The 105,452-nt window shown below is 33.7% G+C and carries 102 protein-coding genes and 2 tRNA genes (1 of these 104 only partly in view); 57 read left to right on the top strand and 47 right to left on the bottom strand.

Annotated features, from left to right (window positions below; genetic code table 11):
• The first annotated feature begins 275 nt into the window (after nucleotides 1–275).
• On the top strand, nucleotides 276–2,147 hold the full coding sequence (locus ACZ1AQ_RS06150; RefSeq protein ID WP_489632060.1) for a M61 family metallopeptidase: 1,872 nt from the start codon (nucleotides 276–278) through the stop codon (nucleotides 2,145–2,147).
• 261 nt (nucleotides 2,148–2,408) lie between these two features.
• Nucleotides 2,409–2,663 (top strand): hypothetical protein, encoded by a 255-nt coding sequence (locus tag ACZ1AQ_RS06145; protein ID WP_489632059.1) that lies wholly within the window; start codon nucleotides 2,409–2,411, stop codon nucleotides 2,661–2,663.
• An 84-nt stretch (nucleotides 2,664–2,747) separates the two neighbouring features.
• Here the strand turns inward: ACZ1AQ_RS06145 and ACZ1AQ_RS06140 are convergent, their stop codons facing one another.
• On the bottom strand, nucleotides 2,748–3,578 hold the full coding sequence (locus ACZ1AQ_RS06140) for a M57 family metalloprotease (RefSeq protein ID WP_489632058.1): 831 nt from the start codon (nucleotides 3,576–3,578) through the stop codon (nucleotides 2,748–2,750).
• Nucleotides 3,579–4,114: 536 nt separating this feature from the next.
• Here ACZ1AQ_RS06140 and ACZ1AQ_RS06135 point away from each other — a divergent pair.
• The 6 genes from ACZ1AQ_RS06135 to ACZ1AQ_RS06110 all read left to right on the top strand — a co-directional run bounded on the left by ACZ1AQ_RS06135 (nucleotide 4,115) and on the right by ACZ1AQ_RS06110 (nucleotide 10,861).
• Entirely contained in the window at nucleotides 4,115–6,829 is a 2,715-nt protein-coding gene (locus ACZ1AQ_RS06135; protein WP_489632057.1) for a S8 family serine peptidase, read from the top strand.
• 274 nt (nucleotides 6,830–7,103) lie between these two features.
• A complete protein-coding gene (locus tag ACZ1AQ_RS06130) occupies nucleotides 7,104–7,976 on the top strand; it encodes a DUF808 domain-containing protein (RefSeq protein ID WP_489632056.1) in 873 nt (290 codons plus the stop codon).
• Nucleotides 7,977–8,068: 92 nt separating this feature from the next.
• Nucleotides 8,069–8,488, top strand: coding sequence for a DUF1801 domain-containing protein (locus ACZ1AQ_RS06125; RefSeq protein ID WP_489632055.1), 420 nt, complete (start codon nucleotides 8,069–8,071; stop codon nucleotides 8,486–8,488).
• 121 nt (nucleotides 8,489–8,609) lie between these two features.
• Complete coding sequence (locus tag ACZ1AQ_RS06120; RefSeq protein ID WP_489632054.1) at nucleotides 8,610–9,461, top strand: HAEPLYID family protein; 852 nt, start codon at nucleotides 8,610–8,612, stop codon at nucleotides 9,459–9,461.
• Nucleotides 9,462–9,475: 14 nt separating this feature from the next.
• Complete coding sequence (locus ACZ1AQ_RS06115) at nucleotides 9,476–9,841, top strand: VOC family protein (protein WP_489632053.1); 366 nt, start codon at nucleotides 9,476–9,478, stop codon at nucleotides 9,839–9,841.
• 132 nt (nucleotides 9,842–9,973) lie between these two features.
• Nucleotides 9,974–10,861: a carbon-nitrogen hydrolase gene (locus ACZ1AQ_RS06110; protein WP_489632052.1), complete on the top strand. Its 888-nt coding sequence runs from the start codon at nucleotides 9,974–9,976 to the stop codon at nucleotides 10,859–10,861.
• A 53-nt stretch (nucleotides 10,862–10,914) separates the two neighbouring features.
• Here ACZ1AQ_RS06110 and ACZ1AQ_RS06105 read toward each other — a convergent pair whose 3' ends face one another.
• A complete protein-coding gene (locus ACZ1AQ_RS06105; RefSeq protein WP_489632051.1) occupies nucleotides 10,915–12,450 on the bottom strand; it encodes a choice-of-anchor I family protein in 1,536 nt (511 codons plus the stop codon).
• 229 nt (nucleotides 12,451–12,679) lie between these two features.
• On the opposite strand from ACZ1AQ_RS06105, the gene ACZ1AQ_RS06100 reads away from it, so the two are divergent.
• Nucleotides 12,680–13,720: an agmatine deiminase family protein gene (locus ACZ1AQ_RS06100; protein WP_489632064.1), complete on the top strand. Its 1,041-nt coding sequence runs from the start codon at nucleotides 12,680–12,682 to the stop codon at nucleotides 13,718–13,720.
• 73 nt (nucleotides 13,721–13,793) lie between these two features.
• On the opposite strand, the gene ACZ1AQ_RS06095 is transcribed toward ACZ1AQ_RS06100, so the two are convergent.
• Nucleotides 13,794–16,055 carry a M1 family metallopeptidase gene (locus ACZ1AQ_RS06095; RefSeq protein ID WP_489632050.1) on the bottom strand — a complete coding sequence of 754 codons (2,262 nt, stop codon included), beginning with the start codon at nucleotides 16,053–16,055 and terminating at the stop codon, nucleotides 13,794–13,796.
• Between the two features lie 163 nt (nucleotides 16,056–16,218).
• On the opposite strand from ACZ1AQ_RS06095, the gene ACZ1AQ_RS06090 reads away from it, so the two are divergent.
• From ACZ1AQ_RS06090 to ACZ1AQ_RS06070, 5 genes are all read left to right on the top strand, one after another.
• The gene (locus ACZ1AQ_RS06090) at nucleotides 16,219–17,073 is read left to right on the top strand and encodes an aldose 1-epimerase family protein (RefSeq protein WP_489632049.1); all 855 of its coding nucleotides are present in this window, start codon (nucleotides 16,219–16,221) and stop codon (nucleotides 17,071–17,073) included.
• Between the two features lie 9 nt (nucleotides 17,074–17,082).
• Nucleotides 17,083–17,634, top strand: coding sequence for a GNAT family N-acetyltransferase (locus ACZ1AQ_RS06085; protein ID WP_489632048.1), 552 nt, complete (start codon nucleotides 17,083–17,085; stop codon nucleotides 17,632–17,634).
• Nucleotides 17,635–17,639: 5 nt separating this feature from the next.
• Nucleotides 17,640–18,155, top strand: coding sequence for a hypothetical protein (locus ACZ1AQ_RS06080; protein WP_489632047.1), 516 nt, complete (start codon nucleotides 17,640–17,642; stop codon nucleotides 18,153–18,155).
• A gap of 47 nt (nucleotides 18,156–18,202) precedes the next feature.
• Nucleotides 18,203–20,401 (top strand): TonB-dependent receptor plug domain-containing protein, encoded by a 2,199-nt coding sequence (locus ACZ1AQ_RS06075; RefSeq protein WP_489632046.1) that lies wholly within the window; start codon nucleotides 18,203–18,205, stop codon nucleotides 20,399–20,401.
• Between the two features lie 125 nt (nucleotides 20,402–20,526).
• Nucleotides 20,527–21,084 (top strand): DUF3575 domain-containing protein, encoded by a 558-nt coding sequence (locus tag ACZ1AQ_RS06070; RefSeq protein ID WP_489632045.1) that lies wholly within the window; start codon nucleotides 20,527–20,529, stop codon nucleotides 21,082–21,084.
• On the opposite strand, the gene ACZ1AQ_RS06065 is transcribed toward ACZ1AQ_RS06070, so the two are convergent.
• Complete coding sequence (locus ACZ1AQ_RS06065; RefSeq protein WP_489632044.1) at nucleotides 21,081–21,302, bottom strand: VF530 family protein; 222 nt, start codon at nucleotides 21,300–21,302, stop codon at nucleotides 21,081–21,083. The genes ACZ1AQ_RS06070 and ACZ1AQ_RS06065 overlap by 4 nt on opposite strands.
• A 441-nt stretch (nucleotides 21,303–21,743) precedes the next feature.
• Here ACZ1AQ_RS06065 and smpB point away from each other — a divergent pair, with 441 nt between their 5' ends.
• Both smpB and ACZ1AQ_RS06055 read left to right on the top strand, forming a co-directional pair.
• Nucleotides 21,744–22,196 (top strand): SsrA-binding protein SmpB, encoded by a 453-nt coding sequence (gene smpB, locus ACZ1AQ_RS06060; RefSeq protein WP_489632043.1) that lies wholly within the window; start codon nucleotides 21,744–21,746, stop codon nucleotides 22,194–22,196.
• A gap of 77 nt (nucleotides 22,197–22,273) precedes the next feature.
• The gene (locus ACZ1AQ_RS06055) at nucleotides 22,274–22,912 is read left to right on the top strand and encodes a hypothetical protein (RefSeq protein WP_489632042.1); all 639 of its coding nucleotides are present in this window, start codon (nucleotides 22,274–22,276) and stop codon (nucleotides 22,910–22,912) included.
• Between the two features lie 60 nt (nucleotides 22,913–22,972).
• Here the strand turns inward: ACZ1AQ_RS06055 and ACZ1AQ_RS06050 are convergent, their stop codons facing one another.
• Complete coding sequence (locus ACZ1AQ_RS06050; protein ID WP_489632041.1) at nucleotides 22,973–23,614, bottom strand: protein-L-isoaspartate(D-aspartate) O-methyltransferase; 642 nt, start codon at nucleotides 23,612–23,614, stop codon at nucleotides 22,973–22,975.
• A 166-nt stretch (nucleotides 23,615–23,780) separates the two neighbouring features.
• Here ACZ1AQ_RS06050 and ACZ1AQ_RS06045 point away from each other — a divergent pair, with 166 nt between their 5' ends.
• The gene (locus ACZ1AQ_RS06045; protein WP_489632040.1) at nucleotides 23,781–24,746 is read left to right on the top strand and encodes a Gfo/Idh/MocA family protein; all 966 of its coding nucleotides are present in this window, start codon (nucleotides 23,781–23,783) and stop codon (nucleotides 24,744–24,746) included.
• Between the two features lie 85 nt (nucleotides 24,747–24,831).
• Nucleotides 24,832–25,719 carry a 3-hydroxyacyl-CoA dehydrogenase family protein gene (locus ACZ1AQ_RS06040; protein ID WP_489632039.1) on the top strand — a complete coding sequence of 296 codons (888 nt, stop codon included), beginning with the start codon at nucleotides 24,832–24,834 and terminating at the stop codon, nucleotides 25,717–25,719.
• 74 nt (nucleotides 25,720–25,793) lie between these two features.
• Here ACZ1AQ_RS06040 and gpmI read toward each other — a convergent pair whose 3' ends face one another.
• The 3 genes from gpmI to ACZ1AQ_RS06025 form a co-directional block, all read right to left on the bottom strand.
• Nucleotides 25,794–27,311 carry a 2,3-bisphosphoglycerate-independent phosphoglycerate mutase gene (gene gpmI, locus ACZ1AQ_RS06035; RefSeq protein ID WP_489632038.1) on the bottom strand — a complete coding sequence of 506 codons (1,518 nt, stop codon included), beginning with the start codon at nucleotides 27,309–27,311 and terminating at the stop codon, nucleotides 25,794–25,796.
• A gap of 120 nt (nucleotides 27,312–27,431) precedes the next feature.
• Complete coding sequence (locus ACZ1AQ_RS06030; protein ID WP_489632037.1) at nucleotides 27,432–29,858, bottom strand: DUF5916 domain-containing protein; 2,427 nt, start codon at nucleotides 29,856–29,858, stop codon at nucleotides 27,432–27,434.
• Between the two features lie 142 nt (nucleotides 29,859–30,000).
• A complete protein-coding gene (locus ACZ1AQ_RS06025; protein ID WP_489632036.1) occupies nucleotides 30,001–32,394 on the bottom strand; it encodes a DUF5916 domain-containing protein in 2,394 nt (797 codons plus the stop codon).
• 201 nt (nucleotides 32,395–32,595) lie between these two features.
• Here ACZ1AQ_RS06025 and ACZ1AQ_RS06020 point away from each other — a divergent pair, with 201 nt between their 5' ends.
• On the top strand, nucleotides 32,596–33,330 hold the full coding sequence (locus ACZ1AQ_RS06020) for a murein L,D-transpeptidase catalytic domain family protein (RefSeq protein WP_489632035.1): 735 nt from the start codon (nucleotides 32,596–32,598) through the stop codon (nucleotides 33,328–33,330).
• Here the strand turns inward: ACZ1AQ_RS06020 and ACZ1AQ_RS06015 are convergent.
• Complete coding sequence (locus ACZ1AQ_RS06015; RefSeq protein ID WP_489632034.1) at nucleotides 33,319–34,905, bottom strand: L,D-transpeptidase family protein; 1,587 nt, start codon at nucleotides 34,903–34,905, stop codon at nucleotides 33,319–33,321. The genes ACZ1AQ_RS06020 and ACZ1AQ_RS06015 overlap by 12 nt on opposite strands.
• Before the next feature lie 275 nt (nucleotides 34,906–35,180).
• Here ACZ1AQ_RS06015 and ACZ1AQ_RS06010 point away from each other — a divergent pair.
• A tRNA-Gly gene (locus tag ACZ1AQ_RS06010) sits at nucleotides 35,181–35,256 on the top strand.
• A gap of 29 nt (nucleotides 35,257–35,285) precedes the next feature.
• Nucleotides 35,286–35,358, top strand: a tRNA-Gly gene (locus ACZ1AQ_RS06005).
• Between the two features lie 34 nt (nucleotides 35,359–35,392).
• Here the strand turns inward: ACZ1AQ_RS06005 and pepE are convergent.
• Nucleotides 35,393–36,100: a dipeptidase PepE gene (gene pepE, locus ACZ1AQ_RS06000; RefSeq protein WP_489632033.1), complete on the bottom strand. Its 708-nt coding sequence runs from the start codon at nucleotides 36,098–36,100 to the stop codon at nucleotides 35,393–35,395.
• A 128-nt stretch (nucleotides 36,101–36,228) separates the two neighbouring features.
• Between pepE and ACZ1AQ_RS05995 the strand changes: the two genes are divergently transcribed.
• From ACZ1AQ_RS05995 to ACZ1AQ_RS05950, 10 genes are all read left to right on the top strand, one after another.
• Nucleotides 36,229–36,987 (top strand): carboxypeptidase-like regulatory domain-containing protein, encoded by a 759-nt coding sequence (locus tag ACZ1AQ_RS05995; protein WP_489632032.1) that lies wholly within the window; start codon nucleotides 36,229–36,231, stop codon nucleotides 36,985–36,987.
• Nucleotides 36,977–37,699 (top strand): peptidase associated/transthyretin-like domain-containing protein, encoded by a 723-nt coding sequence (locus ACZ1AQ_RS05990; protein ID WP_489632031.1) that lies wholly within the window; start codon nucleotides 36,977–36,979, stop codon nucleotides 37,697–37,699. Before ACZ1AQ_RS05995 ends, ACZ1AQ_RS05990 begins: the two co-directional genes overlap by 11 nt.
• A complete protein-coding gene (locus ACZ1AQ_RS05985; protein WP_489632030.1) occupies nucleotides 37,686–38,414 on the top strand; it encodes a hypothetical protein in 729 nt (242 codons plus the stop codon). The genes ACZ1AQ_RS05990 and ACZ1AQ_RS05985 overlap by 14 nt, the downstream gene beginning before the upstream one ends.
• On the top strand, nucleotides 38,383–39,147 hold the full coding sequence (gene bamP / locus ACZ1AQ_RS05980) for a BamP family beta-barrel-assembly machinery protein (protein WP_489632029.1): 765 nt from the start codon (nucleotides 38,383–38,385) through the stop codon (nucleotides 39,145–39,147). Before ACZ1AQ_RS05985 ends, bamP begins: the two co-directional genes overlap by 32 nt.
• Nucleotides 39,144–39,647, top strand: coding sequence for a DUF6702 family protein (locus tag ACZ1AQ_RS05975; RefSeq protein ID WP_489632028.1), 504 nt, complete (start codon nucleotides 39,144–39,146; stop codon nucleotides 39,645–39,647). The genes bamP and ACZ1AQ_RS05975 overlap by 4 nt, the downstream gene beginning before the upstream one ends.
• 61 nt (nucleotides 39,648–39,708) lie before the next feature.
• A complete protein-coding gene (locus tag ACZ1AQ_RS05970; protein WP_489632027.1) occupies nucleotides 39,709–41,952 on the top strand; it encodes a M1 family metallopeptidase in 2,244 nt (747 codons plus the stop codon).
• 218 nt (nucleotides 41,953–42,170) lie between these two features.
• Nucleotides 42,171–42,830 (top strand): YggS family pyridoxal phosphate-dependent enzyme, encoded by a 660-nt coding sequence (locus tag ACZ1AQ_RS05965; RefSeq protein ID WP_489632026.1) that lies wholly within the window; start codon nucleotides 42,171–42,173, stop codon nucleotides 42,828–42,830.
• A 104-nt stretch (nucleotides 42,831–42,934) separates the two neighbouring features.
• The gene (locus ACZ1AQ_RS05960) at nucleotides 42,935–44,296 is read left to right on the top strand and encodes an exonuclease domain-containing protein (RefSeq protein WP_489632025.1); all 1,362 of its coding nucleotides are present in this window, start codon (nucleotides 42,935–42,937) and stop codon (nucleotides 44,294–44,296) included.
• A 153-nt stretch (nucleotides 44,297–44,449) separates the two neighbouring features.
• A complete protein-coding gene (gene miaA / locus ACZ1AQ_RS05955; RefSeq protein WP_489632024.1) occupies nucleotides 44,450–45,370 on the top strand; it encodes a tRNA (adenosine(37)-N6)-dimethylallyltransferase MiaA in 921 nt (306 codons plus the stop codon).
• 176 nt (nucleotides 45,371–45,546) lie between these two features.
• Complete coding sequence (locus tag ACZ1AQ_RS05950) at nucleotides 45,547–46,287, top strand: acyl-[acyl-carrier-protein] thioesterase (RefSeq protein WP_489632023.1); 741 nt, start codon at nucleotides 45,547–45,549, stop codon at nucleotides 46,285–46,287.
• Nucleotides 46,288–46,325: 38 nt separating this feature from the next.
• Here the strand turns inward: ACZ1AQ_RS05950 and ACZ1AQ_RS05945 are convergent, their stop codons facing one another.
• The 13 genes from ACZ1AQ_RS05945 to ACZ1AQ_RS05885 form a co-directional block, all read right to left on the bottom strand.
• Nucleotides 46,326–47,042 carry a response regulator transcription factor gene (locus ACZ1AQ_RS05945; RefSeq protein WP_489632022.1) on the bottom strand — a complete coding sequence of 239 codons (717 nt, stop codon included), beginning with the start codon at nucleotides 47,040–47,042 and terminating at the stop codon, nucleotides 46,326–46,328.
• A gap of 3 nt (nucleotides 47,043–47,045) precedes the next feature.
• Nucleotides 47,046–48,629, bottom strand: a complete 1,584-nt coding sequence (locus ACZ1AQ_RS05940) for a sensor histidine kinase (RefSeq protein ID WP_489632021.1) — start codon at nucleotides 48,627–48,629, stop codon at nucleotides 47,046–47,048.
• Nucleotides 48,630–48,708: 79 nt separating this feature from the next.
• A complete protein-coding gene (gene coaE / locus ACZ1AQ_RS05935; RefSeq protein ID WP_489632020.1) occupies nucleotides 48,709–49,284 on the bottom strand; it encodes a dephospho-CoA kinase in 576 nt (191 codons plus the stop codon).
• Nucleotides 49,284–50,288: a glycosyltransferase family 2 protein gene (locus tag ACZ1AQ_RS05930; RefSeq protein WP_489632019.1), complete on the bottom strand. Its 1,005-nt coding sequence runs from the start codon at nucleotides 50,286–50,288 to the stop codon at nucleotides 49,284–49,286. Before ACZ1AQ_RS05930 ends, coaE begins: the two co-directional genes overlap by 1 nt.
• 58 nt (nucleotides 50,289–50,346) lie before the next feature.
• Complete coding sequence (locus ACZ1AQ_RS05925; protein WP_489632018.1) at nucleotides 50,347–51,153, bottom strand: enoyl-ACP reductase FabI; 807 nt, start codon at nucleotides 51,151–51,153, stop codon at nucleotides 50,347–50,349.
• A 92-nt stretch (nucleotides 51,154–51,245) separates the two neighbouring features.
• Nucleotides 51,246–52,436, bottom strand: a complete 1,191-nt coding sequence (gene fabV / locus ACZ1AQ_RS05920; RefSeq protein ID WP_489632017.1) for an enoyl-ACP reductase FabV — start codon at nucleotides 52,434–52,436, stop codon at nucleotides 51,246–51,248.
• 92 nt (nucleotides 52,437–52,528) lie between these two features.
• A complete protein-coding gene (gene recN, locus ACZ1AQ_RS05915) occupies nucleotides 52,529–54,181 on the bottom strand; it encodes a DNA repair protein RecN (RefSeq protein ID WP_489632016.1) in 1,653 nt (550 codons plus the stop codon).
• A 52-nt stretch (nucleotides 54,182–54,233) separates the two neighbouring features.
• The gene (porD, locus tag ACZ1AQ_RS05910; protein ID WP_489632015.1) at nucleotides 54,234–55,124 is read right to left on the bottom strand and encodes a type IX secretion system protein PorD; all 891 of its coding nucleotides are present in this window, start codon (nucleotides 55,122–55,124) and stop codon (nucleotides 54,234–54,236) included.
• Between the two features lie 50 nt (nucleotides 55,125–55,174).
• Entirely contained in the window at nucleotides 55,175–56,431 is a 1,257-nt protein-coding gene (gene coaBC / locus ACZ1AQ_RS05905) for a bifunctional phosphopantothenoylcysteine decarboxylase/phosphopantothenate--cysteine ligase CoaBC (protein ID WP_489632014.1), read from the bottom strand.
• Nucleotides 56,432–56,439: 8 nt separating this feature from the next.
• Nucleotides 56,440–56,757 carry a DNA-directed RNA polymerase subunit omega gene (locus tag ACZ1AQ_RS05900; protein ID WP_026709525.1) on the bottom strand — a complete coding sequence of 106 codons (318 nt, stop codon included), beginning with the start codon at nucleotides 56,755–56,757 and terminating at the stop codon, nucleotides 56,440–56,442.
• Nucleotides 56,758–56,765: 8 nt separating this feature from the next.
• Nucleotides 56,766–57,560, bottom strand: coding sequence for an outer membrane protein assembly factor BamD (locus ACZ1AQ_RS05895; protein ID WP_489632013.1), 795 nt, complete (start codon nucleotides 57,558–57,560; stop codon nucleotides 56,766–56,768).
• Between the two features lie 137 nt (nucleotides 57,561–57,697).
• A complete protein-coding gene (dapA, locus tag ACZ1AQ_RS05890; RefSeq protein ID WP_489632012.1) occupies nucleotides 57,698–58,573 on the bottom strand; it encodes a 4-hydroxy-tetrahydrodipicolinate synthase in 876 nt (291 codons plus the stop codon).
• Between the two features lie 7 nt (nucleotides 58,574–58,580).
• The gene (locus ACZ1AQ_RS05885) at nucleotides 58,581–59,120 is read right to left on the bottom strand and encodes a DUF6913 domain-containing protein (protein ID WP_489632011.1); all 540 of its coding nucleotides are present in this window, start codon (nucleotides 59,118–59,120) and stop codon (nucleotides 58,581–58,583) included.
• Nucleotides 59,121–59,146: 26 nt separating this feature from the next.
• Here ACZ1AQ_RS05885 and ACZ1AQ_RS05880 point away from each other — a divergent pair, with 26 nt between their 5' ends.
• Both ACZ1AQ_RS05880 and ACZ1AQ_RS05875 read left to right on the top strand, forming a co-directional pair.
• The gene (locus ACZ1AQ_RS05880) at nucleotides 59,147–59,926 is read left to right on the top strand and encodes a 5'-nucleotidase C-terminal domain-containing protein (RefSeq protein ID WP_489632010.1); all 780 of its coding nucleotides are present in this window, start codon (nucleotides 59,147–59,149) and stop codon (nucleotides 59,924–59,926) included.
• Nucleotides 59,927–59,979: 53 nt separating this feature from the next.
• A complete protein-coding gene (locus ACZ1AQ_RS05875; protein ID WP_489632009.1) occupies nucleotides 59,980–60,897 on the top strand; it encodes a bifunctional metallophosphatase/5'-nucleotidase in 918 nt (305 codons plus the stop codon).
• A 213-nt stretch (nucleotides 60,898–61,110) separates the two neighbouring features.
• Here the strand turns inward: ACZ1AQ_RS05875 and ligA are convergent, their stop codons facing one another.
• The 5 genes from ligA to rpsF form a co-directional block, all read right to left on the bottom strand.
• Nucleotides 61,111–63,111: an NAD-dependent DNA ligase LigA gene (gene ligA, locus ACZ1AQ_RS05870; protein ID WP_489632008.1), complete on the bottom strand. Its 2,001-nt coding sequence runs from the start codon at nucleotides 63,109–63,111 to the stop codon at nucleotides 61,111–61,113.
• Nucleotides 63,112–63,181: 70 nt separating this feature from the next.
• Nucleotides 63,182–63,655 (bottom strand): DUF6495 family protein, encoded by a 474-nt coding sequence (locus ACZ1AQ_RS05865; protein ID WP_489632007.1) that lies wholly within the window; start codon nucleotides 63,653–63,655, stop codon nucleotides 63,182–63,184.
• Nucleotides 63,656–63,765: 110 nt separating this feature from the next.
• A complete protein-coding gene (rplI, locus tag ACZ1AQ_RS05860) occupies nucleotides 63,766–64,209 on the bottom strand; it encodes a 50S ribosomal protein L9 (protein ID WP_489632006.1) in 444 nt (147 codons plus the stop codon).
• 71 nt (nucleotides 64,210–64,280) lie between these two features.
• Nucleotides 64,281–64,577, bottom strand: a complete 297-nt coding sequence (gene rpsR, locus ACZ1AQ_RS05855) for a 30S ribosomal protein S18 (RefSeq protein WP_159684738.1) — start codon at nucleotides 64,575–64,577, stop codon at nucleotides 64,281–64,283.
• A gap of 5 nt (nucleotides 64,578–64,582) precedes the next feature.
• The gene (gene rpsF / locus ACZ1AQ_RS05850; RefSeq protein WP_159684735.1) at nucleotides 64,583–64,924 is read right to left on the bottom strand and encodes a 30S ribosomal protein S6; all 342 of its coding nucleotides are present in this window, start codon (nucleotides 64,922–64,924) and stop codon (nucleotides 64,583–64,585) included.
• Nucleotides 64,925–65,091: 167 nt separating this feature from the next.
• Between rpsF and ACZ1AQ_RS05845 the strand changes: the two genes are divergently transcribed.
• Nucleotides 65,092–65,787 carry a LytR/AlgR family response regulator transcription factor gene (locus ACZ1AQ_RS05845; RefSeq protein WP_489632005.1) on the top strand — a complete coding sequence of 232 codons (696 nt, stop codon included), beginning with the start codon at nucleotides 65,092–65,094 and terminating at the stop codon, nucleotides 65,785–65,787.
• Between the two features lie 12 nt (nucleotides 65,788–65,799).
• Here ACZ1AQ_RS05845 and priA read toward each other — a convergent pair whose 3' ends face one another.
• From priA to nadC, 4 genes are all read right to left on the bottom strand, one after another.
• Nucleotides 65,800–68,250, bottom strand: coding sequence for a replication restart helicase PriA (gene priA, locus ACZ1AQ_RS05840; RefSeq protein WP_489632004.1), 2,451 nt, complete (start codon nucleotides 68,248–68,250; stop codon nucleotides 65,800–65,802).
• Between the two features lie 147 nt (nucleotides 68,251–68,397).
• Nucleotides 68,398–68,829, bottom strand: coding sequence for a DUF2147 domain-containing protein (locus ACZ1AQ_RS05835; protein WP_489632003.1), 432 nt, complete (start codon nucleotides 68,827–68,829; stop codon nucleotides 68,398–68,400).
• A 230-nt stretch (nucleotides 68,830–69,059) separates the two neighbouring features.
• On the bottom strand, nucleotides 69,060–70,019 hold the full coding sequence (locus ACZ1AQ_RS05830) for a YihY/virulence factor BrkB family protein (RefSeq protein WP_489632002.1): 960 nt from the start codon (nucleotides 70,017–70,019) through the stop codon (nucleotides 69,060–69,062).
• A gap of 22 nt (nucleotides 70,020–70,041) precedes the next feature.
• Nucleotides 70,042–70,899 carry a carboxylating nicotinate-nucleotide diphosphorylase gene (gene nadC / locus ACZ1AQ_RS05825; protein ID WP_489632001.1) on the bottom strand — a complete coding sequence of 286 codons (858 nt, stop codon included), beginning with the start codon at nucleotides 70,897–70,899 and terminating at the stop codon, nucleotides 70,042–70,044.
• 264 nt (nucleotides 70,900–71,163) lie between these two features.
• Between nadC and ACZ1AQ_RS05820 the strand changes: the two genes are divergently transcribed.
• The 6 genes from ACZ1AQ_RS05820 to ACZ1AQ_RS05795 all read left to right on the top strand — a co-directional run bounded on the left by ACZ1AQ_RS05820 (nucleotide 71,164) and on the right by ACZ1AQ_RS05795 (nucleotide 75,675).
• A complete protein-coding gene (locus ACZ1AQ_RS05820) occupies nucleotides 71,164–71,706 on the top strand; it encodes a DUF2975 domain-containing protein (protein WP_078212792.1) in 543 nt (180 codons plus the stop codon).
• Nucleotides 71,707–71,708: 2 nt separating this feature from the next.
• The gene (locus tag ACZ1AQ_RS05815) at nucleotides 71,709–71,912 is read left to right on the top strand and encodes a helix-turn-helix domain-containing protein (protein WP_300979225.1); all 204 of its coding nucleotides are present in this window, start codon (nucleotides 71,709–71,711) and stop codon (nucleotides 71,910–71,912) included.
• 282 nt (nucleotides 71,913–72,194) lie between these two features.
• Nucleotides 72,195–73,028 carry a 50S ribosomal protein L11 methyltransferase gene (gene prmA, locus ACZ1AQ_RS05810; RefSeq protein WP_489632000.1) on the top strand — a complete coding sequence of 278 codons (834 nt, stop codon included), beginning with the start codon at nucleotides 72,195–72,197 and terminating at the stop codon, nucleotides 73,026–73,028.
• A 37-nt stretch (nucleotides 73,029–73,065) separates the two neighbouring features.
• Nucleotides 73,066–73,341, top strand: coding sequence for an ATP-dependent Clp protease adaptor ClpS (locus ACZ1AQ_RS05805; protein WP_024982108.1), 276 nt, complete (start codon nucleotides 73,066–73,068; stop codon nucleotides 73,339–73,341).
• Nucleotides 73,342–73,432: 91 nt separating this feature from the next.
• Nucleotides 73,433–74,698: a sterol desaturase family protein gene (locus ACZ1AQ_RS05800; protein WP_489631999.1), complete on the top strand. Its 1,266-nt coding sequence runs from the start codon at nucleotides 73,433–73,435 to the stop codon at nucleotides 74,696–74,698.
• Between the two features lie 305 nt (nucleotides 74,699–75,003).
• Nucleotides 75,004–75,675 carry a lysoplasmalogenase gene (locus ACZ1AQ_RS05795; protein ID WP_489631998.1) on the top strand — a complete coding sequence of 224 codons (672 nt, stop codon included), beginning with the start codon at nucleotides 75,004–75,006 and terminating at the stop codon, nucleotides 75,673–75,675.
• Nucleotides 75,676–75,739: 64 nt separating this feature from the next.
• Here ACZ1AQ_RS05795 and ACZ1AQ_RS05790 read toward each other — a convergent pair whose 3' ends face one another.
• Together ACZ1AQ_RS05790 and ACZ1AQ_RS05785 are read right to left on the bottom strand one after the other, a co-directional pair.
• Nucleotides 75,740–76,156, bottom strand: coding sequence for a DUF6691 family protein (locus tag ACZ1AQ_RS05790; protein ID WP_489631997.1), 417 nt, complete (start codon nucleotides 76,154–76,156; stop codon nucleotides 75,740–75,742).
• 7 nt (nucleotides 76,157–76,163) lie between these two features.
• Complete coding sequence (locus ACZ1AQ_RS05785) at nucleotides 76,164–76,724, bottom strand: YeeE/YedE family protein (protein WP_489631996.1); 561 nt, start codon at nucleotides 76,722–76,724, stop codon at nucleotides 76,164–76,166.
• A 184-nt stretch (nucleotides 76,725–76,908) separates the two neighbouring features.
• Here ACZ1AQ_RS05785 and ACZ1AQ_RS05780 point away from each other — a divergent pair, with 184 nt between their 5' ends.
• From ACZ1AQ_RS05780 to ACZ1AQ_RS05770, 3 genes are all read left to right on the top strand, one after another.
• Entirely contained in the window at nucleotides 76,909–77,361 is a 453-nt protein-coding gene (locus ACZ1AQ_RS05780) for a 2-dehydro-3-deoxyphosphooctonate aldolase (RefSeq protein WP_489631995.1), read from the top strand.
• A gap of 118 nt (nucleotides 77,362–77,479) precedes the next feature.
• Nucleotides 77,480–78,298, top strand: coding sequence for a 3-deoxy-8-phosphooctulonate synthase (kdsA, locus tag ACZ1AQ_RS05775; RefSeq protein ID WP_489631994.1), 819 nt, complete (start codon nucleotides 77,480–77,482; stop codon nucleotides 78,296–78,298).
• Nucleotides 78,299–78,322: 24 nt separating this feature from the next.
• A complete protein-coding gene (locus tag ACZ1AQ_RS05770; RefSeq protein ID WP_489631993.1) occupies nucleotides 78,323–79,174 on the top strand; it encodes a hypothetical protein in 852 nt (283 codons plus the stop codon).
• Between the two features lie 121 nt (nucleotides 79,175–79,295).
• Here ACZ1AQ_RS05770 and rho read toward each other — a convergent pair whose 3' ends face one another.
• Nucleotides 79,296–81,125 (bottom strand): transcription termination factor Rho, encoded by a 1,830-nt coding sequence (gene rho, locus ACZ1AQ_RS05765; RefSeq protein ID WP_489631992.1) that lies wholly within the window; start codon nucleotides 81,123–81,125, stop codon nucleotides 79,296–79,298.
• A gap of 184 nt (nucleotides 81,126–81,309) precedes the next feature.
• Between rho and ACZ1AQ_RS05760 the strand changes: the two genes are divergently transcribed.
• From ACZ1AQ_RS05760 to ACZ1AQ_RS05745, 4 genes are all read left to right on the top strand, one after another.
• A complete protein-coding gene (locus ACZ1AQ_RS05760) occupies nucleotides 81,310–81,723 on the top strand; it encodes a DUF4293 domain-containing protein (protein WP_489631991.1) in 414 nt (137 codons plus the stop codon).
• A 121-nt stretch (nucleotides 81,724–81,844) separates the two neighbouring features.
• Entirely contained in the window at nucleotides 81,845–82,504 is a 660-nt protein-coding gene (locus tag ACZ1AQ_RS05755; RefSeq protein ID WP_489631990.1) for a response regulator, read from the top strand.
• Between the two features lie 58 nt (nucleotides 82,505–82,562).
• A complete protein-coding gene (locus ACZ1AQ_RS05750) occupies nucleotides 82,563–84,245 on the top strand; it encodes a tetratricopeptide repeat-containing sensor histidine kinase (RefSeq protein ID WP_489631989.1) in 1,683 nt (560 codons plus the stop codon).
• Between the two features lie 64 nt (nucleotides 84,246–84,309).
• Entirely contained in the window at nucleotides 84,310–86,001 is a 1,692-nt protein-coding gene (locus ACZ1AQ_RS05745) for a tetratricopeptide repeat-containing sensor histidine kinase (protein ID WP_489631988.1), read from the top strand.
• On the opposite strand, the gene ACZ1AQ_RS05740 is transcribed toward ACZ1AQ_RS05745, so the two are convergent.
• Nucleotides 86,002–86,493 (bottom strand): metallophosphoesterase family protein, encoded by a 492-nt coding sequence (locus ACZ1AQ_RS05740; RefSeq protein ID WP_489631987.1) that lies wholly within the window; start codon nucleotides 86,491–86,493, stop codon nucleotides 86,002–86,004.
• Between the two features lie 366 nt (nucleotides 86,494–86,859).
• Here ACZ1AQ_RS05740 and truA point away from each other — a divergent pair, with 366 nt between their 5' ends.
• The 4 genes from truA to cysK all read left to right on the top strand — a co-directional run bounded on the left by truA (nucleotide 86,860) and on the right by cysK (nucleotide 92,144).
• On the top strand, nucleotides 86,860–87,597 hold the full coding sequence (truA, locus tag ACZ1AQ_RS05735; RefSeq protein WP_489631986.1) for a tRNA pseudouridine(38-40) synthase TruA: 738 nt from the start codon (nucleotides 86,860–86,862) through the stop codon (nucleotides 87,595–87,597).
• Nucleotides 87,598–87,726: 129 nt separating this feature from the next.
• Nucleotides 87,727–89,481, top strand: a complete 1,755-nt coding sequence (locus tag ACZ1AQ_RS05730; RefSeq protein WP_489631985.1) for an ABC transporter ATP-binding protein — start codon at nucleotides 87,727–87,729, stop codon at nucleotides 89,479–89,481.
• Between the two features lie 184 nt (nucleotides 89,482–89,665).
• Nucleotides 89,666–91,054, top strand: a complete 1,389-nt coding sequence (lpdA, locus tag ACZ1AQ_RS05725; RefSeq protein ID WP_489631984.1) for a dihydrolipoyl dehydrogenase — start codon at nucleotides 89,666–89,668, stop codon at nucleotides 91,052–91,054.
• Between the two features lie 175 nt (nucleotides 91,055–91,229).
• Nucleotides 91,230–92,144, top strand: a complete 915-nt coding sequence (gene cysK / locus ACZ1AQ_RS05720) for a cysteine synthase A (protein ID WP_489631983.1) — start codon at nucleotides 91,230–91,232, stop codon at nucleotides 92,142–92,144.
• Between the two features lie 272 nt (nucleotides 92,145–92,416).
• Here the strand turns inward: cysK and ACZ1AQ_RS05715 are convergent, their stop codons facing one another.
• Both ACZ1AQ_RS05715 and ACZ1AQ_RS05710 read right to left on the bottom strand, forming a co-directional pair.
• A complete protein-coding gene (locus ACZ1AQ_RS05715) occupies nucleotides 92,417–93,541 on the bottom strand; it encodes a cysteine desulfurase family protein (RefSeq protein WP_489631982.1) in 1,125 nt (374 codons plus the stop codon).
• Nucleotides 93,542–93,783: 242 nt separating this feature from the next.
• A complete protein-coding gene (locus ACZ1AQ_RS05710; protein ID WP_489631981.1) occupies nucleotides 93,784–94,734 on the bottom strand; it encodes an EamA family transporter in 951 nt (316 codons plus the stop codon).
• A 114-nt stretch (nucleotides 94,735–94,848) separates the two neighbouring features.
• On the opposite strand from ACZ1AQ_RS05710, the gene ACZ1AQ_RS05705 reads away from it, so the two are divergent.
• Nucleotides 94,849–95,796, top strand: a complete 948-nt coding sequence (locus tag ACZ1AQ_RS05705; RefSeq protein ID WP_489631980.1) for a hypothetical protein — start codon at nucleotides 94,849–94,851, stop codon at nucleotides 95,794–95,796.
• A 63-nt stretch (nucleotides 95,797–95,859) separates the two neighbouring features.
• Here the strand turns inward: ACZ1AQ_RS05705 and ACZ1AQ_RS05700 are convergent, their stop codons facing one another.
• Both ACZ1AQ_RS05700 and ACZ1AQ_RS05695 read right to left on the bottom strand, forming a co-directional pair.
• Nucleotides 95,860–96,411, bottom strand: coding sequence for a DUF8465 domain-containing protein (locus ACZ1AQ_RS05700; RefSeq protein ID WP_489632063.1), 552 nt, complete (start codon nucleotides 96,409–96,411; stop codon nucleotides 95,860–95,862).
• A complete protein-coding gene (locus ACZ1AQ_RS05695) occupies nucleotides 96,401–96,586 on the bottom strand; it encodes a hypothetical protein (RefSeq protein WP_489631979.1) in 186 nt (61 codons plus the stop codon). Before ACZ1AQ_RS05695 ends, ACZ1AQ_RS05700 begins: the two co-directional genes overlap by 11 nt.
• Nucleotides 96,587–96,689: 103 nt before the next feature.
• Between ACZ1AQ_RS05695 and ACZ1AQ_RS05690 the strand changes: the two genes are divergently transcribed.
• Nucleotides 96,690–96,971 (top strand): DUF2752 domain-containing protein, encoded by a 282-nt coding sequence (locus tag ACZ1AQ_RS05690; RefSeq protein WP_489631978.1) that lies wholly within the window; start codon nucleotides 96,690–96,692, stop codon nucleotides 96,969–96,971.
• 7 nt (nucleotides 96,972–96,978) lie between these two features.
• Here ACZ1AQ_RS05690 and ACZ1AQ_RS05685 read toward each other — a convergent pair whose 3' ends face one another.
• Nucleotides 96,979–97,680 carry a DUF1003 domain-containing protein gene (locus tag ACZ1AQ_RS05685; protein ID WP_489631977.1) on the bottom strand — a complete coding sequence of 234 codons (702 nt, stop codon included), beginning with the start codon at nucleotides 97,678–97,680 and terminating at the stop codon, nucleotides 96,979–96,981.
• Between the two features lie 205 nt (nucleotides 97,681–97,885).
• On the opposite strand from ACZ1AQ_RS05685, the gene epsC reads away from it, so the two are divergent.
• From epsC to ACZ1AQ_RS05665, 4 genes are all read left to right on the top strand, one after another.
• Nucleotides 97,886–98,677 carry a serine O-acetyltransferase EpsC gene (epsC, locus tag ACZ1AQ_RS05680; protein WP_489631976.1) on the top strand — a complete coding sequence of 264 codons (792 nt, stop codon included), beginning with the start codon at nucleotides 97,886–97,888 and terminating at the stop codon, nucleotides 98,675–98,677.
• The gene (cysM, locus tag ACZ1AQ_RS05675; RefSeq protein WP_489631975.1) at nucleotides 98,677–99,564 is read left to right on the top strand and encodes a cysteine synthase CysM; all 888 of its coding nucleotides are present in this window, start codon (nucleotides 98,677–98,679) and stop codon (nucleotides 99,562–99,564) included. The genes epsC and cysM overlap by 1 nt, the downstream gene beginning before the upstream one ends.
• 234 nt (nucleotides 99,565–99,798) lie before the next feature.
• The gene (locus ACZ1AQ_RS05670) at nucleotides 99,799–100,920 is read left to right on the top strand and encodes an acyloxyacyl hydrolase (protein ID WP_489631974.1); all 1,122 of its coding nucleotides are present in this window, start codon (nucleotides 99,799–99,801) and stop codon (nucleotides 100,918–100,920) included.
• A gap of 118 nt (nucleotides 100,921–101,038) precedes the next feature.
• Nucleotides 101,039–101,431, top strand: coding sequence for a hypothetical protein (locus ACZ1AQ_RS05665; RefSeq protein ID WP_489631973.1), 393 nt, complete (start codon nucleotides 101,039–101,041; stop codon nucleotides 101,429–101,431).
• A 72-nt stretch (nucleotides 101,432–101,503) separates the two neighbouring features.
• Here ACZ1AQ_RS05665 and ACZ1AQ_RS05660 read toward each other — a convergent pair whose 3' ends face one another.
• From ACZ1AQ_RS05660 to ACZ1AQ_RS05635, 6 genes are all read right to left on the bottom strand, one after another.
• A complete protein-coding gene (locus ACZ1AQ_RS05660; protein WP_489631972.1) occupies nucleotides 101,504–101,914 on the bottom strand; it encodes an OsmC family peroxiredoxin in 411 nt (136 codons plus the stop codon).
• A gap of 125 nt (nucleotides 101,915–102,039) precedes the next feature.
• On the bottom strand, nucleotides 102,040–102,984 hold the full coding sequence (locus tag ACZ1AQ_RS05655) for an Ig-like domain-containing protein (RefSeq protein ID WP_489631971.1): 945 nt from the start codon (nucleotides 102,982–102,984) through the stop codon (nucleotides 102,040–102,042).
• Between the two features lie 94 nt (nucleotides 102,985–103,078).
• A complete protein-coding gene (locus ACZ1AQ_RS05650) occupies nucleotides 103,079–103,507 on the bottom strand; it encodes a VOC family protein (protein WP_489631970.1) in 429 nt (142 codons plus the stop codon).
• A 30-nt stretch (nucleotides 103,508–103,537) separates the two neighbouring features.
• Nucleotides 103,538–103,987 carry an SRPBCC family protein gene (locus ACZ1AQ_RS05645; RefSeq protein WP_489631969.1) on the bottom strand — a complete coding sequence of 150 codons (450 nt, stop codon included), beginning with the start codon at nucleotides 103,985–103,987 and terminating at the stop codon, nucleotides 103,538–103,540.
• A gap of 206 nt (nucleotides 103,988–104,193) precedes the next feature.
• Nucleotides 104,194–104,646: a nuclear transport factor 2 family protein gene (locus ACZ1AQ_RS05640; RefSeq protein ID WP_489631968.1), complete on the bottom strand. Its 453-nt coding sequence runs from the start codon at nucleotides 104,644–104,646 to the stop codon at nucleotides 104,194–104,196.
• Nucleotides 104,647–104,945: 299 nt separating this feature from the next.
• Nucleotides 104,946–105,452, bottom strand: partial view of a hypothetical protein gene (locus tag ACZ1AQ_RS05635; RefSeq protein WP_489631967.1) — the 3' portion only. 75 nt of this gene lie beyond the right edge of the window; the window shows 507 of its 582 coding nt (coding positions 76–582); its start codon lies beyond the right edge, outside the window — the gene reads right to left on this strand; it ends in the stop codon at nucleotides 104,946–104,948.

The following is a 105,452-nucleotide window of genomic DNA, read 5'->3' as shown; positions in this document are numbered from 1 at the left end:
AAATAACTTATGAAAGGCACAACAAACCTTCGTGTAATTCTTATTCGAAGGCTTGTTATGTCTTTTTTTAAACTAAAAAATAAATAAATTTTTAGTTTGTATATATCATAGTAATCGGGGCTAGATACACCTTTTGTCATTCATAAGAACAAAAAAATTACGATATCAATTTGATCACAAGATTTAAAAAAAAGCAACTATTAAAAAACATTTTGTAAATTAGTTAAAGTTTTAAAAATCAACACCTTAATACCACAACTCTAAAATAAAAAAACATGAAAATTCAATTAGTATTCAGTTTAGCCCTTGCGTTGGTTATTACGTCTTGTAGTACAACGCGCACTGCCACTAGTACAACATCACAAGAAAGCTTAGAGGCCACACTTGATTTAATCACAGTAGAAAATGACCAAGTAAAAGTTACAGTCAAATCACCTCCCTTTTCGGTTCCAACAATCAGTTACCATTTTGCAAAAATCATCCCTGGTACATATGCCATAGCAGATTATGGCCGTTATATCGAAGATTTTAAAGCATTCGACAAATCTGGCAATAGTCTTACTATCACAAAAAAAGATGTCAACACTTTTGAAATAAGCAATGCACCCAGCTTAGCCACCATAACTTATAAAGTCAATGATACTTTTGACAATGAAGAAGGGCAAGCTTTTGATGCCAATAGTAAGACCATTTTTTCTCCTGCTGGAACAAACATTCTCGCAGGAAAACAATTTTGGCTAAATATGTGTGGTTTTTTAGGATACTTCACAGACAAAGCAAACATAACTTATAAAGTGGCCATAAATCATCCAGCGGATATCGTAGCAAGTTCAGCATTAGATGATAAAAACTCCTCTGCTACAAGCGATTTATTCATTACTACACGTTATGCAGAATTAGTAGATCATCCCATCATGTATGCCAAACCTGATATCGCAACCGCACGCATTGGTGATATGGAATTATTACTGAGCTTTTATTCTCCCAACAAAAAAAATTTAAATGCTGAAGCATTTATGCCAGATATAAAAAAAATGATTAGTGCTCAAAAAGCTTATTTAGGAAAAATAAACAACACAAAAAAATATGCTATTCTAAACTATATTACCACAAATAATAAAGATGATGCTCATGGAATTGGCGCTTTAGAACACAACACCTCTACCACAGCTGTTTTTACAGAAACAATGAAAAGCAAAGATTTGATTCATACCATTTCTCATGAATTTTTTCACACACTTGTACCTTTGAATGTTCACTCTAAAGAAATTCAAGACTTTGATTTTAATAACCCAAAAATGTCACAACATTTGTGGATGTATGAAGGATTTACAGAATATTTTGCCAATCATTTCCAAGTACATGAAGGATTAATGAACGAAGAACAGTTTTATGCAAAAATGGCTGCTAAAGAAAAAAACTCCAAAAAAATGTATAATGACAACTTATCATTTACAGAAATGAGCAAAAATGTTCTGGAACCCAACATGAAAGCACAATATCCAAATGTTTATGAAAAAGGCGCTATAATGGCCATGTGTATTGATATCATGCTTCGGGAAGCTTCGGGCGGTAAAAATGGCGTATTAGAATTAATGGGAAGATTGTCAAAAAAATATGGCCCAACAAAACCATTTGATGACCAAGATTTAATTCCTGAAATTACCGCAATGACCAACCCTGAAGTGGGTAACTTTATTCAAGATCATATCGTTAAAGGAATTCCTATTGATTATGAGAAATACTTAAAAAAAGTTGGTGTGAGCAAAGTACCTGCCAAAGAACCAACTTTGGTCGTATTCATGAATAACAAAGGACCAAATCTTAAAATTGATACTGTTAACAAAAAAGCAATTGCCGTACTTTCTCCAGACAATACCAATGTATTTATGACATCAATTGGAATGCAAGATGGAGACGAAATCATTGAAATGAACGAATCTGCTATAGACGCTTCGAACCCAACCAATGTATTAATTGCCGGTTTCGGGATTGATGAAGACGAACCAGTGAGCATGAAAGTAAAAAGAAATGGTCAAATCATCGAGTTGAAAGGCAAAGCCAAACTAAACTATGTAGACGGAATAGGATATAAATTCACCGACGAATCCAAAAAAGCACTAAACCAGGCTTGGCTGAAAGGATAACTATAAACATATTTGCTAGGAAAAAGTCATGATTTGAATAAAAATCATGACCTTTTAATTTTTATCCCATCAAAAAAGTTACTGCGAATAAGAGTTCTTCTCAAATTCAACAGTAAATTACAAATTTGAAAAAGTATGAAATACTCTCATTTTTATTCCTCTCTTTTACTGATTTTCTTTAGCTTTGCTGACAACCTATAATGTAGATTACACTCCAAGGGTCATAAAATGAAATGTATTGTACAATCAATAATGTAGAGAATGGATATTGTTAAATTTAAAATCACCCCAAAAACCATCAAAGTAGAAGTTCGTAATTCCAACAATTACGTCTTTAATTTTAACAGTGCGGTGGAAATTGATAAACAAGACCGAGACGTTTTATTAAAGTTATACAATGCCTTAGATCTTCTTTTCAAAAAAGAAACACCTATTGAAACAAAAAATTACATTTCTCCGAATCAAACCAACATTTTAGACCAAATAAAAGAAGTTGGTGCCGATGAAAAAATATAAATCTTATACATTTTTCAAATAAAAAAAGGCTGTCTCAACAATACGAGACAGCCTTCCTAATTTGATAAAGCCCCCAATCAATCTCTAGTATAAATAGTTAAGAGCTGTTATATCATTGCTGTTAAACGCACCCGTCTCGCTTCCGCTAAAACAAGCTCTCATGTAGGACGTAGCATCGTAACCTGTTGGTGTACCAGGAATATGAACAGCACCAACACCCGCTGTACCTTCACTTTGATTTGATCCACAACTTTGACGGCTAAACCAATCGGTATGACGCAAACCTATACAGTGTCCGATTTCATGAGCTGAAACGTGTGCATTCACTCCAGTTGAATAACTATCTAATCCTGAGTACAATGTTACAGTATTGTAAGGTAATCCTCCAGAAGGGAAACCAGCTACACCACCTGCAGATCCTGTTTGTCTTCTTACCACTATATTTGCACCAGTAGTACTTGAACTAAAAGTAAGCGTAAAAGTAAGAGACAATCCTAGACTATTATATCTGTTAATTGCAGCTTGTAATCCCGCACGCATATTTGTAGATAATGCAGAAGTACCAGTTCCGGTAAGACCAACAACTCTAATGGTTCTTGGTGCAGACACTAAATTATTTGTACGATACTGTTCAGTAGTTATTCCTCCATGAAGGTCCATTTTGTCCAATTGTTCTTTGGTCATTAGGATACACCCTTCAATCAAAAAGGCATCTTCTGTAGTACCGTCTAATTTGGTGTTTTTTACCACTTTAACATCTTTATTATTTAATGAAAGTGAGCTAATTTTTCCCAAAATTTCAGGAGAAATTTGAGTAGCTTCTTGGTTTAATGAATTAGTATCATCTTCTTTGTTGCAAGAGAATAGTGTCAATAGAACTAATGACACTGCGAAAATTGTTTTTAATTTTCTCATTTGTTAATTTTTTAGGTTAGTTAATAGGTTGATTTTGAGGGGGCTCTACCAAAATATTATACTCAAAGCTAAATATTATTAGTATTATAAAACTTATGAAAACAAAAAAATTAACAAAATATTATGATTTTGTTAAGCCAATGTTAATCAGCATATTAGCAAAAAGCCAGCAAAATCAATAGCTCACATAAACAAAAGACAATCAAGCTTTTAGACACATGAACACATTTTTTAGCTTTAAAAAACATTCAAGTCTGTAATTACTATTGAACACATCAGAAAAAAAATGAATATTCAATACTAATCAATCACAAGTAATAACCTTAAGAAACTTGTTGCTATTTATTCAAAGAACATTCAATAGGTATATTGTTACAAATATTTTAATAACTTTGATTCAAACAGAAAAAGGTAACTCATTAAATAAGAAGATAATAAAAATTAAACAGTGCCTTTTGTGTCAACAAAATGTAAGCCCCAAACCTTACTTTTAGTTTTCATTAGATTTAATAAAAATGTAAAATGTTCCAACATACATGAAAACACGAATTATCTACCTACTACACTTTTTAGTTACAACTCTCTGCTTTTCTCAAAACGTTGGTAAATGGAAACAATATATAGAATACGATAACCAAAAAAGGAGTCAAAAATATTATTTCACAACTTTGCAAAATGCCTATAGCCAGCAATACAAAGTAGTGAAAAAACTAGACGAAAACTTTGGCATCATTGAAAACAAAAGCACTACTATCAATAGGCTATCCAAGGAAATACTTCCAATAAATAACCTCTGGAAACTACCCGTTGACTTTTCCATACACCAGCGAGACGAACAATACATTTTAGGCACTGATGATTTGAAATCGCTACTCGCTGATTTGAAATCAATTTCTATTGTACCAATAACATTTATCAACGACAAATTAATAAATGTAAAATGCAATTCTGATAAAATACTGCAAATTATAGCTTTCAACAGCGTTGTGTCTGTAACCCAAGAATCATTTCAACCTAAAACAGAAAGCAAAATAGTAGATCAAAACTTCATAATCAATACTATTACCAAAGCAAACACCTACTTTCCAATAGCAACTGGGGAGAACCAAATTGTATCTATCAAAGATGATTTCTTCGATTTAAATGATATTGATTTATTGAACAAACATATTCCTTCAACTACGCAGCCAACTTCCGTATCAAGTCACGCGAGTGCAATGGCTACAATAGTTTCTGGCCTAGGAAATAGTTCTGTGTTAGGAAAAGGAGTTGCCCCAAAGTCAAAAATACAATCCTCTGATTATTTAAAGATATTTCCTGATGACATCAGTTCTTTTCAAGGTTTGACCACTCAGAATCATTCGTATGGTACCTTCATTGAAAACTTTTATGGTTCTTTGGCCAATGCCTATGATGAACAACTCTTTCTCAATCCCAATTTGACTCATTGTTTTTCATCAGGAAATAAAGGAATCGAGGGGTTTAAATCTATTACAGGAAATTTTAAACAATCCAAAAATAGTATCGTAATAGGTTGTATAGACCAAAATGAAGCAATCTTGCCCTTTTCCTCCAAAGGTCCAGCATACGACGGGCGAGTAAAACCTGAAGTAGTAGCCTATAGCACACTAGGAACATCTAACGCTACAGCAATAGTTACTGGCGTCATAACACTTATGAAACAACATTATCAATCTATCAATAATGCCACATTGACCAATACACAAACCAAAGCCATTTTAATAAATAGTGCCAAAGATGTAGGAAATATTGGCCCTGACTTTAATTATGGTTACGGAAATGTTGACGCTTACAAAGCCTTAAAAACTATTAGTGATAATAGAATACTTAACGGGACTTCAATTTCTAATCAAACCAATTCACATTTTATAACAATTCCCTCAAATATTAAGACCCTGAAAATAACAATGGTTTGGAACGATTTACCCGCAGCGATCAACAGTAATATCAGTTTGATTAATGACCTTGATTTAGAACTAATTGCTCCAAACAATACAACTTATTTACCTTGGGTACTTAACCCAGAGACCCCACAACAACCCGCAACAAGAGGAAAAGACAAAACCAACAACATAGAACAAATTGTAGTAGAAAACCCTACAACGGGAACGTACACCATTCAAATCAGTAGTAAAACTCTCGCCTCAGTTTCTCAAGAGTATAGCATTGCTTATGAATACGAAGTAAACAACCATTTTGAGTGGAATTATCCTTTGCAAAACGATAACTTCCCATATGATGGAAGGACAATATCGCCTTTCAAATGGGCTTCCTCATTTGTAGGTACTTCTGGGCAATTATCTATTAGTTATGATAACGGACAAACTTGGGAAATCATTGCCAGTTCAATTCCTCTAGATAATAAACAGTTTACTTTTACTCCTGCTGAGCAAAAATTTACTAAAGCAAAACTAAAGATGAACATTGGAGGCGTCGATTACCTCTCTGAAACGTTTACTATTTCTTATGATTTAAACATCAACACCTCTTTGGTTTGTGATGGAACAACCGAAATTACTTGGGAAAAACCTAAAAATGTAGTATCATTTAACCTTTATGAATTAATTGGGGATAAAATGCAGTTTAAAACACAAACCACCAATACTTCTTACACTTTTAGCAATGAAAAAACGGTTACTGTAGCTCCCCTATTTAACAATAATGAAGGGATCAAAAGTGAAGCTACTCTACAATTTCCAGCCAATTCAAATTGCTACTTTGAGTTTTCTTTTGCCGAAATTTTTGAAGAAGATAAAATCAAAATAAAAGCAAGTCTTTTCAGCTTGTATAACATAAAAAAAATTGAACTTGCAAAAGTGGTCAATAACGCAGAAAGTATCCTCGCTACAATAGATAACATCAACTCCAAAGAGTTCTTTTTTCTAGATCCAAACCCAACCAAAGGGAATAATAAATATCGAATCAATATCGTTTTGCAAAACAACAAAATCATAAAATCTTCAATTCTGGATGCTAACTATCTCGGAAATGATTTCTTTTTTGTGTATCCGACTTTGTTGAAAAAAAATCAAGAACTCATCGTAGAAGCCAAAAAAGAAGATCAAGCTACGTTTTATTTATACAATCTAAATGGTCAAAATAAAATGACCTGTCCTTTGTATTCAAAAACCAACACAGTCAATTTAAAAATTAACTCCACAGGTGTTTACATCTATAAGATCGTAACCAGCACTGGCGAAGCACAAACTGGAAAAATTGCCGTGTTTTAAAACTATTTAAAAATTACTTTTTCATTATAAAAATTATCTTCAACCTATAAGAAGTTGATTCTCTTTTTGATTAAATATTTCTATCTAGACAATTAATTCAGATGCTTCCTTATCACATATAAACAAAAAGAAAGAGCTTTAAAAAAAGTGAAATTTATCTAAAAACGAATGGAAATTCAATCAAAAATGTAGTAGTTTAGCTGAATCAATAAACAAAAATCAATAATAAAATTAGCTCTTTAGCTATAACTTTAACTAAACCAAACAATTATACATGGGATCAGGTTTTTTTGCACTTTTAGATGATATCGCAGCAATTATGGATGATGTGGCAGCAATGAGTAAAATTGCTACCAAAAAAACAGCTGGAATTTTAGGAGACGACTTAGCCGTTAATGCCGAAAAAGCTTCAGGATTTGTTTCTTCAAGAGAATTACCCGTTTTGTGGGCTATTACAAAAGGTTCTTTGTTGAACAAACTAATCATTCTTCCCATAGCTTTTGTGCTCAGTGCTTTTTCTCCTATCGCCATTAAAGTAATTTTAGTTTTGGGAGGTCTTTATTTAGCATATGAAGGTGCCGAAAAAATTTATGAATATTTCTTTCCGCATCATCATCACGAAGCTGAGATTTCTATAACGCAATCTTTCACTGAAGAAGAAATTCTAGCACAAGAAAAAGGAAAAATAAAAGCAGCTATTGTTACAGATTTTATCCTATCTGTTGAGATTGTAATCATTGCTTTAGGAACCGTTTTAGAGCAATCAATTACAACTCAAATTGCGGTAGTTTCTATAGTTGCCATCATTGCCACTATTGGTGTATACGGTATTGTAGCTTTAATTGTTCGTATGGATGATATGGGTTTCAAACTAATGCAACTTAGTAGCAAAGAAAATGGATTTTTGACCAAAACGGGAAGCTTCTTAGTAAACGCATTGCCTAAAGTTATTAAAAGCTTAGCAGTAATCGGAACAATTGCTTTAATTATGGTAGCTGGTGGAATTTTTGCTCATCAAATCGATTATTTACATCACATTCTGCCACAAGTTCCTAGCTTCATCAAAGAGCCTTTATTAGGCTTAGTATTTGGCGCCATTTCACTACTCGTAGTAACAATTATAAAGAAATTTTTGGGCAAAAAATAATTAACAACCCTATTTTCAATTAATTACAAGTTAGCTTTTGTTTTATTTACAAAATAAAAGCTAACTTTATTTTTAAATAAAAATTAAAAAAAATGGCACAAAAAACGATCGAAACCAATCAAAGTGTAGCTGATTTTATTGAAAAATTTGCCGATTCAGAACAAAAGAAAAAAGATAGCCATCAATTGATTGAAATTATGCAGGCAGTTTCTGGTTGCGAAGCTACAATGTGGGGAGCATCAATCATTGGTTTTGGCAAATATCATTACAAATACGAAAGTGGACACGAAGGATATGCGCCTCTAATTGGTTTCTCACCACGAAAATCCGCTATTTCGTTGTATGTTTTTACCGGACTCGAGGAGCACGAATCCCTTTTAACGAGTTTAGGAAAATTCAAAAGAGGAAAAGCTTGTTTATATGTTACTAAACTCACTGATATCGATCTAGAACAATTGCAAATAATTATGAAAGCCAATATCGAATATTTAAAGACTCGCTTCGCGTCATAAATCAAGAATTAGAAAGACTATTTCAAAAAAGCAAAAAGACTATTATACTGCTTTTTAACGTTCTAATAGATCCAATTAAAGCAACGTTACTAAACTAAACTAGAAAAATAAATTCAATCAAATGAAAAAGGTTTTTATTGTTTTACTATCCATTCTATGCCCTTCAATTGTTATCTGTCAAAATGATAGTAGAAAAGAAAAAGACAGTTTATACATTGAAGCTGTAGAAAACAAATTACATCCAGACAAAGTACTTCACGCAGAACCACTTTATATTGATTTAATTAGAGATTTAGGTGCACGAAAAGGAGAAAAAGAATGGAACGTCGGTTTTGAATTAAAAGATAACAATTCATTTGACTCTTACAATGGATTTGTAGAATATGAGTGGGCAGTAATTGATCGTTTAGGTTTAGAAATTGAAGTTCCATTCACTTTTTATTCTCCAAACAACAGCGGCGCAACCATTCCGAAAAATGCCATAGATGGATTAAAACTAGCTACACAATACTCGTTTTATGTATCTGAAAAAAACAAAACCACACTAGCAATTGCCTACTTAAACGAATTCGAACTACCGAGTTTTTCAGATTATGGAAAATCGAAAGCCATAATTGGTAACATTTACAATCCTTTTTTTGTTGCTGCAAAACGATGGGGAAACAATTTTCATACTTTACTTTACACTGGGCCAGTGATAGAACACGAATTTGAAAACAATCATATCGAAACTACGTGGCAAATCAATACTAATTTCCATTATATGATTCCTGGAACTAGTAACTTTATTGGAATAGAATTGAATAAAGAGATTCATAATGGCGCTTTCGATATGGTCATAAGGCCTCAAATGCGTGTTGGAATAATTGACAATTTATTGATTGGTATCGTTACCGGAATTCCTATAAGTAAAGAAAACGAACGGTTTAGTACTTTCTTCCGTCTCATTTATGAACCAAAAGGAATACACTAAAAAAATCAGAAAAAATGCAATTCAAAACCAAATCCATCCGCCCCTTTATAGGCTCAAAAAATTACACAGAATCGAGATTATTTTATAAAGAACTAGGCTTTAACGAAAGTATAATCTCTAGCAATATGAGTTATTTCAGCACCGCTAATTTTGGTTTCTATTTACAAAATGCTTACGTAAAAGACTGGGTCGACAATACTATGGTTTTTATGGAAATTGAAAATGTAGAAGAATTCTGGGAATCATTAAAAGCTTTGCATTTAAATGAAAAGTATCCAACTGCGAAATTAGTTCCTATTCGATATCTCGATTGGGGAAAGGAATGTTTTTTACACGATCCTTCGGGGATTCTTTGGCATTTTGGAGCATTTAATCCTTGATAAAAAATAAATTCTATTTACAATTAAACTTCAACAAAACCAATGATAGCTTGGCAACAAACCCAACTTTCATTTTCCCTCATTAGAACTCTTTAGAAAAAATAACTACTTTTGCACTCTAAATTTTAAGTTATGCCTAATAAAAAATACAAAATAGCGGTTATTCAATTAAACCTCAACGATGTTGCTGAAAACAACTTAAAAAAATGTTTACACTGGGTTCGAGAGGCAGCAAAACAAGGCGCAGAAGTTATTTCGTTACCAGAATTATATAGCAGTCATTATTTTTGTCAAAGCGAAGACGTAGAAAATTTTGCCTTGGCAGAACCTCTGTACAGTACTTCATTTACTGCTTTTTCGGCTTTAGCCAAAGAATTAGGCGTGGTAATCATTGTTCCTTTTTTCGAAAAAAGAATGGCGGGAATTTACCACAATAGCGCTTACATTATTGATACTGATGGAACCGAAGCAGGATTATATCGCAAAATGCACATCCCAGACGATCCGCACTTCTATGAAAAATTCTACTTTACACCTGGCGATATAGGTTTCAAAGCTTTCCCAACACAAAAAGGAAAAATTGGAACATTAATTTGTTGGGACCAATGGTATCCAGAAGGAGCGAGACTAACTGCTTTGCAAGGAGCTGAAGTATTGTTTTACCCAACTGCAATTGGATGGCATCCTTTAGAAAAAGAACAATATGGCGAAAACCAACACGGCGCTTGGATGAATGTGATGAAAGGTCACGCGGTAGCCAATGGTGTGTATGTAGCAGCAGCCAATCGTATTGGTTTGGAACAATACATCGAAGGAACAGCTGGAATTGAATTCTGGGGCTCGTCATTTATTGCAGGACCACAAGGCGAAATTTTAGCGCAAGCTTCACACGATAAAGAAGAAATACTAATCGCCGAAGTAGATTTGGATTTACAAGAAAACGTTCGTCAGAATTGGCCGTTTTTCAGAGACAGAAGAATCGATGCTTTTGGAGATATAACTAAAAGAGCTATTGACTAAATAACAATCTTATGAAAAAAGGTGCTAAATTAATTTTTAGCACCTTTTCTTTTTTAGTTTTCTAATAAATTGGGTTGGTAAATTTTAATTGTTCCATCCCCTTCACTACTGACCACTAGCAAACTTCTTTTAGTTGGGCTTTTATCAGCTGGAATAAATAATAACCCTTCTGGAGCATCACCTGTTTTTAAAGTTTGTAAATAAACGGGAAGAAGTGGATTACTTATATCATAAATCATTACTGCATCAGAACGTTCTAAGCCTACAAACAAAACATTTAGTTCTCCCATAGTCGCAACATGCACTGTTTCTGGTTCTGTTCCTTTATCGTCACTTCTATTGTCATCATAAAGTCCCAATTCGAAGGCTCTTTTGTCTAATTCGTTTTTGCTATCGTAAACCAATTGACCTGTATTTCCATTCCAAATTGCAAAAGATCGTGTACCAAAAGTGATTAGTTCATCTATATCACCATCTCCGTCAGTATCACCCATTTTTACATTAATATTTAACCTTCCCATTACGTTATCAGCTTTGAGTGCTGCAGCATTCGGAAATAGAAAGGGATCCAAAACTACTGAAGAATGATTGATTCTTCGAACATTTACAAAACCTGAATATTCACGTGCATCTCCTTCATTAGCTGTTACTAAATATGGAATAGCATTAAATTCAAAGTAGCTTATCGCGTCAGGTTGATACATTCCCTTGAGTTTCCATGTACCAAAAGAAATCCCACCATCCTTATCACTAATATCAATTGCATTATTAGGTAAATTAAAATCATTAAATCCTAATGGAAAAATTTGCAAAAGGGTTTTAGAAGTTAAATCAATTTTGGCGATACCATTATTTTCTTGTAATGTTACCCATGCTGTTTTAGAATCATTAGAAACTGTAATATATTCAGGTTCTATATCCGAAACAAATTGGTTAGAAAAACTAGCAATTTGAAACCCTTTCGTTTTTAAACTACTGAATTGATTGGAGAATCCGCTAAAATTAATAGTTGTAACCGAATAATTATTCGCTACATCAATGATTGATACAGACCCATCAGGATCTGAGGTATAGGTATCATTAGGTTCTCCTTCATTAGCCGTAATAATATACCTCCAATTGGGTGAAAATGTAATCATATCTGGAAGAGCACCTACGGAAAGTTCTTTTAGTAAAGTTTGTGTAGTTGTGTCAAAAACCAAAACTTTACCATTATCTTGTTTATTTGATTTTGATTCTAATGCTATTACAAGTTTCCCATCTTTGACTGCTACACTATTGGCCGCTCCATTGAATTTACTCAAATCAATATTTGAAATTAAAGTTGGTTGAGAAGGATTTGAGATATCAATTACACTTATTTGATTAGTAACGCTATTGTTAACAGTATACAAACGTCTAGTTTTTTCATCAAAAGCACTAATTTCGGCGGCACCAGCTCCACCTAAGGCAATAGAACCAATTTCTTTAAAAGTACTCGGGTTTTCTAAAGCCATTTCTTCATCAGTACCTGCAGAATTGCTAGTGTTATCGCAACTTATTAGAGTAAAAAGGGCTAACAATATTATGAAATTGCAATTTTTCATCATAATTTTATTTGGTTAATTAATCCAAAAATAAATTACAAATCACAAAAGGATATTTACTAATGAATATGAAAACATTAACAAAAAGGCTTATTTTGTTAATGTTTTCTGAGTAAATATTAACATAAGGTTTAGTTTTTATTTCATTTAGGTTAACTTGAATTCATTCAGAATTACGCAAATTACCTCTAAGGAATCTTTATATTTGCAAACTATTAGCAAAACAAATATGATTACAACTTCAAAAAGACGATTCCCAGCAGAATGGGAAAAACAACAAGGAATCCTATTATGTTTTCCACATAACGGAAAAGACTGGCCTGGAAAATACGAAGCGGTACAATGGGCTTTCGTAGAATTCATCAAAAAAGTAGCCACCTACGAAACTGTGTTTTTGGTAGTTGCCGATGAAAAACAAAGAGAGAAAGTTACTGAATTGCTAACAATGGCTACAGTAAATTTAGAGCAGATATCCTTCATCATTCATAAAACCAATAGAAGTTGGATGCGTGATTCTGGTCCAATCATTGTAAAAAATGGAAATCAGAGAGAGGCCTTAAACTTCAATTTTAACGGCTGGGCTAAGTATAAAAACATCAATTTAGACAAACACGTACCGAGCAAAATAGCCGAACATTTACATCTTCCTTTAACTCAAGTTACCTACAAAGGAAAGCCCGTAATTGTAGAAGGTGGCGCCATTGATGTAAACGGACGTGGTACCTTGTTAACTTCAGAAGAATGCTTGATGCATCCTACGATTCAGGTGCGTAATGAAGGTTTTACCAAAGAAGATTACGAAGCGGTTTTTAAAGAGTACTTAGGCATTACCAATGTCATTTGGCTTGGAGATGGTATCGAAGGAGATGATACTCACGGACACATTGATGATTTATGCCGATTTGTAAATGAAGATACGATTGTAACCATTGTTGAAACTAATCCAGAAGATAGCAATTACAAACCTTTGCAAGACAACTTAAAACGTCTACAAAATGCGAAACTAGAAAATGGTCAAGCACCTGTGATTGTTACTTTACCAATGCCTAAACGTATTGATTTTGATGGATTGCGTTTGCCAGCTAGTTATGCTAATTTCTTAATTTTAAACCACTGTGTTTTGGTGCCTACTTTCAATGATGCTAATGACCGAGTAGCTTTGAATATTCTTTCAGAATGTTTCCCTGATAGAGAAATCATAGGAATTAGTGCTATTGATTTTATTTGGGGATTTGGAACTTTGCATTGCTTGAGTCAACAAATTCCAGAGTAAATACAAATTAAAGAACATAAAAAAACGACTGATAGACAAATTCTAACAGTCGTTTTCATTTAATGACAATTGATTATTTTTCTTTGGTAAAAGGAATCACTTGTCCGTTTCCTGTAATCACCATATCAAATCCTGTTTTTGCATCATTGAACTTGAATTTTAATCCAGCCGCAGGGGCTTCAAATGTATTTGCTTCACCAGTTGCTGGAGTCGCCGTAAAAGAAGGATATCCTGATATTTCAACTTTCAAAGCACTATTCTTTTCTGTCAAAGTTATTTTCAAAGGAGCATTGGCTGTAGCATAAACACCTAAATAATCATCAAGAATCACATCTTTTTCTAACTTACCTGTAGCAGCAGTCCAAGTATTATTGGCTGTATTTGAATCTGGGAAAACGTGATCTGGATCAATAACAACACTTTCTATTTCTTCTGTAGAATTGTGTTTGAATGACCAATCCTTGTTACGTTGCCAAATTTCAACTGGTAATTTCACTCGAGTAACTTTACCACTTTTAGTTTTAATATCAACAACTATTGGCATCGCCATTTTTTCGAAATTCTCAATAGTAATAATGATACCTTTTTTTGGATCATTTTTCACATATTTTACTGAATTTACACCTTGATCCAATCGCCAGTTGTATTGGAACCAACCTCTCCAAAACCAACTCAAATCTTCACCAGCAACATTCTCCATAGTTCTAAAGAAATCATCAGGAGTAGGATGCTTAAAAGCCCATCTTTCAATATATGTTTTAAAAGCCGTATCAAAACGCTCTGGTCCTAAAACTTGCTCTCTTAATATAACCAAACCAGAACTTGGTTTAAAGTAACACAACACCCCAATATTTTTCTCTTTCATATTGTCTGGAGAACTCATAATGGTTTCTAGTTTAGGGCTAGTCAACACCTCGCTAATTTGGTGCAAATCTGATGGTCCTTCTTTATATTCTCCTTTATTAAAATCAACACCACTTAATGTATTAATGAACGTGTTAAATCCTTCGTCCATCCAAGCAAATAAACGTTCATTAGAACCAACAATCATTGGAAACCAAATGTGTCCAAACTCGTGATCCGTAACGCCCCATAAATCTTTTCCTTTGGATTCCCAACTACAAAAAACTATCCCTGGATATTCCATTCCACCCTCATTTCCTGCAACATTGGTCGCTACAGGATAAGGATATTCTAACCAACGTTTAGAATAATTTTCGATAGAACCTTTTACGTACTCTGTAGAACGTCCCCAAGCCTCGTTACCGGCAGACTCTACTGGATAAGCAGATAAAGCTAGTGCTTTTTTGCCGCTAGGCAAATTCATTCTCGCTCCATCTAAGATAAACGCTGGTGAAGAAGCCCATGACAAATCACGCGCATTTTTAATTTGATAATGCCAAGTTTTAGTAGCCGATGTATTGTTTTTTGCTGTTGCATTTACTTCATCAGCAGAGCGAATCACTACCGTTTTATCACTAACCAAAGCTGCTTTGTATTGTTTGAATTGCTCCGCAGTATACACTTCAGCTGGATTCAACAACTCACCTGAACATACCACCACATGATTGGCTGGTGCCGTAATTTTAATATCAAAATTTCCGTACTCCAAGTAAAATTCTGAAGCACCTAAATAAGGATTTGTATTCCATCCACGAACATCATCGTACACACACATACGAGGATACCATTGTGCCATTGTAAAAATCTTTCCGTTTTTGGTCTCCAAAACGCCCATACGGTCCGATCCTTCGTTCGGTGCAATAAAAGAAAACTCGATTTTCAATTTCACACTTCCACCTTTAGCAGCAATAGCTTCTGGTAGAAATACTTGCATACGAGTATCCGTAACTACAAATTTTACGTCGGTTGCCGTTTTAGCTTTGCCTGAAATAGCTTTAACCGATTTAATTTTAAAACCCGCATCAAAAATTTGTCCTTGACCGCCATTTCTACTTCCTGTCAAAGGAACTAAAGCGGTTCCTCTAGAATCTTGTTTGAACAAGTTTTGCTCTAAATTCAACCAAAGAAAACTTAATTTATCCGGACTGTTATTAGTATAAGTGATTTCATCTGTACCTATAACTTCATTGGTAGCATCATTTAATTTAGCCGTTAACTGATAATCAGCACGGTTTTGCCAGTAAGCAGGTCCAGGTTCACCACTTGCTGAACGCGTAGAAGTACCGTTTTTAGTATAAAAATGCGGTGCAAATGCATCGTGATAATCGTACTTAGAAACTAGTTCTTTTGTTTCAGCGGGAGCAGGTTGCTGAGCAAAAACGGAGAGTACTCCGAAAAAAATACCCAAGCAAGAAAGCCACTTTGTCTTCATAATATCTATAATTTGTGTTAGTGTAAGCACAAATTAAATGAAAAAATAATTATTTATAACATTAGCAGGAAAGAAATTAAGATAATTCTTAAGGTTTAGCATAATCAACTTCTCTGTTTATAAGAATATCAATATCTTTACCTTTCATTTATAAAAAAAGATCGTGACTACAATTTCCATAACTAACGAACAACTAACGGCACAATTTAAAACTCTTGGAGCCGAATTATTTTCTTTGAAAGATAAAAACAATAAGGAATTCATTTGGGAGGGCAATCCTAATTTTTGGGGCAAGCACTCACCAATTTTATTCCCTATCGTTGGCACTCTAAAAAATAATACTTTTGAATATAATGGTACCTCCTATTCACTACCTCGTCACGGGTTTGCTCGTGAACTGACTTTTGAAGTAATAGACAAGAAGGCGGACAGCGTTACTTTTTCATTACAATCCAACGAAGAAACGTTACAAAAATATCCTTTCTCGTTTGAACTTCAATTGAGCTACACCCTAATTGATCGTTCCTTGTATTTAGGATACAAAGTCATTAATAATTCAGAGACTATACTTCCATTCTCGATTGGTGGACATCCAGCCTTTGCTTTACCAAAAACATTCGATAGTTACCAATTACAATTTGACGGTTTAGACTCTTTGACTTTTAACTTATTAGAAGAGGGGTTGATTTCGGATGAGACTAAAACCATCGAAATTCCGAATCAACAATTGAATTTGGAGTATCAGTTATTTGAAAATGATGCTTTGGTGTTCAAAAATATACCTTCAAAATCTGTAACAATTTTAGAAGAAAACCAACCCATACTCAAAGTAGACTATGCCGATTTTCCAGACCTTGGCGTTTGGACACCAGTAAATGCTCCTTTTATTTGTATTGAGCCTTGGTTTGGTTATTCAGATACACCAAATAATTCAGGAAAAATATTGGAAAAAGAAGGTATACAGTTAGTAGCGCCAAAAGCTTTTTTCCAGTCAAATTATACAATAACGCTTCTTTAAGTAAGAAATATGTTGACCATAAACTTCTCTCCTTTTCCGAATTTAGAAACTGAAAGACTCATCTTAAGAAGAGTTTTGCCCTCCGATGTTAAAGAAATGTTCGAATTGCGTTCCAATCCAGATACTATGAAGTACATTCCTAGACCTTTAGTTACTAATTATGATGAGGCTTTGGCACATATTAAAATGATGGATGATAAAATTGAGACTAATGAAGGAATCAACTGGGCTATTACATTAAAAGGTGATGACACCATGCTGGGAGTTATTGGGCATTATCGCATCAAACCCGAACATTACAGAGCCGAAGTTGGGTATATGATATTACCTCAGTACAATGGAAAAGGAATTACTACAGAAGCGGTACAATGCGTTGTAGATTACGGCTTTAAATTTATGAAATTGCACTCTATAGAAGGCGTAATCGACCCTGAAAATGAAGCTTCTGAGCGAGTTTTACAAAAATGTGGTTTCGTCAAAGAAGCACATTTTAAAGAAAATGAATTTTTTGATGGAAAATTTATTGATGCTGTAGTATATTCGAAACTTAACCCTATTTAACATTAATGATACCAAAAAAGAAACATAAAAAGATTCTAGGCACATACGCAATGGTCGTAATGTACTGTTTGGGTCTTTTTTTTTCTTTTACCCTGTTAATTTTACAAGAATGGCAGCATATTCATTATCAAAATCAGCTTAACCAAAGTGACAAATTTCAATGGCTCCGTTTTACGGCAAAAGAATGGAGGGCAAAAGACAATAAAAGAGAATTTCAAATTAATGGCATATATTATGACGTAAAGGCAATAACTTACGAAAAGAATTATATCGTTGCCAAAGTAGTAAAAGACGAACTGGAAAACGAAATCCGACTTTTGTTGACACAAACTTTTCAAAAACAAAAATCCATTCCTGCACACAAGAAAAAAGGGCATTTTTTATCCATACACGAACCAACTTCAACCCAATGGAAAATCGAAGTTTGTCCAATTTTTTTCATAACTAAAAATTCGATAAACAATAAAAACGACATCTGTAATTGGCTTTTGAGCCGAAAACTATTGCGTCCACCCTGCTAGTTTAATTTTTTAAAATCGATTTTTTATTAAATTAAACCAAAGCAACTATGAAGAAAACAATTACTTTGATAGCTTGTCTATGCTCATTTATGGGCTTCTCACAAACAACAAAAGACAGCGTGAATGCTGTTGAATTAAACGAATTAGTGGTAAGTGCTAGACGTTTTGCACAACCTAAAAAGAAAATGACACAGCAAATAGAAACGCTGTCCAAAAAACAAATCGAGTTTCAAAACTTTCAAACCAGCGCTGATGCACTGGCAAATTCTGGAACATTGGCGGTTCAAAAATCACAACAAGGTGGCGGTAGCCCCATCATCAGAGGATTCGAATCCAGTAGAATCCTATTAGTTGTTGACGGAATCCGAATGAACAATCTCATTTATCGCGCTGGGCATTTGCAAAATATCATCACCGTTGATAAAAATATGCTCGAAAACATTGATGTGCTCTTTGGTCCTTCATCTACTATTTATGGAAGCGATGCAATGGGGGGGGCAATTTTTTTGCAAACCAAAAATGCCCGTTTGCTTGAAGAGAATGGCAACAAAAAGTTTTCTGGAAACGTATTATCTTCCTACAGCACGGTAAACGAAGGTAAATCGGGGCATTTTGATTTTAATTATGCTGGCCATCAATGGGCAAGCCTAACCTCGTTTTCTTATAATGAATTTGGCGATTTAAGAATGGGGAAAAACAAAAATGGAAACAACCCTTTCTTTGGCGAACGCCTTTTCTATGTAGAAACCAAAAACGGAATTGATACACAAGTGGCTAACCCCAACAAATACATTCAAAAATTTTCGGGCTACACCCAATATGATTTGATGCAGAAAGTGGTTTTTAAGCAAAATGAATCTACAAAACACGCATTGAATATTCAATACTCCACTACTTCTGATATACCAAGATACGACCGTTTGACGGACACGAATGCAGCAGGCAGATTAAGGTCGGCCGTTTGGAATTACGGTCCACAAGACCGGTTTTTATCAGCCTATAAACTAGTAAAAAAAGACATTTTCGGGTCCACAACCTTGAATTTGAACGCTAGTTATCAAAAAGTAGAAGAAAGCAGAATTACCAGAAGTTTTGGTAGTGCCAATCAAACTTCAAGAATAGAAAAAGTAAACGTGTATGCCTTGACTTCAGATTTTAAAACCAAAATTGGCAATGGAGACTTAGTATACGGTGCTGACTTTTACTATGATGATTTACAATCCAAAGGAATTCGTAAAAACATTCTAACTGGCACTGAATCCGTTACAGATTCCCGTTATCCTGATGGAAAAAACAATACACTTAGAGCTGAAGGCTTTGTGTATTACAACGATGAAATCAATTCCTTGACTACTTTCAACACAAGTCTAAGAGGTGGCTACACACAATTGAATAGTGAATCGGATACTAATTTTTTCAAACTTCCTTACACCACAGTAAAACAAGAAAATTTCACATACAGCGGTGCTATGGGAATTGCCCACAACCCAAGTAATAATGTAAAATTTGTATTCAATTTAGCCTCTGCTTTTCGAGTACCAAATATCGATGATTTGGCTAAAATCTTCGAATCGGTTCCCGGAAGAGTTATTGTTCCTAACCCAAACATAAAACCAGAACAATCCGTAACTGCAGATATGGGCATCACCTTCTGGGAGGGCAAACGCCTTCAACTAGAAAACACTTTCTTTTATACTCAATTGTACGATGCCATTGTTACTTCACCTTTTTCACTTAACGGTCAAAACAGCATAATTTATGAAGGACAAGTAAGTCAAATCTACGCGAATCAAAATCAAGGAAAAGGTGAAATTGTGGGGCTATCAACTTCACTCAAATGGTATCTACTACCAAAATTACTTTTGTATGGTAACTTCAATTATACCAACGGAAGGGTTGAGAATAATACAGGTAGATTTCCATTAGACCATATTGCCCCCACTTACGGAAAAGCCGGTTTAAGTTATGAAGCCGATAAATGGATGCTAGAGGCTTACCTTTTATACAATGGAAAGAAAAGGTTAAAAGATTATTCTCCAAGTGGCGAAGATAATCTACAATATGCGCCAGCCAACGGTATGCCTGCTTGGGAAACCTATAATTTGAAAGGAGCTTATAAATTAATAAATAATCTTACTCTTTTTTCTGGTATTGAAAATATGTTGGACACACAATACAGAACGTTTGCTTCAGGCATAAATGCTGGAGGTAGAAATTTATATTTTGGAGGAAAGTATAGTTTTTAAACTACTGAAACACAAGTGTTGTGCATTTTTTTAAAACAAATTAACAACACTTGATGTTTTTTTAACTCAATTAGCTTAAGAATTTTCCCAAAATTAGGTATACCTTTGCCAAAAAATATTGATTCATGAAAAAGAATATTGCTTTTATACTCCTACTAATGGTTAGCACCAGTTTTGGTCAAACCTATATAAAATTTAATGGAGTATCTGCATTAGTAGGAGTTCCAAATGTTGGAATAGAAACAAGTATTGGCAAAAAAACAACATTTAGCTTTGACGTAATGGCATCCTTTTGGAAATCGTTTGCTGGACATAATCCTATGCAATTTTACACCTTTACTCCAGAAGTTCGCTATCACTTTAAAGAAAAATATAATGGTTGGTATTTTGGCGGACATGTGGGTCCTGATATCTATAAAATTCAGAAATGGAATTATTGGAATACCAATTTATATGAAGATGGCTTTGGATATAGAATTGGGGGTACAATTGGTTATAATTTTAAAATCACCGAAAAAATTAATCTAGATGCTTTTGTAGGAGGAGGTTGGCATCAAGGATTTTATAGAGGATACTACAATGATGGTACACCAGGGCGCTATGAAAAAGCAGAAAAATTCAACAAAAGTGGTGAATGGTTACCATATAGAGGAGGCTTAATGATAACTTATAAATTGGACTAAAATTTTGACAAAGAACGCAAGTATAATTCTTCAACTTTTTTTCTAGCCCAATCCGTTTTTCTCAAAAAAGTCAAACTAGATTTTACACTTGGATTCGTGGTAAAGCACTTAATTTTTATTAACTCACCCAAAGTATCAAATCCATAAAAATCTACAAGCCGCTCTACAATCATTTGTAAAGTAACACCATGCAAAGGATCATTTGATTGTTGTTTCATGCAGCAAAAATACAATTTATGATCCAAAAACAATATAAAAAAAGGTGCTTACAAAACGTAAACACCTTTTTCTTTCTAACTAATCTAAAACAACATACCAATTTCCATTTCAAAAGTTAATGGACTCATCATAACATCAATTGGCATGCTTAATATTGATGCTATGTTTTTATAATTTACGATAACTTCGTTTTTAATCAATAACCTCTTTAGATTCATACCGAAAAGAAAACACCTCTCATTATAACAAAACTTATTTTGACCTTTGTAAAACAACCTATTTTGAGTCAAAATAGCTTTAACTTTTTTGAAGTTATAGTTTAATTACAAATCAAAAGTAAAAACTAGGCTTCAATCAATCAATGATAAAAATCAGGTATTAAAAAAAGAAACAAAAACATATTTCCAATATTTTTAATTTTGTTCTACATTTGCTGACCTATGCAAAAAACAGTTAACATACTCAATAAAAGAGCTCGTTTTGATTATGAAATAATCGAAACCTATATTGCCGGTATTGTTTTGGCAGGCACCGAAATCAAATCTATTCGTTTAGGAAAAGCTAATATTACTGAAAGTTTTTGTGAATTCAACAATAATGAATTGTTTGCAATAAACACTTACATTGAGGAATATGCTTTTGGAAATCAATTCAATCATAAATCGAGAAGCGAGCGCAAATTGTTATTAAACAAAAGAGAATTAAAAACACTTGCTAGAAGTGTACAAGCCAAAGGTCTTACCATAATACCTTTAAAGTTGTTTACCAACGAAAAAGGATTGGCAAAACTTCAAATAGGGCTTTGCAGAGGAAAGAAAAACTACGACAAAAGAGAAGCTCTCAAAGAACAAGATGCCAAACGAGATTTGGATCGAATAAAAAAAGCCTTTTAATATTTTTCGATTCAATAAGTGTATTTATTAAGTATAATCGCTATTTTTACGTACAAACAATTAAAAACTAACCGATTATGAAACACTTATTATTTGCGTGTGCATCATTTATTATGTTGAGCTGCGGGAGTAACACAGCAATTGTAAACAGCTGGAAAGATCCTGAGACATCCATCAAAGAAGAACAATTCAAAAAAGTGTTAGTTGTGGCTTTAGTAAAAGACGAAGCCACTCGAAGAACAACTGAAAACAGAATTGCATCAGCTAATCCTATTTTTAAAACTTCTTACCAATATTTAAATGGTACCAATTTACAACTAACCAACGAACAAAAGCTTAAAATCCTTAAAGACGAAAACTTTGATGGAGTATTAACTATGCGTTTGGTAAGTACAGAAAAAGAAACTAATTATGTTCCTGGCACTAATACTTCAATTTATTACGGCGGAATTGGAGGGATGTATACAGGAATGTATGGATATGGTTTCGGTAATTGGTACGGCTTATATTCCCCAAATTTCTATACCCCAGGATATTACCAAGAGACCACCTATTACATGGTAGAAACCAACATTTTCTCATTAAATAAAAACAAACTCATTTGGACAGGTACAACCAAATCTTCTTATATATCAGACATAGGATTAACTGTAGATGAAATTATGAAAACACTTTATAAGCAAATGATTAAAGACGGTTCTGTCCCTCAAAAATAAGAACATAACAAACAAAAAAGGGTTTTGAAACTATATTCGAAACCCTTTTTATTTTTAATTTTAATTTTTATCTTCTAATAAAGGAACAAAACGAAATTCTCCAAATTCGTGCTTTTCGAATTGCGTAGCGTTTTTTCGGATTAACAGTGTCATTATTTGAACCTCTTCACCTAAAGGAATGACCAACCTTCCTCCTATCTTCAACTGAGCCATTAAAGGTTTTGGAATAATCGGAGCACCTGCAGTAACAATAATACTATCAAAAGGAGCATGAAGTGGCAAACCTTTATAACCATCACCAAAAGACAAATGTTTTGGTCTTATGCCTAATTTAGGGAACAAAACTGAAGTTTTTTTGAACAATTCATTCTGACGTTCTACACTATAAACTTTTGCTCCCATTGTACACAAAACAGCCGTTTGATAGCCCGAACCTGTACCAATTTCTAATACTTTGTCATCTTTTTTAACCTCCAACAATTGGGATTGAAAAGCAACAGTGTACGGTTGTGAAATCGTTTGACCAGCTCCAATAGGAAAAGCCTTATCTTGATAAGCATAATCCTCAAAACTAGAATTCAAAAAAAGATGTCTTGGAATCTTACTTATCGCATCTAATACGTTCTTATCAGATATTCCTTTTTGTTGCAAAAGGCTTACTAATTGATTCCGAAGTCCTTGATGTTTGGCAGTATCTTTCAAATCTAAAACAAATTATTTCGGTAAAAATAAACTAAAAATTCAAATTCCAAATGAAAAAGAAAATCAAATAAAAAGTGGCTTTTTTTAATAAAAAGTGGCTTTAATTTGGAATTGTAAAAATTGGAATTTCTCATTAAATTGTTATTTTTGTAGAAAGAACATTCTTATGCTAAAAATTGGAGTATTGGGTGCTGGTCACCTAGGAAAAATACATTTGCGTTTGTTGCAACAATCTGAAAAATACGAGTTGGTTGGTTTTTATGATGAAAATCTAGAAAATGGTCAAAAAATCGAAAAAGAATTTGGCTACAAACAATTCAAAACTATCGCTACTCTAATTCATGCTGTTGATGTCATTGATATTGTTACACCAACGCTTTCTCATTTTAAATGTGCCAAAGTTGCCATCAAATCTGGAAAGCATGTCTTCATAGAAAAACCTATTTCTAATACCGTTGATGAGGCTCTTGAAATTATCGCTTTAGCCAAAGAAAATAATGTAAAAGGACAAGTGGGTCATGTAGAACGATTCAATCCTGCGTTTATCGCTACCAAGAACATGATTGAAAACCCAATGTTTATTGAAGCCCATCGACTTGCTGAATTCAATCCTCGTGGTACAGATGTTCCTGTTGTACTCGATTTAATGATACATGATATCGATGCTATTTTAAGTGTGGTACAGTCCAAAGTAAAACATGTAAGTGCTAGTGGTGTATCCGTTATTAGCGAAACCCCAGATATTGCCAATGCAAGAATTGAATTTGAAAACGGTTGTGTAGCTAATTTAACAGCTAGCCGAATTTCAATGAAAAACATGCGTAAATCAAGATTTTTTCAAAAAGACGCGTATATCTCTGTTGACTTCTTAGAAAAAAGATGCGAAGTTGTTAAAATGAAAGATGCTCCAGAAGTTCCAGGTGATTTTGACATGATTTTACAAAATGCCGAAGGTGTAAAAAAACAAATCTATTTTTCTAATCCTGAGGTAGAACAAAACAATGCTATTTTAGACGAATTAAATTCTTTTGCAGATGCCATTAACAACAATACTACACCAGTTGTTACCTTAGAGCAAGCAACAGAAGCCCTAAGTGTAGCCTATCAAATTATTGATTGTTTTAAAAAATAATACTACTACAAATAAATAAACAATTTAAAACAAAGCTTGAAGTTGTATACTATAACTTTGAGCTTTTATATTTAAACAAAAACTTATGAAAACAATAGCTGTTATAGGTTCAGGTACTATGGGTAACGGAATCGCCCACACCTTTGCACAAAGCGGATTTACAGTAAAATTAATTGATGTCTCTGAAAAAGCATTAGATAAAGGAATGGCAACCATTGCAGCCAATTTGGACCGAATGGTAAGCAAAGGCACCATTACAGAGGAAGACAAAGCCAAGACCATTACCAATATTATTACGTATACAGACATCAAAGACGGAGTCGTTGGTGTAGACTTAGTGGTAGAAGCCGCTACTGAAAACGTAGAGCTTAAACTAAATATCTTCAAACAATTAAATGAAATTTGTTCTCACAACACCATTTTAGCGACCAATACCTCGTCAATTTCAATTACACAAATAGGAGCTGTGGTAAGTCATCCAGAGCGTGTTATCGGTATGCATTTTATGAATCCAGTGCCTATTATGAAATTAGTTGAAATCATTAGAGGATACAACACTTCTGATGAGGTCACGGAAATCATCATGAAATTATCCGAAAAACTAGGAAAAGTTCCTGTTGAGGTGAACGATTATCCTGGTTTTGTAGCGAACCGAATTTTAATGCCTATGTTAAATGAAGCTATTGAAACTTTGTACAATAAAGTAGCTGGCGTTTACGAAATAGATACAGTAATGAAACTAGGTATGGGACACCCAATGGGACCATTACAATTAGCTGATTTTATTGGTTTGGATGTGTGTTTAGCCATTTTAAATGTAATGTACGAAGGATTCAAAAATCCAAAGTATGCTCCTTGCCCATTATTGGTCAATATGGTACGCGCCGGAAAACTAGGAGTAAAATCAGGCGAAGGATTCTATGACTACAGTGAAAGTAAAAAAGCAGAAAAAATTTCAAAAATGTTTTTGTAATTTTTTATTCCCTAAAAATAACAAACCCCAAAATCTGTTGATTTTGGGGTTTGTTTTTATATAAGCTTTCCGGTTTACAACAACGAATGACTCGTCATCACAGCAGGTTTTTCAATTCCCATCAATTCTAAAATTGTTGGAGCGATATCACCTAATACACCATCATTAATTTTTTTCAATTCTTTGTCAACTAAAATAATTGGCACTGGATTCGTAGTGTGAGCAGTATTTGGACTGCCATCAGGATTAATCATCGTTTCGCAATTACCGTGATCCGCAATTACGATAGTAGTATAATCATTGGCCAATGCCGCTTCAACTACTTCTTTCACACAAACATCAACTGCTTCACAAGCTTGAATGGCAGCACTCATTACTCCTGTATGCCCAACCATATCACCATTAGCAAAATTCAAACAAACAAAATCTACTTCGCCTTTATTCAATTCAGGCACCAAAGCATCTTTTAGCTCATAAGCACTCATTTCTGGTTTCAAATCGTAAGTAGCAACTTTTGGTGAATTTCTTAAAATTCGTGTTTCGCCTTCAAATGGAGTTTCTCTACCTCCAGAGAAAAAGAAAGTTACGTGTGGATACTTTTCTGTTTCAGCAATACGTATTTGTTTTTTGTTGGCTTTTTCTAAAACCTCACCTAAAGTCTCGGTAATATTGTCTTTGTTGTAAACTACTTTTACATTTTCGTATGTTTCATCGTAATTCGTCAATGTGACATAATACAAAGGCAGTTTATGCATGTTTTGCTCATGAAAATCTTTTTGTGATAACGCTTCTGTTAACTCACGACCTCTATCTGTTCTGAAGTTAAAAAAGATTACTACATCGTCAGCTTGAATAGTTGCTAAAGGTTGATTAGTAGCATCAACAACTACTAACGGATCGATAAACTCATCTGTAACATCTTTTGCGTAACTTTCTTCAATAGATGCAACTGCATCTTGAGTTGGTTTTCCTGTTCCCTTAACCACTAAATCGTAAGCTAATTTTACACGTTCCCATCTTTTATCACGATCCATAGCATAATATCTACCCACAACAGAAGCTAATTTAGCTGTAGTTGGTGCCATGAAATCTTGTAAATCTTGGATATATTGTTTTCCTGATTTTGGATCTACGTCACGACCATCAGTAAAAGCGTGTACAAATACATTTTCTAAACCATATTCTTGAGAAGCCGTAATCAATCCGCGTAAATGCGAAGTATGAGAATGTACTCCTCCATCAGAAACTAATCCTAAAAAGTGTACTTTTTTGTTGTTTTCTTTAGCATAAGTAAAAGCATCAATTAGCACGGGTTCTTTTGCTAAAGTATTATTAGCTACTGCTAAATTAATTTTAGCCAAATCTTGATACACGATTCTTCCCGCACCAAGGTTCATATGACCTACTTCACTATTTCCCATTTGTCCTTCTGGCAAACCAACGTTTAAACCATCGGTTCGTAACTGAGCATTAGGATACTTTTCGTAAAGACTATTTATAAAAGGAACATTTGCATTGTCTATTGCAGATACTTTAGGATCAGGCGATTTACCCCATCCATCAAGAATCATAAGGATAACTTTTTTATTCATGATAATTTTTTTATCAAAGATAAAGAATTTTCAAAAGCCGAAAAAGGTTTCAAAATATCCCTGAAAATTTCAATCGTTATAGGGGATAAATAATAACAAAAAAATAGCTAAATATTGAATTTAGCTTTTTATTAGCTGATTTGTGATTTCATTAAAGTCAATAAAATAGCGAACGCTTACAGATAAGGTGTGTTGTAATTTAGCATTAGTCAGAAGTCGATTTATATTATCGCTATAATCTTTATTTATAATATTCTCAAAATTAGCCGAACTATTTCGGTATAAAAATGAAACTTGACTTCCTGGTGCAAACCACCATGAATACGACAAATCCATATTCCAAGAATAAAAGCTAGAATTTTTATTTTTAGTGTATCCTACATAATCTATCAAACGTCCTTTATCTGTCAAAGAAAGAATATTTTTGTTTTCGGCATAAGACCAATATTGACGTAAGGATAAATTAAAATTCATCTGGCTATTAATAGAATATTTCCCTGAAACGTTATGAGCATAAGTAACCACATTTCTATTTGCGAAAATGATTGTTTTATCTGCATTGGGATCAGAAACATTATCAACTTTGTCAATAAACCCTTTATTATTGTTTCGTCTGGAATAACTAAAATCATATACCATTGCCAATTTATCATTAAAACGATATCTAGGACTCAAATTTATCCCAATAAAATCTCTACCTGGCTCATCTGCTTTTGAATATTCTGGATTGATATCAAATGCAAATTTATAGTTATAATTTCGAGAATAATATGCCCAAAAACTATAGCTTGTGGGTGCAATCACAAACCTTCCAGCTTGACGTGGCTCATAATAATCATATCGTTCAAATGGATTGCAATTGATACCAAAACCATAAGAATTGTTTTTTAAAGTTTCGATATTGGTGTTGATGTTGATATTGCTTCCTTGAACCTGTCCCGTTTCCTTGTTAAATTGAATAAAATTATTATAGTTCACTCTAAAACCATTAAAACGCTTGGTTGGGTTTAGAATTCGATAATTGGCATTACCATAAAAACTGTAATAATTCGTCTCAAAATTAATTCCCAAATCATTGTTATCAAAATCTTTGGTATACATATCGGCGCCTAAACTATAGCGATAGTTACCCGAGGTTTCTGCAAAATTTAATTGAGTTGCGATACCCGTTTTAATTTTATCTTCATTGACGTAACTGTATTTAAAATCACCCGATAAATTGTAAGTATTCGCTTTGGTATTCAAGTCCCAAACCAAAGCAGACACATTCCCGTCTCTGAAACTACCATTTCTGGTCACATTTGTATTTACAAAGGCAATAGAAGAATTTTTTCTAAAACGCTGGTCCAAAACCAAGACATTATAATTCGCTAAAGGCTCAACCACTTCTTTTCGTGTATCTCCCGTTACAGTATTTGTAATTGTTGCGGTCGTTTTTTCTGTAACAGCATTTAAAATCCCAATTCCAAGACCATTTTTGGTTCTTCCTGATACTTTTAAAGCATTAATCAAGTTAACACTAGCTGGATTATCAGTAATCACTTCATTTGTTCCTGTGGTAGGATAATTAGTAGGTGCGCCACCAATTCGTCGAGAATACAACAAATTCCCCTTGCTAAACAAGTCGGTTCCTTCTGTAAAGAAAGGTCTGTTTTCGTTGAATTGTTGTTCAAATGGCCCTAAATTTAAAATCACATCGTCATATTTTGTTTGACCAAAATCTGGAATCAAAATGGCATCAAGCGTAAAAGCATCATTAATTCCGTATTTCAAATCTAAGCCTCCTTTTAAAGTACCTTTCGTTTTTTGCTGGTCATTAGCATTTAAATAGAAGGAAGAATAGGGTAACAAAAATAGACGTGTTGGAGTTTCAATATTAGCAATACCGGTCAAAATACCATTTTGCTGTGTAAAAGTCCCTAATTTGGAATCGATAAAATTCCAAGAGTACTTTTGACGGTCTCTTCGTATTTCTCTAAAAAAGTTAACTCCCCAAGTTTGTATCTTTTCAGGTGAAAAACGCAGTGCTGCATATGGAATTCGCATTTCGACCACCCAACCAAAATCGGTAATTACGGCTTTACTATCCCAAACCGCATCCCAAGAATAATCTTCTCCATTGGAATCTGTTGCCAAACAATCGGCTTGTCCGTCGGCGGCATTGACAAAAAATTGAAAATTTTGTTGTCCATCATTATAGCCATTAACAAAAATTCCAAAAAAATCTGCTGTACCAAAATCATCTCTTTTTGAAATTTCTCTCAATATTTTATTGGGCTCATTATCATACATCTTTGCCGCAATGTAAATAGCGGTATTATCATAAAGCACCTTAACTTCAGTTCTTCTTTCAGGAATAACGGGTTTTCCGTTATCTGGTTGAAACATCACGAAATCGGTAGCAGATGCAACTTCCTCCCAAGATTGCTCATTTATTTTTCCATCAATAGTTATAGGATTAGTGATAAACTTTGTTTCAAGCGTTTTCTTTTGGCTAAATCCAAGAAAAGAAAAAAGAACCCCACAACTAAAAAGAATAAATCTCATAAAATACATTTGATTGATAATGGATAAGTCTACATCAACTAAATAGACTTACTATTATAAAATTTGTTACAGTTCTGACCACAAATTTTAAATAGCTTTTTAAAAAATTCAAATCTTACGAATATTGAAGGTTTATCGTACTTTAAAAACTGTTTTTTATAGTATTGTAATCTATAAAGTAACGTATACTTATGGAGAGATTAGATGTCAAATTATTATTTATGACATTTTTGAAGTTGGTTGAAAAATCTTTTTCTACACTATTAGTTCTGTCTAGAGCAAAGTTCCTATACAAGAACGACAATTGACTTCCAGGAGCAAACCACCAACTATAAGACAAGTCAAAATTCCACGAATTGAAATTTCTATCTTTATTATCTGAATAAGTCGAGTTTGTTATCAACTTTCCGTCATTTTGTAATGTTAGAAATTCATGATTTTTAGCATAAGACCAATAATAGCGTGCTGTTAAATTTACAGTCATTTTCTCGTTTATTGCATACTTACCCGTAAAATCATGCTGAATATATTCTCTGTTGCGTTCCGCAAAAATAATTCCGTCAGTTGTTGTGTCCACCCATCCTCTATCATTTTTTTTATTCAAATAATCAACTGCGTATGCCAATGAAAACCTATCATTAAAGCGATATTTTGGACTAGCAAAAAAACCATAATTATACCTACCTTCTTCATCAAATTTTGCTCCAGAAATAGTTAAATCAAAAGTAAATGGACGATTTCTGTTCATTTCGATACCAAAATAAGATGAGATTCTTTTGGGTATAAAAACATAGCGATTATACTCTCTCGGCTCATAAAAATCATAGGTTACCAAAGGATTAGCAATTAATGCAAATTCAAAGTAATCATTATTTAAATTCGTTCCTTTCAAAACGGTTTTATACCAAGCCTCTTGGAGCTTGCCGAAAGTGTTTTGAATCTCGGCATTGACTTCTTGTTCGACTTTGAAAGTATTAAAAACTTTGGTCGGATTAACAATTCTATAACTTCCATTTGCTAGAAAACCGTGGTAATTAGTATAAAAAATAATCCCTAAATCATTGATATCATAATTTTCAGAGATGTATTTACCCGAAAACAAATAACGATACTTCCCGCTAGTTTTGGCAAAATTTATTGCGGTTTTAAAACCGTTGTAATCTTGAACATCATTAATAGTACTGTACTTAAAATCGCCATACAAATTATAGGTATTGGCTTTGGTACTTAAATCAAATAATAACCCAGAAACATTGGCGTCTCTAAAACCTCCATTTCGTGTAGTATTCGTATTGATAAAGGTTACTGAAGAATTTTGATTAAAACGCTGATCAAAAACTAAGACATTATAATTGGTAAGAGGAGCCACAACTTCCTTTCTTTGAGCGTTAGTGACAGTATCTCGGATGGTTGCAAAAGTTTTTTCGGTAACAGCATTCAAAAAACCAACACCCAAACCTTTTTGGGTTCTACCAGAAACTTTTACGGCATTAATTAAGTCAACTGAATTAGGATAATTGGTAATTTCTTCATCTGGATTAAGATTGACCTCGGTTGTAGGCGCGAGACCAATTCTTCTGGAATAAAACAAATTCCCTTTGGTAAACAAATCGGTTCCTTCTGTAAAAAAAGGGCGGTTTTCTTGAAATTGTTGCTCAAAAGGCTCAAGAATCAAAATGGCATTATCGAATTTAGTTTGACCAAAATCAGGAACCAGAATAGCATCAAGAGTAAAGGAATCATTAATTCCATATTTTAAATCTAAACCCGCTTTGAACGTCGTTTCTGAACCAATATCATTTTTTTGATAATACAATGAAGAATAAGGAATTAAAAATAAACGAGTAGGTGTGTCAATATTCGAAATCCCTTCTAATATTCCGGCTTGAGGTATAATCGCACCAATTTTGGTATCTACCAAATTCCATGTATATTTTTGAACATCACGTTTTATTTCTCGCATAAAATTAATCCCCCAAGTTTGCTTTTCCTGATTTGAAAAACGCAAAGCAGCATAAGGAATTTTCATTTCTACTGTCCAGCCAAAATCGGTCAAAACAACTTTACTGTCCCAGATTGCATCCCAAGTAAAATCTTCAAAATCTTCGGTAGCCAGACAATCCATCTGAACTCCAGCGGCACTAACAAAAAAACGAAAATCTTGTTGTCCATCATTAAAACCATTGATAAAAACAGAAAAATGATCCGAAACCCCAAAGACATCTCTATTGGTAATTTCTCTTTGAATTTTCGAAGGCTCATTGTCGAACATTGTTGCTGATATATAAATCGCGTTGTTATCATAAATAACTTTGACTTCTGTTTTCTTATCTGTACTTATGGGTTTGCCATTATCTGGCTCAAACATCACAAAATCAGTAGCTATAGCAGCAGTATCCCAAGAAGATTCGTTAAATTTTCCATCAATACTAATACTTTCTGTAGTAGATTTCGTCTCTAAAATTTTTTTTTGCGACCAAGCAGAATTATAGAAAAACAACAATAAAACAAGAATAAATAAGTACTTTTTTTTCATTTTGGGGCTATATGATTAGTAAAAATAAAAAAATTAACATAAAAAAGCGAAAAACGCAACGTTTTTTCACAAAATGATAGTGTTAAAAATTAATCGACTAAGTGTTAAATTTTATCGACGTAATGCACTTTTTTAATCTCAAAAGCGTTTTTATCGTATCTTTGCAATCCAAAAACACGAGATTTAACCAATAGACAATCAATGATTTATAGTACATTCCTTACCCTAGCAATACTCTTTTTGAGTTCTTTTTCTATTGATAATTCTAAAATTAAAGAAACTAAAAAAATTAAAAGCAGAACTGAACATGCTTCAAACATAAAATCCAAAGCTGATTTACTTATTGAATCTGTATATCATAGTTTACATACGAATCAATTTTCTCTTCCTCAATTTGATAGCTTTTCCGAAGCTTTAAAAGGTTACTATAAACTAAAAGAAAAAGGATTGGTCAAAAAAGAAATGCTTACTTTAATTGACTTTAGTTTATCTTCGAACACCAAAAGACTTTGGGTAATAGATTTAGCAAATAATACAATACTTTTTCAGTCATTAGTGGCTCATGGTAGAAATACAGGCGATGAATTTGCATCAAATTTTTCGAATAAACCTTCCTCATTTCAAAGTAGCTTAGGATTTTATGCTACTGGAGAAGTATACAAAGGAAAACACGGGCTATCATTAAAACTTGACGGATTAGAAAAAGGAGTAAATTGTAACGCTCGCAACAGAGCTGTTGTCATTCATGGAGCCGACTATGTTTCTGACTCCTTCATCAAACAACATAAAAGATTAGGTAGAAGTCAAGGATGCCCTGCATTACCGAACGAATTAACGTTACCTATTATCAACACCATCAAAGAGCAATCTATTCTATTCATATATCACCCTTCAAGAAAAACAACAGAGGAAACAATAGAAAAGTTAACTTCTTAGCTTTTCATACAAAGCCAAATCATAATCATAAATATCTTTCCTAAAATGGAGTTCATTGTTTTGACTCCATGCTGTCCAATACCAAATGTAAATATTGTATTTCTTTTCAATCTTTACATATCGTGTTTTTCTTGTTGCCACGACTGAATCAATTTTTTCTTTAGACCATTTTTCAGAGTGATTCAAAAAATAACCAGCTAACTCAAGAGGTTTTTCAACTCTAATACAACCCGAACTCAACGAACGATTATTTAGCCCAAACAAATTGCGATGATTGGTGTCATGCAAGTAAATGCTATGATGATTAGGAAACAAAATCTTCATTTCGCCAAGAGTATTGTTGGGACCTGGCTCTTGTACATATCGGTAATTATGAGGTTTGTTTACATCCCAATTTTCAGGAGCTACTACATTATTATCACTATCATAAATTGTAATGTTTTTATTTGAAAGATAATAACGATTTCTTTTCATAGCTGGAACCACATCTTCTTTCAAAATTGTTGGAGGTATAGTCCAAGTTGGATTCAAAACCACCGTTCTTAAGTAAGAAGTAAGAATTGGAGTTCTTCGTTTAGTTGTTCCTACCACAACTTTTTGAGTAATTGTAGTATCTTGATTTTCTACTACAACTAATTTATAATCTGGAATATTAACAATGATATAATCCGTATCTGGTGTAATTTGAAACCATCTCCAACGCTCTAGATTGGCGATAATTTGTTTTTTTCTGTTTGCTTTTGAAAAATTCAATGCTTCGATTGTTCCAGCCCCAAGTATCCCATCGGGAGCTAATCCGTGTCTTTGTTGGAATCGTTTTACAGCAGCCACAGTTTTCGAATCATAAATAGCTGTCAAACTATCCGAACCTGTAAAATCCTTCCAATATTTTAATCTTTTTTTTACAGCAATTACTTTGACATTGGTATCATTCGCAACTATTTTTTCGGTAAATGCAATTGGAGTAAAATCTACATCTGGATAATTTTCAATAAGCCTTAAAGCTTCTTTTAATTGATTATAAACCAAAATATTAGGCTTACATTCTTCTACAACTACATCCATTTTTTTCTTAGTAAATGCTTCTGCTAGAACTGCATTAACATCAAAAACTTTGTTTTCAATATCCCAATTAGAATACATTTCTTTGGGATTAAGCTTACCTATTTTTAAATGAGTTAATAAAAGCTGTGCATTTACAGTTAACAGCAAATCATAAGTAACTAAATCTTTTTCTTTAAGAAGCGCATGCTTTTTCTCAAAAGAAATCAAAGACTCCAATTGATAATCTTCAGGAAAAAGTCCTTCTTTGTCCGATTCTTTAATTGCATTTAAAATAACTTTACGATATGTTGCAGATTGCCAAACCGTTTTAAAGCTGGTTGCTCGATAAAATTCTAATAACCTTTGATTATTATAAGACCTAACCAAAGCACTATCAAAGGCAATTGCATTGCCCTCTACCTGAATTTTAGGAACAGGTTTAGGCTTTATCAAAATTGCTGAATCATTATTTACTTTATTTTGGCAACTCAAAATAAACAGTAGAATTAAAACAAAGTAAATAGGTCTCATAAAACTAAAATTTAAAACCATAAAATAATGACACTTTTAAATTCATTATCATCTAAGAAAAACGAACATTTTTTTGTCCCTAAAATAGCTTTTGAAAAACAAAATTAACCTTGGCAATGTTTTTCTTTTCTTTTGGAAGTAGCATTCAAAAAAAAATAAATGTATAACAAATTAATTTTAAATTAATTATAAACCCTTTCCTTTTTCTTTCAATTTTTTTCCAAAAAAAATTTGCAAATAACTGAAATGTTTATCTATATTTGCACCACAATAATGCGGAAGTAGCTCAGTTGGTAGAGCTCCAGCCTTCCAAGCTGGTTGTCGCGAGTTCGAGCCTCGTCTTCCGCTCCAAAACCTGATAAAGTTTTAAAAATTATCCTGCGGAAGTAGCTCAGTTGGTAGAGCTCCAGCCTTCCAAGCTGGTTGTCGCGAGTTCGAGCCTCGTCTTCCGCTCTTTAGAAAAGCCGAAACATATGTTTCGGCTTTTTTATTTTAAGGTACTCAAATCAGAATCTGATTCCAACTCAACAGGTTCTTGGTTTTGTAAAAACAAACGAGCTGTCAAATTACCTTTTAATGTAATTATATCTCCTTTTACTTCCAACCAACTACCCTCTCTTAAACCTAAAACTGGTATTGCATTAAAAGCATGAAATTCTTTAATTCTTGTTTCACGTGTTTCTCCCATATGAGTAGAACCTTCAATAGGGTCTAAATAATGCGGATTGAGATTAAACGGAATAATACCTAAGGTTTGAAAACTAGGAGGATAAACAATAGGCATATCATTGGTTGTCTGCATACTCAAGCCACAAATATTACTTCCTGCACTCGTTCCTAGATATGGTGTACCTTTTTTTACAGTTTCAGACAACAAATGCATCAAATCAAATTTGTACAACTGACTTACCAAAAGAAAAGTATTCCCTCCTCCTGTAAAAATACCTTTGGCTTCTTGAATCGCTTTTTTAGGATCCTCAAATTCGTGAATTCCTCGTACTTGAATATCAATTTTAGCAAATGCCTGAGCAACTTTAAGCGTATATTCATCATGCGTTATGCCACTTGGACGTGCAAACGGAATAAACAAAATACTTTGACATCCAGCATAATGTTGCTGTAAATTAGTCAATAAATACTCCAAATACGCCCCACCGTGTAAAGTTGATGTACTAGCAATAATACAGTTTCTCATTTTTCTTTTTTTTTTAAGTGATAAAGGTATAAAAAGCAATTTTTAATTAACAAATTTTTACCAAGCCCTTAATAATTATTTGGCAACGGATTGAAATACTTTTACCACAATTGAATTTAAAAGATGAAATGAAATTTTGGTTGACATTACTTTTTCAGATAACCATTGTAACTATTGCTAAAGGGCAGCCGCAAAAGGAAATGATTTTATCAGGAACTGTAATCTTAAACAACAAAGGAATTGAAGGTGTATTGATAAAAAATGAACGCTCAAACGAAGTAACGAATTCAAATACCGATGGACGTTTTACCATTAAATGTCAATTAGGAGATATTTTACATTTTTCATCAATAAATGTTGAAACAAAAAGAAAAAAAATCACCAAAAGCGACTATCAAAGCAATAATTTAATAGTAAATATGACCTCAAAAACAATAGATTTAAACGAAGTGATTATTAAAAACAATTCAATTACTGCCGAAAAGCTAGGAATCATTCCAGAAAATCAAAAAAAATACACTCCTGCTGAAAGACGTTTAAAAACTGCTGGAGATTTTAAACCCATACATCTTTTGAGTATCTTAGGTGGAACTTTACCATTAGACCCAATAATCAACAAAATATCAGGTAGAACTAAAAAATTAAAAAAAGAACTTGAAATTGAAAAAAAAGAACGTTTATTAGACCGATTAAAAGCGCTTTACCCCGATGATTTTTATATCATGAATTTAAAAATTACAAAAATGTACATAAATGCATTTCGGTATTTTTGTATAGAAAATCAATTTTTAGTTTCTTATCTAACTTCGGGAAACAAACAACAATTAGAACTATTAATGAGTGAATTGGCGGTGACATTTAACAAAAACCTATCCAGTGAAGAATAATTTTACCCTTTTACTATTACTTTTTTGGACATCAATTTTTGTGGGACAAACACTTACTGAAGGAACAATTCAGGGTAGAATTTCGGTAGAATCTAATTTTATTGATGGAGTAAATATCAGGAACGAAGCTACTCGACAAGCAACCACTAGTAGAATTGAAGGTTATTTCAGAATTCCAGCCAAAGAAGGAGATATTGTTGTCTTTAGTGCAGTTAATCTTGAAACCTTAACAAAAGTCATTACCAAAGCAGACCTTTCGAATAAAGAGCTAAAAATAGAAATGACATTAAAAAGTATCGTTCTTAAAAACATAACCATCAATAGTCATCCAGAGATTTCTGCAGAAAAACTTGGCATCCCTAGCGCAACCAAACATTTTACTCCTGCTGAAAGAAAATTACAAACCGCCACAAAAGGTAGCCTTGATGGAATTTTGAATGGCATTTCTGGAAGAACTGCAATGCTCAAAAAAGAAGTGCTTGTAGAAAGAAAAGAAAAACTCCTTGATAAAATAGAATACCTTTTTGAAGAGGAATTTTACATACAAAAACTCAAAATCCCCAAAGATTACATTAAAGGGTTTCAGTATTTCTGCATCGAGGATCAAGCTTTTATCAACTCGATGAAGACCAAAAACAAAACAATGAGTGAGTTTTTGATTATCAAACTTGCCGAACGCTACAATCAAATCATTTCAGATGAAAATAAATAAAACGAAAACGCTTTTTTTCTTTTTAGCGACTCAATGTATTTTAGGTCAAGCAAAAGAGGTAAAAACAATCCGAGGAAGAATTTTAGCCAGTTCAGGTGTTTTTACAGAAATAGAAGTGGTCAACTTACATTCTGAAAAAAGCGCAAGAGTAAATGAAAACGGGGAATTCACTATTGAGGCAGCAATCAACGATGTTTTATTTTTTGCATCCAAAAGTTTTGAAGCCTATCAAAAAGTAATTCAAGCCAATGATTTTTGTGAAGACTTTATTAGCATAGAAATGATTCCAAAAGGCATCGAGTTAGACGAAGTAATTATCAATCAATATGCTAATATCAATGCTCGAGATCTTGGGATTATTCCCAAAAACCAAAAATCGTATACCGTAGCTGAACGAAGATTAAAAGCTAACTCTGGCGGTATAGGAGGTTTAATCAATATGCTTTCTGGCAGGAAAGAAATGCTCAAAAAAGAACTAGAAGTAGAGAAAAAAGAAACCAATTTAGCCAAATTAAAACGCTTATTTACTAGTGATTTTTACACAAAATCATTTCATATTGCTGCTGACAAAATCAATACCTTTCAATATTATTGCATTGAAAACAAAAGCTTTGCCAAATTATTAGAAACCAATAACAAAGCCCAAATGCTGGTGGCTATGCTTCAATTAGCCTCGACCTTTAATGAACTCAATAGCAATGAAGGAAAACTATAAATTAATATTGTACTTCTTTTTTTCTGTTGGAATCACTTTTTCACAAGAAAGAAGCAACTTAAAAGGAAAAGTAGCCAATAGTATGGGAGCTGTTGTAAATGGTTCTGTTGTCAATTTGAGTTCTAAAACAAGATCGGTAATTTCGGAGCAAGGATATTTTGAAATTTTGGCTCAACCTAAAGACACTTTACTATTTGCCAGTTTGGCTTGTATGCCAAAAAAAGTAATTCTTAGCAGCAAAAATTTCGAACTTCCCTTTTTAGAAATAGAACTTGAATTATTTGATAACGAGTTAAAGGAAGTTATTGTTCTGAATCAAAAAGAGATTCGGCCTTTAAATCCTAATATGCAAAAGTATATAGATAGAAAATACTATGATGACGCGCAATCATCTCCTACCAACCCATTGATGCCGCCAACAACAATTGCTAACGGAACTGACTTTGTTCGACTTTTTAAGGATGTCAAAAAGTTATTTAAAAAGAAACCATTACAAAAAGACAGAGAAGAAAAACCCATCAATTACTATGTAGAAGTAATCAATAGCGTACACCCTGACTTTTTTTCAAAAACATTACAACTAAAAGAAGAAGAAATCATCTTATTTCTTTCTTTTTGTGAAGCAGATAAAAACGCTGTAGCTATTTTGACTCAAAACGATTCGTTTCAGTTGCATGATTTTTTGATTAGCAAGAACAAAGAATTTAAAAGTTTAACTACTTTTGAAAAATGAAAAAAACAGTTTTATTCTTTGCACTATTCCTTTTAACCATTAGCCTTTCATCCTTTGAGATGCATAAGTTTTATGTGGCTATATTTCAAGTTCAATTTGTCCCTGAAAAGAAAAGAATTCAAATCACTTCACGAATTTTCTTAGATGATTTAAACAAAGCTTTAGAAAAAAAATACCATAAAAAAACTTCTATTGGAATAGGTACTGAAAAACCTGAGGAACTGATTTTGCTAAAAAAATACTTTTCAGAAAATTTAATTCTAAAAGTAAATGGACAATCTCAATCACTAAACTACATATCAAGCGAAGTTGAAGAAGATGTTCTGGTTACTTATCTGACAATTAAAGAAATCACAAAAATTCAAAACTTAAACATTCAGAATTCTTTATTGATGGATTGGAACTCAGATCAACAAAACATTATGCATTTTACAGCAAATGGCACCAAAAACAGCTTAAACTTTAGTGATTCATCAAAGATACAAATGTTAAAGTACTAATAAAAAGAAAGTAGTTCCGTTAAAATTGCTATTTTCACGGACTTAAATTTCTATTTTATTTATGAAAAAAGCTACCCTACTCTTACTCTTTCCGGCAATGCTATTTGCCCAAGAAAAAACCACCCCAACACCACCAAAACAACAAGGCAAATACGACACTAATAAGTTTAGCCAAATGTATGATTTATTGGCAACTCCAAACATGTTTCGTACTGCAGCAGGAGCCCCAGGACCAGCCTATTATCAACAACAAGCGGATTACAAAATAGACATCGAATTAGATGACAAAAATTCAAGAATAAGTGGTGCAGAAACCATTACTTATTACAATAATTCTCCTGACAAACTAGAATACCTTTGGTTACAAATGGACCAAAATCAAGCCGCTAAAAATTCACAATCACCGCTGGCTGAGAGTGAAAGAATTGAGGCAACCATGACTCCAAGTAAATTTGCTAATGAATACCTAAAACAAGGCCTTGCCCGAGGATTTAAGTTAGAGTATGTAAAAGATGCCAAAGGTAATCCAATGACTTATACAGTAAATCAAACCATGATGCGTATTGATTTACCAACACCAATGAAACCAGGAGAAAAAATCACTTTCTCTGTAAAATGGTGGTACAACATCAACAACTACCAACAAGATGGGGGGCGTTCAGGTTATGAATTCTTTGAAAAAGATGGCAACAAATTGTATGTAATTGCTCAATTTTATCCAAGAATGGCCGTTTACAATGACGTAGAAGGATGGCAAAACCAACAATTTTGGGGAAGCGGAGAATTTGCATTGCCATTTGGAGATTTTGACGTAAACATCACTGTTCCTGCTGATCACGTTATGGAAGCAACTGGCGAATTATTGAACCCAGCAGAAGTTTTTACTGCTGAGCAACTGAAACGTTATGAGTTAGCTAAAAAGACTTATGATAACCCAGTAGTAATCGTAACTCAAGCTGAAGCTGAAGCTGCTGAAAAAGGTTTTTCTTCTCAAAAGAAAACATGGAAATTTAGCGCCAAAAATGTAAGAGATTTTGGAATTGCTACTTCAAGAAAATTCATTTTTGATGCAATGGCAGTAAAACTTGGCGGAAAAACAGTAATGGCTACTTCTGTATATCCAAAAGAAGCCAATCCGCTGTGGGGAGAAACTTCAACCAGAACCGTTGCCCATACATTAAAAAGTTATTCATCACATACATTCGATTATCCTTATCCAAAAGCAGTATCTGTTTCGGCTGAAGACCAAGGTATGGAATACCCAATGATTTGTTGGAATTTTGGTCGTCCTGACGCAAATGGCGTAACTAGTCCACAAGTAAAAAATGGAATGATTGGCGTAATTATTCATGAGGTTGGACATAACTTCTTCCCTATGATTGTAAATTCTGATGAACGTCAGTGGACATGGATGGATGAAGGTTTGAACTCTTTTATGGAATATATGGCCGAGCAAGAATTAGGAACCAATTTCCCATCAAGAAGAGGACCAGCAAAAAACATTGTTCCTTACATGAGTGGAGATCAAAAGTTTCTAGAACCAATTATGAGTAACTCAGAAAGCATTATTCAATTTGGAAATAATGCCTACGGTAAACCTGCGACTGCATTGAATATCTTGAGAGAAACAGTTATGGGGCGTGAATTATTCGATCACGCATTCAAAACTTACGCGAACCGTTGGAAATTCAAACACCCTACACCTGAAGACTTTTTCAGAACTATGGAAGATGCTTCTGCATTTGACTTAGACTGGTTTTGGAGAGGTTGGTTTTACTCAACCGACTTTGTTGACATAGGAATAAATGAAGTAAAGCAATATTATGTAACTGATACGCCTACAACCGAATTAAAAAATTCAAAAGTAAGAAGAGGACGTTTTGGTGAAGAAAAAGGACCATTTGTATATTTGGTTGAAGGAACAAATGCCGAATTAAAAGAATCAGATAAAAAAGCATTAAAAGTTGATGAATTCAAGTTACTAGCCGACTATGTAAACGAAAAACTAACTGCTGAAGAAAAAGCTGCATTAAATGCACCTAAATATTTTTACGAAGTAGAATTCAACAAACCTGGTGGGTTAATTATGCCAATTTTAGTAGAACTAACTTATGAGGATGGTACTACTGAAAACTTCAAATATCCAGCACAAATTTGGAGAAAAAACAATGATACTGCCAAAAAAGTATACGCTACTTCAAAAGCAATTAAAAAAATACAAATCGACCCAAAATTAGAAACTGCAGACATTGATGTTACCAACAACAGTTGGCCAAAAGCAGAAATAAAATCAAAATTTGATTAAGTAAACAATAACATTTATACGAAACAAGCCCGAATCTATCGGGCTTGTTTTATTTTATTAATAAGTACACTAATCAAAATCGTTAAATAAAAGATAAATTTTAGTCACTGATAAAAGAAGACAAGCTGCTATGAATGAAAACAAGTATTAATTTAATAAGTTTGCTTTGTGTTCCTAAATGAAGGAAAACATTCTTAAGAAGAATTAATACTAACAAAATGGCAATAGCTGAAAACTTATTAAAGATAAAAGAATCGCTTCCTGAAAACGTTACACTTGTAGCGGTTTCAAAAACAAAACCCGTAACCGATTTAATGGAAGCATACACAGCGGGGCAACGCATTTTTGGAGAAAATAAAATCCAAGAAATGGTCGACAAATGGGAACAAATGCCAAAAGATATTGAATGGCACATGATTGGCCATGTTCAAACCAATAAGGTGAAATATATGGCTCCGTTCGTAACATTAATTCATGGAGTCGATAGCTTAAAATTATTAGAAGAAATAAATAAACAAGCATTAAAAAATAACCGAATTATTGATTGCTTATTGCAAATTTATATCGCCGAAGAAGAATCAAAATTTGGTCTGGACGAAGTAGAATTACAAAGTTTACTCAACTCTTCTACTTTTAATCAGATGAACAATATTAGAATAGTAGGATTAATGGGAATGGCTACCTTTACGGATAATCAAACCCAAATCAAAAAAGAGTTTACCCACTTGAAATCTATTTTTGATAGCCTACAAAAAATAGAGCTTAAAAACTGCCAACTGAATACCATCTCAATGGGAATGTCAGGCGATTATCCACTAGCTATAGCATGCGGCAGCACTATGGTTAGAATCGGAAGTAGTATCTTTGGCGGAAGATAAAAGCCCCCTAAGCCCCAAAGGGGGGAAAAATAAAAATTGTAATTATGACGAAAATAATTTTAGATATTAACCAAATATATTCCCCCATTGGGGGTTAGGGGGCTATGTACGCAATACTTGACATAGAAACCACAGGAGGACAATTTAACGAAGAAGGAATCACAGAGATTGCGATTTATAAATTTGACGGACACGAAATCGTAGACCAGTTTATAAGTCTTGTCAATCCCGAAATTCCAATTCAACCCTTTGTAGTAAAGCTTACTGGCATAAACAATGCTATGTTGCGTTCTGCTCCAAAGTTTTTTGAAGTTGCCAAACGAATAATCGAAATTACATCCGACTGTGTTTTGGTCGCGCACAATGCCAGTTTTGACTATAGAATCTTAAGAACTGAATTTCGAAGATTGGGCTATGATTTCAATTTAAAAACTCTTTGCACTGTTGAATTGTCTCAAAAACTATTACCAGAACAACCTTCGCACAGCTTAGGAAAATTAGTCCGAGCATTGGGAATTCCAATGGCGGATAGACATCGTGCTAGCGGAGACGCAATGGCCACCGTAAAACTCTTTAAATTGCTACTCGAAAAAGATGTCGAAAAAACAATCATAAAAGAGCTAATCAAAACCGAAATCGAAAAAGGAATCGCTCCAAAACTCTTGGATATTGTACAAAGTATGCCTTCAAAAACAGGTATTTACTACATCCATAACGACAAAGGCAACTTAATTTATATTGGCAAAAGCCGAAACATAAAAAAGAGAATCAACCAACATTTTACGGGGAAATCCAATAAATGTAAAAAAATCCAAACCGAAGTTTTTGCGGTAACTTATGAAGAAACAGGAAGCGAATTGATTGCATTACTTAAGGAAAGTGAAGAAATAAAAGTCAACAAACCAATTTTGAACCGCGCACAACGCAAAAGCATTTTTCAATTAGCACTTTATAGCGAGAAAGATAAAAATGGCTATTTGAACCTAAAAATTCAAAAATACGATGGTCGTAAAAAAGAAATCACCTCTTTTTCATCGTTACAAGAAGCTAAAAACACCTTGTTCAAGATTACGTCTAAATATCATTTGTGTCAAAAATTAACTGGTCTTTACCAAACCAAAAAAGAATGTTTTCAATACGGCATAAAAGAATGTGACGGTGCCTGCATTGGCGAAATCACCCCCGAAGAATACAATCAAAGAGTCCATCAATTCCTCAAAGAAAATGATTTTGAGACGCAAAATATGATTGTAATAGACAAAGGACGCAACATCAGCGAACGCTCAGCGGTGCTTATTGAAAACGGAATTTACAAAGGATATGCTTTTTATGATTTAAACTATCAGATTACAAATCCAGAAATCTTAAAAAATATTTTAGTGCCTATGCAAAACAATCGAGATGCTAAAAATATAATCCAAAGCCAAATTCGTAAAAGTAAAACACTAAAGATTATTCACTTTTAATAAAGAGCTATTCCTGCTGTACATTACAACTCCTCGCGATTAGAGTAGTTTTTCTAAGGCATAAAAGGAGCTTCCGTTGGTCGCTCTTTTCTACCAAGAAAAAACAAACTCCAATCACTCCGGGGTTTTCATTTCCATCAGGGCTAAAAAAAAATGAAACATCTAATCACCATAATAGGACCCACCGCTATTGGTAAAACCGCTTTGAGTATTCAACTTGCGCAGCATTATAATTGCGAAATTGTTTCATGCGATAGCAGACAATTTTTTAAAGAAATGACCATAGGCACAGCCGTACCTAGCAAGGAAGAATTAAAAGCTGCCAAACATCATTTTATTCAAAACAAATCTATTTTTGAGAGTTATACCGTTGGAGACTATGAAAAAGAAGCCCTTTCAAAAATAGACGAATTGTTTACCAATAATGATTTTGTGGTTTTGGTGGGGGGTTCAGGCTTGTATGTAGATGCGGTTTTAAAAGGTTTTGATGCTTTTCCAGATATAGACCCAAACATAAGAGCTACAATTCAATCCCAATACGAAACAAACGGAATTACGTTTTTACAAAACCAACTCAAGACATTGGACCCTGTCTATTTTGAAAGAATAACTAATGAAAACCCACAAACCTTATTGAACCCGCAGCGAATGATGCGTTTTGTAGAGGTATGTGTAGGAACGAAAAAACCGTATTCTTCGTTTTTGAATCAAAAGAAAAACAAGCGCAATTTTACTCCAATATTGATTGGTTTAGAAGCTGATAGAAAAATAATGTATGACAGAATTAATCTTCGAGTAGATCTAATGATGCAAGAAGGTTTACTCTCCGAAGCCCAAAGCTTATATCCACATCAAGCTCTGAATGCTTTGCAAACTGTAGGATATCGAGAACTGTTCAGTCATTTTGATGGTGAATGGGATTTGCCTTTTGCTATCGAAGAAATAAAAAAGAACACCCGACGTTTTTCAAAAAGACAACTCACTTGGTTTAAACGAAAAGAACATACTCGATGGTTTGATTACTTATCAGATAAAAAAGAAATCATAAATTTTATTGATTCACAAATAACATAACAAAAAATCTTAATGTTGGCTCTTTAGCCCCGACAGAAGGGATAAACCTTGTGTGCCGGGGTTCGGCTCACAAGTTTAGGAATGATGGCGGGTACGATGTTTACTGAAAAAGCCTGATGATTCGCTCCTAATTATTACTAATTAACTTTATTTCTATCTTAAAACTTTTTTTTCAAATGCCTATATCTCCAAATTTTACTTCAATCTTATCAAAAAACTGGGACGTCAATTTTACGCAATGCGCCCCAAATGGTTTTTTGAAATATACTGAATTATGTAATTTATTACAGCTAACCGCTGCGGCACACTCTGAACTTGGAGGAATTAGCTTTGCTGATATGCAGGAATTTGATCAAGCGTGGGTATTGAGTAGAATGCGAGTAGAAATCGAAGCTTTACCTAAATGGGGTGATACCGTTACGGTAACTACTTGGATTAACTCTTTGGAAAATTCACGCTCGGTAAGAGCTCTAGCAGTACATGTAAATGGAAAAAAAATAGTGGGTTCTGAGACATTTTGGGCAGTTTTTAACACCCAAAAACGTCGTCCTGAAGCATTGGCCTTACCTTATGAACATTTTGAATTGTATCCTAATAAAAAAGCAACTGCAAGCACGTTTTCTAAAATAGACATTCATCATGAAAAAGAAATTTTGTTTGAAAAAACGGTTTGCCTCTCGGATTTAGACATAGTAAATCATGCCAACAACGTTAAATATCTTGAATGGTGTTTAGATTTGGTGGACCCAAAATTATTGTTAAAACAAAAAGTAGATAGTTTTGAAATGAATTTTTTAAAAGAATTATCACTTGCTGACACTGTTCAAATTCATGAAAACATTGAAGAAAATGAAACCATTTTCTCTATTACAAAGGAAGATAAAACCTGTTTTGCCTTGCAATTGCATTTTAAATAAAAAAAAAGCTTCGAAAAATTTCGAAGCTTTTTTTGGTTTTATGCTGTAGTATTACTTTTTACTACTAATCTGAATCCTTCACCGTGAATGTTTAAGATTTCTACATCTTCATCTGGTTTTAGGTATTTTCTCAATTTAGCGATGTAAACATCCATACTTCTTGAGGTGAAGTAGTTGTCATCTCTCCAAATTTTTGTTAATGCTAGTTCTCTTGGCATTAAATCATTTTCATGCAGAATAAGCATTTTAAGCAATTCATTCTCTTTTGGAGATAATTTTATTGGCTCTTGATCTTGGAAAGTCAAAAATCTCAATTTGGAGTTCAAATGAAACTTACCAATATTGAATTCAAACTGTACTTGATCTGTCTTCACTTCTGAAGATTTTCTTTGAATAATTGCTTTGATTTTCATCAACAACACTTCAGAATCGAAAGGTTTGTTCAGATAATCATCTGCACCAGCTTTGTAGCCTTTCATTACATCTTCTTTCATCGTTTTAGCGGTTAAGAAAATAATTGGCACTTCGCTATTTTTCTCTCTAATTTCTTTGGCTAGCGTATATCCGTCTTTGTAAGGCATCATTACATCTAAGATACAAAGGTCATAATTGTCTTTCTTAAATTTCTCAAAACCTTCCATTCCGTTTTTGGCCAAAACAACCTCAAAGTCATTTAGCATCAAATAATCTTTTAAAACCGCTCCAAAATTCAAATCGTCTTCTACTAGTAGAATCTTTTTATTTACATTTTCCATTAGCTAATTTATTAGTGGTATCTTTATGATAAAGGTACTTCCTTTACCCTTTTCGCTTTCTACATAAACTTGACCATTGTGGTCTTCAACTATTTGTTTTACATAAGCTAAACCAAGACCATGTCCTTTAACATTATGTAAATCTCCTGTGTGTTCTCTATAAAACTTCTCAAACACTCTTTTTTGAGCCACTTTACTCATTCCTAAACCATTATCTTTTACTTTAATCAAAAGCATATCCTTGATGTTTTCAGTAAAAATTTCAATTTTAGGAACACCAGGTGTGTATTTTATGGCATTTTCTAATATGTTTACAATCACATTGGTGAAATGAAAATCATTCAATAAAACCGTTGTTCTAGTGGCATCAAAATGTAAATCAATCGTTCCTCCTCTGTCTTCAAGAATTAGGTTTACATGCTCAATTGCATCTTCAATAACTTCTTGAGCATCAATAGGCTCTTTGATTATATCTAATTCTTTCTTTTCTAACTTTGAAATCCTAAGCACATTTTCAACTTGTGCGTGCATTCTTTTATTTTCCTCTCGAATCATTTCGAGATATTTGTAAACTTTATCTTTATCTTCAATAATTTTTGGATTTCGAATAGCATCTAAAGCTAAATTTATGGTCGCAATAGGTGTTTTGAATTCATGAGTCATGTTGTTAATGAAATCCGTTTTTATTTCAGAAATCTGTCTTTGTCTAATCAACTGATTCAAAGCAGAGGTATACGCAATCAAAATAATTAAGGTGAAAATAATAGACAAAACAGTAATACTCACTAATTCTGACAATAAAAATTTCTTTTTATGAGGAAAAGTTACCAACAGCTTATATTTTTCAACTCCTTCATTATCTGTAAAAATTGGTGTTGAATACGTTGCATCCTTATCATAACTAAAATTTTCAGAACGTATTTTTGTTGCTAGACCGTTACTATAAACTCCAAACTCAAAATGCGTATTGACTCCATTCTCATCTAATTCTTTTTTTATCAATTTATAAAGAACGTCATTAGAAACTCTTTCTTGTATGGGCATAGCCGAAGCTATGTCTTTGTATGAAATCTCAAACTGAGCATTGTCAAGAATATCTAAATTTCCAGATTTTTCAATTTTAACATCGGGTATCAAACTTTTCTGATAACCAGAATTGTCAATGCTATTGTTATTGTAAATTTCAGTTTTTCTCTTGGAATTAAAATTTTTAAACTTTAAATCATCTTTTTTTCCGTTTGAGAACGATGGATTTATTTTATAATCCTCAGAGATAATACTATTAGAATAAACAATGGTTTTATTGGTCTTTTTATTTTTTTGAACCAAAGTGAATTCCATTATATCTTCGCGTTGTGGAATTCTTCCTGTACTATCTTTTAATTTATTATACCTGTCATAAAAATTATATGCCTCTTGTTTCTCTAATTTTTCAGCAACATTTCCTATGACTTGTTTTACATGAAATTTGAATTGTTCATCATTATTGTTAAAAGAGTTATTAAACCAATAAACCTGCACAAGAATTATACCAATAAGGGATAGACTCATTAACAGCACCAATAATCTAAAAAACATTCTATTCATGTCACAAAATTAACATTTTAACAATATAATAAATAATGCATTAACCAAATATTAACATTATATCATCAAATTGTTTTTTCTATAAAATTTTAAGAATTTTAACAATTTGTGCTTTTGTTTTATTAAAATCAGTGTTCTCGATAACAAAATCACTTTTTGCAATACGCTGACTATCTGTCCATTGTGATTTTATACGTTGAAGTACTTGTTCTTTTGTAGTAGTATCTCTTTCCACTACTCGCTCTATTCTCATAGCTTCAGGAGCAGTAACTGTAATAATTTTATCACATTTTTGATCACCACCACTTTCAAATAGGATGGCAGATTCATAAATAATAAAAGGAAACTGTTGATAATTAGACAACCAATCTTTGAAATGCAAGGCTACTGCAGGATGCACAATAGCATTGAGTTGTTGCAATTTTTCTGGGTTGGAAAATACTATCGAAGCTAATTTTGGTCGAATCAAAGTTTTATTCTCAAAAATTACATCGCCAAAAGTTTGTCTGATAGCCGAAAGAATGGCTTCAGACTGCATGACTTCTTTAGCAGCATCATCGGCAATATAAACAGGGACACCTAATTCCTTAAAATAATTAGCCACAGTAGTTTTTCCACTACCAATACCCCCTGTTAAACCAATAATTTTAGTCATTATACTTTAAAAAATAATTCAGGAAAAGCTTCTTGAGGTTTTTGTTTCAAGAGAATAACTTTGATAAAGGATACCAAAAAACCAGTTCCATATCCCCAAAATTGTTTCCATACAGCCACCATTGAAAGATATCCAATTTTTACACTTTTATTTTGAATTGAAGAAGTAACAAAAATTATAATGAAATATAAAAAATACAATTGCAATAAAAAATCAAAATTTTGGCTAAACAAATACATGAATATGGAAAAACCAAATCCTAAAATAAAGAAGGTAGGAAAAAAGAAAGTAAGTTTATTGTATTTAGGATACCAACTATTTAAAATAGGTCTTGCTTTTCCAAACTTATTAACCTGTATCGTAAATTTTTCCCAATCAATACGACGTTTATGATACACGTATGCGTTAGGAATTAATTTGGTTTCAAAACCTAATTCCCACAAACGAATGGATAAATCTGGGTCTTCTCCTGGATGAATATTTCCAAATCCTTTAGAAATTTCAAAAGCTTTACGCGACAAACCCATATTAAAACTACGAGGTTGGAATTTACCTATTTTTTCAGAACCACCACGAATACCTCCTGTAGTCAAGAAAGAAGTCATAGCAAAATTGATGGCTTTTTGAATATCAGAAAAGCTATCCAAAGCTTTATCAGGTCCTCCAAAACAATCCACATAATTTTCATTCAGAGAAGTTTCAACTTCTGTTAAATAATTAGATGGAATGATGCAATCTGAATCGAAAATGATAAAATAATTTCCCCTTGCTTTTTCCATACCAAAATTTCTTGAATCACCTGGACCTGAATTAGGCTTAAAATAGTAAGAGATATTTAATTTATCGGCATACTTTTCTAGAACTTCTTGGCATTTGATAGTAGATCCATCTTCAACAATAACTATTTCGTATACATCATGATACTGCATTTGTGATAAACTCATTAAAAGTTCATCTACTTCATCCGGTCGGTTATATACTGGAATTATTAAAGAAAAAAACATAGTAAAAAAAGTGGTATTAAAATTAACGCTGTTTTGAAATGAGTTGCAAAGATACTATTTATTCAAACATTTCCATTATTTCCTGACTTACACCTACATTAGAAAAACCACCGTCATGCATCAAATTTTGCAGCGTTACTTTTCGTGTCAAGTCCGAAAACAAAGTAACCGTATAATTGGCACAATCTAAAGCAGAAGCATTTCCTAAAGGCGACATCTTTTCTGAATAATTTATAAACCCTTTGAACCCTTTTACGCCATGACCTGCTTTGGTAGCCGTTGGAGATTGAGAAATCGTATTTACTCTTACTTTTGATTTTTTACCAAAAAAATAACCAAAACTTCTTGCTATAGATTCCAAGAAAGCTTTGTTATCGGCCATGTCATTATAATCAGGAAAAACACGTTGTGCTGCCATATAAGATAAAGCGACAATACTTCCCCACTCGTTCATAGCATCTTTGTGATAAAGAACTTGAAGGACTTTATGAAAAGAAACTGCTGAAACATTCCAACCTTTTTCAGTAAAGTCATAATTTTGGTTGGTGTAATGATTGCCTTTACGCACATTAACAGACATTCCAATCGAATGCAAAACAAAATCTATTTTACCTCCTAGAATTTTCATAGCTTGATCTACCAGATTTTCTAAATCAGAAACTGAAGTAGCGTCCGCAGGAATCACAGTAGCACCAGTTTTTAGCGCTAAGTCATCAATGTTCCCCATTCTTATGGAGGCAGGAGCATTAGTTAATACAAAAACACCACCTTCTTCATGGACGCGTTCAGCCGTCTTCCAAGCAATAGAATTCTCGTCTAAGGCTCCAAAAATAATTCCTTTTTTTCCTTTCAATAAATTATACATAGGTCTAGATTTATGTCAATAAAAAAACACCCTATTCTGTATTTTATTATAAATAAAATCAAAAATAAGGTGTTTTCAACTTCTCTTTATTATTATGCTATACTTGGCACATTTACCAATTCGTTAGCTTCTGCTTTGTAATCTACTCCGTCAAATTCGAAACCAAATAGATTATAGAAATCATGACGATATCCTGCTAGATCTCCAATTTCGGATAAATTTTCGGTAGTAGCCTCAGGCCATAACTTGGCGACTAATTCCTGAACATCTTCTCTCATTTCCCAATCATCGATACGGATACGTCCTTTTTCATCAGTAGGAATGTCTGCATTAGTATACAAACGTTCGCTATACAAACGTTGAATTTGCTCGATACAACCTTCATGAATTCCTTTTTCTTTCATGATTTTATACAACAAAGAAATATACAATGGAATTACTGGAATAGCGGAACTTGCTTGTGTTACCAAGGCTTTATTTACAGAAACAAAAGCTTTTCCATTTATATCCTTCAAACTATCAGCGATTGTAAATGCAGTTGCTTCTAAATGGTCTTTTGCACGACCAATAGTACCTTTTCTATAAACAGCTTCTGTCAAAGCAGGCCCAATATATGAATAAGCAACAGTCATTGCGCCTTCAGCTAATAAATTCTCTGCTTTTAAAGCCTCAATCCACATAGACCAATCTTCACCTCCCATTACAGCAACTGTATTTTCAATATCATCACCTTCACAAGGTTGGATTGAAATTTCAGACACTTTACCTGAATGAAAATCAACTGTTTTATTAGAATAAACACCTCCAATAGGTTTTAAAGTAGATCTATGTAAAACTCCTGTTACTGGATGTTGACGCACTGGAGAGGCTAAACTGTACACTACTAAATCAACTTGACCTAAGTCTTTTTTTATTAAATCAATCGTTTGTTGTTTCACTTCATTAGAAAACGCATCACCATTAATACTTTTTGCATACAAACCGGCTTTGTGTGCTTCTTTTTCGAAAGCGGCAGAATTGTACCAACCTGGTGAGGCTGTTTTACCTTCAGCAGCTGGTTTTTCGAAAAAAACACCAATTGTTGCAGCATTCGACCCGAAAGCACTAGTAATTCTTGAAGCTAATCCAAATCCTGTTGAAGCACCAATTACTAAAACTTTTTTGGCTCCAGCTATTGTGCCTTTTGATTTGATGTATTCTATTTGATTTTTTACATTTTGTTCGCATCCATCTGGGTGAGATGTCAAACAAATAAATCCTCTCATTCTTGGTTCTATAATCATAGTATTGAAATTTCTTTTTGTAAAATAAAAAAGCTATTAATTTTTTTTTGAACAGTGGTCTTTTTATGAATCAACAAATATAGCCCATTTTTTTAGTTCAGCAAGGCTTTGGCATGATTTAGAGCCGATTCAGAAACAACGGTTCCAGAGAGCATTTGAGCAATTTCAAGCACTCTTTCCTCTTCGGTTAACAACTTCAATTCAGAACTAGTTACTTCTCCTGCTGTACTTTTAGCTACTTTAAAATGCGAATCTCCTTTAGCTGCAATTTGTGGTAAATGAGTAATCGCAAAAACTTGCATACTTGTACTCATTTGTTTCATAATTTCTCCCATTCTAATGGCAATTTCGCCAGAAACACCCGTATCTATTTCATCAAAAATCAAAGTAGGTAATTTAGAATATTGTGCTAATATAGCTTTGACAGCCAACATAATTCTTGACATTTCTCCACCTGAAGCTACTTTTTTTAATAACCCAAACTCTCCCCCTTTATTAGCCGAAAACAGAAATTGTAATTCTTCTTTTCCATTAGAAAAAAAAGTTGGCACTAAATTTAAATCTATTTTAAAACGCACATTAGGCATTCCTAATTTTTCCAAAATCTGAATCATTTTTTCAGTCAAAACAGGAATGGCTTGTCCTCTCTTCTCATGAATTACTTGTGCCAATGCATCTAATTCTTGTTCATTTTTAGTAATAAGCTCCTGGAGCTTGTTAATTTCAGATTCGAGATTACTAATCGACACCAAAGATTGATCTAACTCATTTTGAATTACCAATAATTCAGCTACTGTCTTAACCTGATGCTTTTTTTCTAAAGTATAAATCAACTGTAACTTTTGATTCGTATACTCTAATTTTTCAGGATCGTTTAGTAACTGTTCTGCATGCTGGTTCAATTCCAAAGTAATATCATCAAACTCAATAATAATACTATTCATCCGCTCAAGCAATTCTTGATACTTACTTCCAAAAGGAGCTATTCGCTGGAGTGTACTTTTGATTTCCTTTAAATGATGTAAGGCACCAATTTCCTCTTCATGAGCTATGAGTAGCGCTTTATCAATAGATTCTTTGATACTTTCAACATTATTTAATCGTTCAAAATCCTCTTCTAATTGTTCTTGTTCCCCATCAATTAATTTGGCTGATAACAATTCATCTAATAAAAAAGAATGATATTCTTGTTCTTTAAGAGATTCGCCTTGTTTTCTTTGTAGCGAAACCAATTGAGATTTATTGTTTTTGTATTTTTTTAGAATTTCCTGATATTGTTCAAGTTCATTCTTATTATCAGCAATCGCATCGATAATTTTAAATTGGACATCTTCATCAGATAACTCTTGTGTTTGTTGCTGCGAATGAATATCTATTAAAAAAAGGCTTAAAGCTTGTAATTCCTGAAGATTTACTGGACTATCATTGATGAAAGCTCTAGATTTTCCGGTAGGTAAAATTTCTCTACGAATGATGGTTTGTGCGTCGTAGTCTAAATCATTTGCCTCAAAAAAAGATAACAAATTGTACTTTGAAATATCAAATTGAGCCTCAATAACGCATTTTTCATCAGTGTTTTTTAGAGAAGACAAATCAGCTCTTTTACCTAAAACTAATCCCAGAGCTCCTAAAATAATAGATTTACCTGCTCCTGTTTCACCCGTAATGATAGATAATCCATTAGTAAAATCAATCGCTAGTTGATCTATTAAAGCAAAATTTTTGATAGAAAGTGAGGTTATCATTAAAATAAGTTTTGAATAAAGCTACTAATATACTGCAAAAATATAGGTTTTATTAGTATTTAATTTGACTCCATTTACTGGAATTCATGGGAGATATTTTATTTAATGTATCGACTAAATCAGAAATAGTTATACTAGGTCCTCCCGAAAAAATTAACACTATTTCATCAGCTTTGGCATCAAAAAACACGCGAGTCAGAAAAGCATTTGGTCGCGTTTGATTCAATTTGGATAAATTTAAAATAGCAGTCTTAATTTTTTCTTTAGCTGTTTTTAAATCGGAACTCATCAAATCTAAGCCTTGATGATAATCTGCCAAAGCTTGACGGTAAGGTGCAAAAGTAGGAGATAACAAATCGTTTGTTAAGAAAAATCTATTCTGTACACCATCTGCTTGACTCCATCCCTTGTACCCACCTTGTTGCGCCACATTCAAAATGTTTTGAGCAGTTTCAAGAAAAGTATTCCCCCCAAACGCTTGAAAAGTATCCATATTCAAGCCTAAAATGATGTAACTATAATACGCGATTACTGAAACCAAATTAGATTCAAAAACAGATGGATTAAAAATCAAATTTTCAAACTCAACATATTTGAAATTAAAATCCTTATCATTAAAATTGAGTACGGGAGAACTATACGTAGAATTATATATCAACCTAGAGGACTGTACCTGAATAGTTCCTGTAAACTGGTCAGAATTAATTGCCGAAAGCGTTATAAACATAGAACACTTTATCTTCTCATTTTGTTTTAATGCTTGCCCTGTCCAATCTGTTTTGTTTACAAATTCATTCAAAGCAAATTCTAAATTCTTAATCAATTGCTGATTAGTGTTTGTAACCTTTTGAGCATTAATAACTACGGAACAATTTAATTGCTGAGCAAATAAAAAAGTGGTATTGAAAAAAAACAAGAAAAAGACCCCTATAAATCTATACATATTCAAAAGTATTGTTTGGTTAGAAACGGCTAATAAATCGAAAAAGTATACTATTTTAAATTATCTTTTTGTTGTGTAAAATGTTCACATACTTTGTCGATGATATCGATAGCTACTGCAGTTTTAGATTTTAAATCCATGGGTTCTACAGCAAAATTCTTGTCAATAAAGGTAATCTTATTCGTGGATTTACCAAAACCAGCCCCTTCATCTCGTAAAGAATTCAAAACAATTAAATCCAAATTCTTTTTTTGAATTTTAATCTTGGCATTTTCAATTTCATTCTGAGTCTCTAATGCAAATCCAATTAAAAATTGATTTTTTTTGCAAGCACCTAAAGAAGCTAAAATATCTTGGGTCTTCTCTAATTCAATAACAAAATTTTCTGCCGATTTCTTGATTTTCTGATCAGCTACCATTTTAGGTCTGTAATCCGCTACGGCAGCCGCAGCAATAGCTACATCGACTACATCATACAACTCATGGCATTTTTCATACATTTCTTGGGCAGAAAGTACGGAAAAAACACTAATCGAAGAATACAAAGGCTTACAATGTGTTGGCCCTGAAACAAGATAAACTTTAGCACCTAACTCTGCAGCTCTATTGGCAATATCGAACCCCATCTTACCAGAAGAATGATTTCCTATAAAACGGACAGGATCAATCGCTTCATAAGTTGGTCCTGCAGTAATCAAAATTGATTTATTGTATAGGGGTAGTTTTTTTTCAATATCTGCTTCAATAAAAGCAATAATATTCTCAGGTTCTGCCATACGTCCTTCACCAGAAAGCCCACTTGCTAACTCACCACTTTCAGCTGGAATCATTATATTACCAAACTGTTGTAACTTTTGAAAACTAGAAAGTGTAGAAGGATGCTTATACATATCCAAATCCATTGCGGGAGCAAAATAAACTGGACACTTAGAAGAAAGATATACCGCTAATAGTAAATTATCACAAACACCATTTGCCATTTTAGACATAGTATTAGCGGTTGCCGGAGCAACTAGCATAATATCAGCCCAAAGCCCCAACTCTACATGATTATTCCATAATTCTTTAGCCTCTTCTTGTTGAGTTAAAGTATCGGCAGTTTCTTTATCAAAAAAAGTAGAATAAACAGGATTTTTGGACAAAACGGATAATGTCAATGGTGTGACAAAATCCTTAGAAGCAGGTGTCATAATCACTTGGACCTGTGCACCTGCTTTTATAAAAAGTCGTACTAACGAAGCGGTTTTATAGGCTGCAATTCCACCAGATATTCCTAGTAAAACCTTTTTGCCTTTTAAAACTGACATCAATACTATTATTTGTTTGAATCTCTATGGTAGATTTTTCCATCCAACCACTCTTGTACCGCTAATGCGTGTGGTTTTGGTAATTTTTCATAAAATTTAGAAACTTCAATTTGTTCCTTATTTTCAAAAACTTCTTCAAGACTGTCATTATAAGTAGCAAACTCTTCTAGCTTCTCGGTCAATTCTTTTTTAATTTCAGAATTGATTTGATTTGCTCTTTTAGCCATAATGGTTATTGCTTCATATACATTACCAGTTGGTTCTTCAATTACAGTTTTGTTGTAGGTAATTGTATTTACTGGAGCATTCGTCTTCTTTAAATCCATGACTTTTTTTATTTAGTAAATTTTTGTAAATCGTTTTCAATTCTAGCCAACATTTCATCAGCTTTTTCTTTGTATTCAGTATCTGCTTTGTAACGCATTAAAGTTGCATGAGCCAATTTCGCTACTTGTAGTCTTTCTTCCATCTTCTCAGGAACACTGTTAATAGCTAGGTGATAGGCAGAATCTAACTTGTAGTACAACGCCTTTTCTTTTAATGGAGTTCCTGGGTAATCTGCAATAAAATTATCTAAAGCAACTAAAGCTGACTTATAATCCATAATGGTATTGTAACCAATAGCATTCTCGTAGACTTTCTTTTCAATTTTTTCATTCAAAGTACGCATCGTTTTATTCGCTTCTGCTAAATAATCTGAGTTGGGATAATTATCAATAAAAGCTTGTAATTTCTCAATTGCTTTGAATGTATCTACTTGATCTAAGCTATATACTGGAGAAAGCATAGAATAACATTTAGCTCCCAAATAAGAAGCTTCTTGCACTTTTTCACTTCTAGGATAATTAGAAGCAAAACTTTCAAACTGATAACCAGCCAAATAATATTGTTTGGTTTTATAATAAGCTTGAGAGTACATGTAAAACATTTTCTCTGCTTGAGGTTTCCCTCTGTAAGCTGGAGCTATTTGTTCAAAAAGTCTAATAGCCTTGGAATATTTCCCTGCATCGTATAGCTTTTCTGCTAATTCATACTTAACCCCAATATCTTCAGATTTTAATGCCTTTTGATATTCTCCGCAAGAACCTAAAGCAAGGGCAAGAATTAATAATGCAACTATTTTCTTCATTTATTTTACTTTTATTACAATTTAGCACCAAATAGTTATAAATCAAACTCAACTTTGGGTGGCAAATTTAGTTATTAATTTAGCGACTACAAAATATATTTTTATTTAAAAAAAAGCCTACTTTTTTGTGTTTAAATTTAGAACTTTTTTACAAAATCATAAATTCTTTTCGAAAGCGAATCATCGACAGAAACTAGTGGCAAACGCACTACATTTTCAGCAATTCCAAGAGCCTTAAAGATTTCTTTTATCCCCGCTGGATTTCCTTGCTCAAAAATCATATCAATACTATCCGCAATTTTGTATTGGATTTCGAAAGCCGCATCAACTTTTTTATTCAGCCCAAGACGAATCATTTCTGAAAATTCTTTAGGAAAACCTTGTCCAATTACTGAAATCACGCCAGCTCCACCAGCCAAAACCATAGGTAAAGCAATCATATCATCGCCAGAAATTACCAAAAAATCTTCAGGTTTGTGCTGAATAATCTTCATCGCTTGAACCAAATCACCCGCTGCTTCTTTTATTCCAACAATATTAGTAAAATCTTTGGCTAAACGGAGAACCGTTGAAGGCAACATATTACTTGATGTTCTCCCAGGTACATTATATAAAACTACTGGAATTGGAGAGGCCTCAGCTATCGCTTTAAAATGTTGATAAATTCCTTCTTGTGTAGGTTTGTTATAATATGGAGAAACGGATAAGATAGCAGTAAAAGCCGATAAATCTCTTGTTTGTAACTCAGCGACAACCTGTGTTGTATTATTACCTCCAACACCCAAAACTAGTGGTAATCTTCCATTGTTCGTCTCAACTACAGTGGTTATTACTAACTCTTTTTCTTCTGCACTTAGGGTAGCATTCTCAGCTGTTGTCCCCATTACAACCAGATATTCTATCCCATTCTCTATTGAAAAGTTTACTATACTTTTTAACGCCTCTACATCTACTGAAAAATCTGTTTTGAATGGCGTAACTAATGCTACACCTGTGCCTATTAATGCTTGCATAATGGTATTAAATTTTATTAAATAATTGTAAAACTCGCACAAATTCTTGAACGAATTCTTTGTAATTCATGATTTGAGTATTGATCAATATATGATTTAAACGCTTATCTACTGAAAAAAAACCAACTTTGAGTGAGGCTTTAGACTGAGAAGTAATCCATTGTAAGAATCCGTTATTGGTATCGTAATAACTCAACAATACATCAAAAGGATGCTTCACAAAATCTAACAATAAGGCTTCTTGAATTTGAAAACTCCAATTAATATGTTCCCAACCAAAAACGGGGTATTCATTGACTTCTTTTACTTTAAAAGGATCTCTAAAAGCAACAATTGAAATGTTTTTTTCCAAAAAATTATAATCAATTAGTGCTTCTTTTAATGCTAATGTTTGAAAAAAAGAACGCTCATCTACAAGAATTCCAATAGTTTGAACTTTATTATTCGATGGAATCACTTCAGCATTTGACAAGCTGTTTTTTAATTTCTTTTTTAAGAAATAATCTTTAAAATAATTGAAAAACATACTACTTTTACTGAGGTTCAAAATTAATTAATAAAGTCGCATTACAAATGGTAAATTTAAAAAAGTATAATGGTGTTTTAAAACTTTTTGTTATATTCTTAACATTTTTTTCAATTCTTTCCTGCGCTACCTCTCCATACAGTTTGACAAAAATAGAAGGAAAGCGTGTTCCTGTAACAAATAATTACGCTTCAAATCCTGAAATAGATAAATACACTGCGCCTTATAGAGATCATATCGACAAAGACTTAAATACTGTTTTAGCATACAGCCCCGAAACATTAGACAAAAGCACCGGAAAATGGCAATCTACCTTGGGCAACTTAATGGCAGACGCTTGTGTAGCTCGAGGCAATACCATTTTGTATGCTCGTGAAAAAAAGAAAATTGATATTTGCATACTGAATCACGGTGGTATTCGTGCCGCTTTACCAAAAGGTGATGTAACACCTCGGACAGCTTTTCAGATCATGCCATTCGAAAACAGCTTAGTAGTGATTGCTATGAACGGCGAAGTTGTTATGGATATGATTCGTTATTTTATCAAAACTCAAAAGGCACAACCGTTATCAGGTTTAACTTTTACTATCGATAAAAATAATCAAGCTAAAGATATCAAAATCCAAGGAAACCCAATCGATACCACAAAAATTTATTATGTAGCCACAAATGATTACTTAGCAAACGGAGGAGACGACATGAATTTTTTTCAAAAGGGAATCCAAACATATGACCTAAACTATAAATTACGAAATGTATTGATTGATTATTTCAAAGAAATCAAAACCATTCCCGTTTTAAAAGAAACACGAATTACTGTAGAATAAATTCAAAAAGTAAATAAAAAACAAAACTTTACAACAGTCGTAAAAAATACAAAATGAAAAGAAGAGATTTTATTCAAAAAACTGCTGCTAGTTCTGCCTTATTAGCGTTACCAAGTTTACCACTAATGAGTTTTGCAAAGCCTGAAATAAAAAAAATAACTATCCTACATACCAACGATGTTCACAGTCATATCGATCCCTTTCCTGCTGATGATCCTCGCAATGCCAACATGGGTGGCGTTTCCAGAAGAGCTGCTTTAATTGAATCAATACGAAAAGAAAATCCAAACGTTTTATTATTAGATGCTGGAGACGTGTTCCAAGGAACACCTTATTTCAACTACTATGGAGGAGAATTGGAGCTGAAATTAATGAGTATGATGAAGTATGATCTTGCCACTTTGGGCAATCACGATTTTGACAATGGTATTGAAGGTTTTTATTCTCAATTGCCTCATGCAAATTTTGATTTTGTTTCAGCCAATTACGATTTCAAAAACACCGCCTTAGACACTCACATCAAACCCTACAAAATCTTTCACAAGGACGGAATCAAAATTGGCGTTTTCGGATTAGGTATTGAACTGCAAGGTTTGGTAGATAAAAAGAACTACAAAGAAACGGTTTACCACGATCCAATAGAAATTGCACAAGACATGACTCGCATTTTAAAAAAAGAAGAAAAATGCGACTTAGTAATTTGCCTATCTCACCTTGGCTATGATTATAAAAAAAGTGACGAAAACAAAATCTCGGATTTGAAATTGGCTCAAAAAACACAAGACATTGATTTGATTATTGGTGGCCATACCCACACTTTTCTGGACAAACCAACTGTTGTGAAAAATGCTGCAGGTCAAGAAGTTTTAGTTAATCAAGTGGGCTGCTACGGTATTCATCTTGGAAGAATCGATTTCTATTTTGACAATAATAAACAAAACATCGCCAAAGGAAAAGCGATAGTAGTCTAAACAAATTTCTATCAAAACACAAAACACCTTTTACATCAATAAAAGGTGTTTTTTTTTAGGATTAAACGAAATCTGCATTTCAACAACAGTTATCCCAAACTTGGTTGCCACTAATTGCTAGCGAATTGACGAAGTAATTTTTGGTGGCGAGCCCCAGCAACAAATAATTTCCGCTACAACATGAACAAGAGGCTTTCTTCAGAACTTATCCAACTATGCTTCAAGCATTTTGACAAAATCTTGTTCTGACACAATAGCAATTCCTAATTTGGTAGCTTTTTCTAATTTAGAAGGTCCCATGTTATCTCCCGCTACCACATAGTCAGTTTTCGATGAGATAGAACTTCCTACTTTCCCACCATTATCTTCAATTGCTTTCTTTAAGTCATCTCTAGAAAATTGCTCAAAAACACCAGAAACCACAAAGGTTTTTCCTAAAAACTTAGTTGTAGCATTAGGATTTACTTTTTCAACAATTTCCATTTGAACACCCTGCAATCTCAATCTTTCAATAATTACTCTATTTTCTTCATTTGCAAAAAATTCGATTACGCTTTTGGCAATTCGTTCTCCAATCTCATCCACCAAAATCAAATCCTCAAGAGTAGCTTGCTCTAAAGCCGTAATCGTTTTGTAGTGCTTGGCCAATTTTTTTGCAACCGTTTCCCCCACAAAACGAATTCCCAAAGCAAACAAAACACTTTCAAAAGGAATTTCCTTTGATTTAGCTACACCATTAACTAAATTCTCTGCAGATTTCTGAGCCATTCTTTCCAGCGGCAACACTTGATCCACTGTCAAATCATATAAATCGGCATAGTTATGAACCAAACCATTATTGTATAATAAAGCCACTGTTTCACCACCCAAACCTTCAATATCCATTGCCTTACGGGAAATAAAATGTTGAATTCTACCAATGATTTGAGGAGGACAACCATAAAAATTAGGGCAATAATGATTGGCTTCGCCTTCAGTACGAACCAAAGCAGTTTGGCATTCTGGGCAATTTGTAATATAATGCGTTATTTCCGAATGTTCAGGACGCTTATCCAAATCAACAGCAATGATTTTTGGGATTATCTCCCCTCCTTTTTCTACAAAAACTGTGTCTCCAATTCGTATATCCAATTTTTCTATTTGGTCGGCGTTGTGCAAGGAAGCGCGTTTCACAACAGTTCCTGCCAATTGTACTGGTTCTAAATTAGCAACTGGCGTAATAGCACCTGTACGTCCCACCTGATACGAAATTGAATTCAATTTGGTACTAACCTGTTCAGATTTGAATTTATAAGCTATCGCCCAACGAGGAGATTTTGCAGTATAGCCTAGCTCGTCCTGATATGACAAAGCATTTACTTTGATCACTACTCCATCAGTTTCATAAGGGAGTTGATGACGATGCACATCCCAATAGTCAATGAATTCAAAAACTTCGTTTATATTTTTGGCTAGTTTAGCTTCCTTTGGCGCCTTGAACCCCCAATCTCTAGCTGCCTGTAAGCCCTCAAACTGAGATTGAAAAGGTAAATTATTTCCAACTAATGAATACAACAAACAATCCAATGGTCGTTTAGCCACTTCTGAGCTGTCTTGCAATTTCAAACTTCCTGAAGCTGTATTTCTGGGGTTGGAATATGGAGTTTCACCAATTTCTATCAACTCTTGGTTCATTTTTTCAAAACCAGCAAAAGGCAAGATAATTTCCCCACGAATAGCAAAATGAACTGGATAATTTCCTTTCAATTGTAAAGGAATTGATTTGATCGTTTTGATATTATTTGTTACATCATCCCCTTGAAAACCATCACCTCGCGTAACTGCTCGGGTTAACTGTCCATTTTCATAAGTAATACTAATTGAAGCTCCATCATATTTTAATTCACAAGTATATTCAATTGGAACGTTTCCTAAAAATTTCTGAATACGCGCTTCCCAATCCGCTACATCTTCTTTAGAATACGAATTATCCAAGGAATACATGCGGTAATCGTGAACAACTGTTTGAAAGTTTTTAGTGATTGTGCCACCTACTCTTTGAGTCGGAGAATTAGCGTCGAAAAACTCTGGATGCGAAGCTTCTAACGTTTGTAGTTCTTTCAATTTTTGGTCAAATTCGAAGTCCGAAATTTGAGGTTGATCCAATACATAATAATTGTAATTATGCTGGTTTAATTCGGAACGCAATTGCTGAATCGTATCTTGAATATTCATGAAATAAAAAGGCTATTTTAGTATTGAAACAAGGTACTAAAATAGCCTTTTTATCGATTACACGCTAGCTTTAGGACTCAATAATTGAATTTATTTGATTGAACAATTGTCCATCGCTTAGGAAAGCGCCTTGTTGAATTAATTGAAACAGAGAATAATTTCGTTCTTCGGTAAATACTTTTTTACCCACTTTCATTTCAATGGTATCCGTAAACATATTATCAGAAAGCCATTGTAATCCTTCTTTGGTCAAAAAATCGACTTCCGGAACCAACGATTTCAGAACAATTGATTTTACTTCCGTATCAAAACATTGAAATAGAAAAATATGATTTTTAGAAAAATGTTCTAAAAACTGTGCCTTAGTTAACACACCCTCCCAAATTAAATCTGAAAAAACGTCCAATTCTTGTTCGGCTACCTCTGGTTTATCTCTTTTGATGGTATCCCATTCTGCTTTATCAATAGACTGAGTTGCTAAAAAAGTCGTAAATTCTTGGTGTAACTCTTCGAACTGTTCTTTTGTAAGTCTTGTATATTTCATATCATTATGATTTAGCCTAAAACACTTATACTATATATCATCTTTAAAATAAAAAAATCCCGATTCCGTTAGTAAAAACGTATCGGGATTTTAAAATTTTAAATCTGAAATTATGCTTTCTCAGCAACGATTTCGTAAGGAATTTCAACAATTACATCTCTGTGTAAACGGATAGATGCAGTATATTTCCCGATACGTTTTACGATACCACTAGTGATAAATTTACGATCAATTTCTTGACCTGCATTTGCTAAAGCAGCAGCAATGTCAATGTTTGTGATAGAACCGAATAATTTTTCACCACCAGCTTTTGCAGCTATTTTAATTTCTAATGCTTTTAATGCTTCAGCAGTAGCTTTAGCATCAGCAACGATTTTAGCTTCTTTGTGAGCTCTTTGCTTTAAATTCTCAGCTAATACTTTTTTTGCAGAAGCAGTAGCCAAGTGAGCAAATCCTTGAGGAATTAAATAGTTACGACCATAACCATTTTTTACAGTTACGATATCATCTTTAAAACCTAAGTTTTGCACATCTTTTCTTAAAATAAGTTCCATGTTGTTGTCCTTATATTGCAGAAGTTAGGTTTCATTTTACCGAAAACCAACAACTATTAATTAATTAATTATTATTTTAATAAATCAGCCACATATGGCATTAAAGCTAAGTGACGTGCTCTTTTTACAGCTACAGACACTTTTCTTTGGTATTTCAATGAAGTACCTGTTAAACGACGAGGTAAGATTTTACCTTGTTCATTCACAAATTTCAATAAGAAATCAGCATCTTTGTAGTCTACATATTTGATACCTGATTTTTTGAAACGACAATACTTTTTAGTTTTATTGATTTCTATGTTCAAAGGCGTTAGATATCTGATATCTCCGTCTTTTTTTCCTGAAGCAGATTGTTGTAATGTTGCCATGATAATTAAGCTTTAGTAGATTTAAGTTTTGCTCTTCTTCTTTCAGCCCAAGAAATAGCATGTTTGTCTAGAGCAACAGTTAAGAAACGCATTACACGCTCGTCACGTCTAAATTCAGTTTCGAATGGAAGTAAAACCTCACCAGCTACTTTGTATTCAAATAAATGGTAAAAACCACTTTTTTTGTTTTGAATTTCGTAAGCCATTTTTTTAAGACCCCAGTCTTCTTTCGATACCATTTCAGCTCCTCTACTAGTAAGAAATTCTTCAAATTTGCTTACTGTTTCCTTTACCTGAACCTCAGATAAAACGGGATTTAAAATGAAAACAGTTTCATAATGATTCATAAATAAATTATTTATTTGTTAATTTGGGTGCAAAAGTAGTGTTTTTATTTTATTACACAAATGTATTTTTGAAATAATCGACAAAGTGCAAAATTTATGTTTGTAAATTTGTTTTACATAATAAAAAAAAATATATTTACCTAACCAAATTTTTAAAGAGCCTAATTATGAAACTAAACTGTGTTGTTGTTGATGATAGTTCCATCCAACGAATGATCATAGCTAAATTAGTTAATAATCATCAACATTTACACTTGATAGGCGATTTTTCAAATGCAATAGAGGCAAAAAACTGTATGTCAATCCATACAGTGGATTTGATTTTTCTTGACATTGAAATGCCTGTTATAAGTGGATTTGACTTTTTGGATGGGTTAAAAACAAAACCCCAAATCATTTTCATCACCTCAAAAGCAGAATATGCTATGAAGGCTTTTGATTATGACGCAACAGATTACTTACAAAAACCCATAGCTCTAGAACGGTTTAATGCTTCTGTAAAAAGAGCTATCGACTTACACTTATTAAGAACCGAAAACAAAGAAGAAGAAGGAGAACACATCTTCATCAAAAGTAATCTGAAGAAACTAAAAGTTTTTACTTCAAAAATCAAATGGATTGAAGCATACGGTGATTACGTAAGAGTAGTCACTGAAGAAGATAGCAATTTAGTTCTCTCTACCATGAAATCCTTCGAGAACGATTTGAGTAAAGATAAATTTATTCGTGTTCACAAATCCTATATTGTCAACATTGACAAGATAGATCGTTTCAATAGCAAATTTGCTGAAATTGGAGTAACCAAAATTCCATTAAGTCGGAATAAAAAAGAAGATTTAGTAAGAGCTTTATCTATGTCCTAAAACTTACCTGAATTAATAAAAATCTACATTTGTACTCACTTTAATTGCTCTGTATTGAGCCACAGCTTCAAAACTATTTAGCACTTTTTGAAGCATTTTTTTTGTCCCACCGATAGGTTTATCTTGAGGGATTTTAATCATTATAGTTCTAATATACTCATTTCTAATTCTATTGACAGCAGGTTCCTCTGGACCTAAAACAGGCATAGCTAAAGACTGACTCATCACTTGATATAACCACATCGAACCTTCTTTTAGTTTGTCAAAATCTCGATGCTTCAATGTTATTTTAATCAATCTATAATAAGGCGGATATTTATAGATTTGCCTGTCATATAACTGCTCCTTATACATGCCTTCAAAATCATTTCTAGTGACTTGTTGAATGGTATTATGTAACGGATTATAGGTCTGAATAATAACCTTTCCTTGTTTTTCAGCTCTTCCGGAACGACCAGCCACCTGCGTCATCATTTGAAAACTACGTTCAAAAGCTCTGAAGTCAGGATGATACAACATTGTATCCGCATTCATAATTCCAACTAAACTAACATTATCAAAATCCAAACCTTTGGCTAACATTTGAGTTCCTACCAAAATATCAATTTCTTGATTTTTAAAACTATCTATTATCTTTTCAAAACCGTATTTTCCTCTAGTTGTATCTTGATCCATTCTTCCACATTTAGCATTTGGAAACAATGACAACAATTCGAGTTCTATTTGCTCAGTACCAAATCCTTTTGTTGTCAAATCGATACTTGAACACGAATGACAATTGGTAGGCTTCCCAATGGCATATCCACAATAATGGCAGCGTAACTGATTTTTAAATTTATGATAGGTCAAACTCACATCACATTGTGGACATTGAGGGATATGACCACAAGTCATACATTCAATCACTGGAGAAAATCCTCTCCGATTTTGAAACAAAATCACTTGCTCTCCCAACGACAATGCAACACCTATTGCTTCAATTAGGGTATCACTAAAATGACCTTTCATTCGCTTACGAAAATACTTATCCTTTAAATCAACCAACTCTATAACTGGCATTTGACTATTACCAAATCGTTCTTTAAGTGTAACCAATCCGTATTTAGCCGTTTGTGTATTATAGTAAGTCTCCAAACTTGGCGTTGCAGACCCTAAAAGCACTTTAGATTTATGAAAATTAGCCAAAACAATAGCTGAGTCACGAGCATGAAATCGTGGCGAAGGATCGGTTTGCTTGAAGGTTTGTTCATGCTCTTCATCAACAATTATACCTCCTAATTGCTGAAAAGGTAGGAATAATGCCGACCGAGCTCCAATTACAATCTGAGCTTTTTCAGAATTATTCAAAACCTGTTGCCAAACTTCAACACGTTCATTGTTGTTGTATTTTGAATGAAAAACAGCTACTTTTTCCCCAAAATACAACCTCAAACGCCCCACTAATTGAGTTGTTAACGCTATTTCTGGCAACAAATACAATACCTGCATTCCTTTAGCCAAAAAAGTTTCAATCCATTTAATATATATTTCTGTTTTCCCACTAGCCGTAACCCCGTGAAGCAAGCAAACCTCTTTTTGAGAAAACTGATTTTGAATAGCATCAAAAGCAGCTTGCTGCGAAACGCTTAACCGCAGTCCTTGTGAAGAAACTTCTCCAGAATAGACAACTCGATCTTGTTGAACATAGTATTCTTCAAACACACCTTTATCTACCAAAGCCTTAATCGTTGTAGAAGCAACTTTTGCAGATTCAACCAATTTTTTGATTGAAATTGGTTTTTTCTCTGAAGCATTCAATTGAAAATACTGTAGAACAATTTCTTTCTGTTTATGAGCATTTTTTAATTGATCTAATAAAGCAGTTAAACCATCTTGTGAATCATATTGAGGATGCAAACGAATATAGCGTACCAACTTAGGTTTGTAACTTTCGGATATTTCTTCTTGTAAAATCAGTATGTTTTTATCAATCATTTTATGAATAATTGGAAAAACATTCTTTTTATTCAATACAGCAATAATATCATCTATTTTTAACGAACTTTGTTGTTGCAATGCTTGATACACCAAAAACTCATCATCTGAAAGCTGCATTTCATCAACAAAAGTTGATAATTGGGCTGTAACCACTGTTTCGCTTTCTAAAAGCAAAGCATTAGGCATTGCATTTTTGTACACATCACCAATACTACACATATAATAGGAAGCAATCCAAAACCAATGTTCAATTTGAATTGGTGTTACAATAGGCTCGTGATCGAGGATTTGATGAATTTCTTTGGCTTGATATAAAGCTGGTTCATTTTGATGTAATTCGACTGCAATTGCGGTGTAAATTTTGCTTTTACCAAAAGGCACCGCCAAACGCATACCCTTTTTTATGAAATGGTATTCGGTTTCCGAGACTTTATAGGTAAAGGTTTTAGCTAAAGCTAATGGCAAAATTACTTCTACGAAGAACATGTGGTTTAGAATTTTGTCAAGCGACAATTTTTGAATGATTACTGTATTGGCTAGGCACCAAAAATAATAAAAAAACACCCTTAGAACTCTATTTCAAATTATAATCTGAACTTTGAGTTACAAGGGTATCTCTTATTGAGCAAAAAACTATTTTACTCTATGCCAGTATTGCGTTCTTCCGATTAAAGAAAAACCTATATAACCTCTTACTTTTAATTTATCTTTACCTTCAAGCGTAATAAAACATTTGTATTTCTTTCCTGTTACCGGGTCTGTAATACTACCTCCGTTGAATTCTTCAGCGTCTTTTTGAAGCCCTTTTACAATAACCATTCCTAAAACAGGTTTATTTTTTTCATCTCCTGTACACTCTGTACATAGTTTGTCTTTTTTTTGGGGATCCAAAATATCCACAATTTTACCATAAATCTTTCCAGATTTTTCATATACTTCTACGATAGATTTTGGTTTTCCTGTTTCGTCATCGATGGTTTTCCATTTACCAATTACAGATTGGCTACGAACGGTTGTTACTACTGCAAAGCACAGAACACTTGCTACTAGAATGATTTTTCTCATTTGTTATTAATTTCTTGGTTTTTTATATTTTTTATAGCCCTGATGGAAGCGGCATCCTTTTTTGGTCTCTTCTTTAGAGAGCAAGCAAGATATAGCGTACAGCAGGACACAAGCATCGCGAACTGGCGAAGCAAATAGCTCCAAAAAGAACATTTTCTTATTTGTAAAAAGGACTTTTGGAGTTCCAAATTTATTCAAAAATAAAACAGTTTGTCGTATTTATAACACAACTATAACGTTTTTTTTGATTTTATTTGGTTGCGATGGGACTGAATAATTGCATTGAGCTCAAAACCAAGCAAGAGCAACATGCAGTTAATCCAGATGTAAAACATAAGAATTAAAAGTGTACCGATAGAGCCGTACAATTCGTTGTATTTGGAAAATTTCACTACCCAAATTCCAAAGCCGTAAGAAGAAATAATGATTAAAATAGTAGTAAAAACAGAACCTACTGAAATGAATTTAGGTTTGTGTCTTTGTTTGATTCCGAATCGCAATAATATAGAAGTAGTAAACAAAATCATCAATGAAAGGAACAAGTAACGTCCGAGTTGAATGAGCGGAATATTGTCACTTAGTACATCTTGTATTTTCGATTTTTGGATGAAAACTTCGAAAACTACGATAATGGCCACTGTAAAAATCAATAAAAAAGACAGGAAAATGGACATTCCAATTGCCACAAGGTACTGGTCAATAAAACCACGCTTCTCTGTTACATGTCTTGATTCTTCAAACCCTCCAAGGATAGCATTTAAACCATTGGCCATTAAAAAAATAGATAAAATAAATCCAGATGACAACAATCCCGAGTGGCTGTTATTCAGAATATCATCAATGATTCCAGCAATTGCATCATAGGTATTGGGTGGTACGCTTTGTTCTACAAATCGCAAAAAATCATTTTGAAAGCCTTGAATTGGAATATAAGGAATTAAGTTTAAAATATAAAGAGCGAAAGGAAATAATGCCATAAAAAAACTAAACGCGATAGCTCCTGCCCTAACGTTTAACTTTCCGTTTAAAACGCCCACTATATAAGAACGCAAGAAGTCATATAGTGAAACCTCTTCTAGCCAAAGGAGTTTTTGGCTTTGCAAGAAATGCATCAATTTACGAACCAAGCCATTCGCTTTGATTTTGTTTTTGACTAAAATTTCAAAAGGAACTTTATTTTTTGGGGTCATTTGAATATCTTTTTTTATGCAATCAAATGGCTTTCAAACTCAAATCCATATTGTACACTGAGTGTGTTAACGCTCCAGAAGATATAAAATCCACACCACAAGCTGCATATTCGCTAATAGTCGTTTCGTTAATATTTCCTGAAGATTCGGACTGGCATTTGCCGTTAATCATAGCCACTGCTTTACGGGTATCCTCGTAATTAAAGTTGTCTATCAAAATTCTGTAAATACCCTCAGACTTTAAAATTTCATCAATTTCAGCTAAATCTCTAGCTTCGACGATGATTTTTAAGTCTAAGTTGTTTTCCTTTAAATAGGCTTTTGTTTTGTCGATAGCTTTTGTGATGCCTCCGGCAAAATCGATATGATTGTCTTTGAGCATAATCATATCATATAAAGCAAATCGATGGTTCACTCCACCCCCAATGGTTACTGCCCATTTTTCGGCAGCACGAAATCCTGGCGTAGTTTTACGAGTATCTAATATTTGAGTTTTCGTACCTGCTAACAAACGAACATAACTGTTGGTTTTCGTCGCAATGGCTGACATTCGTTGCATAGTATTCAACACCAAACGCTCTGATTTTAATATAGATTGCGAACTTCCTGAAACGTGAAAAACCACATCTCCATAACGCACAGGCGTTCCGTCTTGTATAAAAGTTTCTATTTGTAAGGAAGGGTCAACATAATGAAAAATCATTTTGGCCAAGGTAACACCTGCAATTATTCCATCTTCTTTTACTAACAATTTTGCTTTTCCTGTGGCCGATGAAGGAATACAAGCTAAGGAGCTGTAATCCCCTGGACCAACATCTTCACGAATACCATTGGCAATAAACAATTGTAACTCTTGTTGAAACTGTGCTTCTGAAATCATTCTCTTATTATTTTGTGGCGCTAAATTAATCAAAAACGATGGCAAAAGCTAGTCTAAAAACCAAAATAAACTATCAAAATTCCCCGAAAAAAAACCAGCAAAAACAAGGGTTTTCATTAGGATTACAACTTTTTTTAAATCCTTCATTTTCACTATTTTCCGAATTAATATTTTCATTCAAATGAATTAAAATAATAAATTTTTATTGTTTATCAATAAATTTTTATTATTTTTGAATCAACAAACCTAAAAAAACAAACTGTTATGGAAATCAGAATTAGCACCGAACAGCTACTCAAAATTCTATTTTATGTAGCCCTTTTACTTTTTGTTGGCATTTGCATTGAGTCGGGAATGTACATTTTTAATGGCATTTACACCTTCACCATCAATTCGTACAACGCCAATTTTTTGAGTCTAAAAGCACTCTATCAATTTGACCCAGGACATTATGGTGTAGTGATGCTACTGTTAAGTATCGTTACTACCTTAAAAGCCGTACTTTTTTTTGTTATCGTAAAACTATTGCACGATAAAAACCTCAATCTCTACCAGCCCTTCAGCACAAAAATGTATCATTTTCTCTTAACCTTAAGCGGTTTAAGTGTAGTAATCGCCTTTTTCTCCAATTACGGTCTCAACTACTTGAAATGGCTGCAAGAAAAACCCATTAGCCTTCCTGACTTAAGTACATTCGCAGTAGGCGGAGGCGATGTTTGGTTTTTTATGGGCATCATCTTATTTCTGATAGCAAAAATCTTCAAAAGAGGCATCGAAATCCAATCCGATAACGAATTAACCATATAATTATGCCTATAGTAGTCAACCTAGATGTAATGATGGCCAAAAGAAAAATGTCACTCAACGAGCTATCCGAAAAAGTAGATTTAACGCTCTCCAATCTTTCGATTTTAAAAACAGGCAAAGCCAAAGCCATTCGTTTTAGTACCCTCGAGGCCCTCTGCAAAGCCTTAGATTGCGAACCTGGCGATTTACTTGAATATAAAAAATAACCTTTCTCAAACCATCACAAAACCTCGACTTATATATTTAACAAGTCGAGGTTTCTTTTTTTAGGAGCACAAAACAAAAGGCTTATTTGTTAGCAGGATACTTGCTCTCCGCTATATCTTTGTCTTTTTAAAGAAAAAAGACAAAGGATGCCGCTGCGATCAAGGCTAAGGAGCAGCATTGTTGCTTTTTTGGTTTTATTCCTAATAATCAAGATAATAGCTTTTTGATATTTTTAACGTAGCTTCATTACAGAAATAGTACCTTTGCAAAAAAATTGAAAGATGTCAAATAGTTACATAGGATACCATTTTACTATTGAACCCAAAGAATTAGGTTCAGAAATTCTAATTGCCGAATTGGGCGAAAAAGCATTCGAAAGCTTTACTGAAACTGAAACAGGAATTGACGCCTTCGTTCAAAAAGACCTTTGGGACGAAACTATTTTAGAGGATGTTTTTATTCTACAATCCGAAGAATTCAAGATTAGCTATACCTTCGAAGAAATCGAACAAATCAATTGGAACGAAGAATGGGAAAAAAACTTTGACCCAATTGATGTAGACGGAAAATGCCATGTACGAGCTCCTTTTCACCCAAAAACAGATGCCGAATTTGATATTGTCATCGAACCGAAAATGAGTTTTGGTACAGGCCATCACGAAACCACACATATGATGATTCAGCACCTACTCGATATGGATGTTGCCGGTTTAAAAACACTAGATATGGGATGTGGTACTGCTATTTTGGCCATTTTAGCCGAAATGAAAGGAGCTCAACCCATTGATGCTATCGATATCGACAATTGGTGTTATTTAAATTCCATAGAAAACGCACAACGCAATAATTGTGAACACATTAGCGTTTACGAAGGTGATGCTGCTTTACTCGCTGGCAAACAATACGATTTGATAATTGCGAACATCAACAGAAATATTTTATTGAACGATATGCAAAGTTATGTTGATTGTTTGAATCCAAAAGGCACCTTACTATTAAGTGGTTTTTATGAAGAAGACATTCCGTTCTTAGACGCTTCTTGTACAGAAAAAGGACTAACTTTTGTAAAAAAACTACAAAGAAACAATTGGGTTTCGCTTAAATATAATAAATAAATATTTTACACCATTCCTAGTATCAAAACACAGCATTATGAGTACTAAAGAAAAAGTAAGAGAAAAAGTCAATATCAAGGAATTGATGGGACTCAACAATGAAATTATAGTATACAATGACGATGTTAACACTTTTGACCACGTAATTGAGACTTTAATTCGAGTTTGTGATCACACCCCTGAGCAAGCAGAACAATGCTCGTTAATCATTCACTATAACGGAAAATGCACTGTAAAAACAGGACCTTATGACAAATTGAAACCGCAGTGTACGAAACTATTGGCGGCAGGTTTAAACGCTGAAATAGTCTAAGAAAAAAACTTTCATAAAAAAGCAGAATTATCAATAGTATTGGTAGTTCTGCTTTTTCTTTTTTATATATTTGGTAAAAAAAAAGCACTTTATGGAAGAATACGGCAAAATATTGGTATTAGTAATGCCTATATTTTTACTACTCATTGCGATTGAAAAAATCTACGGGCATTTTAAAGGTTATGACACTGCACCTTATATGGATACAGTTTCAAGTGTAAGTTCAGGAATGACCAATTCGGTCAAAGATGTTTTGGGGATTAGTGTTTCCATTCTAACTTATGAATGGCTTGAAGCCCATATTGCCCTATTTCATTTGGAAGCCACTGTTTGGGCGTATATCATTGCCTTTATTTGTATTGATTTTTACGGATATTGGTCGCACCGATGGGCGCATCAAATTAATTTTTTATGGAACAAACACGCTATTCATCACAGTAGTGAGGAATTCAATTTGGCTTGCGCGCTGCGTCAAACTATTTCTAGTTTTGTCAATCTCTTTACGTTTTTGTTGATTCCAGCAGCAGTCTTGGGAGTTCCTTCAGTCGTTATTGCCGTTACCTTACCCATTCACTTGTTCTTGCAGTTTTGGTACCATACCAAACACATCAAAAAAATGGGCTTTTTAGAAAAAATATTAGTAACACCCTCTCATCATAGAGTGCATCACGCCATCAATCCAGAATATATTGATAAGAATCATTCCCAAATCTTCATTTTTTGGGACAAACTCTTTGGCACTTTCCAAGAAGAATTGGATGAAGTCCCTCCTGTTTTTGGAATTACCCGACCTGCACAAACTTGGAATCCTATCCGAATTAATTTTCAGCATTTAGGATTGCTTATTTCGGATGCTTGGCGTGCCGAAAATTGGAAAGACAAACTCACCATTTGGTTCAAACCAACCGGTTGGCGTCCAGAAAATTTTGAAGAAAAATATCCTGTTACTAAAATTAGCGATGTCTATCATTTTGAAAAATATGGGACTCAGCATTCTAAAAAACTGATGTACTGGTCTATTTTTCAAGCCTTGGTTACTTTGCTTTTGATTACCTATATGTATGATTCAATAGGAACGATTGGCTTACCACACGTATTTGTGTATGGCGCCTTTATCTTTGTAACCGTTTACAGTTACACCGAATTGATGGATGCCCGAAAAACAGCTGTATTTTGGGAAGCTTTACGATTCCTTTTTGCTATGGGGCTGCTCTATTTTTATGGTGATTGGTTTGGATTATCTAATTTATTACCTGTGAGTACCTTTATTTTAATTGGGTATTTTTCGATTTCCCTTGCTATGAGTATTTACTTTGTGGCTGTTGATTTTGAAAAAGAAAAAATAGCACTCGCCTAGTTGCTTTAACATATTTTAACCCGTTGGGTGAAATTCTAATTAAACAAAATTTAACCACATAGGAGCAGCATAGATTAAAAGCAAATCAACTAAGAAAAAACAGAAATAGCACTATTTCCCACAATAGATAAGCTATGCAATTAGTAAAACATCTATTTATCTTTCTAAAAACTATAAATTCTATGCTTCTATCTAGAACTGAAGCATAGAAGTGTTAAAAAACAATTTCACCTAATGGTTTTATTCCAAACTAATTTAATTTCCATTCCGTAGTCGCATAGACTGCTTATTACTTCTTGTGTCTTATGAAAACATACAGCATCCTTAACAGCTACCTTATTTTTAGTATACTCTACTTATTATTACCTTTTATTGGACTAGATACTGTTAACTGGTATTTAAAGCCTTTTTTGTTGCCCTTTTTGCTAGGAACTGTTCTCCTTACAGCCGATTTCCAAGGCAAAAAATTATTGCTAAGCGCTTTATTGTTTTCTTGGATAGGAGATATCATTTTGATGTTTGCAGACAAAGCCGAAATTTATTTCATTTTGGGATTGGTTTCCTTTTTACTTTCTCACATCCTTTACATTATCCTTTTTAGCAGACAACCCAAATCAGCACTTAAAGGTACTTCCGTTGTTTTGTATCTAGGAGCTATCCTGATTCTTGGTTACTTCTTTGGTATGGTTGGTCTATTGTTTCCGAAATTAGGCCCTTTGCAAATCCCTGTGATGGTTTATGCTGCTGTTATTACTACAATGCTCTTTGTTGTTTATAAAGGAAGTTTGACTTGGGAAAAACCAGCTGCTTATTTTATCCTAGCAGGCGCTATTTTCTTTGTGCTTTCGGACAGTATTTTGGCTATTAATAAATTCTACCACCCCATAGCTCAATCAGGTTTTTGGATTATGAGCACTTACATCTTGGCACAGTATCTTATAGTTTCGGGCCTACTTCGCCTAAACCAAAAAAAGTAGTCTTTTCAGCACAGAAAAGGCTACTTTTTTTTATCAATTTTTAACTAAAATTCTACTCAGAAGTTTAATGAGGCAGTTTGTCTTTGAATAATCCGTAGACAAAAGTCCCTAAAAGTGCTCCCAATAGTACTAGCACCACTGGGAAAAAGCCAGCGCCTAGTAATATAAAGATAGGTCCAGGGCAACAACCCACAAGCGCCCATCCTAAACCAAAAAGAATGCCTCCAATCCAATAGCGGGCTGACCCTTTTTCTTTGTCTTCAACTTGCATAAGAGTCCCTTTGATATTCTTGATTTGAAACCGTTTCACCAATTGCATTCCGATTAATCCAGTGGCTACGGCAACACCAATTATACCATACATATGAAAGGATTGAAAGTGAAACATCTCGTAAATACGGTACCAAGAAACGGCTTCCGATTTCGTTAAAACAATTCCGAATAGGAATCCAACGAGAAGGTATTTTAAAGCTTTGAACATAACGTAATTATTTTAAAAGTAAAGGCAACAAGAGATGCGCCATAATTAAACCACCAATAAAGAACCCAATTACCGCTTTGAGCGAAGGCAATTGCAAATTACTTAAGCCTGTAATGGCGTGTCCTGAGGTACAGCCACCGGCATAACGAGAGCCAAAACCAATTAAAAACCCACCTAAAAGCAAAAGCGCGATTCCTTTTGGAGATTGAAACACCGAACTGCTAAAAAGCGCATCAGGCACTAATTTCCCATCCGGAGCATCTATTCCTAGCGTTGCCAATTGCTCGACAGTTTGAGGATTGATTGCTACGTTGCTTGGAGCACTCATATAATGTACCGCCACAAATCCACCTAGCATTGCGCCTAGTACCACGACTAAATTCCAGCGGGAGGCTTTCCAATCAAAATCAAAGAAAGGCACTTTTTTGCCAGCACCAGCCAAGGTACATAAAGAACGAAGGTTAGAAGACATACCGAATGTTTTTCCAAAATACACCAAAAGAAGCATGACACATCCGATGATAAAACCAGAAACGTACCAGGCCCAAGTTTGAGAAATAAAATCCATAAATTACTTTTTAATTTTTGCAAAGATAAGACCCTTTTTACTCTTTTTTGTGAGTTATGTCACAAACCGATACAACATAATTGCTACTAGCAGAAATAAACTTCTCAAAAGTTTTATATTTGCTCGAACTACGCATTTAAAGTTGGTATTATTATTGTTTCATCAAAAAATAAATTTGATCCCTATGAAAAAAATCAGTTTACTAGTGTCCTGTATTTTCTTATTCACTTCTTGCATTAGTACCAAATCGACTTTGAAAAATGTGGACAACAATGCGCCAGTTCCGCAACTTACTAAGAACAATACGTTTGTCATTACAGCCTTTAGTAAAGACAAAAAGTATGGTTATGACAAAGATTACCCGATTAATATCTTTTACCGTGGTACCAAGGACGATGTCATCAATCAGCAGCGCTTTTTGAATGCATTGGCTGGGCCAAACGGGGAAGCAATTACTTTTTCGAAACTAGAAAGTTGTTGTCCTTTCCCTTCAAAAAATACGGAAATGGGTGCTGGATTTCTAGATGTCTATGAAATAAAATGGGAAGGACTTAAAAAGCCAATTTTATTGTATTTGAATATCTATGAAAGAGGCCAATTGATGGTTCCTGTTGGTTTTAGCTTGAAGAAAAATTAGTTTGCGTTTGCTGCAATCCTTAAGACTTTCTTAACTACAACTCTAAAAACAATATTTCCCCTTTTTTTTAATCAAAAATCGCAAAAGCTAATTACCTTTGCACACAAAATTTAAAAAAATGAACATACATCATATCCCGCAAATTAAGCATACCGATAGTGGTAATTTCTTTGTTTTAGCAGGTCCTTGCGCCATTGAAGGAGAAGAAATGGCTTTGCGTATAGCAGAGCGTTTGGTTGGCATCACTGACAAATTGCAAATTCCATACGTTTTTAAAGGTTCTTTCAAAAAAGCCAACCGTTCTAGAATTGATAGTTTTTCTGGAATTGGGGACGAAAAAGCTTTGAAAATTCTTCAAAAAGTTTCTGAAACTTTTGGTGTTCCAACCGTTACAGATATTCATACTAATGAGGACGCGGCTATGGCTGCTGCTTATGTAGACGTGTTGCAAATTCCTGCTTTTTTAGTAAGACAAACTGACTTAGTTTTAGCTGCTGCCAAAACTGGAAAAGTAGTCAACTTGAAAAAAGGACAATTCATGAGTCCAGAGAGTATGAAGCACGCTGTTCAAAAAGTATTGGATTGTCAAAACGAAAATGTAATGATTACAGACCGCGGTACTATGTTTGGCTACCAAGATATGATTGTAGATTATAGAGGTATTCCAACGATGCAGCAATATGCTACAACGGTTTTGGATGTTACGCATTCTTTGCAACAACCTAACCAAACCGCTGGTGTAACAGGAGGTCGACCAGACATGATAGAAACTGTAGCCAAAGCTGGAATTGCAGTAGGTGTAGACGGCATCTTTATTGAAACTCATTTTGACCCAGCTAACGCTAAAAGTGATGGCGCGAACATGTTGCATTTGGATTATTTTGAAGCCTTAATGACCAAACTTGTGGCCATCAGACAAACTATCAATCAATTTTAATTTTTTTTATACTTTACAAGCTCCTTGAAAACATCGTATTTTTATTTTGTTCTTTTTTTAACGACAACAATTGCCATTGCACAAGAAAACACTCCTGTAAGATACACTGCTCACAATAAAGGAAAATTCTTTATCTCGTGGGGAGGAAACAGAGAATCCTACAGCAAATCTGACGTTACTTTTACCGGTAAAGATTATCGTTTTACGGTAGCTGATATGCGAGCTCATGACAAGCCCAAAGGTTGGCATGTGGATTACATTAACCCTACCAAAATGACGATTCCACAAACCAATTTGCGTTTGGGGTATTTTTTCTCTGATCATTATAGTGTGGCTATTGGAGTAGACCATATGAAATATGTGATGACTCAAAATCAAACAGCTAATGTAACAGGAACCATTAACTTACCTGCCTCAGATCCAGGATCTGTGTTTAACGGTACTTACAATAACACTCCGGTTAACTTTACTGATGAACAGTTTTTAACTTACGAGCATACTGATGGTTTGAACTATATCAATACCGAAGTTTCTCGTCATGATGATATTTCTAAGTTGTTTAAAATTGGGAATACGGACAAAATTCAGGTTAACTTGACAGAAGGTATTGGTTTTGGGGTATTGTATCCAAAAACAAATACCAAATTACTTGGAAAAGAACGTCATGATGACTTTCACGTATCCGGTTTTGGAACTTCCTTGAAAGCTGGTTTGAATATTACTTTCTTTAAATATTTCTATATCCAAGGAGAATTAAAAGGCGGTTATATCAACATGAATGACATCCGAACTACAATGAGTACTGACGATAAAGCATCACAAGATTTCTTCTTTTTTCAGAGAATCCTTGCTGTAGGGGGAAAATTCAGAATTTAAGCCCCATACGATAAAAAGAAAAAGCGATTTGAACTCCTTCAAATCGCTTTTTTTATCTATGAAATCGTATTAAAACACGAACGTTTGTTTACTAATATTGTTCTTTCAGGACTAAACGAAACTAATCATTCATCGAGATCAGAAATTCTTCGTTATTGCGAGTCTTTTTAAATCGATCATTAATAAAATCCATTGCTTCTATAGGATTCATATCCGAAAGGTATTTTCGCATAATCCACATTCTGTGCAACGTATTTTGATCCAAAAGCAAATCATCACGTCTTGTACTAGAAGAAGTTAAGTCGATAGCTGGAAAGATACGTTTATTTGCGATTTTTCTATCCAATTGCAACTCCATATTACCCGTACCTTTGAATTCTTCAAAAATAACTTCATCCATTTTGGAACCAGTCTCTGTCAATGCCGTGGCAATAATACTTAGAGAGCCCCCGTTTTCAACATTTCTTGCTGCTCCAAAAAAGCGTTTTGGTTTTTGTAATGCATTCGCATCTACACCACCACTTAGTACTTTCCCTGATGCAGGTTGAACCGTATTGTAAGCTCTTGCTAAACGAGTAATTGAATCCAATAAGACCACAACATCATGACCACATTCTACTAATCGCTTGGCTTTTTCAAGAACAATGTTCGCAATCTTTACGTGTTCTTGAGGCTCTCTATCGAAAGTAGATGCAATCACCTCTCCTCTTACACTGCGTTGCATATCGGTAACCTCCTCTGGTCGTTCATCAATCAATAAAACTATTAAGTATACTTCTGGATGATTGGCAGCAATAGCATTTGCTATATCCTTCAACAACATGGTTTTACCAGTTTTAGGTTGTGCAACGATCATTCCACGTTGCCCTTTTCCTATTGGAGAAAATAAATCAATAATTCGTGTTGAAATGGTACTTTGCTTCTCGGCTAACTTAAACTTTTCTGAAGCAAAAACGGGTGTTAAATGTTCAAAAGAAACTCTATCTCGAACTACTTGTGGATCGTGACCATTAATTTTTAAAACTCGAACTAATGGAAAATACTTCTCCCCTTCTTTAGGTGGACGAACCACACCTTTTACAGTATCACCTGTTTTTAATCCGAACAAACGAATTTGAGAAGTTGATAAATAGATATCATCTGGAGATGCTAAATAATTATAATCTGATGAACGAAGAAAACCATAACCGTCAGGCATCATTTCTAATACACCTTCACTTTCAATAATACCATCAAATTCAAAATCGGCATCTTTAAAGTTATTTTTTTTGTTTTTAAAATTAGGGTTCTGGTTGCCATTGCCGTTACCATTATTACCATTCCCATTAGTATTTTGATTGGGGTTTCCGTTTTGCTTTTTATTATGATTCGGATTAATCTTTTTTGCTGGTAAAGGGTTTTCAGCAATTTCAGTTGACTGAATATCAACTATTTCTTCCGAAACCAAAGTAGCAGTTTCATTTGATATTTCGGGCGCTTTTGGTGCATTTTTGGCTTCTTCTTTTTCCCTCTGAAGTGCCACTTTCTTCTCGTATGCAGATTTATTAAACTTTACAGCTTTGTTCGTTTTCCCTTTTGCGGCATCAACTTCTTTGGGCTTTTCTACTTTGCTAAATTCTTTAGTAGGAGATGCTAACGTTTCAGAATTAGACGAAACTTCACTTACTTTCAATGCTTTACCGTCTTCTTCTTGAAAAGAAATACTTAAATTATTATCAGGAATATTTGCTTTTTTTGCGGGTACAATACGAGCTCTTTTAGGCTTTTCTGTATCTACAGCATCTTTAACAGCAACACCTTCATCAACTTTGACAGTTGCAGCTTGATGCTCTAAAATAAGACCAATTAAAGTTTCTTTTTTGACACCATTAAACTTTATTGTTTTTGCTGTTTTAGCAATTTCTTGAAGCTCAGAAAGCTTCAATTCTTTTAATGCAGAAATATCAAACATGAATGTTCTATTAGATTATTTATTTTGGGAAATCGTGTGAAGAATAGAATAGATTTTTTTTCTTGAATCGACCGCAGTATGAAGTGCTTACGGATTTGTAATGCAATAATACGAATAAAATTCAATCATACAATAGTATTTATTAAAAAGAAAAATATATTTTTGCGTTAGAATACTAGTAACAATGATACAGAGAATTCAAACCATCTATTTATTTTTAGCTTTTTTGGTTACTTTGGTTGTACCGTATATTTTTCCTTTATGGACTACAGCTGATGCCAAAGACTTTTATTTTATGCAAAATCCAATTTATGTTGGTTTATTTGGATTAAGTACTACATTATCTTTGGTTAGTATTTTTTCATTTAAAAAGAGACAAAATCAATTTGTAATAGGCAGATTGAATATGATATTAAATTTAATTTTATTAGGATTGTTTGTATATCGTTCGCTAAATTTATCTGGAGAAACCCCTTTGGTTTCAGAGAAAGGTATTGGGATGTTTGTACCTGTCTTGGCTATCGTGTTATTAGTTTTAGCTAATAAAGCCATCAAGAAGGATGAAGATCTTGTAAAATCTGTGGACAGATTGAGATAAACCTATAAACTTAGTTTATTTGTGCGAAGGAAACCCGAATTTATAATTCGGGTTTTTTTATTGAAAAATACTACTAGTTTTAATTAAAAATAATACATTTGAAAAGAACTATACCTACAATATGCAACCGATTAATATTCATTTAGCCGACGACCATCAAATACTTATTGACGGAATTAAAACCCTATTAAATACCATCCCCGGATTTACTATTGTTGGCACTTCTTTAAATGGTACCAATATTTATGAAGAAGTTACCCAAAACAAAGCCGATGTACTAGTTCTTGACATAAGTATGCCAGAAAAAGACGGTATTCAAGTACTTAAAGAATTCTCCAAAAAAGGATTCCCATGCAAGGTAATCATTTTATCGAGTTACGATGATTTAAAAATTGTAAAAGAAGTCATGAAGCTTGGTGCTAATGGCTATTTGACCAAACAATGTGCTAGCGAAAGTATCATTGAGGCTATACAAGTTACAATGATGGGTCAAGAATACTTTTGTAAAACAGTGCAAAATAAAATCTTTAACACTGCTACAAAAGACAATCCAAAGTTGAAATCGGTTCCACAAGTAATACACCCTACACTTACTGAACGCGAAATAGAAATCATTATATTAATATCACTTGAATATAGTGGCAAAGAAATTAGTGAGCAGTTGTTTATCAGTACCAATACCGTAGAGACACACCGAAAAAACATTATGAAAAAAATTAAAGCCAAGAACACCATAAGTATTGTGAAATATGCGTTAAAACACAAATTGATAAAGTCATAATTGGTAAACATTCACTATGCATTTTTTTTCACAATATTCAATTAGCTTTAGACTGCAAATGATAAGTTCATGGGTAGTTTTGCTATTAGTATTAGTATTTGCATCAGTGCCTTCATTTTCTCAAGAAAAAAAACTTCCTAGAGAAAAACTGGTTAAGCTAGCAAAAGAGGCTGTAGATAATATGAATAATGAATTGTATGAAAAATCATTAATTCAATCTCGAAGTGCCTTGCGTTATGCCATTTTAGCAAAGGATGTTGAATTAATCGCCCAAATTTATAACATCATTGGTGGAAATTTTGATGGCTTGTTAGAATATGAAAAAGCAATGTTCTATTATAAAAAAGGGCTGATTTTTGCTGAAAAAACCAACAACAATATCTCAAAATACTCCATAAACAACAATCTTGGCAATATCTATTTTTTTGATAAAAAAGATTTAAAAAAAGGAATTTACCATTATACAAAAGCATTAGAATATAGTGCAAAAATGAAGGACACTACCAAAATGGTATTTACCAAAATAAATATGGCTTGGGCTTTTTTTGATATTCAAAAATTTGACAAAGGTTATCCTTACTTACAGTTTGTAAATAACTATTTTTCAAAACATGGAGATACTTCTTTAAAGTGTATTGCCAACATGCTAAATGGTATGTATCACAGTAATAAAAAAAACACCCAAAAAGCAACTTCATTTTTTGAGAATGCCATAAAGTACGGAATAGAAGAAGAAGAAAAATCCGATCTTTCCTATGTATACCTCGAATATTCTAAGTTTTTAAACCAAAATGGAGCATATAAAAAAGCTTATGCATATCTTGAAAAATATAACAAACTAACAGAGGAAATTAATTCCGAGGAAAAAATCAAAAAAGCCAATGTTGCGGGGATAAATCTTGAATTAGATGAATACAAAAGAGAAATAGACAAAATATCAAACACCTACAAGTCAAAACAAACGTATTGGCTAGAACAGCAATCTCGCAACAAAAAAATTGTAATTTTAGTCGTTACGCTTTCTCTTTTAGTTTTCTTAATTTTTTATGCTTTTTCACAAAATGAAAAACTAAAACAATACAATCGATTAAAAGAAATACAAAGTAAAGTACAACAAAACATCATCAATGCAACCATTGATGGTCAAGAGTCCGAGCGTAAAAAAATTGCGGCTTTTCTACATGACAACATTAGTGCTTTATTGTCTTCAGCAGGAATGCATCTCAATGTTTTTAGTGCTATGAATCAAAATCAATGTGATGAAATCATAAAGACAAAATACATTCTTGAAGACGCCCATCATAAAGTACGAGACTTATCTCATGAATTGATGCCTTCACTTTTGGTGCGATTTGGTTTATTATATGCCTTGGATGATTTGTGTGAAAAAAACTCGAATTCAAAAATTAAATTTGAATTTTTCAATACCATAGATACGCAAACCCGATTTGATGAAGCTTTTGAGATGAAAATTTATTTTATTATATCAGAACTGCTCAATAATATTTTAAAACACAGTAAAGCCAATTGGGCTAGAATCGAAACCAATCTAGAAAACAACCAACTATCCATCAAAATAAAAGACAACGGAAAAGGATTTGATGACCTTCAAAAAAACAGTACTGATGGTTATGGTATTAATCGAATCAAAGCTCGAATCAATAACATGAAAGGTGAATTTGTTATCAACTCCAAGAAAAATCAAGGAACTACGATTGAACTTCAAGTTCCTGTTAGTTAAATTTATTTTAATAATATTCTTGAAATACATTCTTATTTCCCTTTACAAACGCTAATGAATGCATATGGTTTTTAGATTAAATTCTTTAATAAATTTCATTTTAATTCTTTTTATATTTCCAACTTTTGGTTTCGCTCAACATGAGGGTATTACTAAAAAAAGCACCTACATTTTACTCAACAAAGCCATTGAAAACTGGAAAAGTGATCATTATGAGACTTCTTTAAAACAGGCTAATTTAGCCCTAAAACAGGCTACACTTTTAAAAAACCAATACTTAATTGCCAAATCATACAATGTTATCGGAGTTAATTTTGACGATCTTTTTATGCTTGACAAAGCATTCTTTTACTACGAAAAAAGTTTGAAACATGCTATCAAAACAACTGACGACACCTTAAAAGGTAAAATTTATAATAATTTAGCTAATATTTATTTTTTCGAAAAAAAGGACTTCAAAAAAGGCATTGAATATTATAAAAAATCCTTAGTTCACACCGAAAAAATTAAGGATACATCTAAAATATTTTTGAGAAAACTAAATATTACTTGGGCTTATTTTCAAGAAAGTCAATACAAAGTAGCTAAACCTTTTCTTGATTATTTAAACAAATATGAGGGTAAATTTGCCGATGAATCAACTTTAGTCATCTTGAATATGCTAAATGGATTGTATGCAGAATACAAGAATGACCCCATAAAAGCAGATGCTTTTTATAAAAAAGCAATTCAATACGGTGAAAAAAGCAACGAGAAATTTGATTTATCGGTAACCTACTACAATTATTCCTTGTTTTTAGCCAAAATCAAGAAGTTTGAAGAAGCCTACAAGTTTAGCAAAAAACACGATGATTTAAACAACCAAATCTTAAACGATAGCAAAGTAAAAACTGCTAAAAACACTGGAATTAATCTAGAGGTAGAAGAATACAAAAGAGAAATAAATAAAATATCAAACACCTACAAATCAAAGGAGACGTATTGGCTAGAACAGCAATCTCGCAACAAAAAAATTGTAATTTTAGTCGTTACGCTTTCTCTTTTAGTTTTCTTAATTTTTTATGCTTTTTCACAAAATGAAAAACTAAAACAATACAATCGATTAAAAGAAATACAAAGTAAAGTACAACAAAACATCATCAATGCAACCATTGATGGTCAAGAGTCCGAGCGTAAAAAAATTGCGGCTTTTCTACACGACAACATTAGTGCTTTATTGTCTTCAGCAGGAATGCATCTCAATGTTTTTAGTGCTATGAATCAAAATCAATGTGATGAAATCATAAAGACAAAATACATTCTTGAAGACGCCCATCATAAAGTACGAGACTTATCTCATGAATTGATGCCTTCACTTTTGGTGCGATTTGGTTTATTATATGCCTTGGATGATTTGTGTGAAAAAAACTCGAATTCAAAAATTAAATTTGAATTTTTGAATACCATCGATACTCAAACCCGATTTGACGAAGCTTTAGAAATGAAAATCTATTTCATTATCTCAGAACTACTAAATAATATTTTAAAACACAGTAAAGCCAACTTGGCAAAACTAGAAACTAGTCTTGAAAACAATCAATTATCCATCAAAATAAAAGATAACGGAAAAGGATTTGATGACCTCCAAAAAAACAGCATCGATGGTTACGGAATCAACAGAATCAAAGCACGAATCAATAATATGAAAGGAGAATTCGTAATCAAATCCAAAAAAAATCAAGGAACAACCATCAAACTTATTATTCCTGTTACGTAATTATTTTTTCATTTCCACTATCTCTAAGTCTTTAATTTTATCGCCATCAATAACAAATCGCAACAGTGTACGAACTTGATGGAAACCACTTTTCCCAGCAGCTCCTGGATTCATGTGCAACAAATTATGCTTCTTATCAAATTGAACTTTCAAAATATGAGAGTGCCCACATATAAATAATTTTGGCGGATTCGTAGCCATTTCATCTCTAATGGCAGGATTGTATTTACCCGGATACCCACCAATGTGCGTAATCCAAACCGAAACTTGCTCACACATAAACCGATTGTGTAACGGAAATTCAGTTCTGGCTTCCATTCCATCGATATTACCATACACGGCTCGCAACGGCTTATGTTTTTTTAGCGTATCGGTCACACTCAAATCTCCAATATCCCCCGCATGCCAAACTTCATCGGCCCAAGCTACATGTTTCAAAATCGCCTCATCGATGTGGCTGTGCGTATCCGAAAGCAAAAGAATTTTGGTCATACCAATGGAATTTAAAAGTAAAAAACAGCAAAAATAAGCGCTTCTCTCCCATTCTAACCAAAATTTGAAGTTCTTTTTTTTTGGAGCCAAACAAAAGGCAAAAATAAACAGGGATTCCCGCTGTCCTTCCTATCTTTTTTCTACACCTCTCCGGTTTAGCAACCTACAAGGTCTAGAAAAAAGGATATTCCCTCCCATCGGGGCTAGAATCAAACATTCGGCATTTTTTCAGGCAGTTACAAAAATGATATAAAATCAAAAAAATCAGTCTAAAGATTGTAAATTTGCAGCCAATAAAAACAAGAAATCGTTGCCATATCATTGTATAACAAGTAAACGATTTCAATCCAAAAATCACAAAACATCTTGAGGTACTTTATACAACTAGCCTATAACGGAACTGCTTATCACGGTTGGCAATACCAACCCAATGCCAGCTCTGTACAAGAAACGCTGAACAAAGCCCTTTCGGTGCTATTGAACACCACAATCAATATTATGGGTGCTGGCAGAACTGATACTGGCGTGCATGCCAGCCAAATGTATGCTCATTTTGATAGCGAAAAAAAACTGGAAACAACATCGCTAGTGCACAAACTCAATTCGTATTTACCAAAAGACATCGCCATATTTGACATTATCCCCGTAAGCGATGAAGCGCATTCCCGATTTGATGCTACCAAACGCACGTATGAATACCATATCAATACCATAAAAAATCCTTTCCTTGAGGGACTCAGTTGGTATTACCATCAAGATTTAGATGTGGCATTAATGAATGAAGCTGCTAAATTATTGTTAAATCATACCGACTTTCAGTGCTTTTCGAAAGTGAATACCGACGTAAATACATTTGATTGCACTATATTTGACGCTGTTTGGAGAAAGGAAAACAATCGATTGATTTTTACCATTTCGGCCAATCGTTTTTTGCGAAACATGGTGCGTTCTATTGTAGGAACATTAGTCAATGTGGGATTACATAAAATCACTTTGGATGATTTTGAAAACATCATAAAAAGCAAAAACAGAGAAAAAGCAGGTTTTTCGGTGCCAGCACATGGTTTGTACTTAACCGAAATTAATTATGAATACCTAAAATAGCCCCGATAGTAGTGGAAATACTTTTTTGTTTTTCCTTTAAAAACAAAAAAGATTACTTCACTCAACTTTTATTTACATAGGAGTTCAGTGAATTACATTTGCACGAATAGCGGGAAATAGCTCCTAAACATGAAAGCAAAAGCATTCGATACTCGATTATTCAAGAGAATTTTAAAATACACCAAGCCATATCAGTTGCGATTTAATGGAGTGATAGCATTTGCGATTTCCCTATCTATTTTTGCTGCCTTACGCCCCTATTTGTTAAAGCAAACTGTCGATGGGTACATCAAAACGCATGACCAACAAGGTTTACTGTTGTATGTTACCTTAATGGGAATTGTGTTGCTTCTTGAAGTTTTTTCGCAATTCTATTTTGTGTTTTGGGCCAATTGGTTGGGACAAGATATTATTAAAGACATCAGAATTAAATTGTTTGCGCATTTGCTCAGTTTTAGGATGAAATACTTTGATTTGGTTCCTGTTGGACAAGTCGTAACCCGATGTGTATCGGACATTGAAGCGATTGCACGTATTTTTAGTCAAGGACTTTTCATGATTATTAGTGATTTGATGAAAATGCTAGTGGTACTTATTTTTATGTTCTACATGAACTGGAAACTCACTTGGATTGTTATTGTAGCCATGCCAGTTTTGGTCTTTTTCACGCGTATTTTCCAAAAGAAAATGCAAGTGGCTTTTGAGGAAGTACGTACCCAAATTGCGAATATGAATACATTCGTTCAAGAACGCGTAACAGGAATGAAAATCGTTCAGTTATTCAATCGTGAAGATATTGAGTTTGATAAATTCAAAAACATTAATGATAAACATAGAAAAGCGTGGATTAAAACCATTTTGTACAACTCTATTTTCTTCCCTATTGCAGATATTATTTCTTCGCTAACTTTAGGATTTATCGTTTTGTTTGGGGGTATTAAAATCCTAAATGGTGATAACTTTACCACATTTGGTGATTTATTTTCCTATACTATGTTTATCGGAATGCTATTTAACCCCTTGCGCCAAATCGCGGATAAATTCAACGAAATGCAATTGGGAATGATTGCAGCCAATCGCGTATTTGATATTTTGGATACAGAAGACCAAATTCAGGATACTGGAACCGTAGAGGCGCCTATTTTTGAAGGAAACATTCTTTTTAAAGACGTTCGTTTTGGTTATATTCAGGATGAAGAAGTAATCAAAGGCATTGATTTAGAAGTTAGCGCAGGACAAACCATTGCTATTGTGGGTTCTACGGGCGCAGGAAAATCGACTATAATCAATTTATTGAATCGTTTTTACGAGATTAATAGCGGTTCTATTGATATCGACCATCACAATATTGAAAATTATACTTTAAGTTCACTACGCAAGCAAATTGCTGTGGTTCTTCAGGATGTGTTTTTGTTTGCCGATACTATTTACAACAACATTACCCTTAATAATCCAGAAATCACGAGAGAAGAAGTAATAACTGCTGCCAAAAAAATTGGGGTGCATGACTTTATTATGAGTTTGCCTGATGATTATAATTTTGACGTGAAAGAACGCGGGGTAATGCTTTCTTCTGGTCAACGTCAATTAATTGCTTTTTTACGAGCTTTTGTGTCCAATCCAAGTATTTTGATTTTGGATGAAGCCACTTCATCTATCGACACCTATTCTGAAGAATTGATTCAGCGTGCTACCGAAACCATTACACAAGGCAGAACATCTATAGTGATTGCGCACCGTTTGGCTACGATTGTAAACGCCGATAAAATCGTAGTCATGGACAAAGGTTTGATTGTAGAACAAGGAACCCATCAGGAATTAATCAATCTAGAAAAAGGATTTTATAAAAACCTATACGATTCGCAGTTTTCAATAGCGAATTAGTTTTGAAGTTCTTTTTAGAAATTGCAAAAAATTAAATAACTGACTAAATTTGTTAGATTGTCACATTCTATTAATGAAACTTTCTCAAAACAGAATAAATCCTTAATTTTGTGACCGAGTGAAAAAACACCATGATTTTTTTACACACAAATTCATCCTATTTTAAAAATTAAAATTAAAAAAAATGAAATACGATATTATAGTTTTAGGAAGTGGTCCTGGAGGTTATGTTACAGCAATTAGAGCTTCACAATTGGGTTTTAAAGTAGCTGTAATCGAAAAAGAAAACTTAGGCGGCGTTTGCTTAAATTGGGGATGTATACCAACTAAAGCCTTACTAAAATCAGCACAAGTTTTTGATTATTTAAAACATGCTTCTGACTATGGATTGACTGTAAAAGAATTTGATAAAGATTTTGGTGCTGTAGTTAAAAGAAGCCGTAATGTAGCTGACGGAATGAGCAAAGGAGTTCAGTTCCTTATGAAAAAAAACAAAATCGATGTTATTGAAGGCTTCGGAAAAATAAAACCAGGTAAAAAACTAGACGTTACTGATAAGGATGGAAAAGTAACGGAATACAGTGCCGATCACATCATTATTGCTACAGGTGCTCGTTCTCGTGAATTACCTAACTTACCGCAAGATGGTGTAAAAGTAATTGGTTACAGACAAGCCATGACTTTACCTACTCAACCTAAATCTATGATTATTGTAGGTTCTGGAGCAATTGGAGTGGAGTTTGCACATTTCTACAACTCAATGGGAACAGATGTTACTATTGTAGAATTTATGCCAAATATTGTTCCTGTAGAAGACGAAGACATTTCTAAACAAATGGAACGTTCTATGAAAAAAGCAGGAGTTAAAATTATGACTAACTCTTCTGTAGAACGCATCGATACTACTGGTGCTGGCGTGAAAGCGTTTGTAAAAACCGCTAAAGGTGAAGAAGTTTTAGAGGCAGATATCATTTTATCAGCTGTTGGAATTAAAACCAACATCGAAAACATTGGATTAGAAGAAGTAGGTATTGCTACTGATAGAGATAAAATTTTAGTAAATGCATACAATGCTACTAACATTCCAGGTTACTACGCTATTGGAGATGTAACTCCAGGTCAAGCTTTGGCGCACGTTGCTTCTGCAGAAGGAATCAACTGTGTTGAAAAAATTGCAGGTCTTCACGTAGAACCAATCGATTACGGAAATGTACCTGGTTGTACTTATGCAACACCAGAAATCGCTTCTGTTGGTTTGACAGAAAAACAAGCCAAAGAAAAAGGATACGAATTGAAAATTGGAAAATTCCCATTCTCTGCTTCAGGAAAAGCAAAAGCCGCTGGAGCTGCTGATGGTTTTGTAAAAGTAATTTTCGATGCCAAATACGGAGAATGGTTAGGATGTCATATGATTGGTGCTGGTGTTACGGATATGATTGCTGAAGCAGTTGTAGCTCGTAAATTAGAAACTACAGGTCACGAAATCTTAAAAGCTATCCACCCTCACCCAACTATGAGTGAAGCAGTTATGGAAGCCGTTGCTGATGCTTACGGAGAAGTAATTCACTTGTAACATTTTGTTTTAAATCTTCTTAAGTAGATTATAGATAAATATAGAATCCGTTTTGTTCAACACAAAACGGATTTTTTTATGTAATTTCATTTTATCATAGAATTAACGGTTAGCTATTTGTTAAATACAATTTATTCTATAAATTTACTAGGATTTAAAATTTAAAAATACAACTATGAATTATAACAACATACTCGAAACGATTGGCAACACGCCTCATGTAAAAATCAACAAACTATTTGGAGAAAAAAACTCGGTTTGGATAAAATTAGAACGCGCCAATCCTGGGGCTAGTATCAAAGACCGTATTGCTTTAGCCATGATTGAAGATGCTGAAGCAAAAGGAATTTTACAAAAAGGCAGCACCATCATCGAGGCAACCTCAGGCAACACCGGAATTGGTTTAGCTATGGTGGCTGCAGTAAAAGGATATCGCCTTATTTTGGTAATGCCGGAATCCATGTCGATAGAAAGACGTCGCTTAATGAGTATCTACGGTGCAGAATTTGTATTGACACCACGCGAAAAAGGAATGAAAGGCGCTATCGAAAAAGCACAAGAATTAATCAACGAGATTCCTAATTCTTGGTCACCGCTACAATTTGAAAACCCAGCAAATATAGAAGTGCACAAGCAAAAAACTGCCCAAGAAATCATCAATGACTTTCCAAACGGAATTGACTATCTCATCACCGGAGTAGGTACTGGTGGACATATTACAGGTTGTGCAGAAATCCTAAAACAGCACTTTCCCAATCTAAAAGTTTTTGCGGTAGAACCAGAAGCTTCACCGGTAATTAGTGGTGGTGCTCCTAGTCCGCACCCTATTCAAGGGATTGGTGCAGGTTTTATACCCACCAATTTACACACTGAAATACTTGACGGAACCATACAAATTAGCAAAGACGAGGCATTTTCTTATGCACAAAGAGTCGCTAAAGAAGAAGGAATCCTTTTAGGTATTTCATCTGGTGCATCTTTAGCTGCTGTGGCCAAAAAACTAAACGAAATCCCAGAAGGGGCAACGGTACTAACTTTTTGCTACGACACTGGGGAACGCTATTTGAGCATCGAAGGATTGTTTGAATAACAATTATATACTTCAATACTTTGAGTAAATAAAAATTAACCACATAGAATCATAGATTGAATACAAACCCGAAAAGAAAAAATAGAAATAGCACTATTTCACACATAGAATAAGCTATGTGAATAGCAAAATGTCCATAATAATCTTTTGACAAAGTAAATTCTATGTCTCTAGCCTGCACTGAGGTACCGAAGTGTGGTAAAAAAAGTTTAAACAAATAAAAAAACCTGACAACTTTTCAATTGTCAGGTTTTTTGTTTTATAAAAGAGCCTTAAACGCCTTTCAACGCTTCAATCAACAAATCTACTTCTTCTTGAGTAGATAAATGACTGAACGATATTCGTAAACTTGGTTTTTTCAAATCTTCTTCCGAGAGCATTTCAGCCAACACATGCGAGGGCTTCACACTACCCGACTGGCAAGCACTTCCTCTCGAAACAAAAATCCCTTTCATATCCAAATAAAACAAAATCATAGCCGTTTTATCCGCTGAAAAAGGCAATTGAACATTCAAAATCGGATAAAAAGTAGCAGTTCCATTTTCTTTTACTCCAGGAAAGTGCAACGCTAATTGTTCCAAACAATACTGCTTTAGAGCACTGATTTGCTGCTGTTCAGCTTCTAAATTAGCATAAGAAACTTCCAAAGCCTTTGCCATTCCTGCAATTTGATGAATTGCTTCCGTTCCAGAACGCAGTCCTTTTTCTTGCTCTCCACCAAAAAACAAAGGCTGCAAACCCGAATTTTTTCGAATAAATGCAAAACCAACCCCTTTGGGGCCGTGAAATTTATGAGCGCTGCTCACTATAAAATCGATAGGTACTTTTTGCAAATCCAAAATCGCTTTGCCTATAGATTGCACCGTATCAGAGTGAAACAACGAATGATGCTCTTGACAAATTTGTGAAACGCGTTCCAAATCCAAAACCACGCCCGTTTCATTGTTCACATGCATCAAGCTCACCAACGTTTTCTCTGTAGATTCCGAAAGCAAGTCTACTAAATGCGTCAAATCAAGAACGCCATCAGCCGAATTTTCTACATATTCCACTTGAATATCAAACTCCTTTTGCAATTCCAAAATAGGATACAAAACCGCATGATGTTCCATTTTGCTCGAAATAATTCGCCTCACCTTCAAATCCTTCACTGCCGAGCGCAAAATCCAATTATTGGCCTCTGTCCCACCCGATGTAAACAAAATCTCTTGCGCCGTTGCATTCAAAGCCTTAGCAATGCTCTTTCTAGACAGTTCCAAAATACTTTTGGCGTGACGCCCCAAACTATGCGTAGACGACGGATTTCCGTAATCTTGCGCCATACAATCCACCATCACCTGAATCACTTCGGGACGCATCGCAGTTGTAGAAGCATTGTCGAGATATACTTTTTTCATATATGTAAAATTCATTTGTCAGTGGTCATATATGGTATCGCCTTTTATTTATCGGTGATTAATCACACAACTTGTTGTTAGTGGCGATTTCATAACTAAATACTATTCATTTTTATTTGGGCGTGCCCCGCCAGAAAAAGTCGGGTCGGGCATCCGTTCCCGCTTTTTTTAGAGCCTGAAAAAGTCTCTAAAAAAGAGCTCCACTACTACCCTCACGCAAACCCTGTAAAACCAGAGGCTATTTAGGCAACCAATCGTTTTTCTTTTGATTTTTTCAACAGTTCCAAAATGACTTTCTTATTAAAAATCACAACAGAAATCAAAATCAGTATATACGAAAAGAGTTGAATTCCATTTATTTGTTCTTTGAAATACAGCAGAGCAATAGCAAAATTAATAATTGGATTAATATACATCAAAATTCCAACAGTCGCTGAGGAAATTCCTTTCAATGCAAACAAATTTAAAAACAAAGGAATAATGGTAAAAAAGACCACAATACATAACAAACAAATATAAAACAAAGGCGTTGTAGGCAGTGGACCACTATAAATAGGATAAAATGGCAGTATCAACAAAGCAATAAAAAGCAACTGCACATTAAGCACCAAAAGTTTATCCATTTGATTATTTTTCCGTTGACTTACTAAATAGAGAGCATACGTTGCCGCTACTACCAAGCTGTAAAAAATATCATGTAAATCATTCATCGATAACAACAAACAACTTACAACACTCAATGAAACCGCAAACCATTGTGCTTTTGAAAGTGTTTCTTTTAAAAGAAAAAAGGCGAAAACGGTCGTCAATATCGGGCAAATCAAGTAAGCCAAGGAACCCGCCTTCACACTAACGTGATTGACAACATAAATAAAAATAAACCAATTCGAAGCTAATATCAAACTTCCTCCTAGTGTCAACCATACAATCGTTTTCTTAACTTTTGGTTCAAAATTCTGAAAAAGAAGCCAATTCTCTCGAATCACACTTTTTCTAAAAAACACATTCAAAAGCGTTAAAAGAAAAACACTTAAAAAAACACGATAGAAAAGAATATCCAAAGAAGGAAAATCGGCAATAGGTTTCAGTGCCAAGCTGAAAAATCCCCATATAAAAAATGCAGAAAATGCAGCAAGGTAATGTTTCGTTTGTTTCATGTATATTAAATAGGACGGCAAAGGTACTAATTTCATTTGGCTTGTCTTTTTCTTCCAAAATAAATCAGCTCACATTAACATCATTTTAAAATCAGGAATGAAGCGGATACCAATTAAAAATTCTATTTTTGCTTAAAATAAAGTAAAGAAATGAAACGATTTTTAGGAATACTATTCTTAGCAGTTATGATTAGCGGCTGTGATGACGGCGATCTTTTTTTGGAAGACATTAATTTTGACAAAGCAACGGTTGCTACCTGCGCCAACAATGATATTATTTACAAACTAAATGAAAAAGAAGCTCTGTTATTAGAACTTCCAGGATTTATTTTCCCAAGTGAAACCAAAACACAAGAAATCACCATTGGAGGAAGTATTAGAGTAGTCTATCGTTTTTTTAACGGAACCGTAAAAGCGGACAATATTTGTGAAACCATTCCCCCAGCCACACCAATTGTAGTTGACCAATGGACTGCAGAAGCCGGCGGAAAGATAGTGATTACTAGTACTCCAATAAAAACAACAGATGCCACAACTAATAGCACCAAAATTACAGGTTACAACCATTACATTGTACTCAAAAACATCACGTTTCAAAAAACAAATGGCACCCAAGTGTATAATGAATTCATATTTGGTGATTATACAACTACAGTAACTTCAATCCCATTTGCTTTTACCAAAACTTTAGGGCAGTGTGCTACCACTAAACAAGTATACAATTTCATCAATAGTGAGGCCTTAACCTTAAACAACATCGAAGATGGATTGATTAAAAACGAAGTAACACCATTGAATACACCAAGAACGGCATTAATTGGTAGCACAACCAATTCTTTAATCTACAGATCGTATACTGGTCTTTTGACAGAAAGTTATTTTTGCAACACCACTACCCCAACAACACCAACCCTTTTTCAAGAATGGAAAGCTGCTACTGGTGTTGCCAATAGCGAGGGTATAATCGAAGTTACTACCACAACTTTTGGAACTGGATTCAAACACACTATAGTACTTAAAAAAGTTAAAATGGTAAGAGGAAGTGATGATTTTTCGTTGGGTGATAATTACATCTATGGAGAATTAATCACCAATTAGCCCTTCATTTTTAAGCATAAAAAAAGGTCAATTCTAGTGAATTGACCTTTTTTTTATGTAGTACTATTTACTATTTTGTTTAAAATACACTTCGGTAGCGCCCAAACCATATTTTTGATAATTGGCATCTTGAAAGGAAATATTATCGTATCGTCCTAAAAGAAAATCCAATTCGGCTTTGAGGACTCCTTCTCCAACACCATGAATAAATACAATTTTTGGAATTCTATTCTTAATAGCAAATTCTATATGTCGCTTGGCGGTTTCGGCTTGTAATGTTAAAATATCATAATTAGACATACCCCGTTTATTAGGGACTAATTTTTCGATATGCAAATCAAATTCTGGAACACCGCCTTCTCTTTTCTCTTTGCGTTCTTTTACAAAACTTCTGGGTTTGGGTAATGTTTTTTCCTTGATAATTTCATCTACATTAATTCTTCTAATGGAATCCATTAAATTGTTAGTTTCATTTAATCGAACCAATTCTTTTTCATCAAAATTCATAACGAAACCATCTTCGGTTTCAATAGTGATTTGAGTGCCCTTTACAGCCACAACAATACCATTAATATCATCGTCTAAAACTGCTACTTTATCTCCTTTACTCCACATCATTATCATCTTTATCTTGATTCTTACTAGGTGTTTTTGCACTTAATCGCATCAAACCAAACATAAAAACAACGACAGCCACAATCATTAAATAGGGATTCTTGTTGGGGTTACTCTGCTCATAAAATGCTACTCCAATGGCTACCGCCATTATCAAAACCATCAATTTCTTCATCTTAAAAAATTTCAAGTTTCAAAAATAAGAAATAAAAATGGTGAGATTGATTATTGAAAAAGGAATCAGCTTTTTTTTGTAAAATTGTATCAAATTAAAAGCAATGCATTTAGAAAAATACATGATTCCTTGTTTGAGCAAAACACTATTTGGCATAGAATGTTTGGGTTGTGGGTTTCAACGTGCCTTACTTTTGTTACTTAGGGGAGAATGGTCTGCGGCTTTTACTATGTATCCAGCTGTATACTCTATGCTTGCTATGTTTGTTGGAATTCTTTTATTTTATAGTACCAAAAAAACAGTCCTTACCAAAAATGTATTGACATTTCTAATCGCTATTAATCTTATTTTTGTGCTTGGCGGCTATGTTTATAAGCATTTTTAATACCGAATTACATTTTCATTCGACTCAAAATATCATTCATCATTTCGATTTGCACTTTTTGAATTTCAATTAACTCATGTTGTTGGTGCTGGATGAGATGATCTAATTTATCATGCAACATACGTACTTCTAATTCTGATTTTAGATTGATCATATAATCTTTTTTGGCCCGTTCTCTATCTTTTTCTTCTTGACGATTTTGACTCATCATAATCACTGGAGCTTGTAAAGCCGCCAAACAAGATAAAATTAAATTCAACAAAATAAACGGATAAGGATCAAACCCTTTGTTTAGGTAAACATAAACATTCATGCAAATCCACACTAAAATAAAGAACCCAAAACAAATAATAAAAGTCCAACTTCCACCAAAAGCCGCAACTTTGTCTGCCACAATTTGACCAAAAGTACGGTTTTCTATCTCGTCCTCAACCTGTGAAACCAAAGAAGTATCCTCCTTCATAGAACCAACAACATGTTGCTCCAAATGACTCAATTCTCCGATTTCAGTCATAAGATAATTAGAAATGTATTTTTCTCTATAAAAATTCAACTCAGATATTGCTATGAATTGATCACTAGTAAAATCAGGATAATCCTCTTTTATAAGTCCTAAAATGGGATTTTGTATAGCGTGACCCGAAATTCGTTCGTTTATTGGAAACTCAATATTGGAGAGATCACTTTTGAAAGTTGGATTGTTTTTCATAATAATGATTTAATGGTCAGAACTAGTATTGAGCTAATTTACATCATTAGTAGAAAGTAACTTCTTAAAAACAATATAAATATCTCTCCTACACAATCTATCAAAAAAATAGACTAAAGTTATATTTATTACTTTCAAAAATAGGGCTATCTCTAAAAAACACCTTACTTTTACGACTTCGAATTCATTTTATAATTTTATCATTGTGTCAAGACAGCAAATCATTCAAAATATTCGTTCGCACAAGAGTCATTTAACTATTAATTATAGCATAAAAACTAAAACAGAAGCTTTTACTGAAAAGCTATTCTATACCCTTTTTGACTCAAATGCTCCTCTAGATCAAAGCATTGATGAATTGGAAATTCAATTCAAAGAAATTGCAAAAATTGCCTGCAAAAAACCCGAAGATCTTTGCGAATGTGCTTGGGATAATTTCCTTGAAAAATTACCATTAGTCTTAGAAAAACTCAATCAAGATGCCGCTTATATTTTAAAAAATGACCCGGCTTCTAATAGCATTGAAGAAGTATATCTTGCTTATCCTGGCTTTTATGCCATTGCTATTTATAGACTAAGTCATGAACTGTATTTGCTTGATCTATTACTTTTCTCCAGATTAATGAGTGAATATGCACATCGAATTACGGGAACCGATATTCATGCAGGCGCTTCAATAGCTTCACCGTTTTTTATTGATCACGCTACTGGAATTGTAATCGGTGAAACGACAGTAATTGAAGAAAACGTCAAAATATACCAAGGAGTCACTTTGGGTGCGCTAAGTGTTAGTAAAGAAATGAAAAATGCCAAACGCCATCCAACAGTTGAAAAAAATGTATGCATTTATGCCAATGCCACTATACTTGGAGGCGAAACAGTAATAGGACAAAATAGTATTGTTGGTGGAAACTCATGGGTTACCAAATCCATTCCAGCCGATTCTACAGTATTAAACACAACAACAACTGAGGTTAAGATAAAAGAAAAACGATAATGAAACCACAAAAGTTAGTCGATCTTATTGGAAACACACCATTAGTAATAAGTCAACATTTAGTTCAAAATCCAAACGTAAAATTGTTGCTAAAACTTGAAGGTAACAATCCTGGAGGCAGTGTAAAAGACCGTGCAGCCTACAATATGATTAAATCGGCAATTGAACGAGGAGACATCAAGAAAGGCGATAAATTAATCGAAGCAACCAGTGGAAACACCGGTATCGCTTTGGCAATGATTGCGCAATTATTCAATATCGAAATAGAATTGGTTCTACCCGAAGATTCCACAATAGAACGCACCCAAACTATGAGAGCCTACGGAGCCACTGTAATTTTGACTCCAGCAAGTACCGGAATAATAGGCTCCAGAGATTATGCCGACAAAAAAGTAGCCGAAGGTGGTTATATTATGCTCAACCAATTTGCCAATGAGGACAATTGGAAGGCACATTACAACACCACAGGTCCAGAAATATGGGAAGATACAGAAGGGACTGTAACTCATTTTGTATCGGCTATGGGAACAACTGGAACCATTATTGGTACCTCAACCTATTTGAAAGAAAAAAATCCTGCTATTCAAATTGTTGGAGCGCAACCTAGTGATGGCTCACAAATTCCAGGCATTCGCAAATGGCCACAAGAATATTTACCTAAAATTTTTGATGCTTCAAAAGTAGATACCGTTATTGAAGTTACCGAAACGGAAGCTAGAGCTATGACCAAGCGTTTGGCCAAAGAAGAAGGTGTATTTGCTGGAATGAGCAGCGGTGGTTCGGTAGCAGCTGCTTTGAAAATAGCCGAAACTATAGAATCTGGTGTTATTGTTGCGATTATCTGTGATAGAGGTGATCGTTATTTATCTTCGGATTTATTTGAATAGCAATTTAAATTGATTGTTGTCCTTATTTTTAATCACCAAAAATTCAGCAATAGTAACTCTTTTCAATTTGATTTTGCTTCTAAATCAAATTATAGACTCCCAAAAATGATTTTAAAAAAAACAATAGTATTTCTAATTGTATTAGTTAGCTCAATTACAATAGCACAAGAAAATAACACAAGCTCTAAACAGAACTATAACTTTATTGGTATTGGTTATTCAATAGGGCAAACAATGCCGCCACTAAGTATTTTTCCCGAAACAAAAAATCAACAAGGAATTGACCTTACATTAGGGACCACGACTTATGAAAACAACAGTTGGGCTAAAGTTCTGAACTATCCCAAAACGGGAATTTTGGTCTCCTATGCTGATTTTGGGAATCAAGAAAAAGTTGGTTATGGCATTACTTTAATGCCTTTTTTCGATTTTGGCATTTTGAATAAAGTCACAGATAGAATCCGTTTTCAAGTAAGTTTAGGTGGTTCCTATAATAATCTTATCTACGATAAAGTAACCAATCCTGGTAACCATGCTATCTCAACACACTTTACTTGGGCTTTTCGATCCTTTTTGTATTATGATTTAATACATCGAAAAGATTTCAATATTAAAATTGGTGGTGGACTTACCCACTTTTCCAATGGTCACACTCGCTGGCCAAATCTTGGTTTGAATTCTTATTTAGCCACAGTTAAAACCGAATTCAATTTTACAAAAAATACCATTCCTTTATCAGAGGAGACTGCTAATACTAATCCATCTGAGACACAAACCTACTATACTACTCGATTGGGATTGGGATATAAAACACTATTCAGAAATTATAATTCTCTTAAAAATGTATACACAGCCTCTTTTGGGATGGGAAGAATAAAGAACAAATCGTTCAAATATGGACTAAACTTCTATTATAGATTCTATGAAGATTATTATGATTACATCAAAGAGGAAGGCAGCATAGTAACTACGAATTTTCAAAAATTGACAAACAATCCCTATCAAAATGCAACTGCTTTTGGAATATTTGGTAATTGTGAAATTCTAATAAATCATTTCAGTGTAGAAGCAGAACTCGGCATTAATCTTTACAAACCAGCCTACAAATTAGATTGGTATGTAAATAACGGAAGCTATACCGCAACAGGCTATATCGCTGACGAATTTGGTACCAAAGCAAAGGTAAAGCAATACATTTCGTCTCGTTTGGGTTTTCGTTACTATGCCATTACTGCAAAAAAAGCACCGAAACATAATGTTTTTATAGCTGCAACTATTAACTCGAACTTGGGACAAGCAGATTTCTCCGAACTTAGTTTTGGATATGTATATTGCCCAAAACGAAAAAACAAATAATTTTCTTAGGTATCAAATTAGTACAATAACAACCCATTTTGCTGCAACATTTCAGTGTACTGACGCAACCTTTTAGTGTTTATTTCCTCTTAGATATACTAATCTTAAATCAGTACTTATGAAGAAAATAACTTATATGCTAATGGCAATTTGTATTACATTGGTTTCTTGCAGTAATGAAGAGAGCACAGATCAAGACTATGATGCAAAAGCACTAGAAGCTATGTATAATGAAATTATCAGTATGTCATTGGCCAACACGATGACTTGTACTAATGCGCAAGAATGGTCATTTAAGGGAATTGGAGTTAAACCTTGCGGCGGTGTAGCCACTTATATTCCTTATGCAAAAAAAATAAACGTAACGGCATTCGATACCAAAATTAAGGCTTATAATACTGCTGTAGAAATCTTCAATAAAAAATCGGGAGCCAATTCGACTTGTGATATTACCCCTGTTCCCAAAAGCGTGGCTTGTGTAGAGGGAAAACCGACTTTGATTTACCAATAAAAAAGAAAAACATTCATAAAAAAAGAGCTAATTCATTCAATTAGCTCTTTTCTTGTATTAAAAAAATAGTACTTATACTAGAGTGGCTGTAGTAGTAATTTCGGTATTGAATAATTTAGAAATTGGACAATTCTTTTCAGCTTTGGTCACTAGTTCCTGAAAAACAGCATCGGTAATACCACTAATTTTTGCCTGTACTGTCAAATGCGAACCGATAATAGAACCTTCTACTAAGTTAATCACACATTTGGTATCTATACTTTCGATAACTGCCGGAGTTTCTCCAATAAAAGCAGTCAACTGCATGGTAAAGCAACCTGCATGAGCAGCCGCTACTAATTCTTCGGGATTGGTCCCTACTCCTTCCTCAAATCTTGAAGTAAACGAATATTGGGTATTTGACAAAGTAGTACTTTGTGTGCTTAACTTCCCTGCTCCTTCTTTTAAGGAACCTTTCCAAACTGCGGTGGCATGTCTTTTCATAGTTAATGGTTTTATAGTCCAACTCAAATTTAGAAGTAATTAGCTAGATAACTATTTCGTATGAATTTATTTAACTAAAGTTTAGTAAAGAAAGAATATCTGATTTTCTATTTTTCAACAATCGACTATTGTACAAAACTGTTTACATATTCTCTTATATTATTCTCATTGTCTTTCAAAGGATTTTTTGAATTAAAACCTTTTGAAGCAGTAAAAATATAGTATTTCCCTTTCACTAGTTTTGACAACGGAATTGCATAAGCCAAAGTAATAAACCCTTTCTTTTGATTAGGAGCCAAAGTACCCATTTCATAACCATAACCAAGTTGAAAATCCAAAACACTTACTGACAAAGTAGGAGCAAAAACATTTTTATTTTCTGAGCTACTACTACCAGCTGAAAACAAAAAACCCAAATGAATTCCAAATGTGTTGGAGAACTCAGTATTAATGATTTCACCTTTTTCATCTGTTGTTTTTTCTAATTGACCCAAACTAATACCAAAACCTGCACCAATGGAATTAAACAAAAGAATATCTCCTTGTTTAGAATTTACACCATCATTTTTAGTTAAATTAAATCTTGCAATTGGAATTGTAAAATTGGTATTTAACATAGAAACTTTATAGCTAAATGTAGAACTCAAAGGTTGCTCGTCATAAATTTGAGGATTAACTATTAAAGCTGAAGTAGATGGAGTTTTGGATGGAAACGAAAGAGTTCCAGCCTTGAGTTTATCCAAAATTGCCTCTGAAGTTTCAACATTTATATTTGACTTTGCAGATTCTTTTCCAGTTTCATCTACTGACCAAACTATAATTACGGGTAATTTACCATCATTTGAAATTGATAATACTGGTGTAAAATTCTGTTCAAAGTAACCTTTAAAATTGACAACAATAGAATAATTAGGTTTTCCATCACTATCAGTATCAACTTTTACTGTGGTAGAAGGATCAGCATTGCCACTAATTTGATTAATAGTCGCAATAACATTTTTTGGGGCTAAAGTTTGGCTAATAGAAAAACTAAAGACTGATAAAAATAATAATAGTAGAATTTTTTTCATAATTAATTGATTTTTAGACAACTAATATATAAAATAAAACTAATACTTATTTATAAAAAATTATTGAAAGAAATAGTTATTGATTTATCTACCCTTATTTTTCAGGATTAAAATCTATCATCCATTCGATTCCGAATTGGTCTCGAAACATACCAAATAGTGTTCCCCAAGGACTTTCATCCATTGGTACTTCAACCGTTCCTCCTGCTGAAAGTCCGTTGAAAATATGATACGCTTCTTCTTTGCTGGCAGCGCTAATCATAATTTTACTTCGGTTTTCGTTTTCATTTACTTGTCCCAACACCTCTGGAACATCACTTCCCATAAGGAAACTCGAGTCACCAATCGGTAATGCGATATGCATAATTTTATGCGCTTCATGATCTGCTACAGGATTATCTTCAGAAGCGATGTCTTTGAAACGTGACAACACGGTGAACTCACCACCAAAAACCGATTGATAAAACAAAAAGGCAGCTTCGGCATTGCCGTTGAAATGAATATAAGGATTTATTTTAGCCATAATTTCAAGTCTAAAAAGTGAGTATTTGAATTATGCATCGGGTATGTTAGGTTCTACCAATCGTTTTAGTTTCTCTAGCGATTCTTGCCAACCTAAGTAACACATTTCTGTTGGAATGGCCTCTGGAATCCCTTCTTGAGTAATCCAAAGTTGTGTGCCACACAAAACCGTTTCGAACTGAATCGTAGTAATCATTTGACCTGGCAAATTGGGATCATCAAAAACATCGGTATATTTCAATTTTTCGTTGGGCAGTATTTCTAGATATTCGCCTCCAAACGAATGACTACTGCCTGTTGTAAAATTGGTAAACGACATTCGATAGGTTCCTCCAACTTTGGCTTCCAAATGATCTACCCTGCAAACAAAGCCATAAGGAGGTAACCAAGAAGCCATTGCATCTGCCTCGACAAATGCTCGAAATACTTTTGCGACTGGAGCCGCCAAAACGCGATGTAGCTGAACAGTGTTTGTTTTCATTTTTATTTTGCTTTTACAATCAAATATATGAGATTATCAACAGAATAAGTTAATTCGATTTCAACTTATTGGGATTGCACGCGAGACAATTATAAAAATATCGCTAAGAGGTCATTAATACTTTACAACAAGTATAATTAATTAACAACAACTTTACTCTATAACATTCTTGTTTGATACAATAATCTTTAGTTTATAACTTCAAACTAATGCTTTTTCGTATCATTAAATTGCCAAAGCACATTGATAATTTTCCAAGTGCCATTAATCTTGACAATATGCATATAATCAATCCACTCGTCAGCGATTAATTTTACCGAAGCAGTACGTTCAGAAACATCTAGAAGCAAGACTTCCTTTTTGGGAGATGCTGGAAACATATCGCCCTTTTTATTATAGCTTTCGGCCAGCAAAATCATCGATTCGGTAGTGGTTTCCCGAACGTAATCTTTGTTGGTGGCTTTGTCTTTCCAAAAGGTACGCTTTACCATTCTAGGATGCAAAGCCCGCTCCATTTGCTTGGGATTAACTTTATGTTGTGATTCAATATAATCAAGCGCTGCTTGCTTAATTTCTAGGCTGTCTTGTTTGGTTTGTCCAACCATAATGTTGCTTGCTACCAACAACACACAACCCGATACTAAAAGTTTAGTTTTCATTAGTTTATAGTTTAAAAAAAGTAAATACCTATGATTTTTTTATATACTGAAAGTATTATTTTTTTTGCTTAAAAGTAAATTCTATTCTTGGAGTTGATAACTCCAAGCTAGCGCGAGCGTCACGCTCGTTACCATAATCTAAATCAATTCAAATTTAAAACTTAAAAAACAAACATCTTATCTTTCTCTAAACTTCTACTTTTTACATACAAAGAAAATATACTGTTTTTACTTTGCTTCCGTGCACGAGCGTGACGCTCGCGCTAGCTGGCAATTAACGTGCGAAAGCATACTATTTATTATATCTTGGGAGCACAATTTTGATTGTAAAACTCCACAATTTTCTCAAAATCATCTTTCTTAAATTCTCCTTTTTCTACTTTTTCCTGTATTTGAGGACAATCCGTAAAATAATTTTGCACCACTTTTTTGAATGCTTCTTTTGGAATATATCCATAGGCAACAAAATATTGTCCTAATTTATCCGTAGTCCTTTTGATATGATAGGTAGATGAACTTCTAAAGCCCATTCCTGCACCCATACCACCACCTCCGTAGCCTGTTGAAAATTCTGCATATAATTTTAAAAATCCATCATTCATCACAGTAAGTAACAATGGATTTTTTTGATAAGCTACATATACAAATTCATATTTAATTTCTTCGTTTTTGCTATTTACAATTGTAGCTCCAGTGGCTTCATTGAAATCATACTTAATTGCTTCCGCATCTTCGTTTTCTTTAAATTTAAATGAAGACGATGATGCTTTTACTAAACCTGACAAGACTTTTCCGTTACGCAATGT

Source organism: Flavobacterium sp. UM26 (assembly GCF_057922445.1).
The sequence above is the reverse complement of the archived record's forward strand: the minus strand, read 5'-3'. Positions and strand labels throughout refer to the sequence as shown.

Excerpts from the sequence above, each read along its gene's own strand:
- ACZ1AQ_RS06150 (WP_489632060.1), top strand. The coding sequence starts at position 276 with ATGAAAATTCAATTAGTATTCAGTTTAGCCCTTGCGTTGGTTATTACG.
- ACZ1AQ_RS06145 (WP_489632059.1), top strand. The coding sequence starts at position 2,409 with ATGGATATTGTTAAATTTAAAATCACCCCAAAAACCATCAAAGTAGAA.
- ACZ1AQ_RS06140 (WP_489632058.1), bottom strand. The coding sequence starts at position 3,578 with ATGAGAAAATTAAAAACAATTTTCGCAGTGTCATTAGTTCTATTGACA.
- ACZ1AQ_RS06135 (WP_489632057.1), top strand. The coding sequence starts at position 4,115 with ATGAAAACACGAATTATCTACCTACTACACTTTTTAGTTACAACTCTC.
- ACZ1AQ_RS06130 (WP_489632056.1), top strand. The coding sequence starts at position 7,104 with ATGGGATCAGGTTTTTTTGCACTTTTAGATGATATCGCAGCAATTATG.
- ACZ1AQ_RS06125 (WP_489632055.1), top strand. The coding sequence starts at position 8,069 with ATGGCACAAAAAACGATCGAAACCAATCAAAGTGTAGCTGATTTTATT.
- ACZ1AQ_RS06120 (WP_489632054.1), top strand. The coding sequence starts at position 8,610 with ATGAAAAAGGTTTTTATTGTTTTACTATCCATTCTATGCCCTTCAATT.
- ACZ1AQ_RS06115 (WP_489632053.1), top strand. The coding sequence starts at position 9,476 with ATGCAATTCAAAACCAAATCCATCCGCCCCTTTATAGGCTCAAAAAAT.
- ACZ1AQ_RS06110 (WP_489632052.1), top strand. The coding sequence starts at position 9,974 with ATGCCTAATAAAAAATACAAAATAGCGGTTATTCAATTAAACCTCAAC.
- ACZ1AQ_RS06105 (WP_489632051.1), bottom strand. The coding sequence starts at position 12,450 with ATGATGAAAAATTGCAATTTCATAATATTGTTAGCCCTTTTTACTCTA.
- ACZ1AQ_RS06095 (WP_489632050.1), bottom strand. The coding sequence starts at position 16,055 with ATGAAGACAAAGTGGCTTTCTTGCTTGGGTATTTTTTTCGGAGTACTC.
- ACZ1AQ_RS06085 (WP_489632048.1), top strand. The coding sequence starts at position 17,083 with ATGTTGACCATAAACTTCTCTCCTTTTCCGAATTTAGAAACTGAAAGA.
- ACZ1AQ_RS06080 (WP_489632047.1), top strand. The coding sequence starts at position 17,640 with ATGATACCAAAAAAGAAACATAAAAAGATTCTAGGCACATACGCAATG.
- ACZ1AQ_RS06075 (WP_489632046.1), top strand. The coding sequence starts at position 18,203 with ATGAAGAAAACAATTACTTTGATAGCTTGTCTATGCTCATTTATGGGC.
- ACZ1AQ_RS06070 (WP_489632045.1), top strand. The coding sequence starts at position 20,527 with ATGAAAAAGAATATTGCTTTTATACTCCTACTAATGGTTAGCACCAGT.
- ACZ1AQ_RS06065 (WP_489632044.1), bottom strand. The coding sequence starts at position 21,302 with ATGAAACAACAATCAAATGATCCTTTGCATGGTGTTACTTTACAAATG.
- smpB (WP_489632043.1), top strand. The coding sequence starts at position 21,744 with ATGCAAAAAACAGTTAACATACTCAATAAAAGAGCTCGTTTTGATTAT.
- ACZ1AQ_RS06055 (WP_489632042.1), top strand. The coding sequence starts at position 22,274 with ATGAAACACTTATTATTTGCGTGTGCATCATTTATTATGTTGAGCTGC.
- ACZ1AQ_RS06045 (WP_489632040.1), top strand. The coding sequence starts at position 23,781 with ATGCTAAAAATTGGAGTATTGGGTGCTGGTCACCTAGGAAAAATACAT.
- ACZ1AQ_RS06040 (WP_489632039.1), top strand. The coding sequence starts at position 24,832 with ATGAAAACAATAGCTGTTATAGGTTCAGGTACTATGGGTAACGGAATC.
- gpmI (WP_489632038.1), bottom strand. The coding sequence starts at position 27,311 with ATGAATAAAAAAGTTATCCTTATGATTCTTGATGGATGGGGTAAATCG.
- ACZ1AQ_RS06030 (WP_489632037.1), bottom strand. The coding sequence starts at position 29,858 with ATGAGATTTATTCTTTTTAGTTGTGGGGTTCTTTTTTCTTTTCTTGGA.
- ACZ1AQ_RS06025 (WP_489632036.1), bottom strand. The coding sequence starts at position 32,394 with ATGAAAAAAAAGTACTTATTTATTCTTGTTTTATTGTTGTTTTTCTAT.
- ACZ1AQ_RS06020 (WP_489632035.1), top strand. The coding sequence starts at position 32,596 with ATGATTTATAGTACATTCCTTACCCTAGCAATACTCTTTTTGAGTTCT.
- ACZ1AQ_RS06015 (WP_489632034.1), bottom strand. The coding sequence starts at position 34,905 with ATGAGACCTATTTACTTTGTTTTAATTCTACTGTTTATTTTGAGTTGC.
- pepE (WP_489632033.1), bottom strand. The coding sequence starts at position 36,100 with ATGAGAAACTGTATTATTGCTAGTACATCAACTTTACACGGTGGGGCG.
- ACZ1AQ_RS05995 (WP_489632032.1), top strand. The coding sequence starts at position 36,229 with ATGAAATTTTGGTTGACATTACTTTTTCAGATAACCATTGTAACTATT.
- ACZ1AQ_RS05985 (WP_489632030.1), top strand. The coding sequence starts at position 37,686 with ATGAAAATAAATAAAACGAAAACGCTTTTTTTCTTTTTAGCGACTCAA.
- bamP (WP_489632029.1), top strand. The coding sequence starts at position 38,383 with ATGAACTCAATAGCAATGAAGGAAAACTATAAATTAATATTGTACTTC.
- ACZ1AQ_RS05975 (WP_489632028.1), top strand. The coding sequence starts at position 39,144 with ATGAAAAAAACAGTTTTATTCTTTGCACTATTCCTTTTAACCATTAGC.
- ACZ1AQ_RS05970 (WP_489632027.1), top strand. The coding sequence starts at position 39,709 with ATGAAAAAAGCTACCCTACTCTTACTCTTTCCGGCAATGCTATTTGCC.
- ACZ1AQ_RS05965 (WP_489632026.1), top strand. The coding sequence starts at position 42,171 with ATGGCAATAGCTGAAAACTTATTAAAGATAAAAGAATCGCTTCCTGAA.
- ACZ1AQ_RS05960 (WP_489632025.1), top strand. The coding sequence starts at position 42,935 with ATGTACGCAATACTTGACATAGAAACCACAGGAGGACAATTTAACGAA.
- miaA (WP_489632024.1), top strand. The coding sequence starts at position 44,450 with ATGAAACATCTAATCACCATAATAGGACCCACCGCTATTGGTAAAACC.
- ACZ1AQ_RS05950 (WP_489632023.1), top strand. The coding sequence starts at position 45,547 with ATGCCTATATCTCCAAATTTTACTTCAATCTTATCAAAAAACTGGGAC.
- ACZ1AQ_RS05945 (WP_489632022.1), bottom strand. The coding sequence starts at position 47,042 with ATGGAAAATGTAAATAAAAAGATTCTACTAGTAGAAGACGATTTGAAT.
- ACZ1AQ_RS05940 (WP_489632021.1), bottom strand. The coding sequence starts at position 48,629 with ATGAATAGAATGTTTTTTAGATTATTGGTGCTGTTAATGAGTCTATCC.
- coaE (WP_489632020.1), bottom strand. The coding sequence starts at position 49,284 with ATGACTAAAATTATTGGTTTAACAGGGGGTATTGGTAGTGGAAAAACT.
- ACZ1AQ_RS05930 (WP_489632019.1), bottom strand. The coding sequence starts at position 50,288 with ATGTTTTTTTCTTTAATAATTCCAGTATATAACCGACCGGATGAAGTA.
- ACZ1AQ_RS05925 (WP_489632018.1), bottom strand. The coding sequence starts at position 51,153 with ATGTATAATTTATTGAAAGGAAAAAAAGGAATTATTTTTGGAGCCTTA.
- fabV (WP_489632017.1), bottom strand. The coding sequence starts at position 52,436 with ATGATTATAGAACCAAGAATGAGAGGATTTATTTGTTTGACATCTCAC.
- recN (WP_489632016.1), bottom strand. The coding sequence starts at position 54,181 with ATGATAACCTCACTTTCTATCAAAAATTTTGCTTTAATAGATCAACTA.
- porD (WP_489632015.1), bottom strand. The coding sequence starts at position 55,124 with ATGTATAGATTTATAGGGGTCTTTTTCTTGTTTTTTTTCAATACCACT.
- coaBC (WP_489632014.1), bottom strand. The coding sequence starts at position 56,431 with ATGTCAGTTTTAAAAGGCAAAAAGGTTTTACTAGGAATATCTGGTGGA.
- ACZ1AQ_RS05900 (WP_026709525.1), bottom strand. The coding sequence starts at position 56,757 with ATGGATTTAAAGAAGACGAATGCTCCAGTAAATACAATTACCTACAAC.
- ACZ1AQ_RS05895 (WP_489632013.1), bottom strand. The coding sequence starts at position 57,560 with ATGAAGAAAATAGTTGCATTATTAATTCTTGCCCTTGCTTTAGGTTCT.
- dapA (WP_489632012.1), bottom strand. The coding sequence starts at position 58,573 with ATGCAAGCATTAATAGGCACAGGTGTAGCATTAGTTACGCCATTCAAA.
- ACZ1AQ_RS05880 (WP_489632010.1), top strand. The coding sequence starts at position 59,147 with ATGGTAAATTTAAAAAAGTATAATGGTGTTTTAAAACTTTTTGTTATA.
- ACZ1AQ_RS05875 (WP_489632009.1), top strand. The coding sequence starts at position 59,980 with ATGAAAAGAAGAGATTTTATTCAAAAAACTGCTGCTAGTTCTGCCTTA.
- ligA (WP_489632008.1), bottom strand. The coding sequence starts at position 63,111 with ATGAATATTCAAGATACGATTCAGCAATTGCGTTCCGAATTAAACCAG.
- ACZ1AQ_RS05865 (WP_489632007.1), bottom strand. The coding sequence starts at position 63,655 with ATGAAATATACAAGACTTACAAAAGAACAGTTCGAAGAGTTACACCAA.
- rplI (WP_489632006.1), bottom strand. The coding sequence starts at position 64,209 with ATGGAACTTATTTTAAGAAAAGATGTGCAAAACTTAGGTTTTAAAGAT.
- rpsR (WP_159684738.1), bottom strand. The coding sequence starts at position 64,577 with ATGGCAACATTACAACAATCTGCTTCAGGAAAAAAAGACGGAGATATC.
- rpsF (WP_159684735.1), bottom strand. The coding sequence starts at position 64,924 with ATGAATCATTATGAAACTGTTTTCATTTTAAATCCCGTTTTATCTGAG.
- ACZ1AQ_RS05845 (WP_489632005.1), top strand. The coding sequence starts at position 65,092 with ATGAAACTAAACTGTGTTGTTGTTGATGATAGTTCCATCCAACGAATG.
- priA (WP_489632004.1), bottom strand. The coding sequence starts at position 68,250 with ATGTTCTTCGTAGAAGTAATTTTGCCATTAGCTTTAGCTAAAACCTTT.
- ACZ1AQ_RS05835 (WP_489632003.1), bottom strand. The coding sequence starts at position 68,829 with ATGAGAAAAATCATTCTAGTAGCAAGTGTTCTGTGCTTTGCAGTAGTA.
- ACZ1AQ_RS05830 (WP_489632002.1), bottom strand. The coding sequence starts at position 70,019 with ATGACCCCAAAAAATAAAGTTCCTTTTGAAATTTTAGTCAAAAACAAA.
- nadC (WP_489632001.1), bottom strand. The coding sequence starts at position 70,899 with ATGATTTCAGAAGCACAGTTTCAACAAGAGTTACAATTGTTTATTGCC.
- ACZ1AQ_RS05820 (WP_078212792.1), top strand. The coding sequence starts at position 71,164 with ATGGAAATCAGAATTAGCACCGAACAGCTACTCAAAATTCTATTTTAT.
- ACZ1AQ_RS05815 (WP_300979225.1), top strand. The coding sequence starts at position 71,709 with ATGCCTATAGTAGTCAACCTAGATGTAATGATGGCCAAAAGAAAAATG.
- prmA (WP_489632000.1), top strand. The coding sequence starts at position 72,195 with ATGTCAAATAGTTACATAGGATACCATTTTACTATTGAACCCAAAGAA.
- ACZ1AQ_RS05805 (WP_024982108.1), top strand. The coding sequence starts at position 73,066 with ATGAGTACTAAAGAAAAAGTAAGAGAAAAAGTCAATATCAAGGAATTG.
- ACZ1AQ_RS05800 (WP_489631999.1), top strand. The coding sequence starts at position 73,433 with ATGGAAGAATACGGCAAAATATTGGTATTAGTAATGCCTATATTTTTA.
- ACZ1AQ_RS05795 (WP_489631998.1), top strand. The coding sequence starts at position 75,004 with ATGAAAACATACAGCATCCTTAACAGCTACCTTATTTTTAGTATACTC.
- ACZ1AQ_RS05790 (WP_489631997.1), bottom strand. The coding sequence starts at position 76,156 with ATGTTCAAAGCTTTAAAATACCTTCTCGTTGGATTCCTATTCGGAATT.
- ACZ1AQ_RS05785 (WP_489631996.1), bottom strand. The coding sequence starts at position 76,724 with ATGGATTTTATTTCTCAAACTTGGGCCTGGTACGTTTCTGGTTTTATC.
- ACZ1AQ_RS05780 (WP_489631995.1), top strand. The coding sequence starts at position 76,909 with ATGAAAAAAATCAGTTTACTAGTGTCCTGTATTTTCTTATTCACTTCT.
- kdsA (WP_489631994.1), top strand. The coding sequence starts at position 77,480 with ATGAACATACATCATATCCCGCAAATTAAGCATACCGATAGTGGTAAT.
- rho (WP_489631992.1), bottom strand. The coding sequence starts at position 81,125 with ATGTTTGATATTTCTGCATTAAAAGAATTGAAGCTTTCTGAGCTTCAA.
- ACZ1AQ_RS05760 (WP_489631991.1), top strand. The coding sequence starts at position 81,310 with ATGATACAGAGAATTCAAACCATCTATTTATTTTTAGCTTTTTTGGTT.
- ACZ1AQ_RS05755 (WP_489631990.1), top strand. The coding sequence starts at position 81,845 with ATGCAACCGATTAATATTCATTTAGCCGACGACCATCAAATACTTATT.
- ACZ1AQ_RS05750 (WP_489631989.1), top strand. The coding sequence starts at position 82,563 with ATGATAAGTTCATGGGTAGTTTTGCTATTAGTATTAGTATTTGCATCA.
- ACZ1AQ_RS05745 (WP_489631988.1), top strand. The coding sequence starts at position 84,310 with ATGGTTTTTAGATTAAATTCTTTAATAAATTTCATTTTAATTCTTTTT.
- ACZ1AQ_RS05740 (WP_489631987.1), bottom strand. The coding sequence starts at position 86,493 with ATGACCAAAATTCTTTTGCTTTCGGATACGCACAGCCACATCGATGAG.
- ACZ1AQ_RS05730 (WP_489631985.1), top strand. The coding sequence starts at position 87,727 with ATGAAAGCAAAAGCATTCGATACTCGATTATTCAAGAGAATTTTAAAA.
- lpdA (WP_489631984.1), top strand. The coding sequence starts at position 89,666 with ATGAAATACGATATTATAGTTTTAGGAAGTGGTCCTGGAGGTTATGTT.
- cysK (WP_489631983.1), top strand. The coding sequence starts at position 91,230 with ATGAATTATAACAACATACTCGAAACGATTGGCAACACGCCTCATGTA.
- ACZ1AQ_RS05715 (WP_489631982.1), bottom strand. The coding sequence starts at position 93,541 with ATGAAAAAAGTATATCTCGACAATGCTTCTACAACTGCGATGCGTCCC.
- ACZ1AQ_RS05710 (WP_489631981.1), bottom strand. The coding sequence starts at position 94,734 with ATGAAATTAGTACCTTTGCCGTCCTATTTAATATACATGAAACAAACG.
- ACZ1AQ_RS05705 (WP_489631980.1), top strand. The coding sequence starts at position 94,849 with ATGAAACGATTTTTAGGAATACTATTCTTAGCAGTTATGATTAGCGGC.
- ACZ1AQ_RS05700 (WP_489632063.1), bottom strand. The coding sequence starts at position 96,411 with ATGTGGAGTAAAGGAGATAAAGTAGCAGTTTTAGACGATGATATTAAT.
- ACZ1AQ_RS05695 (WP_489631979.1), bottom strand. The coding sequence starts at position 96,586 with ATGAAGAAATTGATGGTTTTGATAATGGCGGTAGCCATTGGAGTAGCA.
- ACZ1AQ_RS05690 (WP_489631978.1), top strand. The coding sequence starts at position 96,690 with ATGCATTTAGAAAAATACATGATTCCTTGTTTGAGCAAAACACTATTT.
- ACZ1AQ_RS05685 (WP_489631977.1), bottom strand. The coding sequence starts at position 97,680 with ATGAAAAACAATCCAACTTTCAAAAGTGATCTCTCCAATATTGAGTTT.
- cysM (WP_489631975.1), top strand. The coding sequence starts at position 98,677 with ATGAAACCACAAAAGTTAGTCGATCTTATTGGAAACACACCATTAGTA.
- ACZ1AQ_RS05670 (WP_489631974.1), top strand. The coding sequence starts at position 99,799 with ATGCCGCCACTAAGTATTTTTCCCGAAACAAAAAATCAACAAGGAATT.
- ACZ1AQ_RS05665 (WP_489631973.1), top strand. The coding sequence starts at position 101,039 with ATGAAGAAAATAACTTATATGCTAATGGCAATTTGTATTACATTGGTT.
- ACZ1AQ_RS05660 (WP_489631972.1), bottom strand. The coding sequence starts at position 101,914 with ATGAAAAGACATGCCACCGCAGTTTGGAAAGGTTCCTTAAAAGAAGGA.
- ACZ1AQ_RS05655 (WP_489631971.1), bottom strand. The coding sequence starts at position 102,984 with ATGAAAAAAATTCTACTATTATTATTTTTATCAGTCTTTAGTTTTTCT.
- ACZ1AQ_RS05650 (WP_489631970.1), bottom strand. The coding sequence starts at position 103,507 with ATGGCTAAAATAAATCCTTATATTCATTTCAACGGCAATGCCGAAGCT.
- ACZ1AQ_RS05645 (WP_489631969.1), bottom strand. The coding sequence starts at position 103,987 with ATGAAAACAAACACTGTTCAGCTACATCGCGTTTTGGCGGCTCCAGTC.
- ACZ1AQ_RS05640 (WP_489631968.1), bottom strand. The coding sequence starts at position 104,646 with ATGAAAACTAAACTTTTAGTATCGGGTTGTGTGTTGTTGGTAGCAAGC.